Here is a 112665-nt window from a genome sequence, read left to right as displayed (position 1 = left end):
GCGGCGGTCCCACAGCTCCAGCCAGGACTCCAGGTAGTCGTCGTCGTGGCGCGGGGAGGTGAAGTACGTGCGCACGGCCACGCCCATCGGGCGGTCCTCGCGCCGGTGCAGGCCCATCGCCAGGGAGAGCCGGGAGGAGTTGCCGTCGGCCGCGACGACGAGGGGGGCGCTGAAGGTGACCGGGGTCTTCTCCTCGCCCAGCTTCGCGTGCACGCCCGTGATGTGGCCGGTGCGCGGGTCGCGTACGGGCTCGCCGACGTTGCAGCGCTCGTAGAGGCGGGCGCCCGCCTTCTGGGCCTGCCGGGCGAGGGTCTCGTCGAAGTCGTCGCGCTTGCGTACGAGTCCGTAGTCGGGGAAGGACGCCAGCTCGGGCCAGTCCAGCTGGAGCCGCTGCCCGCCGCCGATGATCCGCAGGCCCTTGTTGCGCAGCCAGCCGGCCTCTTCGGAGACGTCGATGCCCATCGCCACGAGCTGCTTGGTGGCGCGCGGGGTCAGACCGTCGCCGCAGACCTTCTCGCGCGGGAAGGCCGTCTTCTCCAGCAGCAGGACGTCGAGTCCGGCCTTGGCGAGGTAGTACGCGGTGGTGGAGCCGGCGGGCCCGGCCCCGACGACGATCACGTCCGCGGAGTGTTCGGAGAGGGGCTCGGTCACGGCGGGATCTCCCGAAGGCTCGATTAGGGGTGCCGAACGGCACGAGACATGTGCAGTCTAAGCAGCCAGAGAGATCACGATCCGAAGGGCTGCCCACGATGACCGCCTCACCGACCCGGCCGCCGACCCGGCCGCTCCCCGATGTCCAGCTGCGCGTGCCCACCGACGAGGACGCGCACGCCTGGCACCGGGTGTTCGACCATCCCGACGTCATGGAGTTCCTGGGCGGTCCCGCCGAGCTCTCCGTGTACGAGGAATTCACCGCCCGCCAGCGGATGCACGACGCCCAGCGCGGCTTCTGCCTGTGGACCCTCGTCGACCCGGAGGGCGCCGTCATGGGGTTCACCGGGGCCCAGCCGTGGCCCAAGCCCTGGGGCCCGCCCCTGGGGGAGATCGAGATCGGCTGGCGGCTCGGCCGCGAGTTCTGGGGCAAGGGGTACGCGTACGCCGCCGCGCTCGCCACCGTCGAACGGGTACGGGCGGCGGGCGTACCGCACGTCATGGCGATGATCGACGCGCGCAACACCCGTTCCATCGCGGTGGCGGAGCGGCTCGGCATGGAACTGGCCGAGGAGTTCACCACTCCGGGTGGCAACCAGGGCCGCAAGTACACGCTGGACTTCAGCTAGGAGACGGGGAGGGCCCGCTGGAAGAAGACGGGGGCCCGGCTAGAACACGGACAGGCCCGTCAGCGTCGTGAACCGGTCCAGGGCCGCCACGCCCGCCACCGAGTTGCCCTGGGCGTCCAGCCCGGGGCTCCACACGGCGAGCGTGCACAGGCCCGGGACGACGGCGACGATGCCGCCGCCGACCCCGCTCTTGCCGGGCAGCCCGACGCGGTAGGCGAATTCGCCCGCCGCGTCGTACGTCCCGCACGTCAGCATCACGGCGTTGATCTGCTTGGCCTCGCTGCGGGTCAGCAGCCGCGAGCCGTCGGCGCGCAGCCCGTGCCGGGCCAGGAAGCGGGCGGCAAGGGCCAGGTCAGCGCAGGTCAGTTCGATCGAGCACTGCCAGAAGTAGTGGTCGAGGAGCGCGGGGACCGGGTTGCCGAGGTTCCCGTACGAGGCCATGAAGTGGGCGAGGGCCGCATTGCGGTCGCCGTTCTCCGCCTCGGAGGCGGCGACCTCGGCGTCGAACGCGACGTCGGGGTTGCCGCTCTCCTCCTGGAGGAACTTCAGGAGTTCGCTGCTCGCGTCGCCGGTGAGGGTCTGCAGCCGGTCGGTGACGACGAGGGCGCCCGCGTTGATGAACGGATTGCGGGGGATGCCGTTCTCGTACTCCAGCTGCACCAGCGAGTTGAAGGGGTTGCCGGAGGGCTCGCGGCCGACCCGCTCCCAGAGGCTGTCGCCGCCCTCCGCGAGGGCGAGGGCCAGCGCGAACACCTTGGTGATGGACTGCGCGGAGAACGCCGTACGCCAGTCGCCGACCCCGTGGACGTTCCCGTCGAGGTCGGCGATCGCCATGCCGAACTGCCGCGGGTCCACGGACGCCAGCGCCGGTATGTACTCGGCGGGCGTCCCGCTGCCGACGAGCGGGGCGATGTCCGCCTCGATCCGCTCCAGCAGCTCCTGGTAGTCCACGGCGCTCTCCGTCCCTATGCCATCCGTCCCTGCGGTCCCTATGCCTTGGTGCCGCGGTGCAGCGCCACGATGCCGCCGCTGAGGTTGCGCCAGGCGACGTTGCCCCAGCCGGCCTTCTGCAGCAGCTGGGCGAGGGCGGGCTGGTTCGGCCACTCGCGGATGGACTCGGCGAGGTAGACGTACGCGTCGGGGTTGGAGGACACCGCGCGGGCCACCGGCGGCAGGGCGCGCATCAGGTACTCGGTGTAGACGGTCCGGAAGGGGGCCCAGGTCGGCTGCGAGAACTCGCAGATGACGACCTTGCCGCCGGGCTTGGTGACCCGGTACAGCTCGCGCAGGGCGCCCTCGGTGTCCTGCACGTTGCGCAGCCCGAAGGAGATCGTCACGGAGTCGAAGACGTCGTCCTTGAACGGCAGCTTCGTCGCGTCGCCCGCGGTCAGCGGCAGCCACGGGTTGCGCTTCTTGCCCTCGCGGAGCATGCCGAGCGAGAAGTCGCAGGGCACGACGTACGCACCGGTCGCGGCGAAGGGCAGCGAGGAGGTCGCGGTCCCGGCGGCCAGGTCGAGCACCTTCTGGGCGGGGCGCGCGTCGACCGCCTTGGCGACCTCCTTGCGCCACAGCCGGGCCTGGCCGAGGGAGAGGACGTCGTTCGTGAGGTCGTAGTTGGCCGCCACTCCGTCGAACATGGAGGCGACTTCGTGCGGCTGCTTGTCCAGGGATGCGCGGGTCACTGGTTGGCCTCGCAGGGTTCGGGTGCGGTGCCGCTGCGCGGGGCGCGGCGGCGGGCACGGCGCGATGGGGTTGCCCCCTCATTCTCGCAGGCCCGCCCCGCCGTGCGGCGCGCTGCCCCGGCCTTCCGCGCCCTGCGCGGGACCGCTCAGCGGCTCAGCGGCGGCGGTGCAGGAGGCGGCCGCCGATGACCGTGGCCACACAGGTCGTGGCGCCGCGCGCGAGGAGGGCGTCCAGGTCCGGTGCGTCGAAGGCCGCGAACCGGGCCGGTCCGCCGCGCTCCAGCGCCCCGTGGAAGGCCCCTGCGACCGCGTCCCGCCCCGCGAAGGGGTCCAGGGACGGCGGTACGGAGTCACCCGCGTCCGGCGCCCCGGAAGCCCGCCCGTCACCGGGCAGCACCGGCACGGCCGGGATCAGCGCCAGGCCCGAGCGCGAGACGGCCGTACGGACGGACGGCACGCGCAGCCGGCCGCCGACCGCGACCACCCCGCGCGACAGCAGCTTCTGGGTGGCGCGCCGGGCGCTGTTGCCCCAGCGGGCCTCGGTCAGACCGAGGGCGTCCAGGGCCTCCGCCCCGGTGACCGGATCCGCGCCCAGTTCGGCGATCTCGTACGGATCGTCGGGGTAGTACGTCCGCTCCAGCAGCAGCTCCGCCCCGCGCACGACGAGCCCCGGGGTCAGCACCCCGGGCCAGCGCCGGGTGCGGGCGTGCGGATACCGCTCGGCGAGGGCCTCGTACGGGCCCACGCCGGCGATCCGGTCACCCTCGACCAGGACCGCCCCGCCCGGCACCGGGACGGACCCGGGCCCGGTGACGAGGAGGTCGGCGGTGTGGAGCGTCAGCATGGGTTCGTCACGTGCGTCCGTCGGTGTCAGTCAGCGGTGATCAATCGGTGGTGATCAGTTCGTCCATCAACGGTGATCAGTTCGACGAGATCAGCTTCAGCTCGGGGTGGGCCGTGCCGCCCTCGATCGCCGTCGAGGAGATGTGCGAGACCACGCGGTCGTCGACCGGGTCGTTCGCCGGGTCGTCGTGGACCACCAGGTGCTCGTACGTCGTCGCGCGCTGCGCCGGGGTCCGGCCCGCCTTGCGGATCAGGTCGATGATCTCCTGGCGGTTCGAGCGGTGCTTGGCACCGGCCGAGGAGACGACGTTCTCCTCCAGCATGATCGAACCGAGGTCGTCGGCGCCGTAGTGCAGCGCCAGCTGGCCCGCCTCCTTGCCGACCGTCAGCCAGGAGCCCTGGATGTGCGCGATGTTGTCGAGGTACAGCCGCGCGATCGCGATCATGCGCAGGTACTCGAACACCGTGGCCTGCGTGCGGCCCTTGAGGTGGTTGTTCTCGGGCTGGTAGGTGTACGGGATGAAGGCGCGGAAGCCGCCCGTACGGTCCTGCGTGTCCCGGATCATCGCGATGTGCTCGATCCGCTCGGCGTTGGTCTCGCCGGTGCCCATGAGCATCGTGGAGGTGGATTCCACGCCCAGCCCGTGGGCGATCTCCATGATCTCCAGCCACCGCTCGCCGGACTCCTTGAGCGGGGCGATCGCCTTGCGCGGCCGCTCCGGGAGGAGTTCGGCGCCCGCGCCCGCGAAGGAGTCGAGGCCGGCGGCGTGGATGCGCGTGATGGCCTCCTCCGCCGAGACGCCCGAGATGCGGGCCATGTGCTCGACCTCGGACGCGCCGAGGGAGTGGATGACCAGCTGCGGGAAGGCCTTCTTGATCGCGGCGAAGTGGTGCTCGTAGTACTCGACGCCGTAGTCGGGGTGGTGCCCGCCCTGGAACATGATCTGCGTGCCGCCCAGCTCGACGGTCTCCGCGCAGCGGCGCAGGATGTCGTCGAGGTCCCGGGACCAGCCCTTCTTGGTGTCCTTCGGGGCCGCGTAGAAGGCGCAGAACTTGCACGCCGTGACGCACACGTTGGTGTAGTTGATGTTGCGCTCGATGATGTACGTCGCGATGTGCTCGGTACCCGCGTAGCGCGTGCGGCGCACGGCGTCGGCGGCCTGGCCGAGCGCGTGCAGCGGCGCGTCGCGATAGAGGTCGAGGGCCTCTTGCTGGGTGATCCGGCCCCCTGCGGCGGCACGGTCGAGGACAGACTGGAGAGCGGCCTGGTCGGTCACCGGTGCGTCACCTTTCGGCGGTGTGTCAAGGGTTGTCCGGACCGATCCAGCCTACGCCAGCGGTCCGGTGCGGTTGCGGGGGGCCGTCGCGAACACGCCTGACCCGCGCCTATCCCTTCGTGAGGTCGCCCTCGGGGTTTCCGGCGGCCCGGTCGCCCGACCGGTAGTGGACGCTGCCGCCCTCGTTGAGGGTGAACCGCTCGTCGGCGGAGCCGGGGGCGCAGATGCCGGGGTGCGGGTTGGGGCCGCCCGCGGTGTCCAGGACGAGCGCGCGGTCGGTGGCGACGGAGAGCTTCCAGTCGCCGCTGCAGTCGTACTTCGTGCCGAGCACGTCGATGACGGAGTTGTCGCGGGCGACCACCGCCCCCTTCTTCCCGGCCCGGATCGTGATCTCGAACTGCGTGGGCAGGCCGAGGTTCGTGGTGATCGAGCCCTTCCAGGTGCCGATGAACTCCTTGGGCACGTCGTCCCGCGTGCTCTTCGTCGGCGGCGCGGAGGACGACCCGTCGCCGGATGGCGAGGCGGACGCGGAGGGCGACGGGGAGCGGGGGACGCCCGCCGTGGAAGAAGGAGGGGTCGCCGTGTCGTGCCGGTCGTCGCCACCGCCGGGCAGCAGGCCCAGCCCGTACAGCCCGCCGCCGAGGGCCGCCGCCACCACGCCCATCGCCAGCACCAGCGTGCAGCTGAGGCGGCGCCCGGCCGCGGTGAAGCGGATCCCGCGCCGGTCACCGTCCGGCCGGCCCTGAGCCGTCGCCGCGCCGCCCGCCGCGCCGCCGGAGCCCGTCTGGGTCGGCAGGTGCGGGATGCTCTGGGGGCCGTACGGACCGGCCGCACCGACCGGGGCCCGCTGGGCCTCGTACGAGGAATCCGCGGGACCGAAACCGCCCAGCGCGTCCGAACTGTAGGGCGATTCCTCGAACAGCACCGGCCCCGAGGCGTACGGACCCGGCCCGGCGCCCGGGAACGGGTCCGCGCCCGCCCCCGCACCCGCGCCGACGCCCACGTCCAGGTCCCCGTCCAGGTCCAGCAGCCGTGACGCGGCCCGGCTCACCTCCTCCACCAGCGGCCCCGGCAGCCAGCCGGGCGCGCCCAGCGCCCCGTCCAGCGCCGCCGCGACCGCCTCCGGGGCGGGCCGCCCGCCCGGCGCCTTCGCCAGGCACGCGCCGATCAGCTCGCGCAGCTCCCCGGCCGGGATCCCGCCGAGGTCGGGCTCCTCGTGGACCACCTTGTAGAGGAGGGTGGCCGCGTTGTCCCCGCTGAAGGGGGGCTGCCCGGTCGCGGCGAAGGCCAGCACCGCGCCGAGCGAGAAGACGTCGGAGGCCCCGGTGACCCCCTTGCCGAGGATCTGCTCGGGGGCCATGTAGCCGGGCGAGCCCACCGACGCCCCGCTGGCGGTCAGCGAGGCGGTGCCGTCGGTGGCCCGGGCGATGCCGAAGTCGATCAGCCGCGGCCCGTCCAGGGTCAGCATCACGTTCGAGGGCTTCACGTCACGGTGTACGAGGCCCAGCGCGTGCACCGCCACCAGGGCGCGGGCCAGCCCCGCGCCGACCGCCCGGACGGAGCGCTCCGGCAGCGGCCCGTGCGCGGCGAGCGCCCGGTCCAGGGAGGGCCCGGCGACGTACGCGGTGGCCACCCACGGAACGGCGGCCTCCGGGTCGGCGCCCAGCACCTCGGCGGTCCACTCCCCGCCCACCCGTCGGGCGGCGACGACCTCGCGCCGGAACCGGGCGCGGAACTCGTCGTCCGAGGCGAAGTACGGGTGCACGATCTTGACCGCGACCGTCCGGCCGCCCGCGCTGCGCCCCAGGTAGACCCGGCCCATCCCGCCCGACCCGAGCCGGCCGAGCAACCGGTACGGCCCGATCGTGCGCGGATCGCCGGCTTCGAGCGGCTGCATCGCGTCCCCCGTCCTGTGCTCCCCCATGCATGCCTGACCCGTGCATGCCTGACGGCTAGGCACGATAGGCCCTGTCGGCCCACGCGGGCAGCGGATCCGTGGCACGGTGATCGGCATGAGACCGCGCACGACCACGGCGGACCCGGCGGCCAGGGCCTCAGGCCCGCTCACCGGCCTGCTCACCGCCTGCCTCACCGCCTGCCTCGCCGTCACGCTCGCAGGCTGTTCCGGCCAGGGCGGCCGGGTCCGCTTCGACGCCCCGAGCGCCGCCCCCACACCCGCTCCCACCAGCGTCGTCACCCCGCATCCGGTGGCCGAGGCGGTACGGCTGACCCAGCTGCCGACCGGCCCGGAGGCGGAGTTCCACGAGGAGAGCACCCTCGACGACGGGACGACGATCGGGGTGACCACCCTGGAGGGCCAGAAATCGGGTTTCACGGGGAAAGTCTGGGTGTGGGCGCCGAAGCAGTACTTCGAATCCCAGTACGCGCACAGCGGCTTCCCGGTGCTGATCGCCCTGCCCGGCGGCCGGGGATTCCCCAAGAACTACTGGATGGCCGCGGGCCTGCGGCTGGAGAGCAGCATCGCCGCCTGGTCGAAGGACGGCCGGAGCCTGCCCTTCATCGTGGTGATGCCCGTGCTCAATGCGGACAAATCACACTTCTACGACGGCAGCGACATCCCCGGGCAGCCGAAGATGGGCACCTGGCTCACGGAGGACGTGCCGGACCTGGTGCGGGCCAACTTCCGCACCTTCCACTCCCGGGACGGCTGGGCCTTCATGGGCTCCTCCTCCGGCGGCTTCGCGGCACTGAAGTCGGTGCTCCAGAAGCCCGATCAATTCAAGGCCGTGATCGCCTCCGGTCCCGACACCGTGCCGGACTCCCCGCTGTGGAAGGGATACGAGGAGGAGCGCCAGGCGAACAATCCGGAGCGCCTCGCCCAGGAACTCGTGACGAAGGACGGACCGGACGTCTATCTCGCCTTCCAGATCGGCAGCAAGGAAAGCGGAAAGCCGAATGTCGAGAAATTCATCAGGAATTACGGAAAGGGTCCCGTAAAGACGCATTTGCAGGTCATCGCGGGTGGCGAGCACAACGCCAAGACCTACATCCGGGGCATGGGCGAGGGCAGCATCAAGTGGATCAGCGCCCACCTCCAGGCGCCGGTCCCCACCGCCTGAGGCACTCCCCGCCGGCTGCGGCGGAGCCCGGGCCCCCGCCGCACCACGGCCCCGGTCAGGGGGCCGGGCCGCCCGGTCAGGGGGCCAGCAGCTCCACCGAAACGTCCTCCGCGAACCCGGTCGTCGCGCCGGTCCGGCGCGCGAATTCACGGACGCCCGCCAGCTGCTCCGGACCGAAACGGAAGTCGAGCGTGGTGAAGTACCGCTCCAGCAGTTCCGCGTCGAAGGCCTCCCAGCGGGCCGCCTGCTCGGCCACCTTGGTGACCTCCTCCAGGGACAGGTCCCGGGAGGCGAGGAAGGCCTCGTGGACCTCCCGCACCATGGCCGGCTCGCGCTCCAGGTAGTCCTTGCGGGCGGCCCAGACGGCGAAGACGAACGGCAGTCCGGTCCACTCCTTCCACATGAGCCCCAGGTCATGCACGGTGAGACCGAGCCGGGGCGCGTCGTGCAGGGAGGCCCGCAGGGCCGCGTCGCCGATCAGTACGGCCGCGTCGGCCTCCTGCATCATCAGCCCGAGGTCGGGCGGGCAGGTGTAGTAGTCGGGCTGCACGCCGTACTGCTCGGCGAGCAGCAGCTGGGCCAGCCGTACGGACGTACGGGAGGTGGACCCGAGAGCGACCCGGGCCCCGTCGAGCTGCTCCAGGGGCACCTGGGAGACGATCACGCAGGACATCACGGGGCCGTCGCAGCCGACCGCGAGGTCGGGGAAGGCGACGAGCTGGTCGGCGTTGCGGAGGAACTCCACGAGGGTGATCGGGGCGATGTCGAGCTCACCCCGGACCAGCCGCTCACTGAGCTTCTCGGGGGTGTCCTTGGTCATCTCCAGGTCGAGCAGCGTGCCGGTTCTGGCCAGCCCCCAGTACAGCGGGAGGCAGTTCAGGAACTGGATGTGGCCGACTCTGGGCCGGCTGCGATAGACGTCCACATCGCGAGACTAGCCCCCGTCCTCCCGTCAGCCTTCGGACGGGTCTCAAACGTCCGGGTGACGTGATCTTTCCCTCTGGTCGACCCCCCAGTCTGCGTGCTAGGCTCGACGCAAGTTGCAGTTTGGTTTCCCTTGCAGTACGAGGCCTGCGGAGCATGTGACCCGCAGGCTTTTGTAGTTTTCAGACTTCTTAGCAGGTTCTGGAGCAGGGCGACCCTTTGGCCCATAGGAGGGCTCATGGCTACCGGAACCGTGAAGTGGTTCAACGCTGAAAAGGGCTTCGGCTTCATCGCCCAGGACGGCGGCGGCCCGGATGTCTTCGTCCACTACTCCGCGATCAACGCGGCTGGTTTCCGCTCCCTTGAGGAGAACCAGCTCGTGAACTTCGACGTCACGCAGGGTCCGAAGGGCCCGCAGGCGGAGAACGTCACCCCGGCCTAGTCGCCTGGGCCAGCCCGATCGCGGGTTGGAGATGCAGTACCCAAGGAGCCCTGCCTCCTCCGTGCGAGCGGAGGGGGCGGGGCTCCTGCCTTTTCCGGGTTACCCGGAGAGGCGCGTACGGGAGAGGGGCGGAACCCGATGGGTTCCGCCCCTCTCCCTCACTCTCGCCTTACGCCGCCGGGGGCGCGGTGACGGTCAGGTCCAGGATCAGCTCCACGCCGTTCTCCGTGACCAGGCGCAGGTGGTACGTGCCCGGCGCGGCCGGAGCCGCGGCCGCGCCCGGGGCCGAGGCGGTGAACAGGTCCGGCAGGACGACCAGGCCGTCGGCGCCGGTCGGCGCCAGCGCCACCGTGTGCAGCTCCTTGCCTTCCTTGTCCTTGAAGAACGGGGTGCGCGCGGCCGGGTCCACCGGGACCCACGCGCCCTTCTCGTCCTTCTCGACCAGGGCGGCCGTGACCTTGGTCCCCGCGATCGGGGCGCCCTTGGCCGTGGCCTTCACCTCGACGCCCACGAAGCTGGATCCCTGGACCGCGGTGAGCGGCTTGGTGCCGGTACGGGCCAGCGCGTCCACGACGGGCGCGGGAGCGGGCTTGGGCGTGACCGTACCGGTGAAGTTCACCGTGAACGACTGGCTGCCCGCGGCGCTGCCGTTGCCCTTGCTGTAGAGCGTGGCCCGCAGGGTGAAGGCACCCGGCTTCTCGCCCGCCTTGTCGCCCGCCTTCAGGGCGGGGGCGGTCGCGACGCCGTCCTTGTCCGTCTTGACCACGGCGGACCGCTTGCCGTCGGCCTCGAAGACCGTGCCGGAGGTGTCGTCGTCCCCGACCTCGAAGGTGACCGTCTCACCCGCGGCGGGCTTGCCGTCGCTCAGGACCGCCTTGGCCTTCGGGGCCGTGGCGAAGACCGTGCCCGCCTCGGCGGTGATCTCCGGCGCGCCCTGGACCGTCAGCCCGGACACCGTCGCGGGCGCCGGCTTCGGCGGGTCGGTCGGCTTCGTGGGCGGAACCGTCGGCGGGGTCTTGGGCGGGACTGGCGGCGGCTTCGGCGGGTTCACCGGCGGCAGCGGGGTCTTGGGCGGGGGCGGCGGGGTGGGCAGCGACCCGGGCGGCGGCGTCGGGTAGTTCCCCGGCGGCGGGTTCGGGACGTCGGTGGCCCCGGCCTGGTACTGGCGCATCCAGCCGAGTACGGAGTTCACGTACTCGCGGGAGCTGTTGTAGCTCAGGATCGCCTTGTCCAGGTCCGCCGGGTTCGACAGGTTCCGGTCGCCCGCGCAGAGGTAGAGGCCCGCGCCGAGCGCGGCGTCGTAGATGTTGTTCGGGTCCCGGTTGCCGTCGCCGTTGCCGTCGGCGCCCCAGGTCTGCCAGGTCGAGGGGATGAACTGGAGCGGGCCCACGGCACGGTCGTACTCCGTGTCCCCGTCCCACACGCCCTTGTCGGTGTCCTTGATCGACGCGAAGCCGTTGCCGTCCAGGCGGGGGCCGCGGATCGGCTTCTCCGTGGACCCGTCCGCCTTCAGGCCGTAGCCGGAGGCGTGGACGGACTCGATCCGGCCGATGCCGGCGAGCAGCTGCCAGGGCAGCTTGCAGTTGGGCAGCGCGGCCGCGACCGATATCTCGGCCCGGCGGTAGGCGTCGAGGGCGGTCGCGGGTATCCCGCTGGCGCCCTCGGGGGCCCCGGAACCGGGCTGCGGCGGCGGGTCGGCCACCAGGTCGGGCAGGTCGAGGCGCGCGTTGCCACGGTCGTTGGCCTGCGGACTGTCCGGCCCCGGCTCCGCCTCACCGGCGTCGGCCGTCGGCGCGGTGGTGACGACCGCCGCCGTGGTCAGACTGGCCGCGAGCGCGGCGGTGCACAGGACTTTGCGCGAAGTACTGACAAGGTGACGGTGAAGAGGCTTCACAGTGCGGCAATCCCCCCAAGGCAGCCGTGGACATGTGCGTGCGCGGCCGGTCGAGCCGTGAATATTCACTGTCTATCAGGTATTTGGGAACGACTCGCCGTCCCCCCACCAACATGTGACAGACCATTCGCCTCACCTTCACCTCGTCCTTGACGCGGCACATCGCCGGACTCCGGCCAAAGGCCCTAAGTCCCGCCCCAAAAGGTCCGAATGACCCAGGTATGAACCATCTCCATTCCCTAGGCTGTCTCCATGGCCAAGAGCAACAAGAGGGACCAGCAGAGCCGCGACGCCCGGGAGCGGCTCCGGCTGGAGCGCGAGGCCTCCGCCCGCAAGGCGAAGCTGCGCGGCCGCCTGATGGTCGGCGGCGCGCTCGTCGCCGTACTCGCCATCGCGGTGGGAGTCGGCATCTACGCCTCGAAGTCCAGCGGTTCCGGCTCCGGCGCCTCCCCCGAATCGAGCGGCAAGCCCTTCGTCCAGCCGGCCAACACCTCCGGCAAGGACGGCGTCGTCGTGCCCTACGGCAAGGCGGACGCCAAGGACGTCGTCAGCATCTGGCTGGACCCGCGCTGCCCCGTCTGCACGGGCGTGGAGACGGGCCTCGGCAAGACCTTCAAGGAACAGGCCGACGCGGGCACCTACCGGGTCGACTACCACTTCGCGACCTTCCTGGACGGGTCGCTGGGCGGCAAGGGCTCCAAGCGCGCCCTCAACGCCCTGGGCGCGGCGGTCAACGAAAGCCCCGAGCGGTTCATGGAGTACCTCCAGGTGCTCTACAAGAACCACCCGGCGAAGGAGTCGGACGACAAGTTCGGCTCGACGGCCACCCTCTTGGAACTCGCGGACCAGGTCCCGGGCCTGCGCACCCCGTCGTTCAACAAGGCCGTGAAGGAACTGACCTACATGCCGTGGGTCGACAAGGTCTCGAAGGCCTTCTACGAAAGCGGCAAGAAGGGCACCCCGGAGATCGAGATCAACGGCAAGAAGGTCAACGTCTTCTCGGGCCAGGGCATCGAAACCATCACCCCGGACCAGTTCAAGCGGCTGGTGACGGACACGGTGAAGTAGGAAGCAACCCCGGCGAAGCCGGGGCGCGGCTGCGCCGCTCTAGGGTGCGTTTCGAGCGGCCGGGGTCGGGGAGGTTCCGGGGGCTGCCCGCCAGTTCAACTGTCTCTTCGTGGTGCCGTGACCTGTCAAGGGCGCTCCCTGCGGTCGCGTCGCTACGCGATGGCCTTCGGCCACCCTTGACAGATCCCGTCCCCACGAAAAGCCAAGAACTGTCGGACGGCCCCCGGGGGAAGGCATGGGGGACCGACAGCACTTGCCAGGGGTGGGAGCGGCCCAGCCCGGTCCCGGGTGCGGCCCAGCCGCGCCCTCCGGGCGGACAGGCGACAGACGACAAGCGCGCGGGCAGATCGCTACGCAGTTGCGCTCAGAGAGGCGTCTGCGGGCCGCTTGGGGCTGGCGGGCGGTGCGGGAAGGCCGAAAGCTCGGCCAGATGAGCATGGAGCCGGGTCAAGCGACTCTCGACACTCAACACCACTCCAAAGCGCCCTTTTTGTGGCACTTTGGACCCTTCATCTTGGGGCGGGCGGCCGCCAGACCCCTCTCCACTTCGGCCTGACGGAAGTCCCAGCCCAAAACAGCCCGCAGACGCCTCTCTGAGCGCAACTGTGTAGCGATCTGCCCGCGTGCTTGTCGTCTGTCGTCTGTTGTCTGTCCGCCCGGAGGGCGCGGCTTGGCCGCACCCGGCCGCTGGCCCACCCGCCCGGAATCCCGGGAAGTGGACCAGGTCCCCCCTGCCTTCCCCCGGGGGCCGCCCGACAGTTCTTGGCTTTTCGTGACGGGGCGCGCTGTCAAGGGTGGCCGAAGGCCATCGCGAAGCGACGCGACGAAGGAGCGCCCTTGACAGCGTGACCCGGCACGAAGAGACAGTTGAACTGACGGGCAGCCCCCGGACGATCCCCGACCCCGGACGCACAACGCGACGGCTCACGCGGCGCAGCCGCGCCCCGGGGTCAGGCTACTTCGGGCACTTGACGAGGCCCTTGGCGATGCCGCCGACCGCGCCGATGAGCATTCCGCCGGCTGCTGCCTCGGGACCGCCCAAGAGGCCCCTGAGGGCTCCCTTGGCGATGCCGGTGCCGATCTCCGTGGCCATGCACTTGTCGTGGGCGTCGCTGCTCGCGGAAGCGGGCGCGGCCTGGAAGGACGCCGCCGTCAACAGTTGGGCCGTCTTGTTCGCGGCGGCCGGGGAGGTGGCGGCGGTGGTGCCCAGGGAGAAGGTCGGGGGCGAGATGGTGCCGGTGACCGTGTCGCCGGTGACGCCTTCGATGGTCTGGGTGACGGTGGTGCCGTTGACCGCGAGGGCGACCTTGTGGGCCGTACCGTTCGTGTCCGTGACGGTGCCGGGCCGTACGGTGGCGACGGTGGCGCCGTCCGCGTCACTGACCTGGACGCCGTCCGGCACGGCCGTCAGCTTCGCTCCTGCCGGGAGCTCGTCCACGGTGCCCGAAGCGGTCTTCGCCAGGGCGGCGGGCTGCACGTCCGGGCTGGTGGTGCCGCTGCCCGGCGGGTTGGCGCTGGTGTGGGCGACGTACATCGTCGAGCCGGCCATCGAGTTGATGACGGGGACGGTGACGGTGGCGTCGGTGGTCCACGGCTGGTTGTCGGTGTTGAAGGTCCAGGTGCCGGTGACCTTCTTGCCGACGGCCGCGAAGTCGACCCAGGCGTAACTCTTGGCGGGGACGTCGACCGCTATCCCGTTGATCGTCGACTCGTCCGAGGTGTACGTCTGCGTCGCGGTCAGCTCGTTGCTGATCATGGCCTGGATCGGGGTCGTGACGCCGACCGAAGTCGACAGTCCCACCGAGAAGGACTGGGCCCAGCCGGAGTGGTAGATCGTGGTGAAGATCTGCTTCATGGTGGCGCTGGTGTCGTTGTACCAGACCGACGAGGCGGGCTGGCGGGGCAGAACCTCGGGCTGGCCCTCGGACTTCTGCGTCCAGGAGCAGGTGGAGGTCTTCTTGGAACACAGGTCCGCGTAGTAGTCGAGGGCGAGGCTCTTCGCCTCGGCGGCCTTCGACGCGGGGACCGTCCACTCCTGGCTCGCGCTGCCGTTGCAGGCGTTGGGCTGGGCGAGGATCCCCCACAGGTGGAGGCCGCCCCGGTTGTCCATGCACCACTCGGTGCCGCTGGAGTCGTCGCGGCGGACGATCCCGAACGCGTTGGGCTTGCCGTCGACGGGGCGGAAATGCCACTGCTCGCCGTCCTTGCCGCAGGACTGCTGCTGGGCGGGCTGGGACGCGTAGATGCACTTTCCGGACGAGGTGCTGGCGATGTTGAACTGGCCGGGGGCACCGAGCTTGATCAGGCGCCAGCTCGTGTAATTGGTGCCGTCGGGGGTGACGGAGATCTGGTTTCCGTCGTTGTTGCCCGTCGCGTTGAGGGTGCCGTCCCCGTTGGCGAAGGTGTACGCGTCGGCCGCGGCGGCGGACGCGGACGTGGCGGCGGCTGCCGGGGTCGCGGCGAGGGCGAGAGCCGGGGTGATGACAGCGAGGGCGAGGGCGGGAGCCGTCAAGAGTTTCGCGGCACGCCTGAAATGGGGATTCATGGCAACCTTCGGTTGGGGGCACCTTCCGTCCTCAGTCACGCATGCGCGTGCCGCGCCGCTAACCCGGAACGATCCGGAGTGACACCCCCTGAGCGCGGCCTAAGCGGGCTGGTCCGAGAAGCCCGCGGTCACCAGTTCCACGACGCGCTTTCGCTGGGCCTGGCCCGGGGCGTCGGCCTTGGGGTTGAGGGCGTAGACGATGTGGCGGTTCAGGTCCCGGGTGGCGAACATGCCGTCGGTCCAGGCGGCGCCCGTGGAGACCATGGAGCCCGTCTTGCCCCAGACCGTGACGCCGTTCGGCAGGTCGACCTTCATCAGGCCGCCCGCGCTGTAGCAGGCGGCGGGGGTGAGGCAGTTGTTCGTCTTGGCGCCCGGGACGGCCGGGACCTCGAAGAGGGCCGCCTGCTGGGCCGGGGGCAGCAGGCGGCCGCGCAGCAGGGCCGTCTGGAAGCCGTCGAGGTCCGCGGCGGTGGAGACGAGGCCGCCTTCGGACCAGAAGTAGGCCACCTTCGGGTCGGTGGACAGGGCCGTGTCGCGCAGGCCCAGGGGGCGCAGCACGCGGCGCTGCAGTTCGTGCTCGTAGGTGTGGCCGGTGGTGCGCTCGATGAGGAAGCCGAGGACGAAGGCGTTCAGGCCGTTGTACTGCTGCTCCACGCCCGGGTTGGGGGTGTGGGTGTCGGCCGCGAAGGAGGCGGTGACCAGGGCGCGGGGATCGCCGGGCGCCTGGACGGCCATCGGGAAGTCGCTGGTGTGGTTGAGGAGTTGGCGGACGGTGACGGCCGAGTAGGCGGCGGGGATCAGGTCCGGGAGGTGGCGGCGTACGGGGTCGTCGAGCCCGATGCGGTGTTCGGCGACGAGCTGGAGGACCACGGCGCCCGTGAAGATCTTGCTGACGCTCCCGATGGGGAAGCGCGCGTCGGCGGCGACCTGTCCGCCCGTCCCGGTCCACGGCGTGTGCAGGCCCGCGCCCGCCACCCGGACGAGCCCGCCTTCGGTGGTGCCGTCCGGGAGCACGGTCAGGATGTTCCGGACGGCGGTGGGGTCGTAGGCGGCCTGGGCCTCGTACGAGGTCGCGGGCGCGGGGGCGGCCATCGCCGCCGGGACCCCCGCCCCGGCGGTGACGGCGGCCAGGGCGAGGCCGGTGACGGCGAGGCGGCGGATCCTGCGCATGAGGTGCTCCCGGAGAGGCAGAGGTGGGGACGGCGTGGCGTTGTTCTTCCTTCTACGTCGCCAACTCTGCTGGTCAGGGCGCATCTTGCCCATGGGGGATCACCCTGGCGGAACCCTGACCCCCGACCCTCTCCCCCTCCGGGTCACGCGTCGAGGCTGACCGGCATCAGGAGGGAGAAGGTGTCCTCGGTGGCGGGGCGCAGGAGGACGAGGGGGGCCTTGGGGCCGACGTACTCCAGGAGCAGCTCGTCGGCGGCGAGGGCCTCCAGGAGGAAGGCCGGGTTGACCCCGACCCGCTCCCCCACCGGGGCGAGGTCGTCCTCCGCCGCCACGGTCACCGTGTCCGCCGTCAGGAGCAGGGTGCACACGTCCTCGGCGGCCTCGGCCTGGTCGGTCAGCGCCCGGCGCAGGGCCGGGACGTCGAGGGGGACGCGGCGGCCCTCGGGGAGCCGGGTCAGGCGGCGGTAGTCGGGGAAGTCCTCGCCGAGGCCCCGGCCCGCGACCTCGCGGCCCTGGGTCTCCAGCTCCACCCGGCCGCCCGTCACGGTGAGCCGGGCCGGGGCGGAGCCGTCGGTCAGGAGGGCGCGCATCGCGTCGACGAGCGGGGAGGGCACGGTCACCTGGACGCGTGCGCCGTCGTGGCCGGTGGTGGAGGTGCGGGCGACAGCCATGCGGTAGCGGTCGGTGGCCACGACGTGCAGGTCCTGGCCCTCGATGTCGAAGTGGACCCCGCCGAGCACCGGCAGCTCGGGGTCCTTCCCGGCGGCGAACCGGACGGCGTCGAGGGCGGCGGCGAGTTCCGTGGCGGGCACGGTCAGGCGTGCGGCGGTGGCGGGAGTGGCCGTGGTGGCGGCCGTCGTGGTGGTCATCGTGGTGTTCCCCTCGGGTTCGAGTAGCGCTCGTATCGCGGAGAACTCCAGACGCGCGTCGGCCAGGCCGCTTTCGAGGCGGCGCAGATGACCGTCCAGCAGCCCCCGCACCAGGCCGGTATCCCTGCCGGTGTCCGTGCCGGACCAGCCCGCGAGCACCAGCCGGATGTCCGCCAGGGGCATCCCGGCCCGGCGCAGCCGGGTCAGGACGCGGGCCTCGCCGAGCTGCTCGGGGCCGTACCAGCGGTATCCGGTCGCCGGGTCGACCCGGGCGGGCATCAGGACGCCCGACCGGTCGTAGAACCGCAGGGCGCTGACGCCCAAACCGCTGTCCCGGGCCAGCTCACCGATGCTGCGCATGCCGTGCGTGCCGTGCGTGTCGTTCTCCACGTCCACGACTGTGCGACCTCCACCAGGTCGAGGGTCAAACGGATGAAACGAATCAAGGGAAAAATCGGAGGTCGGACCACCGCCCCGCCTCCAGACTGTGCCCCATGACGATGACGATTCTGCACACCAGCGGTCCGGACGCCGAGCTGGAGGGCCGCCTCGGCGAGGAGTTGAGGGCCTTCAACACGCGGGCGACCGCGGGGCACGAGCGCGGCGGGTTCACGGTCAAGGTCACCGCCCCGGACGGGGTCCTGGTGGGCGGTCTGACGGCGTGGACCTGGGGCGACTGCGCCGGGGTCGAGCTGCTGTGGGTGGACGACGCGTTCCGCCAGGAGGGCTGGGGCGGCAAGCTCCTCGCCGCCGCCGAGGCGGAGGCGGGCCGGCGGGGGTGTCGCACGGTCACCGTGTCGACGTACAGCTTCCAGGCCCCCGGCTTCTACGCCGCTCACGGCTACCGCGAGACCGCCCGGGTCCCGGGGGTCCCGGGCGGCCACGAGGACATCTACTTCATCAAGTTCATCGAGTTCATCGAGCCGCTGACAGACTGACCGGCGGACTCGCTCAGCTGCCGACCTTGGGGGTCTTCGGGAGGCCGGTCTGCAGGGCGCTGCCCGAGCCGGCCAGGGAGCTGTCGGTGGCGTGGGCGGAGGTCTTGGCGACTCCGGCGGCCACTCCGACGGCGGTCTTCGCGTCGTTGACGGCCCCGCTCGGGTTGTCGACGATCTCGCCGACGCGGGCGGTGATCGGCGGGCCCTGCGGCGTCGTCTGGTCGGCGGCCTGGGCGAGCCCCGGGGTGAGGGCGATGGCGGCGCCGCCGGAGAGGACCAGGGCGGCGAGGGTGCGCTTCATGGCGTTCATGTACGGCCCAACGACACCGGCGCCCCTGGGGTCACCCCGGGGCGCCGCGTCGTTGACCGGCCGACCCGTCCGTCGGCCACCCCGGGCTCAGTCGTTGAGCCCCGTCAAGACCACACGATCGACTGGATCTCGCTGTAGGCGTGCAGCGCGTACGAGCCCACGTCCCGCCCCACACCACTCCGCTTGAACCCGCCGAACGGCGCCTCCATGTTGCGCCCGATCGTGTTCACGCCCACCCCGCCCGCGCGCATCCGCCGCGCCACCCGGAAGGCGCGCGCCGCGTCCCCGGACCACACGTAGTGCAGCAGGCCGAAGTCGCTGTCGTTGGCGAGCGCGATCCCTTCCTCCTCGTCGTCGAAGGGGACCACCACGACCACCGGGCCGAAGATCTCCTCCCGGACCACCCGCATGTCGTTCGTGCAGTCCACGAGCAGCGTGGGGGCGACGTAGAAGCCCTTGCCCGCCGGGCCCACCACCGGGCGCTCGCCGCCGTACGCGACCCGCGCGCCCTCCTTGCGGCCCAGCTCGACGTACGACTCCACCCGGTCCCGGTGCGCCGCGGAGATCACCGGGCCGACCACCGTGCCGCGCGCGCCCGGATCGCCGACCTTCATGAACCCCAGGTAGCCCGTCAGCTTCTCCACCAGCTGGTCGTGGATGCCGCGCTGGGCGATCACCCGGGTCGGGGCCGTGCAGATCTGGCCGCTGTAGAAGGAGAAGGTCGTCCCGATCCCCCGCACCGCCGCGTCGAGGTCCGCGTCGTCGAAGACGACCGCCGCGCCCTTGCCGCCCAGCTCCATCAGCTGCCGCTTCATGGTCCGGCCGCAGACCTCGGCGATCTTCTGCCCGACGCCCGTCGAGCCGGTGAAGGACACCATGTCCACGTCCGGCGCGTCCACGGCCGCCTCGCCGACCTCCACCGAGGCGCCGTTGACCACGTTCACCACCCCGGGCGGGGCGCCCGCCTCCTGGAGCGCCGCCGCCATCCGGAACACCGACAGCGGGTCCTGCGGGGCGGGCTTGACCACGACCGTGTTGCCCATCGCCAGCGCGGGGGCCACCTTGCCCGCCGGGTTGGCCCACGGGTTGTTGTAGGAGGTGATGCAGGTGACCACGCCGACGGGCTGGCGGATCTCCAGTGCGCCCAGGACGCTGGCCGCGCCCATCGGCCCGGCCTCGGTGACCTGCGGGGGCAGGCCCCGTTCGACCGGTTCCAGGGCGCCCTTCGCGTACCGCCGGAAGCGGGCCACCCCGACCCCGACCTGCATGCCGCGGGCGATGCCGGTGGGGGCGCCGGTCTCCGCCTGGGCCAGGCGCGCCCACGGCTCGTACTCCCGCTGCATGATGTCCGCGGCCCGGTCCAGGATCGCGGCCCGCTCCTCCGGCTTCGTACGGGACCAGCTCGCGAAGGCGTCGCGGGCCGCGGCGGCGGCCTCGTACACCTGCTGCCGCGAGGCCTCGGGGGCCAGGCCGACCACCGATTCGTCCGCCGGGTTGATCACCTCGTAGTGGCCGCCCGCGGGCGCCACCCACTCGCCGTTGATCAGCAGCTGTTGCGGATGATCCTGCTGCGGCTGATCCCCTTCACGTGCCTCGCTCAACGCGTGCTCACCGTCCTCGTGTCCCGGCCCGACCGGAGCACGATCCCCGGAACGGCACCCGTCACCTCGTCGTCGCGGATCGTCTCCACCCCGTTGACCCGGACGGACACGATGCCGATCGCCCGCGAGTCCAGCCGCGGGCTGTCGCCCGGCAGGTCGTGCACCAGCGTCGCGGGCCCGGCCTCGATCCGCTCCGGGTCGAAGAGCACCAGGTCCGCGTGCCAGCCCTCGGCGATCCGGCCCCGCTCGCGCAGCCCGAACAGCTGCGCCGGGTCGTCGGTCAGCATCCGTACCGCCTGCTCCAGCGGCACCAGCTTGCGTCCGCGCAGACAGTCCCCGAGGAACCGGGTCGTGTACGGCGCCCCGCACATCCGGTCCAGGTGCGCGCCCGCGTCCGACCCGCCCAGCATCACGTCCTCGTGCTGCCAGGTCTCCTGGCGCAGCGCCCAGCTCGCCGGGTCGTTGTCGGTGGGCATCGGCCACAGCACGGTGCGCAGGCCGTCGGCCGCGCAGATCTCCACCAGGCAGTGGAAGGGGTCCTGGCCGCGTTCGGCCGCGATGTCGTTGACGACGCGGCCCGAGAGCCCGTCGTTCTCCTTGGTGTAGGTGTCACCGATGACATAGCGCCCGAAGTCCGCGAGGCGCCGGAAGACCCCGGCCTCCTTGCTGTCGGCGCGGCGCAGCATCTCGGCCCGTACGTCCGCGTCGCGCAGCTTCGCGATCCGCTCGGGCACGGGCAGGCCGAGGACCTCGCCCCAGCCGGGGATCAGGTTCAGCGCGCAGAAGGTGCCGAGCGACATGTTCATCGGGGTCAGGATCGGCATGGTGAGCGCGACGATCCTGCCTCCGGCCTTACGGGCCCGCTCACTCGGTATGAGCTGGCGCGGCACCCGCTCCGGGACGGCGGCGTCGATGGTCAGCACGTTCCAGTTCAGGGGGCGCCCGGCGGCCGCGCTCATCTCGACGAAGAGGTCGATCTCTTCGTCCGCGAACTGGTCCAGGCAGCCCGCGACGATCGCCTCCAGCTGGGTGCCCTCGTGTTCGGCGACCGCCCGGGAGAGGGCGAGCAGTTCGGCGGGCTTCGCGTGCCGGGAGGCGACGGGGGCGCCCGCGCCGTCGGAGTGGGTGGCGGACTGCGTGGTGGACAGGCCCCAGGCGCCCGCGTTCATCGCGTCGTGGAACAGTTCCAGCATCTGTTCCATCTGCTCGGGCGTGGGCTGGCCGCCGACCGCGTCCTCGCCCATGACGTGACGGCGCAGGGCGCAGTGGCCGACCATGAAGCCCGCGTTGACGGCGATCCGGCCGTCGAGGGCGTCGAGGTACTCGCCGAAGCCGGACCAGGTCCAGTCGACGCCCTCCTCCAGGGCCTTGAGGGCCATGCCCTCGACCTTGCTCATCATCCGGCGCGTGTAGTCGGCGTCCTCGGGGCGGTCCGGGTTCAGGGGGGCCAGGGTGAAGCCGCAGTTGCCGCCCGCGACGGTGGTGACGCCGTGGTTCATGGAGGGGGTCGCGTACGGGTCCCAGAAGAGCTGGGCGTCGTAGTGCGTGTGCGGGTCGATGAAGCCGGGGGTCAGGACGAGGCCGTGCGCTTCCTCCGCGGTCCGGGCGGGCTCGGTGACGGTGCCGGGGGCCGCGATGACCGCGATCCGGCCGTCGCGTATCCCGATGTCCGCCGCGCGGGCGGGGGCGCCCGTACCGTCCACGACGGTGGCGCCCCTGATCAGGTGGTCGAGCATGACGTCCCTTCTGCTGGTGTTCGCCTGCGGCCCGTGTCCTGGGGCTCCGCCCCAGACCCCGCGCCTCAAACGCCGGCGAGGCTGGATTTGCCCCCGGGCGAGGCTGGATTGCGCGGAGCGCAATTTCAGCCCCGCCGGCGTTTGAGGCGCGGGGGTTCGGGGGCGGAGCCCCCGACAGCGGCGCCGCACCCGCACCCCCGCCCGAGCCACCGCTAAACGGCGTCGCGGAAGCGTGTCGTCCGGTGCACCGGGTCCGTGTCGATCTGCGGGATGACGTGCTCCCCGATGAGCTTGACCGTGTTCATGGTGTCCTCGTACGACACCCCGGTCGGCAGGCCGAAGGACAGCTGGTCGGCGCCCGCCTGCTCCCAGCGCTTGCACTGCTGGAGCACCTCGGACGGGTCGCCGCAGATCAGCAGCTCCTCGGCGATCAGCAGCTCGATGATCTCCGCGTTGTACTCGGGGAGGATCTCGGGCCACTGCGGGATCGCCTCGGGCCGCGGGAAGGTGTCGTGGTAGCGGAAGACCAGCGACTGGAAGCGGTTCATGTTCGCGTTGACGGCGATCTCGACGGCCTTGTCGTGGGTCTCGGCGCAGATCGCGGTCGAGGTGACCATGACGTTGTCGTTGACGAAGGCGCCGATGGCCTTCGCCTCCTGGATGGCCGTCTTGTACTGGTCGAGGACCCAGCTCATGTCCGAGACCTTCTGGACGCTGAAGCCGAGGACTCCGAGGCCCTTCTTGGCGGCCATGGCGTACGAGGACGGGGACCCGGCGGCGTACCACATGGCCGGGTGGGCCTTGCCGTACGGCTTGGGGAAGATCTTCCGCGGCGGCAGCGACCAGTGCTTGCCCTGGAACCCCTCGTACTCCTCCTGGAGGAACATCTTGGGGAATTCCGCGATGGTCTCCTCCCAGATCTCCTTGGTGCCGTTCATGTCCTCGATGCCGGGGAGGAAGCCGAGGATCTCGTGGCTGCCCGCGCCGCGGCCGGTGCCGAACTCGAAGCGGCCCTTGGAGAGGTGGTCGAGCATGGCGACCTTCTCGGCCACCTTGACCGGGTGGTTCACCGGGGCGAGCGGGTTGAAGATGCCGGAGCCGAGGTGGATGCGCTCGGTGGCGTGGGCGAGGTACCCGAGGAAGACCTCGTTCGCCGAGAGGTGCGAGTACTCCTCCAGGAAGTGGTGCTCGGAGGCCCAGGCGTACTTGAAGCCGGACTTGTCGGCCTGGATGACGTACTCGGTCTCCTCGATCAGCGCCTTGTGCTCCGCCTCGGGGTCGACCTTGGAACGCGCCTCAGCAACGTATCCCTGCACAAAGAGCCCGAATTCCAAGGGGTTCACCGTCCTTAGGTTTCTGACGTTGCGTCAGATTTGATGGGCTTGACTGTTCCACCGCGTGCGGGAGCCGTCAATACCTGACGCCCCATCAGATACCTGCGCGCGGGGGCCGGGTCAGAGGATGCTGACGCCCGCCATCCAGCCGCCGTCGATCACGAAGGGCTGGCCGGTGATGTACGAGGAGTCCTCGCTGGTCAGGAACAGGGCCAGGCGCGCGATCTCGTCCGGGCGGCCCACCCGCCCCATCGGCACGACCCGCTTGTACAGGTCCGCCATCGCGTCCCGGGCCTCGTCCGTCATCCCCGCCGGGTCCAGCAGCCCGGGGTTGGCCATGGGGGTGTCCACGGCGCCCGGGCACATCGCGTTGACCCGGATGTTCTTCGCCGCCAGCTCCAGCGCGGCCACCCGCGTCAGGCCGAGGATCGCCGCCTTGGTGGCCGCGTAGGCGCCCACGTAGGCCATGCCCGTCAGGCCCGTGTAGGACGAGGTGTTGACGATGGTGCCGCCGCCCGCCGCCTCGATCTCGGGGGCCACCGCCTTGATGCCGAGGAAGGCCCCGATCTGGTTGACCTGGATGATCTGCTGGAACTCCTCCAGCGGGGTGCTCACCAGCTCGTTGAAACGCAGGATGCCCGCGTTGTTGACCAGGCCGTTGACCTCGCCGAAGGCCTCCTTCGCGGCGGCCACGGCAGCCGCCCAGTCCTCCTCCCGGCTCACGTCCATCCGTACGTAACGGGCCCGCTCCTCGCCGATCTCCTTGGCGACCGCGGCGCCCTGCTCGTCCAGTACGTCACCCAGCAGCACCTTCGCCCCCTCGGCGGCGAAGAGCCTGGCCTCCTGCTCGCCCTGGCCGCGCGCCGCACCCGTGATGATGACGACGCGCCCGTCCAGCTTGCCCATACCCGTGGCTCCTAGTCGTTGAGGAGGGGGCCGACCTCGACCCCGAAAGCACTGATCTGGTCGATGAGTTCGGCCCGGTCGCGGCTGCGGAAGCGCACCTGGATCTGGTCCATGCCGAGCGCCTTGTACTCCCGCAGGGACTCGGCGAGGGCCTCCGCCTTGCCGGTGAGGGTGCGCCGGCCGGTGTCCCAGCCGGGCTCGCCGACGTACAGTGCCTCGGTGATCGCCCCCATCTCGATCGGCTCCGTGATCCCGGCGGCCGCGCGCAGCTCGCGGATGCGGGCCACCTGGGCCGGGAGCTTCTCCCGCGGATCGCCCTGCGGGAGCCAGCCGTCGCCGCGCACGGCCGCCCGGCGCACGGCGGCGGGCGAGGACCCGCCGATCCACACCGGGATCCGCTCCTGGGCGGGGCGCGGCAGCTGTCCCAGGTCCTTGAACGCGAAGGTCTCCCCCTCGAACTCCGGGTACTCCTCGGGCCCGAGGGCCGCCCGCAGCGCGTCGAGGGTCTCGTCGAGCAGCGGTCCGCGGCGGGCGAAGTCCACGCCGAGGGCCTCGAACTCCTCCTGTACGTGCCCGGCGCCGACGCCGAGGACCAGCCGGCCCCCGGAGAGGTGGTCGAGGGTCGCGTACTGCTTCGCGCTGACCAGCGGGTGGCGCAGGCCGACGATCGCGACGTGGCTGAGCAGCCGTACGTGCTCGGTGACCGCCGCCAGGAAGGACAGGGTGGCGACCGGGTCGTACCAGACGGTGCTCATGGGCCCGGCCATGCGCCGGGGGATGGCCACGTGGTCGCACGAGGCGAGGTACGCGAACCCCGCCCGGTCCGCGGCCCGCGCGACCGCGGCGAGATCGGCGGCCCCGGCCGACGCCTCCCAGGGTTCGGCGTAGATGGTGCTCTGCGACTGGACCGGGAGCTGCATCCCGTAGACCAGCCGACCTTCCGGAAACACGCGCGCCATGCCGTCCCCGCCTCGCCTTCGTCGTGGTCGTCGCCTACTACCTGACGTTCCGTCACGAAACCATCGGGCTCATCGTCGTAGCTGACGCACCGTCAGGCAATAGGCGTGACCGCGGCGTTCGAGGCCGGTCCGCGCACACGAAGACCATCCCCTCGGCTCGAATGCCCATGCGATCATCGAATCCGGACGCACAACGGGAGGGAATGCCATGGGGTGGGACCTCAACGTGTCACAGACCGACTTGCGCGCCTCGGCGGGAGCCGTCGACACCTTGGTGACGGATCTGCGGCCGGACCTCAAGAAGGCCTTGACCGACCTGACCGAGGCCGGAGCATCCTTCGCCGCGTGGACCGCCGGGGCCCGGATGACGGGAGCGAGCCAGGGCTGGGGCAACGCCCTCGGAACCCTTCAGGACACCTTCGCGAGCCACGCCGAAGGCCTGCGGTTGCTGGCCGACGGACACGACGCCCTGGAGCACGACGTCATATCCAAGTTCCGGGGCTGGTGAGCGACCGCGATGCCGGAACTCTTCGCACAGCTCATGCGGCAGGACTTCGCCGAGATCGAAGCGGCCACCGCCTCCTGGAAGAAGCTCGCCAAGACCCTGGACGACACCCAGGCCGGCAGCCGCAGACGAGTGAGCGGGCCGCTCCACAAGGCGGGCTGGACAGGAGCGGCCGCGACCAACGGCTTCGAAGCGATGGAGGCCACCGAGACCAAACTCGGTACCGGTCAGCGCAACGCGCTCCTGATCTCCGTCGTCCTGCACACCCTCACCACCAAAATGCAGGCGGCCCAGCGCAAGCTGCGCAATGCCGTGTCCGACGCCGAACGGGCCGGGCACACGGTCCGTGACGACGGCTGGGTCGAAGCCAAGCAGGCGGTGGATCCCGCCTACCACAACGACCCCGACTACCAAGGCGTGCAGCAGCAGGCCAACAGCGGCCTGGGCGGCTTCCGGGCCCGTATCGACGAGGCGGTCGGCGAGGCGGTCAGCGTCAGCTCCAACGCCGCCGAGACGCTCCGCCAGCTCGACCCCTTCGACCTCGACAAGCGCTACGGCGGCGAGAACGTGCAGAAGGACGCGGCGACGGTCGCCGCGTTCGCCGGGATCGATCCCAAGGACATCCCGGACGGCAAGGACCCGCAACGCTCGAAGGACTGGTGGGCGGGGCTGGACGACGAGAAGCGGGGTTTCTACCTCGCGGCCTACCCCGACGCCATCGGCGCCCTGGACGGCCTGCCCACTCCCGTCCGCGACCACGCCAACCGGGACGTCCTGGACCAGCGCCTGAACGACTACGCGCTGCGGGAGAGCAGCCTCGGCTACCACGACCGTTACGGCTACCGGGGCCTGACCGCACTCAAGGACCGCCTGGAGACATCCGACAGCGGACCCGCCAACAAGCAGCTGTACCTCCTCGGCTTCGGCACGGAGAAGGACGGCCGTGCCATCGTCGCCCTGGGCAACCCGGACACGGCCCGGCACACGGCCGTGCTGGTTCCGGGCACGGACACCCAGCTGGACAAGTTCGGCGGTCAGATCAACCGCATCGGCAAGCTCCAGGACGCGGCCGCAACCTGGAGCTCGGGCGCGGGAAGCGATGTGTCCGTGATCAGCTGGATGGACTACGACGCACCCGAGCCCGACGGCAGCGTGGCCACGACGGCCAGGGCGGACGCGGGAGCCGAAGACCTGCGCGACTTCACACACGGCCTGCGTGCGGCCCACCAGGGAGAACCCACCCACCTCACCGTCGTCGGACACAGCTACGGCTCGACCATGACGGGCGCCGCCGACGCCGGCGGGGCGGGGCTCGGAGCGGACGATGTCCTGGTGGTCGGCAGCCCCGGCCTCACGGTGGAACACGCGGACCAGTTGCACGTCGCCCCCTCACACCTGTGGGTGGGCGCAGCCAAGGACGACATGATCGCCAACTACACCTCCGGACTCACCCTCGGCGAGGATCCGAAGGAGCCCGGGTTCGGCGCGCAGCGGATGTTCGTGGACACGTCCGGGCACAGCGGGTACTGGGACGAAGGCAGCAAGAGCCTGAACAATCAGGGCCGCATCATCGCAGGCATGACGCCCGAAGGGCCCCGCTCATGAACCGACGGAAGAACGCTGCGGTCGCGCTGGCGCTCGTACTGCTCCTGGGAGGCTGCATGTCCGACAACGGAATCAACGACCCCCTGCCCCGCATGAGCAGGGAGAAGGCCGAGGAGTGGGGCAAGCACTGGGTGGAGTCCATGGTGCGCACCACGAAGGGCGATACCCTCCCGGGCACGCTGCAGGCACACTTCGGCGAATGCACCGGCAAGGGCAGCGAGACGGCCGAGGACGGCCGGTTCACCCTGCAGTACAACGGGCGCGCCCGACTTCCACGGGAGAGGCAGGCCGAAGCCGTCCGGGCGCTGCGGGACGAGCTCAAGTCCCAGGGCTTCGATATCGTCGGCTACCGGGAGGACACGACCGTGCGTCCCGCGTACCTGGTGGACGCCCAGCACCCGAAGGACCGGCAGTTCGTCAGCGCCGGGGACCTGGACAACGGCACCTTCACCTACGTGGTCAACACACCCTGCCTCCTCCCTCCCGGCGTCAAGCAGCAGCAATTCTGACCCTGATCTCCCGAGGAGACCTGCGTGGAGCTGTTCCTGACCCTGGTCAGCGGGATCGCCTGGACCGTCGTCTACGCCGAGGCCATCCGGCTGGGGCTGCGGCAGCGGACGTACGCGATGCCCGTGGCCGCGCTCGCGCTCAACTTCGCGTGGGAGACGACCTACGCCGTGAACGAGTTCCGGGGCGGGGTTTCCCCGCAGGGCGTCGTCAATGTGGTGTGGGCGCTCGCCGACGTGGTGATCGTCTACACCTTCTTCCGCTTCGGCCGGGCCGAACTGCCCGGCTTCGTCACCCGGCCGCTGTTCGCCGCCTGGGGCGCGCTGGTCTTCGGCAGCGCCTTCGCCGTGCAGTGGCTCTTCCTGGCGCACTTCGGCGCGCACGACGCGTCCCGCTATGCGGCGTTCCTGCAGAACCTGCTGATGTCCGGGCTGTTCATCGCCCTGTTCGCGGGGCGCGGCGGGGCGCGCGGGCAGAGCCTGGTTATCGCCGTCGCGAAATGGCTCGGGACCCTCGCCCCGACCCTGCTCTTCGGGGTGATGGAGGACGCGCCGTTCATCCTCGGACTGGGCCTGCTGTGCGGTGTGTTCGACCTCGCCTACATCGCCCTGCTGGTCCACGGACGGGCACGCGGGACGGGGGCGGACGTCAGAAGCCTGCCGGTCCCATCACGATGACCGGCTTGGCCGCCGGGTCCAGGGTCTCCAGGACCTTGCGCATGCCCGCCTCCGGGATGCCGACGCAGCCCTGCGAGGGGCCGTCGTGGTCCACGTGCAGCCAGATGTTGCCGCCCTTCTTCTCCCCCTCCGGCTTCGTCGGATCCAGCGGGGACACGCCCCGCTCGCGGTTGAAGTCGACCGCGACGACATAGTCGAAGGACCCGGCCAGGGATTCGCCGTTGACGCCCCGGCCCGAGGGCACGAAGGAGCGGTCCTTGTCGTACGGGAGCCGCGTGCCGGGCGGAGCGGGCAGCAGCCCGCCCGCGTCGGTGAGCGAGAAGACGCCCTGCGGCGAGGTCAGATCGCCGTACGTACGCTCCGTGGACCAGCCCTTCGCGCCGTTGCGGGCGGGCCAGCTGCCCAGCGCCGACCAGCGCGCGGCCGCGTCGGCGCGGGTGTAGAGGGCGGCCGTGCCCTCCGAGGAGTCCTTGGACCTGCCGGTCACCAGCACCAGCTGCCGCGCGTCCGCCGGGATCCGGGCCAGGGTCGCCGCGCTGACGTCCGGCAGGCCGCTCGGCGCACCGCGCTCCGCGCCCCGGGCGGCCCGGTCGGCCCGGTCCTTGGCGCCCGTACCGCCCTTGCCGCCCTTACCGCCCTTACCGTCCCCGCCCGCCCGCGCGTGCGCGTCCAGCGCCGCTTCCGCGCGCCGCTCCCGGTCGCCCCGGTCGTGCACGGCGTACGCCCACCCGGCCGAGCAGACCACCAGCCCGAGCGTGGCGGCCACGGCGAGGGAACGGGGCGTACGGGACCGGGGGCGGGAGTGCTTGCTCATGCGCCCGACCGTACACATCCGTCCCGATTTTCCCTTAAATGATCAACCACTGATCACTTTCCGGCGAGGGCCTTACGGCGGGGGTGCCGCCGGGAAGCGGACGCGGATGGTCAGGCCGCCCTCCGGGGCCGGGTTGGCCTCCGCCACCAGTTCCGCGCCGTGCGCCCGGGCGATGGAGGCGACGATCGAGAGACCGAGGCCCGCGCCCTCGCCCGCCGTGTGGCGGCGTTCCGCGCGCCGCCGGAACGGCTCCAGCAGCCGCGCCACGTCACCCGGCGGGATCACCGGGCCGGTGTTCGAGACGGTGAGGATCCCTTCCGAGGATGCCGAGGACGCCGAGGGGGCCGCGGAGGTCGTCAGCTCGATGCGGCCGCCGGGGCGGTTGTGGCGTACCGCGTTGGCCAGCAGGTTGCGGACCAGGTGGCCGAGGAGCAGCCGGTCCCCCGTCACCGGCAGCGGCGCCAGCGTCCGCTCCACCGTCAGGCCGTGCGGCCCGTCCCCCGGGCACTCCGCCAGCTCCGGCAGTTCCGCCAGTTCCGCCGCCGCGAGGGCGGCCAGGTCCACCGTCTCCGTGGCCTCCAGCCCCTCCTCGGACACCGCGAGCAGCAGCAGCGACTCGATGAGGTGCTCGCTGGAGTCCGCGACCCCGATCAGCTTGTCCCGGATCCGCGCCACCTTCCGCGGATCCGGATCCCCCGCCAGCCCGATCTCGGCCGCCGCCCGCTGCACGGCGAGCGGGGTGCGCAGTTCGTGGGCGGCGTTCGCCGCGAACCGCCGCTGCGCGCCGACCAGGTCCTCCATCCGGTCGAGCATCCCGTCGAAGGTGTCGGCGAGCCGCTTCAGCTCGCCGGGGGGCGCGTCCAGCCCGATCCGCTCGTGGAGGTTCGCCCCGGACAGCCGCCGGGCCGTCTCGGTGATCACCCCGACCGGGCGCAGCACCCGCCCCGACATCCACCAGGCCAGCCAGACCGACAGCACGGCGAAGACGGCGAGCGCGACCAGCGACACGGTCAGCAGTTCGTGCAGGGCGGCCTGCTCGGCGGCGCTGCTGAGATCGCGGGTGGCCCGGTACGTCGCCAGTTGTTCCGGGGTCGGGTGCAGCACCTCGCCGGGCACCCGCTGGGCCGGTACGGCGACCCGCTCCCCCTCCCTCAGCACCTGGGTCTGGTTGAGCGCCGGGGCGTAGGTGGTGACGGCCTGGTTGATGCTGCGGAACAGGCCCTTGCGGACGAGCACGTTCAGCAGCGCGACCAGACCGCCGCCCGCGAGCACCAGCAGCGAGCCGTAGAGGGCGGTCAGCCGGGCCCGCTCGCCGCGCGGCAGCAGCCGGGACAGCCCCGCCGGGTGGAACCGGTTCACCGGGCGATCCGGTAGCCCGCGCCCGGCACCGTCTCGATCAGCGGCGGCTCCCCCAGCTTGGCGCGCAGCTTGCTGAGCGTGACCCGTACCGCGTTCGTGCTGTAGCTGGTGTCCTCTTCCCACACCTGCTCGATCAGGTCCTCGTTGCTGATCACCGCCCCCTCCGCCCGCAGCAGCGTCTCCAGCACCGCGAACTCCTTGCGGGACAGTGCCAGCCGGTGCCCGTCGCGGACCGCGCTGCGCCGCGCCGTGTCCAGGGCGATCCCGGCGGCCTCCAGTACGGGCGGCAGCGCGGGCCGGGCGCGCCGGCCCAGCGCCAGGACCCGGGCGAGCAGCTCGTCGTAGGCGAAGGGCTTGGTCAGGTAGTCGTCGGCGCCGAGGCCGAGGCCCTCGACCCGGTCGCGGACCGTGCCGGAGGCGGTGAGCATCAGGATCCGGGTGAGCAGGCGCTCGCGCACCACCTGGCGGCACACCTCGTCGCCGTGCAGCCCGGGCAGGTCGCGGTCCAGGACCAGGACGTCGTACTCGCCCAGGCGCAGCCGCCGCAGGGCCTCCAGGCCGTCGCTCGCCTCGTCCACGGCCAGCGCGTCGCGGCGCAGCCCCTCGGCGATCATCTCCCGGAGGAATTCCTCGTCCTCCACCACCAGAACTCGCATGGTGTCCTCTCTACCGGAGAGCGGCATTTCGCCGTTGTAAGCGCGGAGCCTTAGAGAAGCGAAATCCGCTTCTCGCGCAGGCTCTGCCGCATGAAGCAATCCACGACCATGACCACGGCCGCCCTCCTCACCGGGATGGCCCTCTTCGTCACCGCGTGCGCGGGCGGTGTCGGCGGCTCGGACGGGAAGAAGGACCATAAGAAGGAGTCCGCGAACTCCGCCGGTGCGAGCGGCGGCGGCAAGGACGGCGGCAATGGCGGCGCGGACGCCGACAAGGCCCTCAAGACCCGCAAGTGCCTGCGCGACAACGGCATCGACGCCCCCGACCCGAAGCCCGGCGAGGACCCGCGGGGCATGACGCTGGGCGCGGGCAGCGACCCGGAAGCCACGAAGAAGGCCTTCGAGAAGTGCGGGCTGCAGGCCCCGGGCAGTGGCGGCGAGGTCCCGCAGGCGACCAAGGACCAGGCGCTGAAGACGGCCAAGTGCATGCGGGACCACGGCTTCGACATGAAGGACCCCGAGTTCAACGGGAACGCGATGACCGGCACGTCGATACCCGACGGCGCCGACAAGGACGCCTTCATGGCCCAGCTGAACAAGTGCAGCGCCGCCACGTGAGCAGGCGCGGGAAGTGGGTCCTGGGCTCGGTGGCCGTCGTGCTCGCCGTGTCGGGCGGCGGGTACGCGGTCGTCGCGCAGGCCGGGACGGACGGCAAGGGCGCCGAGCAGCGGCGTACGGACGGGCTCCCCGCCGCGACGGCGCCGGTCACGCGCGCCGACCTGAGTTCCGGGCTCCAGGTGGACGGGACGCTCGGGTACGCGAAGGAACTCAAGCTCAGCGCGGCGGGCGGGGGTGGGGGCGGTACGGGCTCCCCCGGATCCGGCGGCGGTTCCGCGACCCTCACCTGGGTCGCGGCCGCCGGTTCCACGGTCGAGCGCGACGGCAAGCTCTACGAGGTCAACGGCAAGGTGGTGCGCCTGATGTACGGGACCACCCCCGTGTACCGGACCATGAAGAGCGGGGACAAGGGCGAGGACGTCAAACAGCTCAAGCGGAACCTCCAGGCCCTGGGTTTCGGAACCGGTCTGGACGCCTCGGACGGCACCTTCACCGACGGCACCGCCACCGGCGTCAAGCGCTGGCAGAAGTCCCACGGCCTGAAGGAGACGGGCGAGATCGGCAAGGACGACATCGCCTTCGCCTCCGGTCCGCAGCGGATCCAGAAGAACGACATGGCGGTCGGCGACGACGCGGGGTCCGGCAAGACCGTCCTCACCCTGACCGGCACCGAACGCACGGTCCGTCTCCAGCTCGACGTGGCCAAGGCGGGCAAGGTCAAGGCCGGTGACCCGGTGACCGTGAGCCTGCCGGGCGGCGGCACTGCCAACGGCAAGATCGAGTCGGTGGGCAGCACCGCCAACCCGGACGACCCGGCCACGGGCGGCGGAGGCGGCGGCGGAGGCGGGGACAAGAAGCCGAAGGTGCAGGTCGAGGTCAGCCTCGACAACCCCACCGGGGCCAAGGGCCCCGACCAGGCCCCCGTCTCGGTGAACCTGACGGGCGAGGTCCGCAAGAACGTCCTGTCCGTACCGGTCGGCTCGCTCCTCGCCCTCGCCGAAGGCGGCTTCGGCGTCCAGGTCGTGGAGAACGGCAAGGTCCGCGAGGTCAAGGTCGAGCTGGGCATGTTCGGCAAGGGCCGGGTCGAGGTGAAGGGGGACGCCCTCAAAGAGGGCATGCTCGTGGGAGTACCCGCATCATGAGCGAGCCCACCATCCGAATGGACACAGCGCTCCCCGACGCGCCTCCGCTCCCCGACTCCCGGCACGCCCACGTGGTCGTCGAGCTGACCGGTGTCACCAAGGAGTACCCCGGCGGGGTCGCGGCCCTGCGCGGGGTCGACCTCACCGTCATGAACGGCGAACTCCTCGCCATCGTCGGCCCGTCGGGCTCGGGGAAGTCGACCCTGCTGCACATCGTGGGGACCCTGGACCGGCCCAGCGCCGGCCGCGTCGCCATCGCCGGGTACGACATCGCCACCCTCTCCGACCGCTCCCTGTCCGCCCTGCGCTCCCGGCACGTCGGCTTCGTCTTCCAGTCCTTCCACCTGGTGCCGGGCATCAGCGCCCGGGCGAACGTCGCCGAGGGCCTGCTGTACTCCGGCCTCTCCCGGGCCGAACGCGGGCGCCGGGCGGAACGCGCCCTGGAACGGGTCGGCCTCGGCGACCGCATGGACCACCGGCCGCACGAGCTGTCCGGCGGCCAGAAGCAGCGCGTGGCCATCGCCCGGGCGGTCGCGGGCGAACCGGACCTGCTGCTCGCCGACGAACCGACGGGCGCGCTGGACACGGCGTCCGGCGAATCGGTGATGGAACTGCTGCACGAGCTGAACCGGGACGGGGCCACCATCGCCGTGATCACCCACGACAACGAGATCGCGGCGAGCCTGCCCCGCCAGGTCCGCATCCGCGACGGCGAGATCGTGGCGGACGTGTGGAACGCGGACGCCGACGCGGACGCGCCGCGGCTGGGACCGGGGCCGGGGCTGGGGGTGGGCGCGTAATGGGTGCCCGTACGAAGTCCCGTACGAAGTCCCGCGCGGCCGCCGGCAAGAAGGCGCGCAGGCTGTCGCCGCCGCGCCTCGGCCCCCGGGACGTCCTGCACGTGGGCTCGGCCGGGCTGCGCTCGCGGCCCATGCGCGTGTTCCTGTCCGCGCTCGGCATCGCGATCGGCATCGCGACGATGATCGCGGTGGTCGGCATCTCCTCGTCCAGCCAGGCCAAGCTGCTGCAGGAACTCGACAAGCTCGGCACGAACATGCTGGTCGCCACCCCGGCCCCCTCGATGTTCTCCGGGCAGGACACCAAGCTCCCCAAGGAGGCCCCGGGCATGATCGCCCGTATCGACGGGGTCGAATCGGTCGGCACGACGGGCGACGTGAAGGAGTCGGTCCGCCGCAGCGAGAACATCCCGAAGGAGGAGACCGGCGGCATCGCCCTCAAGGCCGCCAAGGACGACCTGCTCCAGACCCTGCGCGCGCGGATGCGCAGCGGCAGCTGGCTCAACGACGCGACGGGCCGCTACCCGTCCGTCGTCCTCGGGCACGTCACGGCCGAGCGCCTCGGCATCACGCAGCCGGGCGGCCAGGTCTTCATCGGCGGCCGGTACTTCACCGTCATCGGCGTCCTGGACCCCATCCCGCTGGCCCCCGAGATCGAGCGCTCCGCGCTGATCGGCTGGGAGGCCGCGCAGCAACTGCTGGGCTTCGACGGCCACCCCACCTCCCTCTACGAGCGGTCGGCGGACGACCGCGTGCAGGCGGTCCGGGGTCTCATGGGCAAGACCGCCAACCCCGAGTCACCGGCCACGGTGGCGGTGACGGACCCCTCGGCGGCGCTCCAGGCGAAGGCGGCCACGGAGGGCGCCTTCAGCACCCTGCTGCTCGGCCTGGGCGGCATCGCCCTGCTGGTGGGCGGGGTCGGCGTGGCCAACACGATGATCATCTCGGTGCTGGAACGGCGCCACGAGATCGGGCTACGGCGCTCCCTCGGCGCGACCAAGGGGCAGATCCGGGTGCAGTTCGTGACGGAGTCCCTGCTGCTGTCGGGGCTCGGCGGCCTGGCGGGCATCGCGCTCGGCGGGATCGCCACCCTGGTCTACGCGCGGGCCGGTGACCTGCCCTGGGTGGTCCCCCTGTGGGCGGTCACGGGCGGCTTCGCCGCGACCCTGGCGATCGGCACGGTCGCGGGCCTCTACCCGGCGGTACGGGCGGCCCGGCTCTCCCCGACGCTGGCGCTGCAGGCGGCGTAGGGCGCGGGACGGCCCGGGCACCGGAGAGGGCGGCTCAGCGCCGGAGGTGGGCGAGGACGGCCAGCACCCGGCGGTTGTCCTCCGTGGACGGGGCGATCCCGAGTTTGGTGAAGATGCTCGCGGTGTGTTTCGCGACGGCGCTCTCGCTGAAGTGCAGCGCGGCGGCGATGGCCGCGTTCGACCGGCCCTCGGCCATCAGTTCCAGGACGTCGCGTTCGCGCGGTGTGAGGGCCGAGATGGTCCCGCGGGCGTCGCCGCGCGACAGCAGCCGGGAGATCACCTGCGGGTCCAGGACGGTGCCGCCCGCCGCGACCCGGCGTACGGCGTCCACGAACTGGCCGGTGTCGGTGATCCGGTCCTTCAGCAGATAGCCGACGCCGCCGTCTTCGCCGGCCAGGAGTTCGTTCGCGTAGAGCTGGTCGACGTACTGCGACAGGACGAGGACGGGCAGACCGGGGTGGCGCCGACGTGCCGCGAGGGCGGCCTGCAGGCCCTCGTCGGTGAAGGTCGGCGGAAGGCGTACGTCGACGACCGCGACGTCCGGCGGGTCCTCCAGCAGGGCCCGCAGGAGGGCCGGTCCGTTGTCCACGGCGACGACGTCGAAGGCGTGCTCGCGGAGCGTGCGGACCAGGCCGTCCCTCAGCAGGAAGAGGTCTTCGGCGAGGACGACGCGCACGGAATCTCCAAGGTCGCAGTGGTCGGTCCGCCCTGCGGGCTGTGCAGGGCGAGGCTCCCGTCGAAGGCAGCCAGTCGTCTTCGGATGCCGAGCAGTCCGGTCCCCCGGGAGGGGTCCGCCCCGCCGCACCCGTCATCGGTGACGGTGACGCGCACCATGTTGCCGCTGTCGGTGTCGGTGTCGGTGTCGCCGAGGTGGGTCACGACGATGTCGACGCGGTCGGCGCCGGAGTGCTTCGCCGCGTTGGCCAGCAGCTCGTTGACCGCGAAGTAGGCGGCGGATTCGACCGCCGCCGGCAGCCGCCCCGCGGGGCGGGCCTCGACGTGCACGTCGAGGAAGCTGTCGAGGGCCAGGGAGCGCAAGGCATCGCCCAGGCCACGGTCGGTGAGTACGGAAGGCTGGATGCCCCGGACGAGACCGCGCAGGTCCTCCAGCGCCCGCCCGGACAGCTGGCGCACCTCCAGCAACAGGGCGCGGGCGCCCTCGGGGTCGCGTTCCAGCAGGCGCACCGCGCTGTCGAGGCGCATCCCCAGCGCGACGATCCGGGCCTGCGCGCCGTCGTGCAGGTCCCGCTCGATGCGCCGCAGCTCGGCCGCCCGGTCGTCCAGGGCATCGGCCCGGGTGTCTGTCAGCCACTCGACGCGGCGGGCGAGTTCGGCGCGCTGCGGTGCGGCGAGGAGCCGTCGGGTCCAGCGTGCGTGCAGGCGCAGGACGGACGGCGCGAGCAGGAGGCCCGCTGCCGTGAGGACGAGGCCCAGGACCAGCGCCGCGACCATGGTGGTGGTGCTGCGCACGGGGATGAACGCGTACCAGTTGCCGTCGTCGAGCAGCCGCCACACGAAGGGCTGGACGAGCGCGCCGAACACGCCGTACACGACGAGGGCGGACGGTACGGCGACCAGCGCTCCGCCCACCAGGGGCTCCAGCCACGCCCAGGCCAGGTCCCGCCAGAACCCCTCCGCCGCCAGGACCGCGCGGGCCCCCGCCGTGCGCGGGAGGGGATCCGGAGGGCCGGTCCGGAGCCCCGACCACCCCTCGGCCCGTGCGCGGGCCCGGTCGGCGCACCGGCGCAGCCCGGCGGCGGCGGGCGGCAGCATCCGGTGGCCGAGGCCGACGGGAAGCAGCAGCAACACGCCCACGACACCCGCCCCGACGACGGGCACCGCCGCGGCCAGCAGACCGGCCAGCTGGCAGCGCCCGAGGGCGGTGAGACCGCGCGCGAACGCCGTGCGGGGGCGGGTGATTACCGAACTCATGTCCTGCGCAGGGTAGTCGGTGCCGGACCGGGCGCGGATGCCGCTGTCGCTGTCGCTGCCGCTGCCGCTGCCGACGTACGGCGTCCGGTCCGTACGAGGGTCCACCCCAGGGCCGCCACCAGGCAGGCGAGCCCGAAGCAGAGCATGGGGAGGACGGCCCCGGACTCCTCGTCCATGCAGAGCAGCAGCCCGAGATTGACGAGGGCGTGGAAGCCTCCCGCGAGCAGCAGCCGGTACGGCCCGCCGGTTCCTTCGAGCGCGACGCCCAGGACGACCGACATCGCCACGGTGGCGAGGAGGAACCCCGCGGCGTAGGCCGGGGCCCGCCCGAAGACCGGTACGTGCCACGCACCCCACACGAGGCCCACCGTCACCGACGAGGCGAGCGTCCCGAACCGGGTCCGGAGCAACGGCTGCAGGAAACAGCGCCAGCCGATCTCCTCCCCGCACGCCCCCACCAGCTGCGCCACCGCGATCAGCGGGAAGGCGTGGTGCAGGGCTCCCGGCCCGGTGAAGCGGGCGTCCCCGGAGGTGATCCCGTACGCGAGGACGGAGAGCGCGACGATCAGCGCGGCGGTGGCGAGGACCGCCACCGCGCGGCCGGCACCCCGTCCGCCCGTGCCCGCTCCCGCTCCCGCGCCCCGGAGCAGCTCGCGGGTCCGCCGCCACCGGAACAGCGCGAGAGCGCCCACCGCGGCGGCCGGTCCGAACTGGGTCAGCTGCACCACTTCGGCGGGGACGGGCGTATCCGGCTGCACCGCACCCAACGCTCCGGCCGCCACGAAGGCGACCACGGTGAACACACCCGCCATGCCCCACACCGGCACCTTGCCCCGCGCCCGCTCCATGCCGTCGTCCACGGTCCCCATGACCACCCTGACCACCCGCCCGCCGCTCGGAAATCCGTACACGGACGACGGTGCCGGTCCGGACGGCCCGGCACACTGCACCTGGCAACCGGGCGGGGGTGTACCCACGTCCACCCCGGGGGCGTGGGAACGTACGGGGCCGGGCCTTGGAGGTCGGGCCCTGGAGGTCAGGCCTTCGGGGCGGTCGCCTTCGCGTACAGGGCGCTCGCCCAGTCGCCGAAGACCGTGCTGGTGGACACGTCGTCGGTGTCCCCGCCGGTCAGGATGCCGATGATCTTCCCGTCCCGGGCGATCCAGGCGCTGCCGCTGGTGCCGCCGGGGAAGTCCGCGCAGTCGAAGCGCTGTTCGGTGGCGCTGTCGCGGATCGTGACGGCCGTGCAGGTGCGGGGGACCTTGCGGTCGGCGGGGTAGCCGGTCACGGTGACCTCCTCGGCCGCGCGGCCGGAGACGTCCAGGGGGGCGGCGCCGGTGACGTCCTCGATGTTGCGGCCCGCGGAGTCCGGGGCGACCCGGGCGAAGGCGAGGTCGAAGTCGTCGTTGTTGTCATCGGACCAGTGCTGGTCCTCGAAGACCTTCTCGACCTTCCAGGTGCCGTACGGGGCCGACCCGTTTTCGTACGCGGGTGCGAAGACCGGTCCGGCGTCACCCTGGTCCCCCGCGACCAGGCAGTGCCCGGCCGTGACGATCATGTTGCGGCCCGCGCTGTGCACCACGGTCGCCGTGCAGAAGTGCTCCCCGTCGAGCCCGCCGGTGAACAGCGCCCCGGCGATGGCCGTGGGCTTACCGGCCGGGGACGCGGGGCCGGGCGTCGCCGACCCGGACGGCGCGGGCGTCCCGCCCGGCTTGGGGGTGGTCAACTGCGAATGCGCGGACGATTGCGATCGCGAAGGTGATGGGGTCGGCCGCTTCGGCGCGGGCGCGGCCTTGGCGTGCGCCGACGGCTGCGCGTCAGGGCTGGGCACCACCTGGGTCATGGCAGCGGAAGCGCCGAGCGCCGCCACCGAGCACAGCACCACGGTCACCACGGTCCGCTTGTCCACCACAGCCGCCCCTCCCTGTTTGCTCTGGCGAAGCATGCCCTGAGGCCACCCCAACCGCAAGAGCCCCCCGATCCCGAGACCCCGACCCCCACCATCTCACTTCCGGCACACGGGTGTTGACTCCTCGGTGCGAGGCCCGGCGGGGGCGCCTGCCACGGGTTCAGCGACAGAGGGGTCGGCTGCGTTTTTCGCTACGGCCTCGGCCGCCTGGCCTGCGGCCACCGGTTCGGCCGCAGGCCCGAGAGGCCCGGTGAGGTCGGGGAGCCCGCCCGCGGCCAAGCGGCCGAAGAACGCCTGGCGCTTGCGCCGGTTCACGGCATCCCGCAGCGCCGCGTTCATGCCAAAGCCGTACCGGGACCGCGGTGTGCGCGTCTACGCCCGCCAGAGGCCGTCCGGGGTCAGGCCCAGCAGGTCGATCGCGTTGCCGCGGACGATGCGGTCCACGACGTCCGGGGCGAGGTGGCCCATCTGGGCCTCGCCGACCTCGCGGGACTTCGGCCAGGTCGAGTCCGAGTGGGGGTAGTCCGTCTCGTACAGGACGTTCGCGACACCGATCGCGTCCAGGTTCTTCAGTCCGAAGGCGTCGTCGAAGAAGCAGCCGAAGACGTGTTCGGCGAACAGTTCCGACGGCGGCCGCAGCACCTTGTCGGCGACCCCGCCCCAGCCGCGGTTCTCCTCCCAGACCACGTTCGCGCGCTCCAGGATGTAGGGGATCCAGCCGATCTGGCCCTCCGCGTACATGATCTTCAGGTTGGGGAAGCGCTCGAACTTGCCGCTCATCAGCCAGTCGACCATCGAGAAGCAGCAGTTGGCGAAGGTGATGGTGGAGCCGACGGCGGGCGGGGCGTCCGCCGAGGTCGACGGCATCTTCGAGGACGAGCCGATGTGCATGGCGATGACCGTGCCGGTCTCGTCGCACGCCCGCAGGAAGGGGTCCCACTCGTCCGTGTGGATGGACGGCAGGCCCAAGTGTGGCGGTATCTCCGAGAACGCGACGGCCCGCACGCCGCGCGCCGCGTTGCGCCGGACTTCGGCGGCGGCGAGGTGCGGGTCCCACAGCGGGATCAGGGTGAGCGGGATCAGCCGGCCCCGCGCGAGCGGGCCGCACCACTCCTCCACCATCCAGTCGTTGTAGGCGCGGACGCCGAGGAGCCCCAGCTCACGGTCCTTGGCCTCGGTGAAGGTCTGCCCGCAGAAGCGCGGGAAGGTGGGGAAGCAGAGGGCGGACTGGACGTGGTTGACGTCCATGTCGGCGAGGCGTTCGGGAACCGAAAAGGACCCGGGGCGCATCTGCTCGTAGGTGATGACTTCCAGTTTGATCTCGTCGCGGTCGTATCCGACCGCCGTGTCCAGTCGGGTCAGCGGCCGGTGCAGGTCTTCGTAGACCCACCAGTCACCGATCGGGCCGTCGTCGCCCTTGGCGCCCATGACCGGGGCGAACTTGCCGCCCAGGAAGGTCATTTCCTTCAGGGGGGCGCGTACGACGCGGGGGCCGACGTCGTGGTACTTGGACGGGAGCCGGTCCCGCCAGACGTGAGGGGGCTCAACCGTGTGGTCGTCCACCGAGATGATCTTCGGGAAGGTCTCCATGCCCCCCACGGTAGCGCCGATCTGACGATGCGTCAGCTAGTACGACAGCTAGTGGTACAGCAGTACGGCGGCCAGTTGGACGGCGATCGGTCCACCGCGGACTGACGTCTCACCGCAAGACAGGGCAGACTGGCCACCACACCGACGGAAGGCAGGGGGGACGACTGATGGACGGCATACCGGCCATCCCCAACCAGCGGAACCACCCCGAGGCGGCCCGGCCCGGCGCCGCGGCAGCCCGATCCGCCGTCCCGCCCCCTGCCCCGCCCGAACCGGAGCCACGGACGCAGACACCGGCACAGCCACGGACGCAAGCGCGACCACAAGTGCGAGCACAAGCGGAACCCGCACCGGAAGCGGCACCGGAAGCGCGACCGGAACCGCAATCGGAACCGGCGCCCGCCACGGCCGGGCCCACCACGGCCCCGCCCATCACGACGCCCCCGCCCGGCGATTCGCGGTTCGCGGTGCTCGGCCCCATCCGCGCCTGGCGCGGCAGCGAGGCGCTCTCCTCCGGCAGCCCGCAGCAACGCGCCCTGCTCGCCGCCCTCCTGCTGCGCGACGGCCGCACCGCCACCGCCCCCGAGCTGATCGACGCGATCTGGGGCGAGGACCCGCCGCCGCAGGCCCTGGCCGCCATCCGGACCTACGCCTCCCGGCTCCGCAAGGTGCTCGACACCGGCCTGCTGGTCAGCGAGTCCGGCGGGTACGCCATAAGGCTCGGCTCCGCCGCCGCCCTCGACCTCGGTGTCGCCCGCAGCCTCGGCGCCGACGCCGACAAGGCCCGCGCCGCCGGCGACCGTTCCCTCGCCCGCACCCTGCTGGCCCGCGCCCTGGACCTGTGGGACGGCGAACCCCTCGCCGGGGTCCCCGGGCCCTACGCCGAGACCGAGCGCGTCCGGCTCGGCGAATGGCGCCTCCAGCTCCTGGAGAGCCGCCTCGACCTCGACCTGGAGATCGGCCACCACGCCGAGGCCGTCTCCGAACTCACCGCCCTCACCGCCGCCCACCCGCTGCGCGAGCGCCTGCGCGAGCTGCTGATGCTCGCCCTCTACCGCAGCGGCCGCCAGGCCGAGGCCCTCGCCGTCTACGCCGACACCCGCCGCCTCCTCGCCGACGAGCTGGGGGTCGACCCGCGCCCCGAACTCGCCGCCCTCCAGCAGCGGATCCTGCGCGCCGACGCCGAACTCGCCCGCGCCGCCGACCCGGCCCCGGCCGCCGAGCCCGTACAGGTGCGTCCGGCGCAACTGCCCGCCACCGTGCCCGACTTCACCGGCCGCGCCACCTTCGTCACCGAACTCGGCCGGGTCCTCGCGGGCGCCGACGGCCAGGTCATGGCCGTCTCCGCGCTCGCGGGCATCGGCGGCGTCGGCAAGACCACCCTCGCCGTGCACGTCGCGCACGCCGCCCGCCCGCACTTCCCCGACGGACAGCTCTACATCGACCTCCAGGGCACCGAGGCCCGCCCCGTCGAGCCCGAGGCCGTCCTCGGGGCCTTCCTGCGGGCACTCGGCACCCCCGACACCCGGATCCCCGACTCCCCCGCCGAACGGGCCGCGCTCTACCGCTCCACCCTCGACGGCCGCCGCGTCCTGGTCCTCCTCGACAACGCGCGCGACGCCGCCCAGGTACGCCCCCTGCTCCCCGGCACCGCGGGCTGCGCCGCCCTGGTCACCAGCCGGGTCCGGATGGCCGGGCTGGCCGGGGCCCACCTCGTCGACCTCGACGTGATGAGCCCCGACGAGGCCCTGCTCCTGTTCACCCGGATCGTCGGCGCCGAGCGGGTCGGCGCCGAGCGCCAGGCCGCCCTCGACGTCGTCGGCGCCTGCGGGTTCCTGCCGCTGGCCATCCGCATCGCCGCCTCCCGGCTCGCGGCCCGCCGCACCTGGACCGTCTCCGTCCTCGCCGCGAAGCTCGCCGACGAGCGCCGCCGCCTGGACGAGCTCCAGGCCGGTGACCTCGCCGTGAAGGCCACCTTCGAGCTGGGCTACGGCCAGCTGGAGCCCGCCCAGCAGCGCGCCTTCCGGCTGCTGGGCCTCGCCGACGGCCCGGACATCTCGCTGTGCGCCGCGGCCGCCGTGCTCGACCGGCCCGAGCACGACACCGAGGACCTGCTGGAGGCGCTGGTCGACTGCTCCCTGCTGGAATCGGCCGCGCCCGGCCGCTACCGCTTCCACGACCTCGTACGGCTCTACGCACGTGCGTGCGCGGAACGCGACGAGCGGCCCGCCAGCGAGCGGACCGCCGCCCTGGACCGGCTCCTCGACTTCTACCTCGCGACCGCCGCCCGCGTGTACGCGCTGGAGCGCCCCGGCGACCGGCTCGTGGCGCACCTCTCCCCGACCCGCTACCCGGGGCGGGACTTCACCGAGCCGCGCGCCGCCCTGGACTGGCTGTACGCCGAGGCCGACACCGTCCTCGCGTGCGTGCGCCAGGCCGCGGCGCGCAGCGCGCTGCCCGCTCCGGGCACCAAGCTGGGCGGCGATTCCAGCGGTGTCCTGCGGCGGGCCGTGGACCTGCTGTGGGCGGCGAAGGACCTCGCCGAGTCCGGGGCCAACTCCAAGCAGTACGAGTCCACGGCCGGCGCCGTCCGCGACGCGGCGCGGGCCGCCGGCGACCCGCGCGCCGAAGGCCGGGCCCGCACCACCCTCACCACCGTCCACCTGATCGCGGGCCGCTTCACCGCCGCGGACGACGAGGCCCGCCAGGCGCACGCCCTGGCCAAGGCCGCCGGGGACCCCGTGCCCAGCAGCTGGGCGCCCAACGACCGCGGGATCATCGCGCTGCACCAGGGCCGCTACGCCGACGGCGAGCGCTTCCTGCTGGAGGCCATCGAGAACTTCCGCGCCGACGGCAACCTCGTCGGCGAAGCCTCCGCCCTGTGCAACCTCTCCCGCATCCACGTGGAGGTCGGGCGGCTGCCCAGCGCCATAGAGCTGGCCCAGCAGGGCATCGCCATCTACGACCGGATGGGGCTGAGCCTGCGCCTCGCCAACGGCCGCTACGCGCTGGGCATCGCCCTGACCCAGGCGGGCAGGCTCCAGGAAGCCCAGGAGCAGCTCACCGAGGCGCTGTCGCTGTTCCACGAGAACCGGCAGCCCCTGTGGGAGGGCGTGACCCACTTCCGGCTCGCCGAGGCGCACCTGGCCGCGCGCCGCCCCACGCTCGCCGCCTCGCACGCCGAGCAGGCGATCGCGCTGCGCGGGATCGGCGGGGAGTGGCGGCGGGCGACCGTGCTGACGGTGCTGGGCAAGGCGCTGCGGAGCCTGGGCCAGACCGACCGGGCGCGGGTGTGCTGGCGGGACGCGGAGTCCGTGTTCGAGCAGCTCGGCTCGTCCGAACTGGCGGAGGTGCGCGCCCTGCTGGCATCGGCGATCGCCGCGTGACCGCCGCCTGGTCGCCGATGAACGGGTCGTTCATCGTTCGTTTATCGCCGCCGGGCACCATCAGTACATCGACTCGTCGCGTCGGGGGAGCTGGCGGGTCGCTGGACCACCCGTTCGGCGGTCGCGGGGGAATCGCCGAACGGGCCCGACCCACCATCAGGAGTGCGCGATGACGACGAACGAGAACGCCCTGCCGAACGTGCCGAACGTGACTGCCGCGCCCAAGGCGCCGGCCGCGCCCGGCCTGCTGCCGCTGACCGATGACGGCGAGCTGAAGCCGCTCGACAACCACGCCTCGGGCGCCGAGACGAAGCCCCTGGACAACCACGCCTCGGGCGAGGAACTCCAGACCATGGACAACCACGCGTCAGGTCCGCGCCCGTAACGGGTCGCCACACACGTCCGGTCCTCACCCGTCACAGGGGGTCACGGGTAAGGACTGACGAAGGTACGGGGGACGGCGGTCGCGGTGGCCCGGAGGGGGAGCCATCGCGACCGCCGCGTATCCATGTCCGGACCCGGACCACCGGACTCACCCGGGTTGCGAGCAATACCGTCCCGTGGTCGGCCCCGCGCAATCTCGCGCAACCGCGCCCCACGGCCGTGCACGGCGCAGCATGCTGGGTTCCCCAACCAGCCTGAACGGAGCACACCGTGACACTGCGCTTCATCGGCACCACCAGCGCCGACGGCGACTGTCCCACGCTGTACGAGGTCGAGGGCACCGCTGACGTCCTCGTACAGGGCGAGCGGGTCACCGACCCCGAGCACCTTGCCCAACTCCGCCACGTGAAACCGTCCGAGACGTTCGTGACCGTCCCCCGAGATCTCCTGACCCGGTTCGCACCACGCGCTGAGCCCCGCGAGATGGTCCCGTTCTCCGAGATCACCCACATGTTCCGCGAGTTCAAGCACACCGCGTGGCGCCTGGAGACCCGCCGGGGCTACGCGACCGACCGCCTCAGCCCGAAGTGGGCCCGGTGGAAGGCCGGCGCCGACATTGCCGCCGAGCCGCTCGACGCGTGGCGGGAGAACGTGGCCGCGGCCGCCGCCGAGGGACGCAGGTTCGAACGGGTCCGACTCGTCGATGAGCCACTGACCGAGGGACAGTCGTACCTCCTGGCCTCCGGCCTGGGAAACGTCGCCGCCGGTGAGGACATTCGAAACCTCCCCCGCTCCCAGGCCGAGCGCCTGGGGCTACCGGATGGGGATTTCTGGCTCTTCGACTCCCGTCTCCTGGCCCGGTTCGTGTTCGGCGAGGATGACAGCACGCTGGGCGTGGTCCTCAGCGAGGACCCGGTCGACATCGTCGCCGCCTGCCAGGCCCGGGACACTGCCTGGCACCACGCGATCCCCACAACCGAGTTCGCACGGCGGGTACGTTCTACTGTGTGACGACCGACTTCCAGCGCGGACGTGAGGCCCTCGGCGCCCGGCTCCAGGAGCTGCGCGTCGAGGCCGGCCTCGACGGCAAGGGTCTCGCCGAGCGCCTCGGCTGGCACCGCAGCAAGGTGAGCCGGGTGCAGAGCGGGAAGCAGACGCCCACGCTCGCGGACCTGGAGGCATGGGCCGATGCCACGGGCCGGCCAGGCGTCGTGGGCGAGCTGAGGGGACGCCTCGCGGGAATTGAGCTGCACTACCGGTCGTGGCGTCGCCAGCTGGCCTCCGGTCACCGCATCCGGCAAGAGCAGGCCATTGCCGAGACCCTGTCGACGAAGATGATCCGCGGCGTGGAAATGGTGCGGATCCCGGGTCTGTTCCAGACACCCGACTACGCCAGACACACCTTCGCCGCCAGCTCGGAGTTCCGCCAGACGCCGCGCGACGTCGAGGACGCGGTGCGGACGCGCATCCGTCGGCAGGAGGCTCTCTACACCCCGGGCAAGAGCTTCAAGTTCCTGTTGTGGGAGGGCGCCCTGTACGCGCGCACGACCTCGCCCGCCGTGCACGCCGCGCAGATGGACCGGCTCATCAGCCTCGTGGGCTTGGACACGGTGGAACTCGGCGTCGTCCCGCTCACCGCGGACCTACGCCGAGCGCCGTCGCACGGCTTCTGGATCTACGACCGGCGCTTGGTCATCGTGGAGACGATCAGTACGGAGATGTGGCTCGACGATGAGGAGTCGGTCCAGCTCTACGAACGGGCCTGGTCCTGGTTCGCCGAGTCGGCCGTCTACGGGCCGTCGGCGCAGCGTCTCATCGACCGTGTACGGGGCGCCCTCGACGTGGCGTGAGCAATCCGGCCACACCGACGAACTCGCCCGCGCAATCCGGCGCAACCGGCCGGACGCGACCCCGCGCCCGTTTCTAACGTGCGGTCATGGCGATGCAGCAGCAGGCCAGCCCGGTGGAGTTCCCCGTCCTCACCGGCGGCTGGTGCAACTGGCACGACGGGCCGTCGGACACCGCGCTGGTGATCCAGTGGGGGGAATCGAACTCCGGGCCCCCCAAGCCCTTGTACGCGTGCGCGCCGTGCCGCGAACAGCGAGGACTGGCCGTTGAGGCGCCCGTCCCTTGCAAGGGTGCGCCCCTCCGTCCCGTAAGCCACCTCTCCGCCGAACAGCTCCAGGGCCGGGCGTGCGTGGTCTGCGGGGCGCCGCTGAGCGCCGACCGCGTGTACCGCGGCGCCGTCCTCGTCCAGCAGGACGGGTACGGCCTCGACTTCGACGTGTGGTGCTGTCCCCCGGCGATGCCGTACGCCCTGACCCCTGAGGGGACTTCGTGATCGCTACGGACTTCAAGGTCACTCGCACTGACGTCGTGACCTGCGAAGCTTGCTGGCGCGAGCCGGTCGAGGCCGCCCGCGTTCGGCAAGGCGCCCGCGATCTGCTGTGCCTGTCCTGCGCGGAAGCGGGCTACCCCGCTCGCGTCGAGCAGTTCCCGCCACTCGGCGTGTACGGGCTCACCGCGGCGAAGGTGACGATGGGCAAGCACGCAGGCGGACCACCGCAGCTGCCGCCGAACCCTGGCCCGGCGCTCCCGTCGCCCCCGCCGACCCCTACCCCTGGTCGGCCTCCCGTGTAGATCTGCCCGAAACCCGGGCAGCACTGGGCTCCCGGCGCGATCCGCACGCGTCGGGGGCCCTTCGTGCACCTAGGCTGAGCACGTGTTCACCACCGAGGGGCCGAGCGTTCGCGAGCTGGCCGTGCAGGCCCTGTCCTCCGTCGAGCGGGGCTACGACCTGCTGGCGCCCACCTTCGACCACACCCCCTTCCGCACCCCCGACCGGATGCTCGACTCCGTCGAGGAGACGCTCGCCCGGTACGAGGGCTCCTTCGGAGCCGGGCTGGACCTGTGTTGCGGTACCGGGGCCGGGACCGGGATGCTGCGGCGGTTGTGCCGGGACCGGGTGACCGGGGTCGACCTCAGCGCCGGGATGCTGGCCCGCGCCCGCCTGGCCCACCCCGGCAGCCCCGGTGGTGTGGAGTTCGTGCGGGCCGACGCGCGTGCCCTGCCCGACGCCTTTGCGGACTCCTACGACCTCACCGTCAGCTTCGGCGCCTTCGGGCACTTCCTGCCCGCCGAGCGGCCGGCCCTCTTCGCTTCCGTGCACCGCGCGCTGCGCCCCGGCGGGCTCTTCGCCTTCCCCATCGGAGCGCCGTTCGCCCCGGTCTCGGCGGCCTGGTGGGTCACCGCCGGTTTCGACGCGGCGATGCGGGTGCGCAACGCGGTGTGGCGGCCGCCCTTCGTCATGTACTACCGGACCTTCCCGCTCAGCGGGGTCCGGGCCGACCTCGCGGCGGCGGGCTTCACCGTGGAGACGGCGCCCCTGGAGCACTTCGGGCGCCGCCCGCGCGACGGCAGCCCGAACTGGCGGCTCGTGCTCGCCCGCAAGCCCCGTACCGGCTGAGCCCGGCCGCCGGTCAGGCCAGGTGGCGGAGCTTGTCCGGGTTGCGGATGACCCGGATCTCGGTGATCCGGCCGTCCTCGACCTCGAAGCAGGCGACGCTGTCCGGCCGTCCGGCCGTGGTGAGCAGCAGCCCCGGCTCGCCGTTGACGTCGACGGCCACGATGCGCGGGTCCTCCATCGGCTGGGCGAGCACGGCCACGAGGAAACGGGCCACCTTGTCGGCGCCGTGCAGCGGGCGCAGCGCCGCCCTGACCTTGCCGCCGCCGTCGTTCCACGCGGTGACGTCGGGGGCGAGCAGTTCCAGTACGCGGTTCAGGTCGCCCCCCAGGCACGCGGCGAGGAACTCGTCGGTGGCCCGGCGCCGCACCTCGGCCGGGGCCGGGTAGCGCGGCCGCCGCGCCTTGACGTGGGACGTGGCCCGGGAGCCGACCTGGCGCACCGAGGCTTCGGAGCGCTCCAGGGTCTCGGCGATCTCCCGGTAGGGGAAGCCGAAGGCCTCTTTGAGCACGAAGACCGCGCGCTCCAGCGGCGAGAGGCTCTCCAGGACCACCAGCATGGCGAGCGAGACCGACTCGGCCATCTCCACGTCCCCGGCCGCGTCCGGCACGGTGACCAGCGGCTCGGGCAGCCAGGGTCCGACGTACCGCTCCCGCCGGACGGCGGCCGAACCCAGCCGGTTGAGCGCGAGGTTGGTGACCGTACGGGCCAGGTATCCGCGCGGGTTGTCGATCGGGCCGGTCACCTGGCTGCAGCGGAGCCAGGTGTCCTGGACCAGGTCCTCGGCGTCCGCGACGCTGCCGAGCATCCGGTAGGCGATGCCGAAGAGCATCCGCCGGTGCTGTTCGAACACGGCTGTCTCGATCACGTGTGAGACCGTACCCCGCGGGCCTCCAGGAGGTCCTGGCTACCCCCGCGCCCGGAGTTCGGTCTTGAGCACCTTGCCGCTCGCGTTGCGCGGCAGGTCCGCCACGAACTCCACCGACCTCGGCACCTTGTAGTTCGCCATCTCCCGGCGCGACCAGGCGATCAGGTCGTCGGCGGTCAGCGTCGAGCCGGGGCGGCGCACCGCGTACGCGCGGCCGACCTCGCCGAGCCGCGGGTCCGGTACGCCGATCACCGCGACGTCCGCGATGTCCGGGTGCAGGCCGAGGAGTTGCTCTATCTCGGCGGGGTAGGCGTTGAAGCCGCCGACGATGAACATGTCCTTGATCCGGTCGGTGATCCGCAGGTTGCCCTCCGCGTCCGTCACGCCGACGTCACCGGTGCGCAGCCAGCCCTCGGGGGTGATGGCCCGCGCGGTCTCCGCCGGGTCCTCGAAGTACCCGCGCATGACGTGGTGCCCGCGGACCCACACCTCGCCCGCCTCCCCCGTCGCCCGCGCGCGGCCCTCCGCGTCCGCGATCATCACCTCGGTCCCGGGGATGGCCCGCCCCGAGGTGGCCGCGATGATCTCGGCCCGGTCGCCGCGGCGGCACATGGTGACGATGCCGCCGGCCTCGGAGAGCCCGTACGCCGTCAGGACCGTCCCGATCCGCAGTTCGCCGCGCAGCCGCTCCACGAGCCGCAGCGGGACGACCGCGGCGCCGGTCACGACCAGGCGCAGCGCGGAGAGGTCGTGGTGGTCGCGGGCCGGGTGGTCGAGGATCGACTGGTGCAGGGTGGGCGGGCCGGGCAGGACGGAGATCCGTTCGGCGGCGATGTTCGCGAGGACGGTGTCCACGTTGAAGACGGGCTGCGGCACCATCGTCGCCCCGCGCATCAGGCAGGCGATGATGCCCGCCTTGTAGCCGAAGGTGTGGAAGAACGGGTTGACGATCAGATAGCGGTCGCCCTCGCGCAGCCCGGCCAGTTCGCTCCACACCTGGTAGCAGCGCAGGGTCTGGGCGTGCGTGATGACCGCGCCCTTGGGGCTGCCGGTGGTGCCGGAGGTGAAGATGATGTCGGAGGGGGCGTCGGGGCGTACGGAGTCGGCGCGGGCCCGGACGGCGGCGCCGGTGACGGCGTCCCCGCCCGCCAGGAAGTCCTTCCAGGTGCGGAAGGACTCGGGGGCGTCGTCGGCGAGGACGACGACGTGCTCCAGGTGCGGCAGCCCGGGCAGCGGGCCCCCGCCCGGGCCGTCGGCGGCGGCGCGGCGCAGCGAGGCGACGTAGGACGTGCCCAGGAAGGTGCCGGTGACGAAGAGCATCCGGGCGCGGCTGCGCTCCAGTATGTACGCCGCTTCCGCGCCCTTGAAACGGGTGTTCAGCGGGACGAGCACCGCGCCCGCCGAGACCGCGCCGAGCGCGGAGACGATCCACTCCAGGGTGTTGGGGGCCCAGACCGCGACCCGGTCGCCGGGCTCCAGACCGGCGGCGATGCAGGCGGCCGCGGCGCGCTCGACGCGCTCGCCGAGCTGGGCGTAGCTGATCCGGACGCGGCCGTCGACGACGGCTTCGTGCCCGCCGAACCGGGTGGCGGCGTCGCGGACCAGCCCGGCGATGGTGCCCCAGCGCAGGTCGCCGCGCAGGTCCTCGGCCTGGTCGCCGCGCCCGTCCTCGTCGGCGCCCGCTCGCTCGTCGTCACGCAGGTGCTCTTCCGCTTCTCGCTCGCCCATCGCACGCCCCTCACCCGCGAACCGTCGGCTCCAGTAGCTGACTGTTCGTCAGATTAGCTGTACCCTTCGCGGCTGTCAGTACTGGCGCACCCCGGAGGTGGCGATGGCGGCAACGCTCAAGGACGCGACAGCGATAGTCGGCATCGGGCAGACCGCCTTTGCCAAACAACTGCCGCAGTCCGAAAAGGAGTTGGCCTGCCGGGCCATTCTGGCGGCACTCGCCGACGCGGGGATAGCCCCCTCCGAGGTCGACGCCTTCTCCTCCTACACGATGGAGGAGACCGACGAGGTCGAGGTCGCCAAGGCTATCGGCGCGGGCGACGTGACCTTCTTCTCCAAGATCGGCTACGGCGGCGGCGGTTCCTGCGCCACCGTCGGCCACCTCGCCGCCGCCGTCGCCACCGGCCAGGCGAGCGTCGGCGTCGCCTGGCGCTCGCGCAAGCGCGGCTCCGGCCCCCGCCCCTGGAAGAACACGGCCGTCCAGCTGCCCACCCCCGGCCAGTGGACCCGGCCCTTCGGGCTGCTGCGCCCGGCCGACGAGATCGGCATGCTCGCCCGCCGCTACATGCACGAGTACGGCGCCACCCGCGACCACCTCTTCAATGTGGCCCTGGCCTGCCGCAACCGCGCCAACCAGAACCCGGCCGCGATCATGTACGACCGCCCGATGACCCGCGAGAGCTACATGACCGCGCGGATGATCAGCGAGCCGCTCTGCCTCTTCGACAACTGCCTGGAGACGGACGGCGCGCTGGCCTGTGTCATCGTCTCCGCCGAGCGGGCCCGGGACTGCCGCCAGAAGCCCGTCTACGTCCACTCCGTGGCCCAGGGCCTGCCCGCCCAGCACCACGGCATGGTCAACTACTGGAACGACGACCCGCTGACCGGCCCCGCCTGGACCGCCGCCCGGCACCTGTGGAAACAGGCCGACTTCGGCCCCCATGACGTGGACGTGGCCCAGATCTACGACGCGTTCACCCCCCTCATCCCGCTCTCCCTGGAGGGCTACGGCTTCTGCGGTCGCGGCGAGGGCGCCGCCTTCACGGAGGGCGGGGCGCTGGAGATCGGCGGGCGGCTGCCCATCAACACCGGCGGCGGCGGCCTCAGCGAGGCCTACGTCCACGGCTTCAACCTGATCAACGAGGGCGTCAAGCAGCTGCGCGGGATCTCCACCGCCCAGGTGCCGGACGCCGCGACCTGCCTGGTGACGGCGGGCGAGGGAGTCCCGACGTCCGCGATCCTGCTGAGGAGCTGACCGCCCCATGACCACCACCACTCCCGCGGACGCGTCCCCCGCCCCGACCCCGGACCCTGCCCCCGAGGCCCTGCTCCTGCCCGTCCCCGACGAGGACGGCGCCCCCTTCTGGGAGTACGCCGCCCGGGGCGAGCTGCGCATCCAGGCCTGCGCCGCGCCCGGCTGCGGCAAGCTCCGCTTCCCGCCCCGCCCGTGCTGCCCGCACTGCCGGTCCTTCGCGAGCGAATGGCGGCTGATGAGTGGCAAGGGGCGCGTGTGGTCGTACGTCCGGCCGCATCCGCCGCTGCTGCCCGCCTACGCCGCGCAGGCCCCGTACAACGTGATCCTCGTCGAGCTGGCCGACGCCCCGCACATCCGGCTCGCCGGGAACCTGGTCACGGCCCCCGACGCGCCGCTGGACTCGCTGGACCCGGCGCGGCTGCGGATCGGGGCGAAGGTGCACGTGGCGTTCACGGAGCAGGACGGGGTGAGCGTGCCGCGCTGGCTCCTGGAGAAGTCATGAGCGTACGGGTCGAGCGGGACGCGGAGACCGGGGTCGCGGTCGTCACCCTGGACCGGCCGGAGCGGCACAACGCGGTCGACCTGGCGACGGCGGCCGGACTCTCCGCGCTGTGGCGGGAGTTCCGCTTCGACGAGGGCGTGCGCGCGGTGGTGGTGACCGGCGCCGGGTCCGCGGCCTTCTGTACGGGCATCGACCGCTCGGTGGAGGTGCCGCAGCCCGCGTCCCCGTACGCGATCGACGACCCGATGATCTCGATCGGCCCCAAGGCCAACGACCTGTGGAAACCGGTGGTCGCGGCGGTCAACGGCATGGCCTGCGGGGGCGCCTTCTACCTGCTGGGCGAGGCGGAGTTCATCATCTCCTCCACCACCGCGACGTACTTCGACCCGCACACCAGCTACGGCATGGTCAGCGCCTACGAGGCGATCTACATGGCGCAGCGGATGCCGTTCGGGGAGGTCGCCCGGATGTCCCTGATGGGCACGGCCGAACGGCTCTCCGCGCGCCGGGCGTACGAGATCGGCCTGGTCTCCGAGCTGGCGGAACCGGCGGACCTGCTCGCGGCGGCGCTGCGGGCCGCGCGGACCCTGGCCGGGTTCCCGACGGAGGCCGTGCAGGGGACGGTACGGGCGCTGTGGGCGGCGAAGGAGGGGGCCAGGGCCCAGGCCCTGGCCCAGGCACCGCACCTGATCGCGCTCGGCAACCTGCCGCCGGAGCGGCAGGCGGAGCTGTTCGGGTCGCGGCGGCCGGGTACGGACTTCCGCGTGCGTTAGCGCTGTCGTGCTCTAGGAGATGGTGCCGATCCGGCAGGTGCGGACCTTCGCGGCGTCGGCCGGGGTGCCCATCTTCACGGTGACGGTCCGGGTCTCGCGCGCCTTGAGCGTGACGCTGACGGAGCCGTAGTCGTCGCCGCTCACGCCCTCCGCCCGGCTGACCACCGGGACGGTGACCGTACGGGTCACGTCGACGTCGGAGGTCACCTGGACGGTGGCGGTGGCCGAGGCCGGGCCCGCGCAGCTGACGACGACGGCGTGGGCGGGCGGCCCGGACTTGGTGGGGCTGGGCGTGGGCGACGACGTACGGCTCGAACCGGAGCTGCCGCTGGTCGTGCCACTGCTGGTGCCGCCGCTGGTACTGGTCCGGTGGGAGGACTTCGAGCTGGAACACCCGTGCCCGCCACTGCTCTTGTGCTTCCCGCTCGACGAGAACCCCGTCAGCGCGAACACCACGGCCACCACGACGGCCCCGAACCTCACACGACGTGCCAGCATGGCGCGTTTCCCTCCCCAGGACGACGGCGCGTCACGCTACCAGGCCTTTACGCGGCCTTGACGCCGTACCGGGCCAGGAACAGCTCCACTCCGTCCGTCACCAGCGCCAGCAACTCGGCGTCCGTGGGCGCGTACCCCGGGTCGAAGGTCTTGGCGAGCTGCGGGACCGAGACGGTGACCGCGACGAGCTGGGCGACCGCCCGCTCGGCGTCCGGGACGACGAGCCGCCCCCGCGCGGCGAGGTCCCGTACGGCGTCCACGAGCGGGGCGTTCATGGCGGCGTGACTGCGCCGGTACCAGAGGCGGCCGAGCTGCGGGAAGCGCTCGACCTCCCCGATGACCAGGCGGCGCAGCGACATCAGCTCGTCGGAGAGCTGGAGCCGCGCCCAGTCGGCCTGCACCCGCACGAGCGCGGCCCGCAGGTCGGCGGCCCCGGTGACCGCCGCGCCGCAGGGCTGGAGGTCTGCGTAGGCGTGGTTGAGGACGCCGCCGATGACGGCGAGGAAGAGGCGTTCCTTGCTGCCGAAGTGCTTGTAGACGGTCGGCTTGGAGACGGCGGCGCGGGAGGCGATGGCATCGACCGAGGCCGCGCTGTACCCGCCGGCCAGGAACTCGGCGATGGCCGCGTCGGTGATGGCGCGGCGCTTGGCCTGGGAGGAGCTGACGGCTTCCGGGATGACGGGGATCCCGTACGCGTCATAGCCACTGCCGTCGTTGCCACGGTCGTCGTTCATGCCTTGAACCCTACCCCCAATTAAACCAAACGGTGTAGTTGCCAGACTGAACTGAACGGTTTAGTGTCACCACCATGACCACCACAAAGCACAGCAACGAGTTCAAGATCCTTGCCATCTCCGGCAGCCTGCGCGCCGATTCGCACAACACGGCGCTGCTGCGCGCCGCCCGCAAGCACCAGCCCGGCGGCCTCTCCATCGAGATCTACGACGGCCTGCGCGAGATCCCGCCCTACGACATGGACCTCGACACCCCGGCCGACCGCCCGGCCGTCGTCGCCGATCTGCGCCGGCGCGTCACGGAGGCGGACGGCCTGCTGATCGCGACTCCTGAGTTCAACTACTCCATCCCCGGCACCCTGAAGAACGCGCTCGACTGGATCAGCACCGACTGGACGCGCGAGGAGGGCCTGCCGCTGCTCCGCAAGCCCGTCGCGATCATGGGCGCCGCGCCGACGAACTTCGGCACGGTGCGGGCGCAGCTCGCCCTGCGCCAGTCGTTCGTGTGGACGGACAGCGACGTGGTCGTGAAGCCCGAGGTCCACCTCTTCCGCTCGCACGAACGCTTCGACGACCAGGGCGACCTGACCGACGAGACCAGCATCTCCCTGCTGCGCGACCTGCTGACGGCCCTCAAGCACAAGATCACGGCCGCCCGGTGAGCCGGGCCGCCCCGGGCGCCCGGGTCGGGCTAGCCCCGCATGCGGGTGGCGCGCGCCCGGCGTAGCGTCGGGGATCAAGACCCACCCACTCCCCGGAGGGCCGGGCATTGATCCGCAACGCAATCGGTTCCCTGATGGGTCTCATCGGAGCGGCGGCCGCCGTCTGGAGCCCCTTCCGCGCCTGGTACGACGGCCGGCACGGCCGGGACTACCGCCTCACCGACCTCTTCTCCGGCTCCGGCATCGACCCCACCGGCAAGTCCGGCGTCATGGCCTCGATCCTGCTGGCCTTCCTCTTCGCCGCCCTGCTCACCCTGGCCGCCGTCTTCCTGCGCTCGCGCGTCCTCATGGCCGTCGCCGGGATCGTGGTCATCGGCATCACTGTGCTGTGGATGGTCCGCCAGGGCCAGGCCGTGGGCAGCCTCTCCGTCGGCGGCGACGGCACGGGCCTCGGCGAGGGCGTGGCGAACGCCTTCGGCGGCGGCGCCCTGCTGATCCTGGCCGCGGCCGTCATGCGCGGCCGAGGCCGCCGCAGAACCCGCACCCCGGCCCCGTACGAACCCCTCGACCTCCCCCCGGTCACCCCCACGAACGCCGCCTGGCCCCCACCCGCAGACCACACCTGATCCGGCCAACTCCCCTGCCCCCTGACACGCCTGTCAGACCCTCATGGCAGCCTTGAACCCGCGACCTCAAGGCCCACCAGCGAAGGGACCGGCCGTGGTGAGACTGAGGGATCCCGAAGACGTGGACACCTGGTTCCTCCAGCACGGCTGGTTCCCTGACCGGGACATCGGGACCCAAGCCGGGGATCTGGTCGGGAACGCAATCAGCGAATACCTCGAAGAGGGAGTCGTCCTACAACCCCTCGCACCGGCCACCAGGTTCCTCCGGGAGCACGGGGCACTTCGCCTCTCCCTCAGTCCGGGGAGAGGCGACTCGGTTGTTTTCGAGCCCGCAAAGATGTGGCACGGAGAGCCCGCGGAGGTCGCGGAACTCGCCGAATCCCTTGGCGTCAGGCTGTTCCCCATCGGCTATGACACGTCCGAAGGATCCTGCATCCTGATGGACGAACAGGGACGGTTCTTCTACATCCACGAGACCGGAAACCATTACATGGGCGCCGGAAAGCACGAGGCTTTCATCAGCCTCGCGAACGCCCCCATGCGGGACGCGGAGGACCACCTGCCCAGCGCAATCCCCGGCGTGGCCGCCTCCCCGCTCGCGCGGGGGTCGCGGGATGAGGTGGAGGCCTGGCTGACGGAAGTCGGCTGGTACCCGGGACGGGACATCGGCGACCAGGTGCCCGAGTTGCTGCGCGTCGTCACCGACAAGTACGCGGCCGAGGGGTTCCCCATCGATCCGATCCAGGCGGCGGTGGAGTTCCTCCGGGAGTACGGGCTGCTCCAGCTGACCATCCCCGGTGAGCCGACGGCGATCCTGGTCTTCACCCCGCATTGGATTTACGAAGAGAGCGGCGAGGACGTGGCCGAATTCGCCGCCAGGTTGGGCGTGAAGGTGTTTCCCGTCGGATACGAGACATTCGACGGCTCGATGCTCCTCATCGACGAGAGAGAACGCTTCTTCCTGCTGCATCACACAGGAAGCTATTTCGCCGGCACCACCAGGTACGAGGCGGTCCGCTGCTTGCTGCGCGGACCGCTGGAGGACGCGGAGGGTCACCTTGCCTGACGGGCTCCCCGGCGTGGGCGCGGAGGCCCTGGCCAGCCGGGAAGCACCCGGCATGAGGGCGCCCGCACCGGCGGAAGAGGTGGGGGCCTGGCTTTGGGGCCATGGCTGGAGGCCGGACCGGTACGACGGCGCCGGCGCCGAGCGGCTCATCGGCGCCCGGGTCAGGGATTGCGCCCGGCAGGGGTTCCCGCTGGCGCCCTGGGACGGGGTACGGGAGTTCGTCAGCCGGTATTGCGGACTGGAGTTCGCCGCGCCCCTGGCACCGGAGCGCGTGTTCGTCGCGGACCCGACGCTGGGTTACGACGGGGACGCCGAGGACATCGCCGAGCTGTCGGGTGAGCTGGGGCGGAAGCTCTTCCCCGTCGGGTACGAATTCGGCGAGGCCGGGATCGTCCTCATGGACGACCTGGGGCGGTTCTTCTACCTCCACCACACCGGGCCGTATTTCCTCGGCCGGGACGAGGCCCAAGCGCTCTCCAGCCTGATGCGCGGCGATCAGGCGGAGCTGGGGCCGGGTATGGCGGCGGCCCCGCCCCCCTGAGGGGGCGGGGCCGGCGTGCCTGGGGCGGGGCCCCGGGGGACTACTTCTCGACGACGCCGGACGCGGCGATCTCGATCTTGGCGCGGGTGGCGCCGGACTGGGAGCCCAGGGACTCGATCTTCTGGACCAGCTCGGAGCCCTCGACGACCTCGCCGAAGACGACGTGCTTGCCGTCGAGCCACGGGGTGAGGACCGTGGTGATGAAGAACTGCGAGCCGTTGGTGTTGCGGCCGGCGTTCGCCATCGACAGCAGGAACGGGCGGTCGTGCTTCAGCTTGAAGTTCTCGTCCTCGAACTTCTCGCCGTAGATGCTCTTGCCGCCGGTGCCGTCACCGCGGGTGAAGTCACCGCCCTGCAGCATGAACTGGGGGATGACGCGGTGGAAGCCGGAGCCCGCGTAGCCGAAGCCGTGCACGCCCGTGGCCAGCTCGCGGAAGTTCGTGGCGGTCTTCGGGACGACCTCGTCGAAGAGGTTGAAGACGATGCGGCCGGCGGCCTCGCCGTTGATGTTGATGTCGAAGAAAACGTTGCTCATGGGGTCCATCCTGTCACTCCCGGTGCGCCGCGCGACCCGGCGGGGCCGCAGTCCGTCACCCGCGCAGGTCAGGCGCGTAGGGCGCGTCAGGCGCCCGTGCGCGTGCCCGTCCCCTTCGCCGCGTCCAGCGCGTACACGCAGCGGTCCTTGCTGCACGCGTACACCACGCCCGCCTCCGCCACCGGCGAGCCGGTGATCTCGCCGCCCGTGGCCAGCTTCCAGCGGAGCTGGCCGCCCGCCGCGTCCAGCGTGTACAGGCAGTGGTCCGCCGACCCGAAGTGCACCCGGCCGTCGGCGACCGCCGGGGATCCGGTGATCTCGCCGCCCGCCGCGAAGCGCCACTTCGGGGTGCCGGTGACCGCGTCCAGGGTGTAGAGCGCGCTGCCCGCGCCCAGGTGGACGTTGCCGTGGGCGACGATCACCGGGTCCGGGGACTGGCGGGGCTCGGTGGAGATCCGCCAGCGGTCCGCGCCGGTGGTGGCGTCGAGCGCGTACACGGTGCCCAGGTAGTCCACCAGGTACACGCCGCCGCCCGTCACCGCGGGGCCCGGCGCGAAGGCGGGCGGGGCCATGAAGACCGCGGGGGCCTCGAAGTGCCAGCGGACCCGGCCCGAGGCCCGGTCCACGGACAGCACCCGGGACCCGGCCGCGACGTACACGTTGCCGTCGGCGGCCGGAGTGACCCGGACGGGCACGTTCCCGCAGGACGCCGCGTCGCCCACCGGGTACGACCAGGCCTCACGGCCGGTACGGGCGTCCAGCGCGCGCAGCCGCGCGTCCTGCCAGACGTACACCGTGCCGTCGTGCAGCACCGGAGCGGCTTCCGGGGTCTCGAAGTCGGTCTGGGCGCCCGTCAGCTCCCACAGCTTCTGGCCGTTGGCGGCCTCCCAGGCCTGTACGCCGCCCCCGCGCGTGGCGGTGATGACGGTGCCCCGGTCGGCGCGCAGCGCGTACACCCAGGAATCGGTGGACAGCCGCCAGCGTTCGGAGCCCTCGGTGGCGTCCAGCGCGTAGAGCGAGGGGCCGTCGGAGGCGTGGATGCGGCCGTCCGAGACGGCCATGGACCAGGCGACGTCCCGGGTCTTGAACTGGCGGCGGCCGCTCGCCACGTCCAGGGCGTGCACCTCGAAGGAGGTGACGTACAGCAGCTCGCCCGCGACGGCCGGGGTGCCCCAGACCTCGTTGGACATGCGGAAGCGCCACGGCCGCCAGCGGCCGCCGTCCGGCGCGGGGCCCGGACGCGGCACCCCGGCGGTGTCGGGGAGCCCGCCCGGCGGGACGGACCCCCGCGACGGCGGCACGGACGAGGACATGGGCGAGGGCGAGGAGCCGCCGGGCGGGCGGACCCAGCCCGTCGCCGAATCCGCGGCGGAGGCGCCCGCCGGGGCGGGCGGGGCGGCCAGGGCGGATACGGACACCCGCGGCCCGGGGCCGATCGGCACCGGTGAGCCGCCGAGCCGCACCGGTTCGCCCGGCAGCGGAGCCATCGGCGGGTGCTCCGGGCGCGGCGGCGGGGCCTGCCCGGTGCGCGGGTCGGCCCAGGGGTCGGAGCCGCGCGGCGGGGTGGGCCTGCGCTGGTGCGTACCGGCGCCGCGGCCCGCGGAATCGCGCCCGCCGGCGCCGACACCCGCGCCGACACCCGCCCCGGGCCCCTGACCGGCTCCCGCACCGCCGCGCGCTCCCGCACCGGATCCGGGCGTACGGTGCCCCACCGCGCGCCGGGTCTCGATCATCGCCACGGCCCGCGGGGGCAGCCAGGCCGAGGCCGTCCCGCTGTCGTCGCCGACCTCGCCCACCGCGAAGAGGTGCGGGGCGAGCTGCGCCTGGAGGTCGGCCGGGGTCGGCCGGTTCAGCGCGTCCATCTGCATGCACGAGTCGATCAGGGGGCGCAGCTCGTCCGGCAGCCCCTCCAGGTTCGGGCCCTCGCGCAGCAGCATGAAGACCGTCTCGACCGGATTGGCCCCGTGGTACGGCGGGTGTCCGGTGGCGGCGAAGACCAGGGTGGACCCGAGCGAGAAGACGTCGCTGGCGCCCTTGACGCTCCGCGAGTCCTTGGCCTGCTCGGGCGACATGTAGGCGGGGGTGCCGACGGCGACGTTCGTCATGGTCAGGCGGGTGTTGGAGACCCCGCTGGCGATGCCGAAGTCGATCACGCGCGGCCCGTCCTCGACCACCAGCACGTTGGACGGCTTCAGGTCGCGGTGGACCAGCCCCGCCCCGTGGATGGACTGGAGCGCCTCGGCGATCCCGGCGGCGAGCCACCGTACGGCCTGGGCGGGCATCGGCCCGCACTCGTTGACGATCTCCTCCAGGGAGGGCGCCGGGACGTAGGCGGTGGCCAGCCACGGCACGGCGGCGCGCGGGTCCGCGTCGACCACGGCGGCCGTGTAGAAGCCGGACACGGCGCGCGCGGCCTCGACCTCCCGGGTGAACCGCACCCGGAAGAGCTGGTCCTCGGCGAGCTCGGTGCGCACCGTCTTGATCGCGACCCTGCGTCCGGACGCCGACCGTGCGAGATAGACCAGCCCCATGCCGCCGGCGCCGAGCCGTCCCAGCACCTCGAAGGGGCCGATCCGTCTCGGGTCGTGCTGCGTCAGCTGCTCCACCACTCGCCTCACACCTCCCCGTACGGACCTCCGACGGCCCGTTCCCGCCGGCGTCCCCGCCGGCCCCGTGCAGCGTCTCACTCCCGGGCACCGCCCGGGGGTCGCGCATCCCGATTCTGTCAGGCCCGCGCCGGGTCCGGGCCATGGCTCCGCCGGGGCTCCGCCGGCGGCTGCGTCACACTTCACGTCACCCGGCGCCCGCGGCCCCTCCGTTCACGCCCGGGTCGTGCCCGGTGATGCCCGGGTCAGGCCCAGGTCATGTCCGGGTCATGTCCGGGCCGTGGACTCCGAGAGGAGGGCGAAGACGGCGCCCTGGTTGTCGGTGACGACCGCGATCCGGCCGTAGGGGGTGTCGAAGGGATCGGCCGTGACCCGGCCACCCAGACGGCGTACGGTCAGGGCCGCCTCGTCGCAGTCCGGGACGGCGAAGTACACCAGGAAGTGCGCGGGCATGGCCTCCGGGAAGGCGTCGGTGATCAGGCTGCGCCCGATGACGGCGGTGGACGGGCCGGGGACGCTGCCGGGCGGGGACCAGGTGCGGTAGTCGGTGCCCGCGTCCTCCTGGTCCTGGGGGACGTACCCGAAGACATTGGCGTAGAAGACGTCCACGGCGTCCCGGGCCCGCGTGTACAGCTCGCTCCAGCAGTACGAGTACGGCTCCTGCTGGACCTCGAAGCCGTCGTGGGTGCCGGGCTGCCAGAGCCCGAAGACCGCGCCGCCGGGGTCGGCGGCCATCGCAGCCGTGCCGTACGGGCCCACGGCCACCGGGTCGGTCACCAGCTGGCCGCCCGCCGCGCGGATCCGGGCGGCGGCGGCGTAGGCGTCGGCGGTGTGCAGGTAGACGCCCCAGACGGTGGGCATCCGGCCGTCGGGCTTGGGCGCGAGGGCGGCGACGTTGCGGCCCTGGTGGTAGGCCTGCGTGTAGTGCCCGTAGGCGGCTCCCGCGCTGTCCCCGAAGGTCCACCCGAAGAGTTCCCCGTAGAAGCGCTTGCCCGCCTCGACGTCCGGAAGGGAGGCGTCCACCCAGCAGGGCGTGCCCTCCGAGAATGTGGCCATGGGCCCTCTTCCTTCCGTTTTCATGCGGTGCCATACGGTGTGGCGTGGTGTGGCGCGGTGTCGCACTACATGGGCCAGTCTGCCCCCCGCCCCATGATCCCCCCGCCAACTTGTCCACAGCCTGTTGATAAGACTATTCGGGGGACGGCTCGGGGGCGGGCGCGGGAGCAGGAGCGGGGCGCTGCGGAGGGCGTGGTCGCGGTCGCCGCGCGGGCGCGGCCGGATTCCGCCCCCTGGGTGGAGTACGCGCAGGCCAGGTACCCCGTGACCCCATTTGCAGGCGGCCGAATCGCGCGCCGATCACCCCTCGGTAAGCTGACGGCATGACAGGACAAGTACGCACCGTCGACGGCCGCGTGGCCGGTCGGCGCGGCCAGGCGACGCGGCAGAAGCTGCTCGACTGCCTCAGCGAGATGCTCAGCTCCTCGCCGTACCGCGACGTCAAGGTGATCGACGTCGCCCGCAAGGCCGGTACCTCCCCCGCGACCTTCTACCAGTACTTCCCGGACGTCGAAGGTGCCGTCCTGGAGATCGCCGAGGAAATGGCCAACGAGGGCGCGCAGTTGACCGCGCTCGTCGAGGGCCGGGCCTGGGTCGGCAAGGCCGGCTGGGCCGCCGCGGAGGAACTCGTCGAGGGCTTCCTGGACTTCTGGCGGCGCAACGACGCGATCCTGCGGGTCGTCGACCTCGGCGCGGCCGAGGGCGACAAGCGCTTCTACAAGATCCGCATGAAGATCCTGAACTCGGTCACCAACTCCCTCACCGAATCGGTGAAGGAGCTCCAGGCGAAGGGCAAGGTCGACAAGGACGTCAGCCCTGCCGCGATGGCCGGCTCCCTGGTCGCGATGCTCGCCGCGGTGGCCTCGCACCAGAAGGGGTTCCAGACCTGGGGCGTGAAGCAGGCCGAGCTGAAGCCGAACCTGGCCCTGCTCGTCCACCTCGGCATCACCGGCAAGAAGCCCACCCGGTAACGGCGGACCCCCAGGGGTCCGCCGCCCCGGCGGTCACTCCGCCGACGTCAACGACCGTTTCACCCGTACCTCTTCACCCGCACCGCTTCACCCGTACCGCTTCACCCGCACCGCCAACTCCGCCGCTTCCGGCCCGATCAGCGCCGCTCCAGCCGGAACAGCCGGATCTCGCGCTCGATGCGCGCCTGGTACGCCGCGTACGGCGGCCAGAACTTCAGCGCCGCCTGCCACGCCGCCACGCGCTCCTCACCCTGGAGCAACCGGGCCCGTACGGCGATGTCCTGGCCCTTCCAGCTGACGTCGGCGTCCGGGTGCTTGATCAGGTTCCCCGTCCAGGCCGGATGGCCGGGGCGGCCGAAGTTCGACCCGATCAGGATCCAGCTCGCCCCGTCCTGCTCCGGCATGCACGCGAGCGGCGTGGTGCGCGGCTCACCGGTCTTGGCGCCCTTCGCGGTGAGGATCACGCCGGGCAGCATCTGCGCGCTGAGGATCACCCTGCCGCGCGTCAGTTTGTGCACCGCCTTGTCCATGGCCGGGATGAAGTGCGGTGCGATCTTGGCGAACAGGAGGGTCGAGGAGACCTTCTGCATCAGCTTGACGCCGGGCTTGATGCCGGGCTTGACGCCGGGAGCTGGAGCCATCAGACGGCCACCCTTTCGTTGTCCTGCGCCTGGTTCTCCGCGGGATCCTGGGCCTGGCCCTGCGGGGCGAAGAGGCCCGCCCGGTCGGCGGCGTGCGCGCGCAGCCGGTGGACCGGCCCGAAGAGCAGTTCGTCGGCCGCCGCGCGCTTGAAGTACAGGTGTGCGTCGTGCTCCCAGGTGAAGCCGATCCCGCCGTGCAACTGGATGGCCTCCCCCGCGGTCACGCGCAGCGCCTCCAGGGCCTGGGCGAGCGCGAGCCCGCCCTGTTCCGGGTCCCAGGCGGCGTAGTAGGCGGCCGACCTGGCCGCCTGCACCCGGACGTACAGGTCGGCCAGCCGGTGCTTGACCGCCTGGAACGATCCGACGGCCCGGCCGAACTGCTCGCGCTGGCGCACGTAGTCCACGGTGCGCGCGAGCGCCTGCCCGGCCGCGCCGACCGCCTCGGCGGCGAGTACGGCGGCCGCGCCGCGCCCGGTGGCGGCCAGCGCGTGCGCGATGTCCGCCCCCTGTTCATGACGCTCGCCCAGCAGTTCGGCGGGGGTGTCCCTCAGCTGGACGCGCGCCTGGGGCCGGGTCTCGTCGAGGGCCGCCTGCCGGGACCGTACGAGCCCGGGCGCGTCCGACCGTACGAGGAACAGCAGGACGCGGCTGCGCGCGAAGCCCCCGGTGTGGGCGGCGACCAGCAGCACGCCCGCGGCGTGCCCGTCGAGGACCTGGGCGGCCTCCCCGTACAGGCGCCAGCCTTCCTCCCCCTCGGGGCGGCGGGCCTGCACTCCCCCGGCCCGGCCGCCGCCCGCCCACTCGCCGGCGGTGTTGTCGCCGGTGAGCGCGAGGGCGGTGGACAGCGCGGCGCCGGGGACCGCGAGGGCGGCGGTGAGCGTGCCCGCGGCGAAGCCCGGCAGCAGGGCGGCGCGCTGGGCCGGGCTGCCCAGCGCGGTGACCAGCGGCGCGGCGAGCACGGCGGTGGCCAGCAGCGGTGAGGGCAGCAGGGCCCGCCCGGTCTCCTCGCAGGCCAGGGCCAGGTCGGCGGGGGCGCAGCCGACGCCCCCGTACTCCTCGGCGATGGCGATGCCCGGCAGCCCGAGCCGCTGGGCGAGCCGCTGCCACAGCTCCGGGTCGTATCCGGTGTCGGTGCGGACGGCGGCCTTGACCTCGTCCGGACCGCAGCGTTTGCCCAGGATTTCGCGCAGGGTGCGGCGTATCTCTTCCTGCTCCGCGGTGAAGGCGGCGTCCATCGTCGGGCTCCTCCCCAGATCTGACGGACCGTCATATTAGGCCGGGGGAGGACAGATGCCCAGAGGGGCGACGGACGCATCACCCACTAGAAACTGACGTCCCGTCAGTTATACCGTCACCCCATGCCTGGACCCACACCGACATCACCCACGACGCGCCCCCGCCCCCGCCGCCGGGTCGCGGTCGCCGGCGTCGCCCTCTCCGACTGCGGACGGGTGGACGGCCCCACCCCGTACGCCCTGCACGCCCAGGCCGCGCGCCGCGCGCTCGCCGACTCCGGACTGGACCGCTCGGTGATCGACGGCTTCGCCTCGGCCGGCCTCGGCACCCTGGCACCGGTCGAGGTCGCCGAGTACCTGGGACTGCGCCCCACCTGGGTGGACTCCACCTCGGTCGGCGGCTCGACCTGGGAGGTCATGGCGGCCCACGCCGCCGACGCCATCGCCGCGGGCCACGCCAAGGCCGTGCTCCTGGTCTACGGATCCACCGCCCGCGCCGACATCAAGGCGCGGCGGCGCACCTCCAACCTCTCCTTCGGCGCGCGCGGACCGCTGCAGTTCGAGGTGCCGTACGGGCACACGCTGGTCGCCAAGTACGCGATGGCGGCGCGGCGCCACATGCACGAGTACGGGACCACGCTGGAGCAGCTGGCCTCGGTCGCCGTCCAGGCCCGCGCCAACGCCGCGACCAACCCCGACGCGATGTTCCGCGACCCCATCACCATCGAGGAGGTGCTCTCCGGTGACATGATCGCGGACCCCTTCACGAAACTGCACTGCTGCATCCGCTCGGACGGCGGCTGCGCGGTGCTTCTGGTCGCGGAGGACCTCGTACCCGACACGGCGAAGGCGCCGGTGTGGGTCCTCGGCACCGGGACCGCCGTCTCGCACACCACGATGTCCGAATGGGACGACTTCACCGTCTCCCCGGCGGCCGTCTCGGGGCGGCTGGCCTTCGAGCGGGCGGGGGTGACCCCGGCGGACGTCGACGTCGCCGAACTCTACGACGCCTTCACCTACATGACCCTGGTCACCCTGGAGGACCTGGGCTTCTGCGCGAAGGGCGAGGGCGGTGCCTTCGTGGAGAAGGGCCGCCTGCTGCGGGACGGCGAACTCCCGGTCAACACCGACGGCGGTGGCCTGTCCGCCTGCCACCCCGGCATGCGGGGCCTCTTCCTCCTCGTCGAAGCGGTCCGCCAATTGCGCGGCGAAGCGGGCGCGGGCCAGGTCCGCCGCCCCGGCGCCCGCCTCCCGGAAATCGCCCTCGCGTCGGGCACAGGCGGCTGGTTCTGCTCCTCGGGCACGGTAATCCTGGGCCGCTGACCCCAACCCCCGGGCGTGCGGAGGCTGCCCCCGGCGGCGGGCGGGGCTTGGCCCTGGCGGGCCGGAGCTTGGCCCTGGCAGGCCGGGGCTTGCCCCTGGCGGGCCCAGTTGGCCTCCGGCGGGCGGGGACTTGGCCTCCGGCGGGCCCTCAATCGCCGGGCAGGCTGAAAATGGCCAGGCCCTGGCAGGCCGGAGCTTGGCCCTGGCAGGCCCACTTGGCCTCCGGCGGGCGGCCCGCTTGGCCTCCGGCGGGCCCTCAAACGCCGGGCAGGCTGAAATGGCCACGCCCTAGGCACCCCGACACCCCCAGCCCCGCCGGGCCGAAAGGCCCGTGCCCCGACCGGGCACGCCGGGCAGGCTGAAGTGGCCACGCCCTAGGCACCCCGACACCCCAGCCCACCCCCAGCCCCGCCGGGCTGAAGCGGCCACACCCCCCAGCCCCGCCGGCGTTTGAGGCGCCCCCGGAGGGAACCGCCACCAGGCGGAACGCACACCCTCCAACCGGGCATCGACCCCCAGCAGGCCCGTCGACCCCTGCGGGCAGTCGCGCCTCCGGCGGGCCCTCAAACGCCGGGCAGGCTGAAGCGGCCACGCCCTGGGCACCCCTCCGAGCCCCGCCGGGCCGAAAGGCCCGCACCCCGGCCGGGCACACCGGCAGGCTGAAGTGGCCGCGCCCCCCGCGGGCAGGCCAGGCGGCCCGGCCGGCCAGGCCAAGGGGGCTCCGCCCGGGCCCCGGACCCGGTGGTTCCATGTCCGCATGACGACCGACGCCGAGTTCAGCGAGACCCTCCGCTCCCTGCGCGTGTGGGACACGGAGCCGCTCCCCGCCTTCGACCCGGGCACCGCCCCCGCCACCCCGCTCCCCCTCTTCCGCACCTGGTTCACGGACGCCGCCAAGGCCGGGCAGCCGGAGCCGCACACCATGACGCTGGCCACCGTCGACGCCGAAGGCCGTCCCGACGCGCGCACCGTCATGCTGCACGGCGCCGACGCCGACGGCTGGCACTTCGCCTCCCACTCCACCAGCGCCAAGGGCCGTCAGCTCGCCGCCCACCCCGAGGCCGCGCTCGGCTTCTACTGGCCCGCCGTCGCCCGTCAGGTCCGCATCCGGGGCCGGGTCACCGCGGCGGGCGCCGCCAAGAGCCGCGCGGACCTCTCCGTACGCTCGCGCGGCGCGCTCGCCGCGGCGCTCACCGGCCACCAGAGCGAGGTGCTCGGCTCGCTGGACGAGCTGGCGCGCGCCTCGGCCGAGGCGTGGGAGCGGGCCGCGGCCGAGCCGGACGCCCCGGCGCCGACCTGGACGGCGTACGTGCTCGACGCCGACGAGGTCGAGTTCTTCCAGGGCGACGCCCAGCGCCGCCACGTCCGGCTGCGCTACCGCCGTACGCCCGACGGCACCTGGACCCGCGAACTGCTCTGGCCCCGAGCCCTCACTCAGGTGGACAGGTGGACAGGTGTCCATTTATTCTGGACACCTGTCCATCATCGCCATGACCGGAAGGACGGCCACCGTGCACACCACCGCACAGGTACTCGTCGGGCTCGTCGCACTGCTGCACACCTACATCCTGGTGCTGGAGATGTTCCTGTGGGAGCGGGCCCCGGGCCGCGGACTGTCCGGCTTCGACGCCGCCATGGCCAAGGCCACCGCCCCCCTGGCCGCCAATCAGGGCCTCTACAACGGCTTCCTCGCCGCCGGTCTGGTCTGGGGCCTGATCGCCGCCGACCCCACCGGCCACCGCGTGCAGGTGTTCTTCCTCGCCTGCGTGGTCATCGCCGGGCTGTACGGCGGCCTCACCGCCAACCGCCGGATCCTCTTCGCCCAGGCACTCCCGGGCGCGCTCGCGCTCGCCGCCGTACTCCTCGCCGGGCAGGGCGCCTGATGAGCCCGCGGCCCGCCGGGGACCCGCGCACCGCCCGGACCCGGGAGCGGCTGCACGAGGCGCTGCTCGCGGAGTGCGCGCAGCGGCCGCTGCGGGAGATCTCCGTGGCGATGCTGGTCCGGCGGGCCGGGGTCGCCCGGGCCACGTTCTACCTGCACTACACCGACGTACAGGACCTGGCCGTGGACGCGTGCGCCGAGACGGTACGGGAGGCGGTCGAGGCCCTGCACTCCTGGCGCGGGATCCCCGACCCGGCGGCCCCGCCGCCCGCCCTGACCGCCTTCTTCGAGGGCGTCGCCGAGGACGCGCGCGCCGACCTGTACCGCACCCTGCTGCACCCCGGCGGCGGCGGCCCGCTGGGCGACACCCTGCACCGGGAGCTGCGCGAACGCAGCCTGGCCGAGCGCACCGCGGCGGGCGGCGCCGCCCCGGAGCTGATCGCCTCCGCGGTCGCGGCCACCTTCACCGGGGTCCTGGCGGACTGGGTCCACGGCCTCCTGGCCGGCCCGCCGCGGACGGTGGCGACCGACGTGTGGCGCCTGCTGATCGTCCTGCACCGCCACGGCGCACCGCCCCAGACCCTGAACCCCTAAGGAGTGCCCCCGGGCCGGAACACCGCCACCGAGACCGCGGCCGCCCCTTCGCCCTGCGTCCGGAAGGTGACCTCCAGCGGCATCCCGACGCGCAGGCCGTCCGCGGCGCAGCCGACGACCTCGGTCATCATCCGGGGCCCTTCCGCGAGGTCGACGACGGCGGCGACGTACGGAACCCGGGCGCCGAAGGGCGGCAGGTCGTTCCGGTACACCACCGACCAGGTGTAGAGGGTCGCCCGGCCGCTCGCGGGCTCCCAGGTCACCCGGTCCTCGCCCGCCCAGCAGTGCGGGCAGAACTCGCGCGGGTAGTGGTGCACCCGGCCGCAGTCGGCGCAGCGGCGCAGCAGCAGCCGACCGTCGGCCGCCGCGTCCCAGTAGGGCCGGGTGAACTCGTCGGGCTCCGGCAGATCGAACCGCACCGCACTCACCGCACTCACCGCACTCGCCTTACCTGTCCCACTCACCCCACTCACCCCGCTCACAGGAACAGTCCCATCGCCGCGTCGACGGACCAGACCTGCCAGCTCATCGTCACCAGCGCCACGAACGAGATGAGCGCCATCATGGCGTTCTGCCCCTGCTCGGCCCAGTCGTGGATCATCAGCACCAGGTACAGCAGGTTCAGCAGCAGCCCGGCGATCAGCGCGACCGGCGTGAGGAATCCCGCGACCAGGCCCAGCCCCAGGGCGAGTTCGGCGTAGACGACGAGGTACGCCATCACCTTCGGCCGCGGCTTGACCACCGCGTCGAAGCCGCCCCGGACGAATCCCCAGCGGTGCTTGCCCGCGACGTCCGCCGCCCAGGCGATGCCCGTACCGCGCTCGAACCAGCCCTTCTTGTCCTTGTGCCGCCAGCTCTCCAGCCACCACAGGCCGAGGCCGATCCGGAGCACGGCGAGCCATTCGGCCCCACTGAGCCAGACGCTCTGCATGCGGCAGTCCCTCCACCCTCGACCAGCTCTATCTGACGGTACGTCAGTTCACCGGATGCGCCGCCTTCCCGCAAGAGCCCGCACCGATCCACCCCGCGGCACGCCCCCACCCGTCACCCGTCACCCGTCACCCCCCACCCATCACCCGTGACCGATCCGCAACCGATTCCCCGCCCGTCCGAGACCCACCGGCCGCCCCCGGCGATACGCTCACACCTCATGCCTGGAGCGCCCGCACAGCCCGACATGACGACCCAGCCCCGCCCCGTCTACGTGATCGGCGCCGGGCCGGGAGGCCTCGCCGTCGCCGCCGCGCTGCGCGCCAAGGGCGTCCGCGCCGTGGTGATCGAGAAGGCGGACCGGGTCGGCACCTCCTGGCGGGGCCACTACGACCGGCTCCACCTGCACACCACGCGCCGCCTCTCCGGCCTCCCGGGCCTGCGGATACCGCGCCGCTTCGGGCGCTGGGTCTCGCGGGACGACGTCGTGCGCTATCTGGAGAAGTACGCCGAGCACCACGAGCTGGAGATCATCACCGGCGTCGAGGTCACCCGCATCGACCGCGCACCCGAAGACGGGAGCGGCGACGGGGGCGCCACCGGCTGGACCCTGCACGCCACCGGCGGCCGCGAACTGGCCGCCGCCGCCGTGGTCGTGGCCACCGGCTTCAACCACACGCCCGCACTCCCCGACTGGCCGGGCCGGGGCTCGTACACCGGGCGGCTGCTGCACGCGAGCGACTACCGCTCCCCCGCCCCCTTCGCGGACCTCGACGTCCTCGTCGTCGGCGCGGGCAACACGGGCGCCGAGATCGCCGTCGACCTCACCGAAGGCGGCACCGGAGGCAAGGCCAAGGGCCGGGGAAGACGGACCAAGACCCAGCCGGGCGGCGGCCCCGAAGGCCCCGCCAAGAGCGTCCGCCTCGCCGTCCGCACCGCCCCCCACATCGTGCGCCGCTCCACCGCCGGCTGGCCCGCGCAGCGCACCGGCATCCTGGTCCGCCGCCTCCCCGTCCGCCTGGTCGACCGGCTCGGCGCCCTCGTCGCGAAGGCGTCGGTGCCCGACCTGTCGGCGTACGGGCTCCCCCGCCCCGCCACCGGGCTCTACAGCCGGGTCCGCGAGGGGGCGATCCCGGTCCAGGACGTCGGCCTGATCGACGCGGTCCGGGCGCGTACGGTCGTACCGGTCGCGGCGGTCGAGTCCTTCGACGGCGGCGAGGTGGTCCTCGCGGACGGGTCCCGGATCAGCCCGGACGTCGTGATCGCGGCCACCGGCTACCGCCGCGCCCTGGAGGGCCTGGTCGGCCACCTCGGCGTACTGGACGGGCGCGGCCGGCCGCTGGCGCGGGGCGGCCGCAGCCACGTTTCGGCCCCGGGGCTGTATTTCACCGGTTTCACGAACCCGATCAGTGGAATGCTGCGTGAGCTGGCCCTGGACGCCGAGAAGATAGCCAAAGCCCTCCCGCGCCGCCTCTCCTAGCCGCGCGGCCCGGGGACCTTCACCAAACCCACGCACCAGCTTTCCTGCGCAGCCCTGTTCCTGACGGCCCGTCAGTTCAGTAACCTGACCATGCGTCAGTTATTTGACGATCAGCGAGGCAGTCATCGAGCGGGAAGCGGGCGGAACGATGCTTGGATCTACTCACGGCACCCTCACCACTCACTTCCGCGCCCGGGTCGAGGCCTGCGGGGAGACCCCCCGAACCGCGGTCCACTCCACGGCGGCCCCCGCCGCGGAAGGCGCCGACCCGGCCGCCGCCCCCGTCGACGTCAGCGGCCGGCCGCTGCACGCCGACGTCCCGGACCTGGACCGGTTCTTCCGCCCCGAGTCCGTCGCCGTCATCGGCGCCTCCGACGCCGAGGGCCGCCCCAACACCGGCATCACCCGCCAGCTCATCGCCTGGGCGGACCGCGTCGGCGCCCGCCTCCACCCCGTACACCCCACCCGCACCAGCGTCTTCGGCCTGGCCTGCCACGCCTCCGTCGCCGAGCTGCCCGAACAGGTGGACCTGGCCGTCCTGCTGGTCGCCGACCCGCTCCCGGTCATCGAGGAACTCGCCGAATCCAAGGTCAAGTTCGCGGTCGCCTTCGCCTCCGGCTTCGCCGAGACCGGCGACGCGGGCGCGGCCGCCCAGGCCCGGCTCGGCGCCGCCGTGCGGCGCTCCGGACTGCGCCTGCTCGGCCCGAACACCAACCTCAACGCCTTCGAGGCCTTCCGCGAGGACCTCGACGGCCCGGCGATCGCGCTGATCACCCAGTCCGGCCACCAGGGGCGGCCCGTCTACACCCTCCAGGAGCTGGGCATCCGCCTCTCCCACTGGGCCCCGACGGGCAACGAGGCCGACCTGGAGACCTCCGACTTCATCTCCTACTTCGCCGAGCGGCCCGAGGTCGGGGCGATCGCCTGCTACGTCGAGGGGCTCAAGGACGGCCGCTCCTTCCTGCTCGCCGCCGACCGGGCCGCCCGCAACGGCGTACCCGTCGTCGCCGTCAAGGTCGGGCGCACCGAGACCGGCGCCCGCATGGCCGCCTCGCACACCGGCAAGCTCACCGGCGCGGACCGGGTCGTGGACGCGGCCATGCGCCAGTTCGGCGTGATCCGGGTCGACGGCCTCGACGAACTCCAAGACACCGCCGCCCTGTTGGCCCGCGCCCGCAAGCCGCTCGCCGACGGGGTCGTCGTCTACTCCATCTCCGGCGGTACGGGCGCCCACTTCTCCGACCTGGCCACCGAGGCGGGCCTCAGCCTGCCCACCCTCACCCGGGCGAAGCAGGACGAACTCCACCAGTGGATCCCCGCGTACCTGAACGTCGCCAACCCCGTCGACAACGGCGGCCACCCCGTCGGCGACTGGCGCGGCCGGAAGATCATCGACGCGATCCTCGCCGACCCCGCCGTCGGCGTCCTCATCTGCCCCATCACCGGCCCCTTCCCGCCGATGAGCGACAAGCTCGCCCAGGACTTGGCCGACGCCGCCGAGGAGAGCGACAAGCTCATCTGCGTCATCTGGGGCTCCCCCGTCGGCACCGAGGAGGCCTACCGCACCACCCTCCTCGGCTCCTCCCGCGTCGCGACCTTCCGCACCTTCGGCAACTGCATCACCGCCGTACGGGCCTACCTCGGCCACCACCGCTTCACCGCCTCCTACCGTTCCCCCTTCGACGACGCCCCCCGGACGCCGTCCCCCTCGTACCGCAAGGCCCAGGCCCTCATGCGGCCCGGCCAGCAGCTCAGCGAGCACGCCGCGAAGCAGCTGCTGCGCGCCTACGGCATCCGGGTCCCGCGCGAACAGCTGGTCACCAGCGCCGCGGCCGCCGTCCGCGCGGCCGGGCTGGTCGGCTACCCCGTGGTGATGAAGGCCTCCGGCCCGCAACTCGCCCACAAGACCGAACTCGGCCTGGTGAAGGTCGGGTTGACCTCGGCCAGCCAGATACGCGACGCCTACCGCGAGCTGACCGACATCGCCCGCTTCGAGAACATCCCGCTGGACGGCGTCCTCGTCTGCCAGATGGTGGAGAAGGGCGTCGAGATGGTCGTCGGCGTCACCCAGGACGACCTCTTCGGGCCCACCGTCACCGTCGGACTGGGCGGGGTCCTCGTCGAGATCCTCAACGACACCGCCGTCCGCGTCCCGCCCTTCGGCGAGGACCAGGCCCGCGCCATGCTGGGCGAACTCCGCGGCCACGCCCTGCTGGAGGGCGTACGGGGAGCCCCGCCCGCCGACGTCGAGGCACTCGTGGAGGTCATCCTGCGGGTCCAGCGGATGGCCCTGGAACTCGGCGGCGAACTCGCCGAACTCGACATCAACCCCCTCATGGTCCTCCCCCGCGGCCAGGGCGCGGTGGCCCTGGACGCCCTGGCCATCTGCCGCTGAACCCTCCAGCCGACGCCTTGGAGCAACGAACCGTATGGACGAGGTCCTGCACCACACCGAGAACGCCGTCTCGTGGATCACGCTGAACCGCCCCGAGGCCATGAACGCCCTCACCTGGGACCAGCGCGAGCACATCATGACCCTGCTCGCCGAAGCCTCCGCCGACCCGGCCGTCCGCGCCGTCGTCATCACCGCCACGGGCAAGGGCTTCTGCGCGGGCGCCGACCTGCGCGGCTCCCCCGCCCCGGCCGGTGAACGGGTCGCGGGTGACGTGGCCCGCATGATCCGCACGGGCGCGCAGCGGTTCATCACGTCCGTCATGGACTGCGAGAAGCCCGTCATCGCCGCCGTCAACGGCACGGCGGCCGGGATCGGCGCCCACCTGGCCTTCGCCTGCGACCTGGTGCTGGCCGCGGACTCGGCCCGCTTCATCGAGGTCTTCGTCCGCCGCGGTCTGGTCCCGGACGGCGGCGGCGCGTACCTGCTCCCCCGCCTGATCGGCCCGCAGAAGGCGAAGGAGCTGATGTTCTTCGGCGACGCCCTGCCCGCCGCCGACGCCGAGCGCCTGGGGCTGGTCAACCGCGTCGTCCCGGCCGACGCCCTGGAAACCACCGCCCGCGAATGGGCCCAGCGCCTGGCCCAGGGCCCGACCCGGGCCCTGGCCCTGACCAAACAGCTGGTCAACGCCTCCCTGGACACCGACCGCGCCACCGCCCTGGCCGCCGAGGCCACGGCCCAGGAGATCAACATGGCGACGGCCGACGCGAACGAAGGCGTGGCCAGCTTCGTCGAACGCCGCACCCCGAAGTACCGGGGCGTCTAGGGCGTCTCTTCCGAGTTACCAGCTGGTGCCGATTTGTGCCCGGTTGCCGAGGCCGCCGGTGCCGTTGCCGGGGTAGAAGTAGAGCGAGCCCGTCGCTTCCGCCGGGGCCTCGACCGCGTCCAGGTCGCCCTTGCCGTCACCGTTGAAGTCGGCGCCCACCAGCTGGCGCATGCTGTCCCAGTTGGTGCCGAGCTGTGCGCGGTTGCCGAGGGTGTTCATGCTGTTCAGGGCGCCCGTGGAGGGGTACTTCCACAGCGTCCCGGCCCCATCGATCGCCACCAGGTCGGCCTTGCCATCGGAATCGAGATCACCGGGCACGGTCAGCTCGGTCATCGCGCTCCAGCCCGCACCGATCTGCACCCGACTGCCGAGGGTGTTGCCGCCGTTCAGGGAACCCGTGCCCGGGTAGGTCCACAACGCACCGGCCGTGTCGATGGCCAGCAGATCCGCCTTGCCGTCCTTGTTCACGTCCAGGGCGGTCAGCTCCCGCATCCCGCCCCAGCCCGAACCGATCTGCGTACGGTCGCCGAGCGTGCCCAGGCCGGACGCGGCTCCCGTGCCCGGGTACACGTACAAGTTCCCCGTCGCGTTCTCCACGGCCAGCAGGTCCGGCTTCCCGTCACCGGTGTAGTCAGCGGCCGTCAGCTCGCTCATCGCGCCCCAGCCCGCACCGATCTGCACCCGGTCACCCAGACCACCGACGCCATTGCCCGGGTAGAGCCACAGCTTCCCCGACCCCGCCTCGACACCGACCAGGTCCTGCTTCCCGTCACCCGAGAAGTCCGCTGCCGCCAGCCGCACCATCCCCGCCGGGGTGGCCTTGGGCCACGGGGTGCTGACGACGACGCGCTCGCCGGGGGCTTCGTTGATCACCCAGAGCTGGTCGCTCCCGGGCCAGTAGGAGAGGTTCTCCGGGTTCACCGCGGTCCGCGTGACGAGCCGTACGGGCTCACCCGGGCGGGCGTCGTAGAGGCAGCCCTGGAACTGGCGGATGTTGCTCTGGTCCGCCTGGTGTTCCGCGGGGACGAACTCCGGGCAGGGGCCCGCGAAGACGAGGCGCCCGTTGTTCATGGCGACGCCCTGGGTGCCGCCCATCGGCGAGGCGAAGGCCTCGGAGGCCTGGACGCGGCCTGCCGCGTCGGCCTTGAGCAGGCCGGTGGCCGGGTCGATGGGCCAGCGGACGACGGGTGCCGCGGCCTTGCCGAAGTCACCTTCGACCTTGCTGGGGTCGCCCTCGGCGGTGACCAGGGCGGGCTGGGCTCCGGTGAGGTCGAGTGAGGCAGCCGTGATGCACGGGCGCTGGGAGACTCCGGCGTAGGCGCCGCAGCCGGTTCCCTGGCCGGTGTAGTCGTAGGTGCCCTGGCGCGGCAGGACGTAGGCGTGGCCCGCTCCTTGGGCCTTGCCGCCCGCGTCGAGGCCGAATCCCGTGCCGGTGGTGACGTCCATCTTCCATATGTCATTCAGGTCGAAGACGTCGAGGCTGCTGCCGGTGGAAGCGACGTAGAGCTTGCTGCCCGCCCAGACCACCCCGTGGCCGTGGCCACCGAGGATGGGGGTGTAGTTGTCGCCGGAGCTGTTGAGGGCGGCGAGCTGAAGGTGCCGGTAGGTGACGTGGGCGGGGTCGGTCACGTCGACGAGGGTGATGCGTTCGCTGCCGCCGTCGCCGTACCAGGTGGAGATGAGTACCTTGCGGCCCCCGACCAGGGTCTGTGACTGGGGGGATTCGCCGGAGCCGGTGAGGCCCTGGGGGGTCCAGGCGCCGGTGGCGTCGTCCGTGGTGTTCCAGCAGAAGCCCTGGGCTCCGGCGATGTTGGACGGGTGGCAGAGGGCGCGGCCGGTGAGCGCGCCGTCGGGGGCGGCCAGGACGTCGGCGGCCTTGACCCGGCGCAGCGCCGGGTGCGCGGACTCGAAGGCCGAGACCCGGCCCGCCTCGCGGCCCGTGTCCGACTGGAATCCCATGCCGGCGGCGCTGATGCGGGAGACCGAGTTGAAGGTGGCGACGGCGCCGTTGGGGACCGTATCGGCACTGGCCGGGGTGGCCGTCAGGCAGGCGAGTGCCATGGCGGCGGCGACCGCCGCGACTCGTCCTCGGAGGCGGGGCGTGCGGAGTGGGCGGCGGCGGCTCATGGCGTGCTCGGTCCTTTCGGCGCTGCGCGGTCGGGTGGCGTACCAGGGAAGGGGGCGGGGCGGGGAAGGGGGCGGCCCGGGGAAGGGGGCGGCCCGGGGAAGGGGGCGGCCCGGGGAAGGGGCGGGCCGCCATCGCCGGGGCGGGGCGATGGCGGCCGGGTGGGACAGAGTGTTCGTACGGTGCCCGGTGGCGGACTACCAGCCGGTGCCGATCTGGACGCGGGCGCCGAGGGTGTTCGTACCGTTGATGGCGCCGGTGCCGGGGTAGCTGTAGAACGTGCCGGTGTCGCCCGGCGAGGCCTGGACCGCGTCGACGTCGCCGATGCCGTCGCCGTTGAAGTCGCCGCTGACCAGGTCCGTCATGGAGCCCCAGCCGCTGCCGATCTGGACGCGGGCACCGAGGGTGTTCGTACCGTTGAAGGAGCCGGTGCCCGGGTAGACGTAGAGGTTGCCGGTGGCCGCTTCACGGGTGACGAGGTCGGCCTTCCCGTCCTTGTTGAGGTCGCCGGGGCTGACGATCTGGTCCATGGCGTTCCAGCCGGAACCGATCTGCACGCGGTCGCCGAAGGTGCCGTTGCCGTTGCCCGGGTAGACGTAGAAGTTGCCGGTGGAGGTCTCGACGGCCGCGAGGTCGGTCTTGCCGTCCTTGTTGAGGTCGACGCCCGCCAGGTCGTGCATGCCGTCCCAGCCGGTGCCCGCCTTGACGCGGTCACCGAAGGTGCCGTTGCCGTTGCCCGGGTAGATCCACAGCGCGCCGTCGTTGTCGACGGCCGCGAGGTCGAGCTTGCCCGAGCCGGTGAAGTAGCCGGACGTCAGCTCGCTCATCGTGTTCCAGCCGGTGCCGATCTGGACGCGGGCGCCGAGCTGGCCGCCGCCGGTGCCGGGGTAGTAGAAGAGGTTCCCGGTGTTGGCCTCGACCGCCACGACGTCGGCCTTGCCGTCGCCGCCGAAGTCACCGCCGGCCAGGTTGGTCATACCGGCGACGGTCGGGGTCGGGGTGGCCTCGACGACCTTGTTGTAGCGGTAGGGGCGGTAGCCGTTGTTGTTGAGGTAACTGCGGGTGTAGTAGGAGGAGTCGATGCGGGCGTTGGTGCCCGGACGGGCTTCCTCCCAGATCTTCGCGGTGGTGTGGCCGGAGTCGGCCCAGCCGCCGAAGAGCACGACGTGGGCGTCGATGTTGTCGAGCATGTCGCCGGGCTGCAGGTCGTCGAGGCTGCCCAGCCGGGTGGCGACGTCGGGCAGGGTCCAGGTGGTCAGGCTGGTGTTCAGGTGCCAGGCCATCGAGATGAAGCCGGAGCAGTCCTGGCGGTAGTTGCGGCCCTGCGGGTCCGGGTCGTAGTCCGACTGGCTGTACGGAACTCCGCGGTCGACCCAGTACTGGGCGCGGGACATGATCTCGGCGGAAGTGATGGCCCCACCGACAGAGGAGGTGCCTGCGGCCTGGGCGGGCGCACCGGTCAGGCCGGTGACGGCAGCGGCGGCGACCAGGGTGGCGATGGTGGTCTTCTTCAGCTTACGGACGAGCATGGCCATGACAGGACTCCTGAAAGGTGAATGAGGTTCTGAAAGTTTTTGGGGGCGGCGTGGTCGCCGCCGTGCGCGAGAGAGGCGTCGCGAGGGGCGTTGCGAGAGGCGTTGCGAGAGGCGCGAAGGGCAGTGGCCCGGTTACCAGTTGGTGCCGATTTGTGCGCGGTTGCCGAGGCCGCCGGTGCCGTTGCCGGGGTAGAAGTACAGGGAGCCGGTCGCTTCCGCGGGGGCCTGGACCGCGTCCAGGTCGCCCTTGCCGTCACCGTTGAAGTCGGCGCCCACCAGCTGCCGCATGCTGTCCCAGTTCGTACCCAACTGCCCACGGTTACCGAGGGTGTTCATCCCGTTCAGGGAGCCGGTCGACGGGTACTTCCACAGCGTCCCGGCCCCGTCGATCGCCACGAGATCGGCCTTGCCGTCGGAGTCGAGGTCACCGGGCACGGTCAGCTCGGTCATCGCACCCCAGCCCGCACCGATCTGCGTCCGATTGCCCAGCGTGCTGGTGCCATTGAGGGCGCCGCTACCGGGGTAGGCCCACAACCCGCCGCCCGCATCGATGGACAGCAGATCCGCCGTGCCGTCCTTGTTCACGTCCAGGGCGGTCAGCTCCCGCATCCCGCCCCAGCCCGAACCGATCTGCGTACGGTCGCCCAGCGTGCCCATACCGGACGCGCTCCCCGCACCGGGGTACACGTACAAGTTCCCCGTCGCGTTCTCCACCGCCGCAAGGTCCGGCTTGCCGTCACCCGTGAAATCAGCCGCGGTCAGCTCGCTCATCGCGCCCCAGCCCGCACCGATCTGCACCCGGTCACCAAGACCACCGGCGCCGTTGCCCGGGTAGAGCCACAGCTTCCCCGACCCCGCCTCGACACCGACCAGATCCTGCTTCCCGTCACCCGTGAAGTCCGCCGCCGCCAGCCGCACCATCCCCGCCGGCGGGGCGGGAGGGGTGGTGGTGGGGTAGGGGTCGGCGTGGTCGCCGCCGAGACCGGCTCCGGCGCCGCAGGTGCCCCAGGCTCCCGCGCCCTGACCGGCGAGGATCTTCTCGGCCGTCAGGATCTGCTGCTGCTTGGTGGCCTGGTGCGGGTAGGCGGCGTACTCGCGGCCCCCGTAGGCGTTCCAGGTCGACAGGAGTATCTGCAGGCCGCCGTAGTAGCCGTTCCCCGTGTTGATCTGCCAGTTACCCGTGGACTCGCACTGGGCGACCTTGTCCCAGGTGCTGACGGAGGCGGCGTCGGCGGGAGCGGCGGACAGCAGTCCGGCTGCCAGACCGGCGGCGGCCACTGCGGCCGCGGCGGCGGTCTTCGTGCCGGTACGACGCTGCGTACGGGGTGTTTCGGACATGCGGAACCTCACAAGGGCGCGGCGGAGCGGAAGTGGAGTGGGCGACGGGGCGGATCCGTGGGCCTCGGGCCTTCAGGCCTCGGGCCTCAGGCCTTCGGGCCTTCAGGCCTCGGGCCGGGCGTTTGCCGCCTGACAGCTGCCCTGCAGGAGCAGCTGGGGGGGGCGGGGGCCGGACGGACCTGCGGGGGCTAGGACCAGCCCATGGTGTCCGTGCTCATGATGGGAGCGGCCCCGAGGGAGGCGGCGGACGCGGCGGTCTGCGGGGCGGCGGACACGGCGACCGCGGCGGGGGCGAGGAGGAAGGTGGAGGCGAGGGCGGTGACCGCGGCGGCCTGGGCGAGACGGGTGCGAAGCATGATCGTGGTCCTTTTCTGACGTGGAGTTCCGGTGTCCTGATCCGGCCTGCGTCCCGCGGTGACGCTGTCCGGTTCCTGGCCTGCCGGGCGGTGTTCCCTGCTGGCAAGAACTACTCTCGCCGCTGGTCAGACGGGGTGGAAGAGGATCCGGCTGGACGCAAAGGGCCTTGGCCCATTCCGTCCAGGGGCCCCGCCGCGAGGCCGGATCCGGTCAGCAGCGACTCGTAGAACAGCGCGACCATGGGGGCTTCCGCGAGGACCAGCGACCAGCCGCTGAACTCCTCCCGCTCCAGGACCCGCCGGCAGAGCCGGGCCGCGCGCGACTCGGCCGCCGCGAGGTTGTCGGCCCGGACGTAGAGGCCGATCACCGGGTGCGGCAGCGCCCTCGGGTGAGCGACCACGTGCTCGAGGGCGTCGTCCTCAACGGCCTGGGCGCGGACGAGTGACCGCGCCTCAAGGGGGAGGGCGACCCCGGGAGGGCCTTGCAGGCGGGCGTGCACGAGATACATGGACCCGACCATTCCAAATGGGGAACTCGTCGTCCACGGACGGAAGGTGGACGGTTCGGGCCCTGGACACAAGCGTCCACGGGTCGGCATCCGAGACGGCCCTCCACACCGATCAGGCCACCGTGGCATGATCGATCTGCTCCCAGGGGGTGGGAGCGAGCTTTGAGGGGGGCTTCACCGTGCTGACCGCATTGGGACTCAACGCCGTCGCGGAATCCGTTTACCGCGCCATGCTCGCCGATCCGCGGGGCGGGGTCGCCGAACTCGTCGAAGCGGTGGGTGCGCCCAGGCCAGAGGTGCTCGACGCCCTCGATCTGCTCAGCGAGCTGGCCCTCGTACGGCCCTCCGCCGAACAGGAGGGAAGGCTGCGGGCGGTCTCCCCGGACATCGGCATGGAGATCCTCATGGCCCGCCAGCAGGCGGAACTCGCGGCGCAACAGCAGCGGGTCGAGGCCTCGCGCGCCGTCGCCGCGCAGCTCATCGCCGAATACGCCGACCTGCGCCCGGCTGCCTCCAGCCCCGGGGTCGAGCAGCTCATCGGCATCGACGAGATCCGCGACTGCCTCACCCGCCTGACGCGGGACGTCACCACCGAGGTCATGTCCTTCGCACCGGGCGGCGCACAGCCCGCGGCCCAGATGGACGCCTCGCGGCCGCTGGACGGACAGCTGCTCGGCCGCGGGGTGCGCATGCGGACCGTCTACCTGAACAGCGTCCGCAACGACCAGCCCACCGTCGAGTACGCGAACTGGCTCGCCGGACTGGGCGGACAGGTCCGCACCGTGCCGGCCCTGCCCACCCGGATGATCATCACGGACCGCGCCACCGCGGTGATCCCGGTCAGCAGCGACGACACCTCCGCCGGAGCCGTCGTCCTCACCGGCCAGGGCACCCTGACCGCCCTGTGCGCCCTCTTCGAGAGCGTCTGGTCCGGCGCGCAGCCGCTCGGCGAGGCCGCCCCCACCGACAGCGGCGGCCTGAGCCCCCAGGAGTCCACCACCATCGCCCTCCTGGCCCAGGGCCACACGGACGAGTCCATCGCCAAGCGGCTCGGCGTCTCCCAGCGCACGGCGCGGCGCATCGCGACGGACCTCATGGAACGCCTCGGGGCGCGCAGCCGGTTCGAGGCGGGCGTCCGCTGCGTGCAGCGCGGCTGGCTGCCGGAATAGCGGCGCCGGGGACCGCGCGCAGCGCGAAGGGCAGCCGGACGGCCACCGCCCGGCTGCCCTTCGCGTACCGCCCTACGCTCAGCCCTGTCGGGGATTCGGCTTGAGCAGCGCGAAGACGGCACCGCTCGGGTCCGCCAGCCAGGCGATCCGGCCGACATCGGGCACGTCCGCGCCCGGCATCAGCACCGTCCCGCCGCTGGTCCGCGCGGTGCCCACCACGGCGTCGACGTCCGCGACGGCGAAGTACGGCACCCAGCGCGCGTTCGTCTCGCCCTCCATCAGCGGCGCCACCCCGCCGAACGACCCCTCCTGCTGGTCCCCCTCGGCGATGCTCACCACCCGGTAGGTCATCCCGGGCGCGTCCATCTCCTGAGAACGCCAGCCGAAGAGCTGGCGGTAGAAATCGACGGCCGCGACCGGGTCCGCCACGTGCAGCTCCACCCAGCACACCGTGTTGTCGGCGGAGGCCAGCCCCAGCCCCGGCGTCTTGCCCGGCTTCCAGACGGCGAAGTCGGCGCCCTGCTGATCGGTGTACTGGGCGAGCCACCCCTCACCCATGACGTCCATCGGCTCGACGCGCACCGCCCCGCCGCCGTCCCGCACGCCCTGGGTGGTCGCGTCCACGTCGTCCGTCTGGAAATACGCGGTCCACGCGGAGGTCGCCCCCGGGTCCAGCGCGCCGACGGCCGCGACGGTCTTCCCGTCCAGCTGGAAGAAGCCGTACCCGCCCGCATCCGGCCCGAGCATCTGGAACTCCCAGCCGAAAACCGCCCGGTAGAAGGCCGCGGCCCGGGGAATGTCCGGGCTGCCGAGGTCGATCCAGTTGGGCGATCCGGTGCGGAAATCGGTACCGAGCATGTGTTCCTCCTGCGATGAGGTTTCGACGAGCTGCGACGAGCTGCGCTGACGTCTCGACTACGAGGGGCTACGCGTACGTACGACTACACGCCCGAGCACCCCCGCCACGCCGCCTACCCCTGCCCCGCCCACCCGCATTCACCCACCCGGAGGTACACCGACCACACACGCGCCGCCACGCAACCGCCCGGTGGCTGTGACGCAGGCAGCCCCGGCCGGAAGGAGGATCCGGCCGGGGCTGGCTCATCAGACCTTGGTTGGAGCCTTCTCGGTGGTGCCGTCGCCCCGACACCCGAGGCACGGCTCGCTGTAGACGACGCACCGCTTGCCGTCGACCAGGATCACGCGCCGCGCTCCCTGGCACGTTGCGCACCCACGGGCACCGGCCTGGCCTGGAAGGAGGCGTCCCCGCTTACGGAGGGCTGTGAGGTGGTTGATCAGGTCACCGTAGTCACGGTTCTGCCACGCATCAGTCACAGCGAGTCAGCCTAGCGTCTAGTTGGGGTGGTCCACTCGACAACCGGTGCCGCAGTTCTGGTCTCCGCACTGGTTGTCGTGCTGGCATTCGGCGGCCACGGAGATGCCCTCAATCGGGCTGGTCCACAGACTCATGTCCGGCTCGAAACCCGCGGCCTGGATCCGGGCGAGGGTGTGGTCCAGGGCACCGGGGGTGTAGCGGGTCGGGTCGGGCAGCTCCGGCACGTGGTGCACGAAGCGGCCGAGCTGCCGGCACAGGCGTGCGTACACGACGGTGTGGAGGATGAGCGTGTGCCAGCCTTCATCGACGGTCCGGGAGGGGCGCATGCCGCCGGGGAACTGCGCCGCTGCGGCGACGAACTTGAGGGCTTCCAGTGTGATGCGGACACAGTCCGAGGAGCTGATGTCCGGGTTGTTGCCGGAGACGGTCGCTACGACGCCGTCGAACTCCTCCGCGCTCAAGAGCGAGCGTGCGTCCCTGGTCGCCGTGGTCTCGGTGGTGATAGTCATGCGGTGGTGCCTCCTTGTGTGAGGGGAGGTGCTGTGACCCGCTCCGGCCGCGGTCCTGGTAGATGCGCGACCGGGGCGGGGGTCAGTGGGTGCCGAGCACGATGACGGCGAGCACGCCGAGCACGATGACGACGTACAGGATCTGGCGCGGCCACTCGCTCACCGCGCCTGTTCCTGTGCCTGTTCCCGCCGTGCACGGCGCCGGGCCTGGTGCCGGTCTTCTTCGGCAAGGAGGGCGCGGATCGCTTCGGCGAGGGCGACGGCCTTCGGCCAGCCGTCCGGGAGACGGACCGCGATGTGCCACGCGGCCAGGGCAGCCGCAGCCTCCATGGTCCGGCGGCCCTCCGCCTGGAAGTGGAAGCACCGGACGCCGTGAGCGACGAGGCTGCCGCCGTCGCTCAGGTACGCCAGCCACTGCGCGGTGACCGCGCTGTCCGGCGGATGCTCGGCGTGGGCGAGTACGTACGCCGCTTCCTGAGCGAGGCGCGACTCCCGGCTCACCGGGCGCCCGCCCGGACCGGCTTGCACGACGGGTCGTGGAGGTCGTGCGCCCAGCCGGAGGGGCGCGCGCCGGATGACGAGTGCCGGATGAACTCCCGCCCACCGGTCCGGATCGGGCGGTCGCAGACGGCACAGATCCGGACCGCGGCCATGCTCACAGCCGCACCAGGGTGTCGGGCGCCGCGGTGAACTCCAGGCCGTTGGCCGCCCGGACGTACGCGGTCCGGGTGTGCTTCGAGGTCCCGGCGACCATGCCGACGTATTCCTCGACAACGGCCATCAACTCGCCCTCGCGATCCGTCCGGGGATCGCGGACCCGCCGGTGCAGCAGCGGGTGGTCCTCGTGCTCGACCGCGCCCGCGCCAGTCTCCCGCACTTCCATGGCTGTGCTCCCTACCGTCGTCAGCGGGTGGGCAACTCCGGATGGACCACCTGGAGTTGCTTACGGGAGTAGCCTGTCGCGCACGGACAGTGAGGAACATCATTGACGTGTCCGCTCCCGTCCGCACCTCTGCGGACACTGCGGACCCTGGAGGTGGAATCCGTGCGCGAATCCTTCGGCGAAGCCTTACGCCGGCTCCGGGGCAGTCGCTCCGTTCGGGACGTCGCCCTGCTCGCAGCGTGCGGGAAGACACACGTCAGCGACCTGGAGAACGGCAAACGGCAGCCAACGCAGGCGATCGCCGCAGCCCTAGACCAAGCACTTGGCGCCAGGGGCGAGCTGATCGCCCTCGCTGACGTCCGTCCCGGTTCATCCCCACTCGATCAGGCGGACGCACTTCAACAGGGCCTCCATCAGGCGCTGGCCGCTGGTCCGCTCACCGATGCCTCGCTGGACGAGTGGGAGTACACCGTGGGCCGCCACGGCAAGGCGACACGGTACCGGCCGGAGGGTGAACTCCTGCCGGAGCTGCTCGCCGACTTCACGGACCTGAGGCTGATCCTTACCCACCGGCAGGCGGCGCCCGCACGGAAGCGGCTGACGATCGCCGTGGCACAGATGTCGGGACTGATGGCCCTGACCCTACTGAAGCTGGGAGACGGGCGAGCGCGGGCCTGGTGGCGTACAGGCAGAGCAGCCGCCGGGGCCGCCGAGGACCGGGCGACGCTGTCATGGATGTACGCGCAGGAGGCGTACCAGCTCTACTACGGCGGGGACATGGAGGGGGCGGTCGAGCTGGCGGCGCGGGCCCAGCATCTGGCGGGCGGCTTGCCGTGCGTGGGTCCGGCGCTGGCCGCCCCGCTGGAGGCCCGCGCTATGGCTGTGCTGCGGCAGCGGGACGGCGCCGCGGAAGCGCTCGGGCGGGCGGAGATTGCGCTGGAGCGGCTGCCGGAGGCGGACCGGATCGGGTCCGCCTTCGGGTACAACGAGAGTCAGCTGCGCTTTCATGCGGGGAATGCGCTGACCCACCTCGGCGACGTCGAGCGCGCGTCCGAGCAGCAAGAGCGTGCCCTTGAGTTGTACCCGCTGCGGGACCACACTGACCGTGCGCTGATCGCCCTCGACCAGGCCATAGGATCCGCGATCCGCGGGGATGCGGCAGGAGCGGCTGCCCAGGCGACGACGACGATCGTCGGCCTGCCGGATGAACACCGTTCTGCGCTGATCATCTACCGGGCGCGGGAGGTCGCGGCTAGGGTGCCGGAGGCACGGACGGTGCCGGAGGTGCGGGTGCTGCGCGAGGTGCTGGCGCTACCCCCTGGCGAGAGGGACACGAGTGCGCATCGAGCAGGCCACGCCGGAAGACGTTGACGCCATCTCCGTGGTCCTCGGGGAGATCGAGGCGTACTACGGCGGCAAGCCGACGCCCGGCGACACGGACCAGATCCGTTCCGCCCTCTTCTCCGGCCGCCCCGCGGCGACCGTGCTCCTAGCCCGCGACGGCGATGACGTATGGGGCCTGGCCTCGTACAGTCTTCTGTGGCCTGCGGCCGGCGCCGAAACGTCCCTGTACCTCAAAGAGCTGTACGTGCGGGAGTCAGCCCGGCGCCGCGGCGTGGCCGGAGCCCTCATGGAGGCGGTCAAGGCTGCGGCGGCGGAGGCTGGCTGCTCGCGGGTGGAGTGGACGGCCGACACCGACAACCCTTCCGCCCTTGCCTTCTACGCGGCCCTTGGCGTCGAGCCTCGCAACGGAAAGATCTTCTATCGGGCAGAAGGCTCCTAGCCCGGACACACGAAAGCGCCCCCTCCGCCCGAAGGCCAGATGGGGACTCGGAACCCCGGCTCCGCCGGGGCGCGGCTGCGCCGCGAGGGCTCTGACGTTGCGCGGCCGGGGGTCGGGGAGGTTCCGGGGGCTGCCCGCCAGTTCAACTGTCTCTTCGTGCCGGGTCACCCTGTCAAGGGCGCTCCTTCGTCGCGTCGCTTCGCGATGGCCTGCGGCCACCCTTGACAGCGTGCCCCGTCACGAAAAGCCAAGAACTGTCGGGCGGCCCCCGGGGGAAGGCATGGGGGAGCGACGGCACTTCCCGGGGGTGGTGACGGGCCAGCCATGGCCCGGGTGCGGCCAAGCCGCGCCCTCCGGGCGGACAGACCACAGACGACAAGCGACAAGCACGCGGGCAGATCGCTACACAGTCCGGGTCAGGGAGGCGTCTGCGGGCTGTTTTGGGCTGGGACTTCCGTCAGGCCGAAGTGGAGACGGGTCAGGCGGCCGTCCGTCCCAAAGTGAGGGGTTCAAAGCATCACAAAAGGGGTGTTTAGGAGGGGTGTTGAGTGTCGGGGGTGGCTTGACCCTGCTCCATGCTCATCTGGCCGAGCTTTCGGCCCTCCTGCACCGCCCACTAGCCCAAAACGGGCCGCAGACGCCGCTCTCGGAGGAGCGCGTAGCGATATGGGGGCGGCTTGTCGCTTGTCCGCCCGAAGGGCGCGGCTTGGGCTCGCCCGGACCCCGGGCCGGTGATCAAGATGTGGCCGATGGGACCAGGTCCCCCACGCCTTCCCCCGGGGGCCGCCCGACAGTTCTTGGCTTTTCGTGGGGACGGGATCTGTCAAGGGTGGCCGAAGGCCATCGCGAAGCGACGCGACCGCAGGGAGCGCCCTTGACAGGTCACGGCACCACGAAGAGACAGTTGAACTGACGGGCAGCCCCCGGAACCCCACCGACCCCGGACGCTCGGAACGAACCCCCCGCGGCGAAGCCGCGCCCCGACCCCGGACACCCGAAGCCCGGGCCTTCGCGGCGCAGCCGCGCCCCCTACCCTCAGGCCCATGACTGCCACCCCCCGCCACCTCGCCCAGATCGTCGTGGACTGCCGTGAGCCGAAGGCGCTGGTTCGGTTCTGGGCCCGGATGCTCGGCGTGGAGGCGGTGGACCGGGATCGTGGCTGGTCTCACGTCGAGTTGCCCGGGGGTGCGCGGCTGGCCTTTCAGCCCGTGCCTGAGGAAAAAGCCGGGAAGAATCGGCTGCACCTCGACATTCGGGTGGATGACATCGGGGGCGCCGTCGCCGAGGCGGTCGGGCTGGGGGCGGTGCGGGTCGGTGGGACCGTCACCGACGACCAAGGGGCGTTCCAGACCATGCGTGACCCCGAAGGAAACGAGTTCTGCCTGGTCACCGGGTGAGCGGCTCGGCCTGGAGGGGTGCGGTCGGTTCCGTCGCAGGGCCGCCGCCGACCCCGGACACCAGGCCACGCCCGGGCGGGCGTTCCACGACCCTTCCCATCTGACATACCGTCAGGTTCAATCGGTTCCGTGATGGGACACGCAGGGATGGCGGCCACCGTCGTCCGATACCTCAGGTCCGCCGGGCAGCCGGAATCCGCCAACGCCAACTCCAATACCTCCCCGGCCGTCGACGCGCACCCGCGCCCCGAGCTGCGGGCCGTCGGCGAAGACGAGCGCGCGCCCATCGATCCGGCCGAATTCCGGTCCGTGATGGGCAACTTCGCGAGCGGGGTCACCATCATCACCGCCCCCGCGGCGGACGGGGAGGGGTCACCGGCCGGGTTCGCCTGCCAGTCCTTCGCCTCGCTGTCCCTCGACCCGCCACTGGTGACGTTCATGGTGGCCCGTACGTCGACCACCTGGCCGCGGATCGCCCGCGCCGGGGTGTTCTGCGTCAACATCCTGGGCGCCGAACAGGGCCTGCTCTGCCGGGCCTTCGCCGTCAGTGGCGCCGACAAGTTCGCGGGGGTCGTCCACAGCCCCGCGCCCGTCACGGGTTCGCCGCAGCTGGACGACGTACCGGCGTGGATCGACTGCCGCATCCACGCCGTGCACACCGGTGGCGACCACCTGATCGTCGTCGGCCGCGTCGAGGCGATGGGCGCAGCGGGCGAGGACGGCCCGCTGCTCTTCCACAAGGGGAAGTTCGGCCGCCTCAGCGAGTGACCCGGCCCGGCGAGCGGGTGAGCAGCGAACGGGTGAGCAGCGCGTGGCCCAGCGCCAGCACGCTCAGGCCGAACATCAGGACGCCCAGCGGGACATGGAGCCACGCCACGTGCGCGATGCCGAGCACCACCTGCACCGAGGCGAGCACGAGGAAGCCCGACGCGTACAGGATGGGGCGGGGTGATCCGCCGCCCGGGCGCCAGGCCAGGATCGCGGCGATCACGTAGAGCATCGACGCTCCGTACATCACGCGCGCTCCGATGCCGTGGAGCAGCTCGCCGTGGGACGAGGACAGCAGCAGTCCGGCGGTGGCCGCCTGGAAGAAGATCGCCAGGGTCTGCAGGGCGATCGCGACCCGTACGAAGGTCGCCCCGCGCGGTATCGGTACCGGTACCGCGGTCGGCGCGGGCATCACCGGCGTTGCCTTGATCATGATGTGGTCCTCTCTTCTGCCTCACGGCGGTGGGTCGGTAGCCTCTCGGAGGTCCGACGACGTGGGTCCGTGAAATGTGAGGCGAACACCACCATGAGTACGACCACGGACGTGATCCTCGGGGAGCGGCGGCGGCTCACCAACCTCGCCTACCGGCTGCTCGGTTCGCTGGCGGAGGCCGAGGACGCCGTGCAGGAGACGTACGCCCGCTGGTACGCGATGCCCCCGCAGCGGCAGGCGGCGGTGCGGTCGCCCGGCGCCTGGCTGACGACGGTCGCGGGCCGGATCTGTCTGGACGTGCTCGGCTCGGCGCGGGTCCGGCGCGAGCGGTACGTCGGCGAGTGGATACCCGAGCCGCTGCCCGACCCCGCGCAGTGGCGCGACGGGTCCGTGGACCCCGCCGACCGGGTCACCCTGGACGAGTCGGTGAACATGGCGTTCCTCGTCGTACTGGAGTCGATGACGCCCGCCGAGCGCGTGGCGTTCGTACTGCACGACGTCTTCCGGTACCCCTTCGGCGAGATCGCCGCCATCGTCGGCCGGACGCCCGCGGCCTGCCGCCAGCTGGCGGCCTCGGCCCGGCGGCGCGTGCGCGCGGCGCGGATTCCGGCGCCGACGGCTTCCCCGACCCCGGCCCAACAAGCTCTCCTTGTCCGGCAGTTCAAGGAGGCGTGGGAGGCCAAGGACATCGAGGCCCTCGTCGGTCTCCTCGACCCCGCCGCCACGATGACCGCCGACGGCGGTGGCCTGGTCGGGGCCGTCCTGCGCCCGGTCGAGGGCAGCGAGCGCATCGCCGCCTACCTGATCCACATCGCGGACAAGGCCCCCGGTCTGACGCTCCTGGAGCGGACGGTCAACGGCCGGCCCGGCCTGGTCGCCCGGCACTCCGGCACGACCGTGACCGTCGCGGCCTTCGGCCTCGCGGACGGCCGCGTCACCCGCATCTGGGCGGTCCGCAACCCGGAGAAGCTCCACCCGTGGAACGCGAACCGACCGGGGTAGGTGCCGGTCATGCCGCGCGTGTACGAGGGCGGAAACGGGTACGGGTGCGGGACGCGGGTACGTACCCGCACCCGTATCCCCCATCCATACTCGCCGGTCAGAACGTCAGCACCCCCCGCGCCACCCGCCCGTGGTGGGCGTCGTCCGCTGCCTTGGCGAAGTCTTCGACCGGGTAGGTCTCGGTGACCAGTTCGTCCAGCAGGAGGCGGCCCTGGCGGTACAGCTCCGCGTAGAGGGCGATGTCGCGCTGGGGGCGGGAGGAGCCGTAGCGGCAGCCCATGACCGTCTTGTCGAGGTACATCGATGAGACCTGGAAGGAGGCCTCCTCCTTGAAGCCGGGCACGCCCAGCAGGACGGCCTGGCCGTGGCGGTCGAGGAGGTCGATCGCCTGGCGGATCAGTTTCACGTTGCCGACGCACTCGAAGGCGTGGTCCGCGCCGGTCGGGAGGATCTCGCGGACCGCCGCCGAGGAGTCCGCCACCGCCGAGGCGTCGATGAAGTGCGTGGCGCCGAACTGCCGGGCCACCGCTTCCTTCGCCGGGTTCACGTCGACCGCCACGATCGTGGTCGCGCCCGCGATACGGGCCCCCTGGAGGACGTTCAGGCCGATCCCGCCGGTGCCGATGACGACCACCGTCTCGCCCCGGTCCACCTTGGCCCGGTTCAGGACGGCGCCGACGCCCGTCAGGACCCCGCAGCCGATCAGGGCGGCCGAGGGGAAGGGGATGTCCCGGGGGATCTTGACCGCCTGGACGGCCTTGACGAGGGTGCGTTCCGCGAAGGCCGAGTTGGACGCGAACTGGTAGAGCGGCGTACCGCCGCGCGAGAAGGGCTGGCCCGGCATCCCGATCGCCTTGCGGCACATCGTCGGCCGGCCCCGGTCGCAGTCGGCGCACGCCCCGCAGTTCGCGAGGGTGGACAGCGAGACGTGGTCGCCCGGCGCCACGTGGGTGACGCCGGAGCCGACCGCCTCCACGACGCCCGCGCCCTCGTGCCCGAGGACCACCGGCGGCGGGAAGGGGATCGTCCCGTCGATCACCGACAGGTCGCTGTGGCACAGCCCGGCCGCCTTGATCGCGACGAGCACCTCCCCCGGCCCGGGATCGCGTATCTCCAGGTCGTCGACCACCTGGGCCTGCTTGCCGTCGAACACGACGCCTCTCACCTGGACTCCTTAGGCAGGCCGAGCACGCGCTCGGCGATGATGTTCCGCTGGATCTCGTCCGAACCGCCGTAGATGGTGTCGGCGCGGGTGAACAGGAACAGCCGCTGCGCCTCGTCGAGGCCCAGCTCGTACGGAGTCCCGCGCGCCCAGTCCGCGGGCCCGGCGCTGGCCACCGCGCCCCGCACCGCCACCGCCAGCTCGCCGAGCCGCCGGTGCCAGCCGCCCCACAGGAGCTTGGCCACGCTGGGCGCGCCCGGGTCGGGGGCGGCGGCCCCCAGGGTGCGCAGCGCGTGCCACCGCATGGTGCGCAGCTCGGCCCACTGGCCGACGAGGCGGTCCCGCAGCACGGGGTCACCGGCCTGCGCCGAGGTGAGGAACGCGCCGGTCACGCGCTCCAGTTCGGCGGCGAAGCCGATCTGCTGGACCAGGGTGGAGACCCCGCGTTCCAGGGCGAGCAGGCCCATGGCGACCGTCCAGCCGTTGCCCTCTCCGCCGACGACCTCGACCGCGACCGCCCCGTCGAAGAAGACCTCGTTGAACTCGGCGGTCCCCGACATCTGCCGGATGGGCCGGACCTCGATCCGGCCCGGCTGGTCCATCGGCACGAGGAGGAAGGACAGCCCGTGGTGGCGCCGCGAGCCCGGCTCGGTGCGGGCCAGCACGAAGCACCAGTCGGCGTCCCGGGCGAGCGAGGTCCAGATCTTCTGGCCGGTGACGCGGTGCCGGCCGTCCGCCGGGTCCCGGACCGCCGCCGTGCGGATCCCGGCGAGGTCCGAGCCCGCGCCCGGTTCGCTGTATCCCTGGCACCACAGTTCCTCGCCGCGGGCGATGCCCGGCAGGAAGCGCTCCCGCTGCTCCGGGGACCCGTAGGCGATGAGGGTCGGCGCGAGGAGGTTCTCGCCGATGTGGCCGACCCGGCCGGGCGCGCGCAGCGCCGCGTACTCCTCGGCCCAGACCACCTGCCCGGTGAGCGAGAGCCGCTGCTGCCCGTACGCCCCGTCCGGTACGTCCCAGCCCTGGCCGATCCAGCCGCCGCGGCCCAGTTCCCTTTCCCAGGCGCGCCGTTCGGTCATCCCTTCGTGTTCGCTGCCGGGTCCGCCGAGGCCGACCGCCCGGGCGTACGGTCCCACGAGGTGCCCGGCGAGCCATTGCCGCGCGCGGGCGCGCAGCTCCCCCTCCGCCGCCCCGAAGCCGAAGTCCACCGCAGCTCCTAGGCGCCCGGGCGGGCGTTGGGCCGGTCCTTGGCGGCCGCCGCCTTGGCCATGGCCTCCAGCTGCGCCAGCATCGGCATGGGGTCGGTGCCGACCGTCCCCGGGAGGAAGTCGGCGATCTTCTCGGGGGTCCAGGACCCTTCGGCGTATCCGGCGCGCAGTTCGCGCGGCTGCGCCCAGACGGCGATCTTGGGTCCGGCGATCGTGTACACCTGCCCGGTGATCTTCTCGCCGCCGACCGCGACCGCCTTGTCGCTGAGCAGGTAGGTGACCAGTGCGGCCACGTCCTCCGGCTCGCCGATCTCCTTGAGCTCCATGGGGACGTTGGCCGACATCCGGGTCCGGGCGACCGGGGCGACGGCGTTGGCGGTGACCCCGTACCGGCTCAGCCCGAGGGCGGCGGAGCGCACGAGCGAGATGATCCCGCCCTTGGCGGCGCTGTAGTTGGCCTGGGCCACGGAGCCCTGGTGGTTGCCGCTGGTGAAGCCGATGAGCGTGCCGGTGCCCTGTTTGCGCATGACGGCGGAGGCGGCGCGGAAGACGGTGAAGGTGCCCTTGAGGTGGGTGGCGACGACGGGGTCCCACTCCTCCTCGGACATGTTGAAGAGCATCCGTTCGCGCAGGATGCCCGCGACGCAGACGACGCCGTCGATCCGGCCGTAGCGGGCGAGCGCGGTGTCGACGATGCGCTGGCCGCCCGCCATGGTGGAGATGTCGTCGGCGACGGCGACGGCCTCTCCGCCCGCGGCGAGGATCTCCTTCACCACGCCTTCGGCGATCTCGCTGGTGGGTTCGCCGCCCTCGATGCCGACGCCGTAGTCGTTGACGACGACCTTGGCGCCTTCGGCGGCCGCCGCGAGTGCGACGGCCCGCCCGATGCCCCGGCCCGCGCCCGTGACGGCGACGACCTTGCCTGCCAAGAAGTTCCCCATGCCCGGCCCCTTCCCGCTGTTTCTGACGGACCGTTAGATTCTATGGGCAGTCAGATGCGCCAGCACAAGCCCCCGTTCATCCCAGTCCGGTTCATCCCAGTCCAGAAGGAGTGACGAGACCCATGGGCCTGCCCGCCGAGTTCCACGACATCGCCAAGCGCGTGAACAACTGGGGACGTTGGGGAGCCGACGACGAGATCGGTACCCTGAACCTGATCACCGACGAAGTGGTACGGGCGGCCGCCGCCGAGATCCGCACCGGCCGCCGGATCCCGCTCGCGCTCCCGCTGAAGGAGGACGGCGTCCAGGCCGGCATGATCCCGGGCCGGATCAACCCGCTGCACACGATGGTGCAGATCAACCAGGAGATCTTCGGCCCGGGCACCGTCGCGTGCAGCGACGACGCCGTGACCATGGGCCTGCAGTCGGCGACCCACTGGGACGCCCTGACCCACGTCTCGCACTCGGGGAAGATCTACAACGGGCGCCCCGCGGACACCATCACCGCGCACTCCCGCGCCCAGTTCAGCGGCATCGACAAGGCCGGCCACATCGTCTCGCGCGGGGTGCTGCTGGACGTGGCGCGCGCCAAGGGCCTGGACCGGCTGCCCGGCGGGCACGCGGTGACCCCGGAGGACCTGGTGGAGGCCGAGGAGTTCGGCGGGGTCACGGTCCGGCCCGGCGACATCGTGCTCGTGCGCACCGGGCAGATCCAGGTCTATCTGGCGGGCGACAAGCACGGCTACGGCTACCCGTCACCGGGCCTGTCCGTCCGTACGCCCGAGTGGTTCCACGCGCGGGACGTCGCGGCCGTCGCCAACGACACCCTGACCTTCGAGATCTTCCCGCCGGAGATCGAGAACCTGTGGCTGCCGGTGCACGCGCTCGACCTGGTCGAGATGGGCATGCACCAGGGACAGAACTGGAATCTCGAAAAGTTGTCCACAGCCTGTGGACAAGAACGGAAGTATTCATTCCTGCTCTCGGCGATGCCGGAGCCCTTCGTCGGCGGGACGGGCACACCGGTGGCCCCGGTCGCCATCCTCTGAGGCCTTTGGACGTTCTTTGTGGGTGGCGGCGTACGTTCGTGCACGCCCCGAGCGCCGCACGGCACAGCCGCCACCCCACGACCCGCACTCGTCAAGGTCTGCCCTTGGCGTCCCCTCGCGTCGAATCGCTCCCCCCAAGAGTGATCAACACATGACGGTCCGTCAACACCTCGTTAGAGGTACACGTGCGGTTCCCGCGCCGGATCACATTTTTCGGGAAAGTCTTCCGGGGACCCGCCGGCGCAGTCGACCTCGCACCAGATCCGCTTCCCGGCCCCCTCGCGCTGCCAGCCCCAGCGGTCCGCGAGGCCGTCCACGAGCTCCAGGCCGCGCCCGTTGGTGTCGTCCCCCTCGGCGTGCCGGGGGGCGGGCGGCCGGTCGCTCGCGTCGGCCACCTCGACCCTGACTCCCGGGCCGCCGAAGAGCATCCGCAGCACGGCCGGACAGCCCGTATGCACCACGGCGTTGGTGACCAGCTCGGAAATGAGCAGGAGCAAGGTGTCCGCGAGCGGCTCGTCGTCCCCCATTCCGCATCCGGCCAGGCGGGACCGGGCCCACCTGCGCGCTCGGCCGACCTCTGCGGGATCCGGCCCGACCTCAAGCTGAACCTGAAGCACCTGCACCGCTCACACCACCCGAACCGGCGGACACATCGCCTCGCGACAGTACGGGATCACGGTCCGTGATCCCCTTGCGGAGCAGCATGGTTGACATACAGTCACCACAACAAGCGCTTCGGGCATATTCCAGCGCGAAGGAGTAGGCGTGCTGCATACTGTGCGACGCCCGCGCCGCTCAACCGCTCGCATTCGTCGGAGCGTACCGGAGCACGTGGCCGACTCCGGACCGCAATGAGGCGGGCGAAGGACACAAACCGATATCAACTCTCCGTAATCAGACATGCGTCCTGCGCCGTCCCACCCGTAACAGCACGTGTGCGCACAGGGGCCGGACACCAGGCCCGGGACAGGCCCAGGACAGGCCTGGAGACCGCTACCCGCCGAGCCCGCCCGCCTCCGCCGCCGCCTCCGCCGCCAGCTCCGCCGCCAGCAGCTCCTCCGCCTCCGCCGCCGTCCGCCACTGCTCGGCCCGCACCCACGCCCGCTTCAGGTGCAGGTGCACATCCGCCTCCCAGGTGAACCCCATTCCGCCGTGCACCTGGAGGCAGTCCCGCGCGTTGCGCACGGCCGCCTCGTCGGCCAGCAGCTTGGCGCCCGCGATCTCCCCCGGGGCGCCCGTCACCGCCGCCGCGTAGACCGCCGTACGGGCCACCTCGCCCCGCACCAGCATCTGCGCGCACAGGTGCTTGACCGCCTGGAAGCCACCGATCGGCTGCCCGAACTGCTCGCGCTCCTTCGCGTACCGGACCGCCAGCTCGGTGGTCCGCAGCGCACTGCCCAGCTGGAGGGCGGCCGTCAGCAGCGCCCCCTCGTCCCGCAGCGCGCCAGAGACCGCGCCAGGCGCCCCCGCGGTCCGGTACAGCGGCGTCAGCGGATCCACGGACCGCACCGGCACCGCGCCCGCGCCCGCGGCCCCTTCCGCCCCCGCCCCGTCCGCCCCCAGCACCGCGTCCGACTCCCCCAGGTACGCCACGAACGGGCCGCCGAGGTCGAAGGCCGTCACCACCGCCGTCCCCTGCGCCGCGCCCGGCACCACCCCGGCGGCCAGGTGCGTGGCCACCAGCGGCCCCGGCAGCAGCACCCGCCCGGCCTCCTCGAAGACGAGCACCGCCTCCGCCGGCCCGAGCCCGACGCCCCCGTCGGGGCCGCCCTCCGGCAGCCGCAGCGCGAAGAACCCGGCCTCGCCCAGCTCCCGCCACAGCTCCCGGTCGACCACGCCCGCCGGGTCACCCCCGTCGGCCGAATCCAGGGACGCGCGCAGCGCCTCGCGCCCGTACCGTCCCTCCAGCAGCTCCCGTACGCCTGCGCGCAGGGCCCGCTGGTCCTCGGTCAGCTGGAAGTCCACGTCCCTCACCGGCCCTTCGGGAGGCCGAGGATCCGCTCGGCGACGATGTTCTGCTGGATCTGCGAGGTCCCGGCCGCGATCGTGTACGAGAGGGACGAGAGCCGGTCCAGGGTCCACTCCTCGTCGAGCGACAGCGCCCCGCCCGCCGCTCCCAGCACCTCGGCGGCCGCGTCGTACAGCTCCTGGCGGGCGTGCGAGTAGCGCAGCTTGAAGACGGAGCCGCCGGTGCCGGGGACCCCGCCGGAGCGCGTCGACTCGCTCACGTTCCACTGGGTGAGCCGCCACAGGGCGCCGAACTCCCCGTGCAGCCGCCCCAGCCTGCGCCGCAGCACCGGGTCGTCCCAGCGGCCGTTCGCCCGGGCGGTACGGGCCAGCGCGGCCAGCGTGCGGCGGCAGGCGACGACCTCGCCGACGAAGGCGGTGCCGCGTTCGAAGGACAGGGTGACCATGGTGACGCGCCAGCCGTCGTTCTCGGCGCCGACCCGGTTGCCGACGGGGACCCGTACCCCGTCCAGGAACATCTCCGCGAACTCGGTGGACCCGGCCAGGGTCCGCAGCGGCCGTACGGTCACGCCCGGGGCGTCCATCGGCATCGCCAGCCAGGAGATCCCGCGGTGCTTGGGGGCGCCGGGGTCGGTCCTGACCAGCAGTTCGCACCAGTCGGCGACCTCCGCGTGCGAGGTCCAGATCTTCGACCCGGTGATCACGTACTCGTCCCCGTCGCGCACCGCTTTGGTGCGCAGGGCGGCCAGGTCCGAGCCCGCGTCCGGTTCGCTGAACCCCTGGCACCACACCTCGTCCCCGCGCAGGACGGGCGGCAGCCAGCGGGCCCGCTGCTCGGCGGTGCCCTCGGCGGCGATGGTGGGCCCGGCGTGCAGCAGCCCGACGAAGTTGGCCCCGACGTACGGCGCCCCGGCCCGCTCGGTCTCTTCCAGGAAAATCAGGTGCTGGGTCGGGGTGGCGCCGCGCCCGCCCGCGTCGACGGGCCAGTGCAGCCCGGCGTACCCGGCTTCGTACAGCCGCCGCTGCCAGCCGAGGTCGTGGGCGCGGCGGCCCGGCCAGTCGTCGGGGGACGGCCGGGCGGGCAGTTCGGGGAGGGTCTTGCCCAGCCACTCGCGCAGCCGGGCCCGGAACTCCCGCTCCTCCTCGGTGTAGGTGAGGTCCACCGCGGTTACCGTCCCGCCGGGCGCCGGTCGCGTCCCCGGTCGCGGTCGAAGTCGAGGCCGAGCATCCGGATGGCGTTGCCGCGCATCAGTTTGTAGACGGTCTCCTCGTCCAGTCCCTTGACGTGGTCGAGGGCGACCTCCTTGGTGTGCGGGAAGGTCGAGTCGACGTGCGGGTAGTCCGTCTCGAAGGTGGCGTTGTCGCGGCCGACGACATCGAGCGAGGCGATGCCGTGCTTGTCGCGGAAGAAGCAGCAGAACATCTGCCGGTAGTAGTAGGTGGAGGGCGGTTCGGGGATCAGGTCGCGGACCCCGCCCCAGGCACGGTGCTCCTGCCAGACGTCGTCGGCGCGCTCCAGGGCGTAGGGGATCCAGCCCATCTGGCCCTCGCTGTAGGCGAGTTTGAGGGTCGGGAACTTCACCAGGACCCCGCTGAAGAGGAAGTCCATCATCGAGGCCATCGCGTTGTTGAAGCTGAGCGAGGCCTGGACGGCGGGCGGCGCGTCGGGGGAGGCGGCGGGCATCTGGGAGCTGGACCCGATGTGCATGTTGACCACCGTGCCCGTCTCCTGGCAGACGGCGAAGAAGGGGTCCCAGTAGCCGGAGTGGATGGACGGCAGGCCGAGGTGGGTGGGGATCTCGGAGAAGGTCACGGCGCGCACGCCGCGGGCGGCGTTGCGGCGGATCTCCGCGACCGCGAGGCCGATGTCCCACAGCGGGATGATGCAGAGCGGGATCAGCCGGCCGCCGCTGTCGCCGCACCACTCCTCGACCATCCAGTCGTTGTACGCACGCACGCAGGCCAGGGCCACTTCCTTGTCGTGGGCCTCGGCGAAGGTCTGCCCGCAGAACCGGGGGAAGGTCGGGAAGCACAGCGAGGCCTCGACGTGGTTGAGGTCCATGTCGAGGAGCCGTGCCTTGGGGTCCCAGCAGCCGCGGCGCATCTCGGCGCGGGTGATGCCTTCGAGGGTCATGTCGTCGCGGTCGAAGCCGACGGCGGCGATGTTGCGCTTGTACGGGAACTTGAGGTCCTCGTAGATCCACCAGTCGGTGGGCGGGCCGTCGGGGTCCATGGTGATCACGTACTTGCCGCCGGTGTAGGCGAGTTCGCCGATTCCGGCGGTGAGCGCCTTGGGGCCGCGGTCGCGGTATTTGGCCGGGAGCCAGGTGTCGAAGAGGTGCGGGGGTTCGATCACGTGGTCGTCGACGCTGATGATCCGGGGCAGTTCCATGTATCCGGTTCCCCTCGCTGCTGGCATCCGATGCGTCCGACCCATCCGATGGATCTGGTAGATCTGATGGATCGTCAGAAACAAGCTAGCTCCGCCACCCCTGGACCGACAAGCGCCGGAGCCCTACGCTCTGCGCTGTATCTGACGGATGGTCAGAAACCGCACTGCCTGAACCGGGGAGGCCGGGAATGACGGACGACACCGCGAGGGACACCGCGACGGACACCGCGCGGGAACTGGAGCGCTCCGCCACCCTCTGGGAGCTGATCGCCCGCCGCGCCGCCCTCACCCCGGACGCCCCCGTGCTCATCGAGGCCGCCGAGCACCCCGCCGACGACCGGAGCCTGACCTTCGGCGCCCTGCGCGACCGCGCCGAACGCGTCGCCGCGGGCCTCCACGGCATGGGCGTGCGCCCCGGCACCGTCGTCGCCTGGCAGCTGCCCACCCGCATCGAGACCGTCCTGCTCTCGGTCGCCCTCGCCCGGATCGGCGCCGTCCAGTCCCCCGTCATCCCCTTCTACCGCGACCGCGAGGTCGGCTTCGCGCTGCGCGAGTCCAAGGCCGAGTTCTTCGCCGTCCCCGGTGTCTGGCGCGGCCACGACCACACCGCGATGGCCGAGCGGCTCGGCGCCCGGGGCGTGTTCGAGGCGTACGAGGACCTCCCCGACGGAGACCCGGCCGTCCTGCCCCCGCCGCCCGCCTCCGGCACCGACGTCCGGTGGATCTACTGGACCTCCGGCACCACCTCCGACCCCAAGGGCGTCCTGCACACCGACCGCTCCCTGATCGCGGGCGGCTCCTGCCTCGCCCACGCCCTGCGCCTGGGCCCCGCCGACATCGGCTCGATGGCCTTCCCCTTCGCCCACATCGCGGGGCCCGACTACACCGTGATGCTGCTGCTGTACGGGTTCCCCGCGGTGCTCTTCGAGAAGTTCGCGATGCCGGACGCGCTGGCCGGGTACCGGCGCCACGGGGTCACCATCGCGGGCGGCTCCACCGCCTTCTACTCGATGTTCCTGACCGAGCAGCGCAAGGCCCCCGGCGTCCCGCTGATCCCGACCCTGCGCCTGCTGGCGGGCGGCGGCGCGCCCAAGCCGCCGGAGATCTACCACGCGGTCGTCCGCGAACTGGGCTGCCAGCTGACCCACGGCTACGGCATGACGGAGGTCCCCATGATCACCATGGGGTCACCGCAGGACACCGCCGAGAACCTCGCCACCACCGAAGGCCGGCCGCCCGCGGGCATGTCCCTCCGCATCACCACCCCGGACGGCGCCCCGCTGCCCGCCGGCACCGACGGCGAGGTCCGGCTGCGCGGCGAGGCCGTCTGCCAGGGCTACCTGAACCGCGACCAGTCCGCCGAGGTCTTCGACGCCGACGGCTACCTGATCACCGGCGACCTCGGCCACCTCACCCCGGACGGCCACCTCGTCCTGACCGGCCGCAGCAAGGACGTCATCATCCGCAAGGGCGAGAACATCTCCGCGAAGGAGATCGAGGACCTCATGCACCGCCTCCCGGGCATCGGCGACGTGGCCGTCATCGGCCTCCCCGACCCGGAGCGCGGCGAACGCGTCTGCGCAGTCGTCGAGGTCGCAAGCCGCCCGGACGGCGAACAGGGCGCGGGCGCCGCGCCGTTGACGCTGGCCGAGGTGACCTCGTACCTGCGGGCGCAGGGTCTGGCGACCCACAAGCTCCCCGAACAGCTGGAGCTGGTGGACGCCCTCCCCCGCAACGACGCCCTGCGCAAGGTCCTCAAGTACAAGCTGCGCGAGCGCTACGCGTAGCCGCCGGCCGTTACGCCGCCGCGTGCCCGACGGCGTCCAGGGCCGCCAGGTCCTCCGCGGACAGGCTGAGCGCTCCGGCGGCCACGTTCTCCGCGAGGTGGCCCGGGTCGCCGGTGCCGGGGATGGCCAGCACGTGCGGGCCCTGGTGCAGGGTCCACGCCAGCCGGACCTGCGCCGCGCTCACCCCGTGGGCGCGCGCGACGGCCCGCACCGCGTCATCGGCGCTCTCGTCGCCCTTGTAGCCGTTCTCGCCGCCACCGCCCGCGCCCGCCGTACGCCCGCTGCCCGCGATCGCGTAGAACGGCACGAAGGCGACGCCCTGCTCGCCGCAGGCCCGCAGGAACTCCGCCTGCTCGGGCGAGCCGCCTATGCCGTGCGCGTTCTGTACGCAGACCACCGGTGCGATGGCGCGGGCCTCGGCGAGGTGGTGGGGGCGGACGTTGGACAGCCCCAGGTGCCGGATGAGCCCCGCCTCGCGCAGATCGGCCAGCACCCCGAACCGCTCGGCGATCGGAGCGTCGCCCACGATGCGCAGGTTCACCACGTCCAGGTGGTCCCGGCCGAGCTGGCGCAGGTTCTCCTCCACCTGGCCGCGCAGCTGCCCGGGCCCGGCGTGGTCGGTCCACTCGCCGGAGGGGTCCCGGCCCGGCCCGACCTTGGTGACGACGACGATGTCGTCGGCGTACGGCGCCAGCGCCCGGTTGATCAGTTCGTTGGCCGACAGCAGCGGCGAGAAGTAGAACGCGGCGGTGTCGAAGTGGTTCACGCCCAGCTCGACCGCCCGGCGCAGCACGGCGATCGCCTGGCCGCGGTCGCGCGGCACGGCGTCGGGGGTCAGCGCCTCGCCGGACTGCGGCAGCCGCATCGTGCCGAAGCCGATCCGGTTGACCTCCAGGTCACCGAGCGTCCAGGTGCCGGATGCCGCCGCGGTGGGGGGTACTTCCAAGGTCACGTCTGAGGTCACGTCTGCCGCTTTCGGGGTCGTGTTCGAGGTCATGACGGAATGATCTCCACACGATAGGGCCGCCCGGTCGCACCGGGCGGCCCGCACTCACCTCACATCCGGTCGGCCGGACGGCCGCTCACGCGTCCGGGGCCGCCACTCCGCAGTACCCCGCGAAGGCGGCGAGGACCTCGTCCTCGGAGATCCGGCCGTCGCCGTCCGTGTCCAGCGCCGCCGCCACGGTCGCGGCCAGCTCCGGGGCGGTACCGAGGACCCGCAGCACCCGCGCCGCGGCGGCCGGGCTGGTCCCCGCCCCGCCTTCGTCGTCCCCATCCGCCGCCACCGCGATCACCGCGTGCAGGAAGGGACGGGCGATCTCGGCGAAGCGCCGTGGATTGTCCCGAAGTCGTTTGGCCGCGCCGGTGATGAACTCCTCGCGGGTCACCCGCTGGTCACCGTCCACGTCGGCGATCCCGGCCATGCCCTGCCAGAAGGCCTCGGCGCCGTTGAAGACGGCCTGGCCCTTGTCCGAGCGGGCCGTGGTACCGAATTCGGCCAGTACGGCCTTCGCGGCCGCGCTGAAGTCCTCGCGGTCGATATAGCCGTTGCCGTCCTGGTCGAAGGTGGCGAATCGGGCGGCGATCTTGCGCTCGTACTCTGCGCTGTCCATATTCGGCTTCCGCCTTCACATGTGCGGTGGGGTTCAGATCAAGACAGGCGGAAGCGTAAGGCCTCGGTGGCCTGCGCGTTAAGCGAAGTGGGCAAGCAGGTGGCCGCATCGAACCCGCGCACGGGAAGCGCGATGGGGCGCGTACAGATGTGCCCATGACGCAGCGTCGGGTCCTTTACCACGGAGGGTGTGGTTCCGGGGCGGGCTTGCCCCAAAACAGGCGCGCGGGGCCATGTGCCCACTACATTCAAGGAGTCGACACACGGCTGGGGGCAGCATGGCGAAGGACGCACCACCCCGCTGGGACCGCAGGATGCAACAGCGGCTCGCGCGCGGCGAGGCCGCCGCGCTCGGAGAGCTGTACGACCGCTTCGCGTCACTCGTCCACAGCCTCGCGCACCGCGTCCTGCGCGACGAGAAGGCCGCCGACCGCATCACCCGCGAAGTGTTCGGCTACATCTGGGAGAACCCCGACGCCTACGACCCCAAACAGGGCTCCATGCGGTCCTGGGTCGCCCGGATCACCCAGGGACAGGCCGTGGCGCGCCTGCGCCAGGCCGAACTGGGCCGCGGCTCCCGCGAGGAGCTGGAGCAGAAGGTCCGCAGCGCCAACGCCGCCGCCCGCGCCGACTACATCGTCACCTCCATGCCCGCCCCGCTGCGGGCCGCCCTCGAACTGGCCTACTTCAAACGGCGCGACTACCGCCAGGCCGCCGCCGACCTGCAGATCAGCGAGGACGAGGCGCGCCGCAGGCTGCGGCTCGGCCTGCAGCTCCTGTCGACCGCCAACCACCTGCCGCAGGAAGACCTCTCCCCGCCCGGATACGGAAGCAGCCGATGAACGGCCCCGCCGAGTCGCCCGATGACGAGTACGAAGGCCGTGGCGAGCGCGCCGGCGGCGGTACGTGGATACCGGGGCCGCGCGGAGCCGCCGACGACTGGGAGCACCTGCCGGCGGTGGCCTCCCTCCCGCCGGTGGCCGCCGAGCCGCCCGAGTCCGTACCGACCGAGCCCGTACGGGCCGAGTCCGTACCGCCTCCGCCGGTCGCCGCTCCCTCGCCGCCGCCCACGCACGCCGTGCTGAAGTCCCTGCTCGGCGCGTGGGCGCTGGCCGCGTGCTCGCCGGAGGAGACCCAGGCCGTCGAGGACCACCTCACCGAATGCGCGCCCTGTGCCGACGAGGCGCTGCGGCTGCGCGACGCGGTCGGCCTGCTGCGCCCCGAGGAGACCCTCGACCTGAAACCGCTGCTGCGGTCCCGGGTGCTGGAGGACTGCCTGGGCAAACGGCCCGCCCGGATCCCGGTTCCGGTGTGGGCGACTCCGTACGACACCGAGACCGCGCGGCTCGACGCGCTGCTCCGGGACTTCGGCGACGCGGAATGGCACACGCCGGTCCGGCTGAAGTGGTACGAGGACGAGGGCAGGCAGTCCCGGCGGACCACGGTGGCCGGGGTGATCGGGCACCTGCTGACGGTCGACGGGCTGATCGCGACGGCCCTCGGGCTGGACGACCCGCTCGGCCCGGACGCGCCGCCCGGACCGGTCGGGCGCACCGAGCACTTCTGGAACTCCTCGCCGCACCCGGTCACCCGCCAGGTCCGCGAACCGTGGCGGGAGCAGGGCCACACGCTGGTGCGGACCGTGTCGTTCGCGGGGCACGGGGTCGCCGAGCTGGCCGTGGACTACGGGGACTTCGCGCTGCCGCTCGGGGACGCGTTCCTGGAGCGGGCCTTCGAGTGCTGGGTGCACGCGTGGGACATCGCGGAGGCGGTGGACTACCCGTACGACCCGCCGTCCGGGCCGCACCTGCACCGCATGATCGACCTGGCCGCGCGGCTGCTCCCGGGGGCGCTGGCGGACCGCCGCCGGTCGGGGCTGGCGGCCCCGCCGCGCCGCCTGGTCGCGGCCGGAACCCCCGGGCGCACGCTGCACCTGGAGATCGAGGGCGCGGGCGGGGGCGGCTGGGACATCGCCCTGGACTCACCGGCGGCGGCGACCTCCGCGGAGCACACGGTGGCGGAGATCGCGCTGGACGGCGTCGAATTCTGCCAGTTGGCCGCGGGGCACATCTCCCCGGACGACGCGGCCGCCGGCCAGCACGGCGACCGCGAAGCCATCCGAGACGTCCTCACCGCCGCCGCCTCCCTAAGCCGCCTCTAGCCCTGGCGGGCCGCACCCGACCCACTTCAGCCCGGCGGGCCGCCTCCGGCCCACTTCAGCCTGGCGGGCCGCCTCCGGCCCACTTCAGCCCGGCGGGCCGCCTCCGGCCCACTTCAGCCTCGCCGGCGTTTGAGGCGCGGGTCCGGGCAGAGCCCGGGGCGGCCCGCCAGGGCCGTCGTCCCCTGCGGGCCCTGGGGCTCCGCCCCAGACCCCGCGCCTCAAACGCCGGCGAGGCTGAAGGTTGCGGCAGCGCCCGGGCTCCGCCCGGACCCGCGCCTCAAACGCCGGCGAGGCTGGATTCGGCCCAGCCCGAACCCGCGCTGCCCGCCGGGGCCAGACGTCAGGCGAAGACGACGGTGCGGGTGCCGTTCAGGAGGACGCGGCGTTCGCTGTGCCATTTGACCGCCCGCGCGAGCGCCTGGCACTCGACGTCCCGCCCGACCGCCACCAGCTCTTCCGGCGTCACCCCGTGACCGACCCGCTCGACCTCCTGCTCGATGATCGGGCCCTCGTCCAGGTCGGCCGTCACGTAGTGCGCGGTGGCACCGATCAGCTTCACGCCCCGCGCGTGCGCCTGGTGGTACGGCTTCGCGCCCTTGAAGCTCGGCAGGAACGAGTGGTGGATGTTGATGATCCGCCCGCTCAGCTCCTTGCACAGGGTGTCGGACAGCACCTGCATGTACCGCGCCAGGACGACCAGCTCGACGTTCTCCGCCCGCACCAGTTCCAGCAGCTCGGCCTCGGCCGCCGCCTTCGTGTCCTTGGTGACCGGAATGTGCACGAACGGCACGCCGTACGAGCCGACCAGCTCGGCGAAGTCGGTGTGGTTGGAGACCACGGCCGCGATCTCGACCGGCAGCGCCCCGATCCGCGAGCGGAACAGCAGGTCGTTCAGGCAGTGCCCGAACTTCGACACCATCAGCACGATCCGCATCCGCTCGTCCGCGCGGTGGATCTGCCAGTCCATCCGGAAGGAGTCGCCGATGGCCGCGAAACTGGCCCGCAGTTTGTCAACCGTGACCGGCGGCGTCGCCGAGAAGTGGACCCGCATGAAGAAGAGGCCCGTGTCGTGGTCGCCGAACTGCTGGCTGTCCTCGATGTTGCACCCGGTCATGAACAGATAACTGGACACGGCGTGCACAATGCCCTGCTTATCGGGACAGGACAGGGTGAGGATGTACTGCTGGGGCTCATTCGCCTGCGGGTCTTCGCTCATGACCCGCAAGACTTTCACATCGGCGCTGCTCCGCGCCCCTTCACGCCGCTCACGCCGCCCGTGTGAGGATCCTCAGCACTTCCAGGGAGCGCGGCCGGGCGTCGGGATCGTCCCCGTCGGCCACCGCCAGCCGTACGTGCGCCTCGCGCGCGGCACGGACCGCCTCGGGCCAGGCGTGGTGCTCCAGGTAGACGGAGACGGGGGCGTCCGGCCCGACCTGGTGCAGGATCCGCAGCACCCGCAGGACGGCGAGGTCCACGAGGGCCGCCTCCTGGGAGTCGCGGAAGATCGTGCCGACGTACTTCTCCGCGGACCAGTTGTCGAGCCAGGTGTCCTCGACGAGCCGGTAGACGGCGTCGGTGACGTCTCCGTAGCCGTCGAGTCCGGCAAGCCAGGTGTCCTCCTGGAAGGCCGGGTCGGAGAGCATGTGCAGCGCCGAGCGCACGTTGGTGCGCCAGCGCCACCACGGCATGTCGTTGAGGGGCATGCCGCCCATGGTGGTGGAGCGGCGGCCGCGACGGGAAGAGTTCTTCGAACCTGGGTCGAATGTCACGCGCTCGATCGTACGTTCCCCCGGAGGGACCCACTCCGCCCACCTTGGCTGCCCTTGCCCGCCTTGCCCACCAACAGGTCCCCCGCAATTCACCTGGGCGTCACCCCATGTTGTGTACACCTCACACTTCAGTTCCCCGGGGGCCGGAAGTGTGACGGGTCATGACCGACTGGCGAACCGCATCACGTTCCCGCTCCCGCACGCTCCTGACCAGGGCGGTGACCACGGCGACGAGCACGGTGGCAGGTGCGTGTCTGCTGACCGGCTGTGGACTGTTCCCCGGAGCCACGGGGGGCTCCGGGGACACCATCACCGTCATGACCTGGGCTCCCGAGGGCACGAAGGCCACCAACATGGGCGGCATGCCCGCGATGGCCAAGGCCTACGAGCGCTGGATCAACGCCAAGGGCGGCATCAACGGCCACAAGCTCCGCGTCCTGACCTGCAACGAGCACAACACCGCGAGCGGCGCCGCCGACTGCGCCCGGCAGGCGATCACCGCCAAGGCCGTGGCCGTCGTGGGCTCGTACAGCCAGTGGGGGCGCGCCTTCATGGCCCCGCTCGAAGCCGAGGGCATCCCCTTCATCGGCGGCTACGGCGTCTCCGCCGAGGAGTTCCAGAGCACCCTGTCCTACCCCGTCAACGGCGGCCAGCCCGTGCTGCTCGCCGGAGCCGGGCACCAGCTGGGCAAGGCCTGCGACGACGTGGCGCTCGTACGGCCCGACACCCTCGCGGGCGACTCCATGCCCATCCAGCTCAACGCCGGGTTCAAGGCCGTCAAGCCGCAGCGCGAGGCCGCCGACGTCCGGGCGCCCGAGGACTCCGCGAACTACGCCGACCAAGCCCGCGAAGCCCTCACCGAGGCGGGCAAGGGCAAGACCGCCGACAAGGCCGACAAGACCGACAAGAGCAGTAAGAGCGATACGGCCGACACCGGGGACAAGGGCAAGGGGTGCGTGGCCGCCGTCCTCGGCGAGCGCACCGAGACCTTCTTCGACTCCTTCCGCCGCCTCGACACCGAGGCGAAGAAGCCGCAGCTCTCCTCCGTCCTCGGCAGCGTCAGCCAGTCCCTGGTGGACCGCACCGGCGGCAAGGAGAGCCAGTTCGAGGGCGCGTACGTCGCCAGCTGGTACCCGGTGTCCGGCGACCCGCTGTGGCAGCCGATGCGCAAGGTCATCACCGAGAACGCCTTCGGCGACAACCGGGTCAACCCGGACGACACCGGCACCCAGACCACCTGGATCGCGTACACCGTCTTCACCGAGATCGTGAAGCGCCTCGGCAAGGACGGGGAGGTCAGCGGGCGCACGGTCGCCCGCGCCCTCAACCACTCGGCGGGCGTCAAGACCGGCGGCCTCACCCCCGACCTGAGCTGGCGCTACCAGGACATGCGCGCGGTCGGCGGCTTCCCCCGGATGGCGAACGGGCGCGTCACCTTCCAGATCGTCCAGGACGGCCGGATCATCGCGCAGCCCGGCGAGACCACCATGGACATGACCAAGACCCTGGAGGCGGCCCCCCGCTCCAGCTGACCGGCTCAGAGCTGGGACGTGTCCCGCTGGGTGAGCCCGTACTGCGCCGCGATCTTGTTCCACATGCCCGCGGCCGAGTCCTTCGCCTTGGTGGCCTCGGCGCTCGCCTTGTTGCCCTCGTTGGCCTGGGTGGTGGCCTTGGCCCCCTTGCCGTCCTTGCAGGTCTTGCGGTCGCCCGCGGCCTCGTCCGCCCAGGCCGCGTAGTGCTGGTCCGCCGAACCCGACGACTGCCACGCCTTGGTGAGCGCCGCGGTCAGCTTCGCGTGGTCGGGCAGCTTGTCGGTCTTCAGCTCCTGGAGCTTGGTGACCAGCTCCTCGCGCTTGCGGGCCGCGTCGCGCAGGTCCTCGGCGGACTGGGCGAGGTTCTTGCAGGCCTTCACGTCGTCCACGGCGCGGATCACGGTCGCCCGGCTGTCGTTGCTGTCCGCGAGCACCTTGTCGAGCTGTACGGCCTGGGCGCGCGCCGGATCCACCGGCGCCTCGTCCGCCGGGGGCTTGGCCGAACCGGAACCGGCCGGCTTGCTCGGTACGGTGTCCACCGCCGCCGGGTCGTTGTTCTGGGCCTTGCCGTCCCCCAGCAGGGACCCCACGCCCAGACCGGCCACGGCGAGCGCGAGCACCGCGACCCCGATGACCACGGGCGACACCTTCCGCGCGGGCTCCTCCGGCGGCGGCTGCTGGAACGGGCCGGGCTGCTGGAACTGCGGGGGCGGCGGGGGCTGCTGGAACCCGGCCGTCTGCTGGAGGTGCGCCGGCTGCTGCGGGAACTGCGGCTGCGGCTTCGGGCGGCGCTGCTGGAAGGGCGGCGCGGGCGGCGGGGCCTGGCTGCGCACCGGCTCCTGGATCGGCGGCAGCACCTGGGTGTGCCCCTGGTCGTCGCCGCGGAACAGGCCGTCGAAGACGTCCGGCGGACCCTGACCGGGACTCTGCCCCTGACCGGGACCCGGGCCCGCCGGGACCGGCGGGATGTACTGGGTCGCGGCCTCGTGCATTCCGCCGGGACCGCCGCCCGGACCGGCCGGAACGGGCGGGATGTACTGGGTGGCCGCCTCCATGTGCGCCGCGCCCATCGGCGCCGCGTCCATGGGCCCCGGACCGGCCGGGACCGGCGGGATGTACTGCGTCGCCGCCTCCATGTGCGCCGGGGCGGCGGACACCGGCGGGATGTACTGCGTCTGCGCCTCCATCGGCCCCGGGTGCGCCGGGACCGGCGGTATGTACTGGGTCTCGGCCTCCGGGATCGGCGGGTAGCCGTAGCCGTGCGGCGCTCCCGGGCCCTCGTACCCCGGTCCCAGGACGTGGCCGGGCGGCGCGTCCTGGGGCGGGTATCCGTAGGCGGGCGCCCCGGGCGCGGGGACCCCGTACGCGGGTGCTCCGTACGCGGGTGCCTCGTAGGCGGGGGGCTCGTACGCGGGGGGCTCGTAGGCGGGCGCTTCGTACACGGGGGGCTGGGGCCCGGGATGGGGCTGCGGCTGCCGCGAGTCGCCGCCTTGTCCGCTCTGCGTCACCGGGACTCCTTTTCCGACCGTCCGAACCTACGGAACCGTCGGTCACGCTACCCCGTCACCCCCCGTGTCCGTCACGCCACCTGTGTCTCCAGCCGCGCGCTGAACTCCCTGACCGCCGCTTCCTCCCGGTACGGCTCCAGCCGCGACCGGAAGTCGTCGAGGTACTCGGCGCCCCGGTTCGACCGCAGGCCGGACAGCAGGTCCACCGCCTGCACGGCGGTCTGGCAGCCCTGCTCGACCTCCCGGCGCTGCACCTGCGAGGTCGCCAGGAGCAGCAGCCCGATGGCTCGTCTGCGGGCCTTGGTCCGGGGCAGTGCCCGCAAGGCCTCCTCCGCCCGCCGGCCCGCCGCGTCGGCCTGCCCCAGGTCGCGGTGGCAGTGCGCGAGTTCGTCGGCGAGGTAGGCCTGGTCGAAGTGCCGGATCCACACCGGGTCGTCCCCGGACTCCGGTTCGGCGCGCTCCAGCGCGGTCACGGCCCGCGAGGACAGCACCGCCGTGGCCCGGGCGTCGCCCAGCAGCGCGTGCCCGCGCGCCTCGGCGGCGTAGAACATGGCCTCCGCCCGCGGTGTGACCTGCCCGCGCGTGCCCTCCTGCGCGGCCCGCGCCAGCTGCGCGATCTCCCGCGGGTTGCCCAGCTCGGCCGCGAGGTGGCTCATGGACGCGGCGAGCACGTAGCCGCCGTACGCGCGGTCGCCCGCCGCCTGGGCGAGGCGCAGGGCCTGGATGTAGTAGCGCTGGGCGAGACCGGGCTGGCCGGTGTCCACGGCCATGTAGCCCGCGAGTTCGGTGAGCCGGGCCACGGCCAGGAAGAGCGCGCGGCCCACCGGCTCGCGGTAGGAGCCGCCGATCAGCCCGGAGACCACGCTGTTGAGGTAGTGGACGACCACGGGCCGTACGTGCCCGCTGCCGAAGCGGTGGTCGAGGTCGGTGAGGGCGTCGGTGGTGGCCCGTACCGCCTCGACGTCGGACATGCCGACGCGCGAGCCGCCCGTACGGGCCACCTGGGCGTCGGCCCCGGTGATCAGCCAGTCGCGGCTGGGCTCGACGAGCGCGGAGGCGGCCACGGCCGATCCGGAGAGGAAGTCGCGGCGCCCGACGTCGCTGCGCCACAGCTCGCAGACCTGCTCGATGGCGCCGACGACGGTCGGGGAGAACTGCAGGCCCACGCCGGAGGCGAGGTTCTTGCCGTTGGCCATGCCGATCTCGTCGATGGTGACGGTCCGGCCGAGCTTGCGCCCGAGGGCCTCGGCGATGATCCCGGGGGCCCGGCCGCGCGGCTGCTGTCCGCGCAGCCAGCGGGCCACGGATGTCTTGTCGTAGCGGAGGTCGAGGCCGTGTTCCGCCCCGCACATGTTGACCCGACGGGCGAGGCCGGCGTTGGAACAGCCGGCTTCCTGGATGAGTGCCTGCAACCGTTCGTTCGGCTGGCGGGCGACGAGAGGCCTGGCTGCCATGAGAAAACCCCCTGCTGGCCGCGGGTGATCGTGCTTCTGATCACTTCCCGGCTGATCTGCGAAGAATGCGGAACACCGTCCGGAACGTGGTGAGTCGTGCCCAGCCGTCCCGTGCGTGGTGGACCGCCGCTCTCCGGTCTGCTGCGAGGTGTCGCTACCCACCCACCGGCTCCCGGTCCCCCGCGCGCCCCCGCCCGTGCACCGGTGCGCCCCGCATGCAGGATCGATGCTCCCTCGACCGGCTGGTTTACGCCCGTAACTCCCGGTGACGGCGGCAGTTGTGCTGATCGTGGAAGAGACCATCGGAGTCACGGAGACCGCGCCCATCCCCCAGCAGCGCGGTGAACTGCTGCTGGACCATGCCGTGCGGTACGCGGAAGAGCGGCACTGGGACGTGTTCGCGGGCACCTGGCTGGAGCCCGGGGACGGCCGGGAGGTCTGCTCCTGCGGGGTCGCGGCCTGCGAGAAGCCGGGCGCGCACCCGGGGGTGAAGGAGTGGGCCGCGCTGGCGTCGGGCAGCGCGGTCCGGGTCCGCCAGCTGTGGTCGCGCCAGCCCGCCGCCTCGATCCTGCTGCCCACCGGCCGCACCTTCGACGCGATCGAGGTGCCGGAGGTGTCCGGCTTCCTGGCGCTGGCCCGGCTGGAGCGGCTGGGGCTCACCATCGGGCCGGTGACCGCGACCCCGGACCGGCGGATCCAGTTCTTCGTGCTGCCCGGCGCCGGGGCCAAGCTCCCCGATCTGCTGCGCAAGCTGGGCTGGCAGCCCGCCTCGCTCGACCTCGTCGCGCGCGGCGAGGGGGACTACGTCGCCGCCCCGCCCACCCGCTACGGCGGCCGGGGCCAGGTGCAGTGGGTCCGCCGCCCCACCCCGGCGAACCGGTGGCTGCCCGACACCGAGGAGCTGATCGACGTACTGGCCTACGCGTGCGGGCGCGAGGCGGCGGCGGCCCGGGCCCGCCGCGGCTGAGCGGAGGCAGTTCAGTACATATAGCCCTACAGACGCCACGGCCTGCCCTCGTAAGGTGAACGACGAACACGGGGACAGAACGAAAGGCAGGGCGCGATGCCGGACCAGGCATTGTTGACGGGGGACACGGCATCGGTTGCCGCCCCCGCCGTACGGATCCAAGGGCTGTGGAAGCGCTTCGGCGAGCAGATCGCCGTCGCGGGGATCGATCTCGAACTGCCCGCGGGGCAGTTCATCGGTCTCGTCGGCCCCAACGGGGCCGGCAAGACCACCACGCTGTCGATGGTGACCGGGCTGCTGCGCCCGGACCAGGGGCGCGTCGAGGTCGCCGGACATGACGTATGGCAGGACCCGGTTCAGGTGAAATCCCGGATCGGGGTGCTGCCGGAGGGGCTGCGGCTCTTCGAGCGGCTGTCCGGGCGGGAACTGCTCGGCTACATGGGCCGCTTGCGGGGCGTCCCGGGCCCGGAGACCGACAAGCGCGCGACACAGCTGCTGGACGTCCTGGACCTCGCGGGCTCGCAGCACAAGCTGGTCGTGGACTACTCGACCGGCATGCGCAAGAAGATCGGTCTGGCGGCGGCGCTGCTGCACAACCCCGAAGTGCTGTTCCTCGACGAACCGTTCGAGGGCGTCGACCCGGTGTCGGCGCAGACCATCCGCAAGGTGCTGGAACGTTACACCGCGTCCGGTGCCACGGTGGTCTTCTCCTCGCACGTGATGGAACTGGTCGAGTCGCTGTGCGACTGGGTCGCCGTGATGGCGGCCGGGCAGATCCGCGCCGCGGGCCCGCTGGCCACCGTCCGCGGCAGCGCGCCCACCCTGCAGGACGCCTTCCTCGAACTGGTCGGCGCGCAGGGCCGCGACACCGGCGAATCGCTGGACTGGCTCGGCGGCGGGACGGCCTCCCGATGAGCGCGGCCACGCCCGCGGAGGGATCATCGGAGGGCTACCGCACCTCCGCACAGGCGTCCCTCGCGCCCGTACGGGTTTCCCTCACGCCCGTCTTCGTCCGGCTCAAGCTGTCCCTACTGCGCAACGGCCTCAAGGGCTCCTCGAAGCGGAAGGCCGCCTACCTCAGCACGCTGATCCTGGCGGTCGGGGTCGGCGTGCTCCAGATGATCGGCCTGGCCGTCCTGCACGGGAACGCGCACGCGGGCACCGTCGTGGTGCTGCTCGCCGCGATCCTGGCGCTGCTCTGGTCCGTGATGCCGCTGTTCTTCCCCAGCGGGGACGAGACCCTCGACCCGACCCGGCTGGTGATGCTGCCGCTGCGGCCGCGGCCGCTCGTCCGGGCCCTGCTGGCGTCCTCCCTCGTCGGCATCGGCCCGCTCTTCACGCTGTGCCTCGCCGTCGGTTCGGTGACCGCGGTGGCCCACGGCCCGGCGGGCATCGTCGCCGCCGTCCTCGGCGCGCCGCTGCTGCTGCTCGGCTGCGTGGTCCTGGCGCGGGCGGTGGCCACCGCCAACGTCCGGCTGCTGTCCAGCCGCAAGGGCCGCGACCTGGCCGTGCTCAGCGGGCTGCTGATCGCGGTCGGCGCCCAGTTCGCCAACTTCGCCAGCCAGCGGCTCTTCCAGGCCGGTGGCCTGAGCGCCCTGGAACCCGCCGAGGCGGTGGTGCGCTGGCTGCCGCCCGCGACCGCCGTCGGCATGGTCGACTCGGTCGGCCGGGGCGCGTACGCCGTCGCCGCCGCCCAGCTCGCACTGACCGTGGGCGCGATCGCCCTGCTGCTGTGGTCCTGGGAGCGCAGCCTCACCAAGCTGATGGTCACACCGGACGGCTCCACCATCGGAGCGGCCGAGTCGGGGAAGAAGCGCGGCGCCGGGTCCGGCGGCTGGTCGCTCCTGCCGGACGGGCGTACCGGCGCGGTCGTCCAGCGCGCCCTGCGCTACGCCGTCCGCGACCCCAAGACGAAGGCCGCGTGGATGAGTTCCCTCACCATCGGCCTGATCATCCCGGTCGCCAACGCGCTCCAGGGGCACGGCTCGGTCTACCTCGCCTGCTTCGGCGCGGGCATGCTCGGCGTCCAGATGTACAACCAGTTCGGGCAGGACACCTCCGCCTTCTGGATGGTCGCCCAGACCCTGTCGACCCCGCGCGAGGCCTACGCCGAACTGCGCGCCCGGGCCCTCGCGCTGGCCCTGGTCACCGTCCCGTACACGGTGCTCGTGACCGTGGTGACGGCGGCGATGGTGGGCGACTGGGCCGCCCTGCCGGAGGTCATCGGCCTCGCGCTGGGGCTGCTCGGCGCGATGCTGTGCTCGGGGGCACTGGCCTCGGCGCGCTTCCCGTACTCCATCCCGACGGACGGCGCGTTCAAGAACGTGGCCCCCGGCCAGGGCGGCCTCGCCTGGATGGGCATCTTCATCGGCCTGCTCGCCTCGACCCTGCTGTGCGCACCGCTGATCGCGCTGACGGTCTGGCTCCACCTGGCGGACCTGCACGGCTCCCTGTGGCTGCTGCTCCCGCTCGGCATCGGCTGGGGCGTCCTGACAGCATGGGCGGGCATGCGCCTGGCCGCCCCCACCGTCTCCCGCCGCCTCCCGGAAATCCTGACGGCGGTCAGCAAGGGCTGAGCCCGACCGACACCTGTGAGTGGGGGCAGGTACTCAGACGCGCATGCGTATCTGAGTACCTGCCCCCTGGTGCGTCCCCCGCGCCCTTTGATTTCGTTCGAGGACGGTGCCGGGGAGGGCACAGGACTGGGGAGGACCGGACCATGGGCACGGGTGCGTACTCACAACGATGGCAGGAACTGTTCGACCCGCCACAGGGCATCCGGCTCGCGTCGGCCACAGGACCGGGCACCGGGTCTGGGACCGGGACCGGGGAGAACGGC

Annotated in this window: 109 protein-coding genes and 1 pseudogene (2 of these 110 running past the window's edge); 50 read left to right on the top strand and 60 right to left on the bottom strand. The window is 72.2% G+C overall.

The features are described 5' to 3' along the window. A protein-coding gene (locus OHS33_RS20930; RefSeq protein WP_330331936.1) for a geranylgeranyl reductase family protein crosses the window boundary here: on the bottom strand, window positions 1–651 show its 5' portion. The gene continues 633 nt to the left of window position 1, outside the view; the window shows 651 of its 1284 coding nt (coding positions 1–651); the start codon lies at window positions 649–651; its stop codon lies off the left edge, out of view. Between the two features lie 98 nt (window positions 652–749). Here OHS33_RS20930 and OHS33_RS20925 point away from each other — a divergent pair, with 98 nt between their 5' ends. Continuing rightward, window positions 750–1280, top strand: a complete 531-nt coding sequence (locus tag OHS33_RS20925) for a GNAT family N-acetyltransferase (protein ID WP_330331935.1) — start codon at window positions 750–752, stop codon at window positions 1278–1280. Between the two features lie 39 nt (window positions 1281–1319). On the opposite strand, the gene OHS33_RS20920 is transcribed toward OHS33_RS20925, so the two are convergent. The 5 genes from OHS33_RS20920 to OHS33_RS20900 all read right to left on the bottom strand — a co-directional run bounded on the left by OHS33_RS20920 (window position 1320) and on the right by OHS33_RS20900 (window position 6979). Then, complete coding sequence (locus OHS33_RS20920; protein ID WP_330331934.1) at window positions 1320–2231, bottom strand: glutaminase; 912 nt, start codon at window positions 2229–2231, stop codon at window positions 1320–1322. Between the two features lie 38 nt (window positions 2232–2269). Next, entirely contained in the window at window positions 2270–2962 is a 693-nt protein-coding gene (locus tag OHS33_RS20915; protein WP_330331933.1) for a demethylmenaquinone methyltransferase, read from the bottom strand. A gap of 154 nt (window positions 2963–3116) precedes the next feature. Next, window positions 3117–3806, bottom strand: a complete 690-nt coding sequence (locus OHS33_RS20910) for an imidazolonepropionase-like domain-containing protein (RefSeq protein WP_330331932.1) — start codon at window positions 3804–3806, stop codon at window positions 3117–3119. 76 nt (window positions 3807–3882) lie between these two features. Beyond that, a complete protein-coding gene (gene mqnC / locus OHS33_RS20905; RefSeq protein ID WP_330331931.1) occupies window positions 3883–5082 on the bottom strand; it encodes a cyclic dehypoxanthinyl futalosine synthase in 1200 nt (399 codons plus the stop codon). Window positions 5083–5191: 109 nt separating this feature from the next. Next, the gene (locus OHS33_RS20900; RefSeq protein ID WP_330331930.1) at window positions 5192–6979 is read right to left on the bottom strand and encodes a serine/threonine-protein kinase; all 1788 of its coding nucleotides are present in this window, start codon (window positions 6977–6979) and stop codon (window positions 5192–5194) included. A gap of 115 nt (window positions 6980–7094) precedes the next feature. On the opposite strand from OHS33_RS20900, the gene OHS33_RS20895 reads away from it, so the two are divergent. Next, window positions 7095–8162: an alpha/beta hydrolase gene (locus tag OHS33_RS20895; protein ID WP_330331929.1), complete on the top strand. Its 1068-nt coding sequence runs from the start codon at window positions 7095–7097 to the stop codon at window positions 8160–8162. 76 nt (window positions 8163–8238) lie between these two features. On the opposite strand, the gene OHS33_RS20890 is transcribed toward OHS33_RS20895, so the two are convergent. Then, window positions 8239–9087 carry a menaquinone biosynthetic enzyme MqnA/MqnD family protein gene (locus tag OHS33_RS20890; protein ID WP_330331928.1) on the bottom strand — a complete coding sequence of 283 codons (849 nt, stop codon included), beginning with the start codon at window positions 9085–9087 and terminating at the stop codon, window positions 8239–8241. A gap of 237 nt (window positions 9088–9324) precedes the next feature. On the opposite strand from OHS33_RS20890, the gene OHS33_RS20885 reads away from it, so the two are divergent. Then, complete coding sequence (locus OHS33_RS20885; RefSeq protein ID WP_112451444.1) at window positions 9325–9528, top strand: cold-shock protein; 204 nt, start codon at window positions 9325–9327, stop codon at window positions 9526–9528. Window positions 9529–9697: 169 nt separating this feature from the next. On the opposite strand, the gene OHS33_RS20880 is transcribed toward OHS33_RS20885, so the two are convergent. After that, window positions 9698–11422 (bottom strand): hypothetical protein, encoded by a 1725-nt coding sequence (locus OHS33_RS20880; RefSeq protein WP_330331927.1) that lies wholly within the window; start codon window positions 11420–11422, stop codon window positions 9698–9700. A gap of 252 nt (window positions 11423–11674) precedes the next feature. Here OHS33_RS20880 and OHS33_RS20875 point away from each other — a divergent pair, with 252 nt between their 5' ends. After that, a complete protein-coding gene (locus tag OHS33_RS20875) occupies window positions 11675–12490 on the top strand; it encodes a thioredoxin domain-containing protein (protein ID WP_330331926.1) in 816 nt (271 codons plus the stop codon). A gap of 955 nt (window positions 12491–13445) precedes the next feature. Here OHS33_RS20875 and OHS33_RS20870 read toward each other — a convergent pair. The 3 genes from OHS33_RS20870 to OHS33_RS20860 form a co-directional block, all read right to left on the bottom strand. Then, the gene (locus OHS33_RS20870) at window positions 13446–15002 is read right to left on the bottom strand and encodes a hypothetical protein (protein ID WP_330331925.1); all 1557 of its coding nucleotides are present in this window, start codon (window positions 15000–15002) and stop codon (window positions 13446–13448) included. Between the two features lie 132 nt (window positions 15003–15134). Further along, entirely contained in the window at window positions 15135–16205 is a 1071-nt protein-coding gene (locus OHS33_RS20865) for a serine hydrolase domain-containing protein (protein WP_330331924.1), read from the bottom strand. Between the two features lie 143 nt (window positions 16206–16348). After that, window positions 16349–17434, bottom strand: coding sequence for a DNA polymerase III subunit beta family protein (locus OHS33_RS20860; protein WP_330335134.1), 1086 nt, complete (start codon window positions 17432–17434; stop codon window positions 16349–16351). A 134-nt stretch (window positions 17435–17568) separates the two neighbouring features. On the opposite strand from OHS33_RS20860, the gene OHS33_RS20855 reads away from it, so the two are divergent. Further along, window positions 17569–18012 (top strand): GNAT family N-acetyltransferase, encoded by a 444-nt coding sequence (locus tag OHS33_RS20855; RefSeq protein ID WP_330331923.1) that lies wholly within the window; start codon window positions 17569–17571, stop codon window positions 18010–18012. A 13-nt stretch (window positions 18013–18025) separates the two neighbouring features. On the opposite strand, the gene OHS33_RS20850 is transcribed toward OHS33_RS20855, so the two are convergent. The 6 genes from OHS33_RS20850 to OHS33_RS20825 all read right to left on the bottom strand — a co-directional run bounded on the left by OHS33_RS20850 (window position 18026) and on the right by OHS33_RS20825 (window position 24858). Next, window positions 18026–18322 (bottom strand): hypothetical protein, encoded by a 297-nt coding sequence (locus OHS33_RS20850; RefSeq protein WP_330331922.1) that lies wholly within the window; start codon window positions 18320–18322, stop codon window positions 18026–18028. Between the two features lie 104 nt (window positions 18323–18426). Next, window positions 18427–19923, bottom strand: a complete 1497-nt coding sequence (locus OHS33_RS20845) for an aldehyde dehydrogenase family protein (protein WP_330331921.1) — start codon at window positions 19921–19923, stop codon at window positions 18427–18429. After that, window positions 19920–21659, bottom strand: coding sequence for an N-acyl-D-amino-acid deacylase family protein (locus tag OHS33_RS20840; RefSeq protein WP_330331920.1), 1740 nt, complete (start codon window positions 21657–21659; stop codon window positions 19920–19922). Before OHS33_RS20840 ends, OHS33_RS20845 begins: the two co-directional genes overlap by 4 nt. 212 nt (window positions 21660–21871) lie before the next feature. Then, complete coding sequence (locus tag OHS33_RS20835) at window positions 21872–22993, bottom strand: LLM class flavin-dependent oxidoreductase (protein ID WP_330335133.1); 1122 nt, start codon at window positions 22991–22993, stop codon at window positions 21872–21874. A 120-nt stretch (window positions 22994–23113) separates the two neighbouring features. Beyond that, window positions 23114–23899: an SDR family NAD(P)-dependent oxidoreductase gene (locus tag OHS33_RS20830; RefSeq protein ID WP_330331919.1), complete on the bottom strand. Its 786-nt coding sequence runs from the start codon at window positions 23897–23899 to the stop codon at window positions 23114–23116. Window positions 23900–23910: 11 nt separating this feature from the next. Continuing rightward, the gene (locus tag OHS33_RS20825) at window positions 23911–24858 is read right to left on the bottom strand and encodes an LLM class F420-dependent oxidoreductase (protein ID WP_330331918.1); all 948 of its coding nucleotides are present in this window, start codon (window positions 24856–24858) and stop codon (window positions 23911–23913) included. Between the two features lie 226 nt (window positions 24859–25084). On the opposite strand from OHS33_RS20825, the gene OHS33_RS20820 reads away from it, so the two are divergent. The 4 genes from OHS33_RS20820 to OHS33_RS20805 are packed head-to-tail and all read left to right on the top strand — an operon-like array spanning window position 25085 to window position 28152. Beyond that, complete coding sequence (locus OHS33_RS20820) at window positions 25085–25366, top strand: hypothetical protein (RefSeq protein WP_330331917.1); 282 nt, start codon at window positions 25085–25087, stop codon at window positions 25364–25366. Between the two features lie 9 nt (window positions 25367–25375). Continuing rightward, window positions 25376–26968: an alpha/beta hydrolase gene (locus tag OHS33_RS20815; protein WP_330331916.1), complete on the top strand. Its 1593-nt coding sequence runs from the start codon at window positions 25376–25378 to the stop codon at window positions 26966–26968. Further along, entirely contained in the window at window positions 26965–27477 is a 513-nt protein-coding gene (locus OHS33_RS20810; RefSeq protein WP_330331915.1) for a hypothetical protein, read from the top strand. Before OHS33_RS20815 ends, OHS33_RS20810 begins: the two co-directional genes overlap by 4 nt. 24 nt (window positions 27478–27501) lie before the next feature. Beyond that, entirely contained in the window at window positions 27502–28152 is a 651-nt protein-coding gene (locus OHS33_RS20805) for a transmembrane-type terpene cyclase (protein WP_330331914.1), read from the top strand. Here OHS33_RS20805 and OHS33_RS20800 read toward each other — a convergent pair. The 3 genes from OHS33_RS20800 to OHS33_RS20790 form a co-directional block, all read right to left on the bottom strand. Then, the gene (locus OHS33_RS20800; RefSeq protein WP_330331913.1) at window positions 28124–28966 is read right to left on the bottom strand and encodes a hypothetical protein; all 843 of its coding nucleotides are present in this window, start codon (window positions 28964–28966) and stop codon (window positions 28124–28126) included. The two genes, OHS33_RS20805 and OHS33_RS20800, sit on opposite strands and share 29 nt — an antisense overlap. Window positions 28967–29038: 72 nt before the next feature. After that, window positions 29039–30325 carry an ATP-binding protein gene (locus OHS33_RS20795; protein WP_330331912.1) on the bottom strand — a complete coding sequence of 429 codons (1287 nt, stop codon included), beginning with the start codon at window positions 30323–30325 and terminating at the stop codon, window positions 29039–29041. Beyond that, a complete protein-coding gene (locus tag OHS33_RS20790; RefSeq protein ID WP_330331911.1) occupies window positions 30322–30981 on the bottom strand; it encodes a response regulator transcription factor in 660 nt (219 codons plus the stop codon). The genes OHS33_RS20795 and OHS33_RS20790 overlap by 4 nt, the downstream gene beginning before the upstream one ends. 90 nt (window positions 30982–31071) lie before the next feature. Between OHS33_RS20790 and OHS33_RS20785 the strand changes: the two genes are divergently transcribed. From OHS33_RS20785 to OHS33_RS20770, 4 genes are read left to right on the top strand one after another with little or no spacing between them, the layout of a single operon-like run. Then, window positions 31072–31599, top strand: a complete 528-nt coding sequence (locus OHS33_RS20785; protein ID WP_330331910.1) for a hypothetical protein — start codon at window positions 31072–31074, stop codon at window positions 31597–31599. After that, the gene (locus tag OHS33_RS20780; protein WP_330331909.1) at window positions 31596–32741 is read left to right on the top strand and encodes a peptidoglycan-binding protein; all 1146 of its coding nucleotides are present in this window, start codon (window positions 31596–31598) and stop codon (window positions 32739–32741) included. The genes OHS33_RS20785 and OHS33_RS20780 overlap by 4 nt, the downstream gene beginning before the upstream one ends. A 17-nt stretch (window positions 32742–32758) precedes the next feature. Then, window positions 32759–33541, top strand: coding sequence for an ABC transporter ATP-binding protein (locus OHS33_RS20775; RefSeq protein ID WP_330335132.1), 783 nt, complete (start codon window positions 32759–32761; stop codon window positions 33539–33541). Beyond that, entirely contained in the window at window positions 33541–34788 is a 1248-nt protein-coding gene (locus OHS33_RS20770; RefSeq protein WP_330331908.1) for an ABC transporter permease, read from the top strand. Before OHS33_RS20775 ends, OHS33_RS20770 begins: the two co-directional genes overlap by 1 nt. 34 nt (window positions 34789–34822) lie before the next feature. On the opposite strand, the gene OHS33_RS20765 is transcribed toward OHS33_RS20770, so the two are convergent. The 5 genes from OHS33_RS20765 to OHS33_RS20745 all read right to left on the bottom strand — a co-directional run bounded on the left by OHS33_RS20765 (window position 34823) and on the right by OHS33_RS20745 (window position 40219). Then, the gene (locus OHS33_RS20765; RefSeq protein WP_330331907.1) at window positions 34823–35464 is read right to left on the bottom strand and encodes a response regulator transcription factor; all 642 of its coding nucleotides are present in this window, start codon (window positions 35462–35464) and stop codon (window positions 34823–34825) included. After that, window positions 35428–36720, bottom strand: coding sequence for a sensor histidine kinase (locus OHS33_RS20760; RefSeq protein ID WP_330331906.1), 1293 nt, complete (start codon window positions 36718–36720; stop codon window positions 35428–35430). Before OHS33_RS20760 ends, OHS33_RS20765 begins: the two co-directional genes overlap by 37 nt. Further along, the gene (locus tag OHS33_RS20755; protein WP_330331905.1) at window positions 36717–37589 is read right to left on the bottom strand and encodes a CPBP family intramembrane glutamic endopeptidase; all 873 of its coding nucleotides are present in this window, start codon (window positions 37587–37589) and stop codon (window positions 36717–36719) included. Before OHS33_RS20755 ends, OHS33_RS20760 begins: the two co-directional genes overlap by 4 nt. A 167-nt stretch (window positions 37590–37756) precedes the next feature. Continuing rightward, window positions 37757–38632, bottom strand: coding sequence for a trypsin-like serine peptidase (locus OHS33_RS20750; RefSeq protein ID WP_330331904.1), 876 nt, complete (start codon window positions 38630–38632; stop codon window positions 37757–37759). A gap of 369 nt (window positions 38633–39001) precedes the next feature. Continuing rightward, window positions 39002–40219, bottom strand: a complete 1218-nt coding sequence (locus OHS33_RS20745; protein ID WP_330331903.1) for an amidohydrolase family protein — start codon at window positions 40217–40219, stop codon at window positions 39002–39004. 167 nt (window positions 40220–40386) lie between these two features. On the opposite strand from OHS33_RS20745, the gene OHS33_RS20740 reads away from it, so the two are divergent. The 7 genes from OHS33_RS20740 (at window position 40387) to OHS33_RS20710 (ending at window position 47455) form a co-directional block, all read left to right on the top strand. Beyond that, window positions 40387–43605 carry a BTAD domain-containing putative transcriptional regulator gene (locus OHS33_RS20740; RefSeq protein WP_443065329.1) on the top strand — a complete coding sequence of 1073 codons (3219 nt, stop codon included), beginning with the start codon at window positions 40387–40389 and terminating at the stop codon, window positions 43603–43605. A gap of 169 nt (window positions 43606–43774) precedes the next feature. After that, complete coding sequence (locus OHS33_RS20735; RefSeq protein WP_330331902.1) at window positions 43775–43990, top strand: hypothetical protein; 216 nt, start codon at window positions 43775–43777, stop codon at window positions 43988–43990. 269 nt (window positions 43991–44259) lie between these two features. Beyond that, window positions 44260–45000 carry a DUF6879 family protein gene (locus OHS33_RS20730; RefSeq protein ID WP_330331901.1) on the top strand — a complete coding sequence of 247 codons (741 nt, stop codon included), beginning with the start codon at window positions 44260–44262 and terminating at the stop codon, window positions 44998–45000. After that, a complete protein-coding gene (locus OHS33_RS20725) occupies window positions 44997–45839 on the top strand; it encodes a helix-turn-helix domain-containing protein (RefSeq protein WP_330331900.1) in 843 nt (280 codons plus the stop codon). Before OHS33_RS20730 ends, OHS33_RS20725 begins: the two co-directional genes overlap by 4 nt. 86 nt (window positions 45840–45925) lie before the next feature. Next, window positions 45926–46330 (top strand): hypothetical protein, encoded by a 405-nt coding sequence (locus OHS33_RS20720; protein ID WP_330331899.1) that lies wholly within the window; start codon window positions 45926–45928, stop codon window positions 46328–46330. Further along, window positions 46327–46629 (top strand): hypothetical protein, encoded by a 303-nt coding sequence (locus OHS33_RS20715; protein ID WP_330331898.1) that lies wholly within the window; start codon window positions 46327–46329, stop codon window positions 46627–46629. Before OHS33_RS20720 ends, OHS33_RS20715 begins: the two co-directional genes overlap by 4 nt. An 82-nt stretch (window positions 46630–46711) precedes the next feature. After that, window positions 46712–47455, top strand: coding sequence for a class I SAM-dependent methyltransferase (locus OHS33_RS20710; RefSeq protein WP_330331897.1), 744 nt, complete (start codon window positions 46712–46714; stop codon window positions 47453–47455). Between the two features lie 13 nt (window positions 47456–47468). Here the strand turns inward: OHS33_RS20710 and OHS33_RS20705 are convergent, their stop codons facing one another. Both OHS33_RS20705 and OHS33_RS20700 read right to left on the bottom strand, forming a co-directional pair. Continuing rightward, on the bottom strand, window positions 47469–48320 hold the full coding sequence (locus tag OHS33_RS20705; protein WP_330331896.1) for an RNA polymerase sigma-70 factor: 852 nt from the start codon (window positions 48318–48320) through the stop codon (window positions 47469–47471). A gap of 39 nt (window positions 48321–48359) precedes the next feature. Continuing rightward, a complete protein-coding gene (locus tag OHS33_RS20700) occupies window positions 48360–49961 on the bottom strand; it encodes a FadD3 family acyl-CoA ligase (RefSeq protein ID WP_330335130.1) in 1602 nt (533 codons plus the stop codon). A gap of 190 nt (window positions 49962–50151) precedes the next feature. On the opposite strand from OHS33_RS20700, the gene OHS33_RS20695 reads away from it, so the two are divergent. The 3 genes from OHS33_RS20695 to OHS33_RS20685 all read left to right on the top strand — a co-directional run bounded on the left by OHS33_RS20695 (window position 50152) and on the right by OHS33_RS20685 (window position 52578). After that, window positions 50152–51303, top strand: coding sequence for a lipid-transfer protein (locus OHS33_RS20695; protein WP_330331895.1), 1152 nt, complete (start codon window positions 50152–50154; stop codon window positions 51301–51303). 70 nt (window positions 51304–51373) lie between these two features. Further along, window positions 51374–51805 (top strand): Zn-ribbon domain-containing OB-fold protein, encoded by a 432-nt coding sequence (locus OHS33_RS20690; protein ID WP_330335129.1) that lies wholly within the window; start codon window positions 51374–51376, stop codon window positions 51803–51805. Further along, entirely contained in the window at window positions 51802–52578 is a 777-nt protein-coding gene (locus OHS33_RS20685) for an enoyl-CoA hydratase/isomerase family protein (protein ID WP_330331894.1), read from the top strand. The genes OHS33_RS20690 and OHS33_RS20685 overlap by 4 nt, the downstream gene beginning before the upstream one ends. A gap of 12 nt (window positions 52579–52590) precedes the next feature. On the opposite strand, the gene OHS33_RS20680 is transcribed toward OHS33_RS20685, so the two are convergent. Next, a complete protein-coding gene (locus tag OHS33_RS20680; protein ID WP_330331893.1) occupies window positions 52591–53076 on the bottom strand; it encodes a hypothetical protein in 486 nt (161 codons plus the stop codon). 47 nt (window positions 53077–53123) lie between these two features. Next, window positions 53124–53810 carry a TetR/AcrR family transcriptional regulator gene (locus OHS33_RS20675; RefSeq protein WP_330331892.1) on the bottom strand — a complete coding sequence of 229 codons (687 nt, stop codon included), beginning with the start codon at window positions 53808–53810 and terminating at the stop codon, window positions 53124–53126. A 74-nt stretch (window positions 53811–53884) separates the two neighbouring features. On the opposite strand from OHS33_RS20675, the gene OHS33_RS20670 reads away from it, so the two are divergent. The 4 genes from OHS33_RS20670 (at window position 53885) to OHS33_RS20655 (ending at window position 56705) form a co-directional block, all read left to right on the top strand. Further along, window positions 53885–54472, top strand: a complete 588-nt coding sequence (locus OHS33_RS20670) for an NADPH-dependent FMN reductase (protein ID WP_330331891.1) — start codon at window positions 53885–53887, stop codon at window positions 54470–54472. Between the two features lie 107 nt (window positions 54473–54579). Beyond that, on the top strand, window positions 54580–55098 hold the full coding sequence (locus OHS33_RS20665) for a hypothetical protein (protein WP_330331890.1): 519 nt from the start codon (window positions 54580–54582) through the stop codon (window positions 55096–55098). A 94-nt stretch (window positions 55099–55192) separates the two neighbouring features. Next, complete coding sequence (locus OHS33_RS20660) at window positions 55193–56164, top strand: SUKH-3 domain-containing protein (RefSeq protein ID WP_330331889.1); 972 nt, start codon at window positions 55193–55195, stop codon at window positions 56162–56164. Continuing rightward, window positions 56157–56705 (top strand): SUKH-3 domain-containing protein, encoded by a 549-nt coding sequence (locus OHS33_RS20655; protein ID WP_330331888.1) that lies wholly within the window; start codon window positions 56157–56159, stop codon window positions 56703–56705. Before OHS33_RS20660 ends, OHS33_RS20655 begins: the two co-directional genes overlap by 8 nt. Window positions 56706–56745: 40 nt before the next feature. Here OHS33_RS20655 and OHS33_RS20650 read toward each other — a convergent pair whose 3' ends face one another. From OHS33_RS20650 to OHS33_RS20640, 3 genes are all read right to left on the bottom strand, one after another. Next, the gene (locus OHS33_RS20650; RefSeq protein ID WP_330331887.1) at window positions 56746–57240 is read right to left on the bottom strand and encodes a peptidylprolyl isomerase; all 495 of its coding nucleotides are present in this window, start codon (window positions 57238–57240) and stop codon (window positions 56746–56748) included. 86 nt (window positions 57241–57326) lie between these two features. Then, the gene (locus OHS33_RS20645) at window positions 57327–59849 is read right to left on the bottom strand and encodes a serine/threonine-protein kinase (RefSeq protein ID WP_330331886.1); all 2523 of its coding nucleotides are present in this window, start codon (window positions 59847–59849) and stop codon (window positions 57327–57329) included. Window positions 59850–60113: 264 nt separating this feature from the next. Further along, window positions 60114–60902, bottom strand: a complete 789-nt coding sequence (locus OHS33_RS20640) for a VOC family protein (protein ID WP_330331885.1) — start codon at window positions 60900–60902, stop codon at window positions 60114–60116. 323 nt (window positions 60903–61225) lie between these two features. Here OHS33_RS20640 and OHS33_RS20635 point away from each other — a divergent pair, with 323 nt between their 5' ends. Beyond that, window positions 61226–61873, top strand: coding sequence for a TetR family transcriptional regulator (locus tag OHS33_RS20635; protein WP_330331884.1), 648 nt, complete (start codon window positions 61226–61228; stop codon window positions 61871–61873). 137 nt (window positions 61874–62010) lie between these two features. On the opposite strand, the gene OHS33_RS20630 is transcribed toward OHS33_RS20635, so the two are convergent. Together OHS33_RS20630 and OHS33_RS20625 are read right to left on the bottom strand one after the other, a co-directional pair. Then, window positions 62011–62514 (bottom strand): nitroreductase family deazaflavin-dependent oxidoreductase, encoded by a 504-nt coding sequence (locus OHS33_RS20630; protein WP_330331883.1) that lies wholly within the window; start codon window positions 62512–62514, stop codon window positions 62011–62013. After that, window positions 62514–63749, bottom strand: a complete 1236-nt coding sequence (locus OHS33_RS20625) for an acyl-CoA dehydrogenase family protein (protein WP_330331882.1) — start codon at window positions 63747–63749, stop codon at window positions 62514–62516. The genes OHS33_RS20630 and OHS33_RS20625 overlap by 1 nt, the downstream gene beginning before the upstream one ends. Before the next feature lie 123 nt (window positions 63750–63872). Between OHS33_RS20625 and OHS33_RS20620 the strand changes: the two genes are divergently transcribed. The 4 genes and pseudogenes from OHS33_RS20620 to OHS33_RS20605 all read left to right on the top strand — a co-directional run bounded on the left by OHS33_RS20620 (window position 63873) and on the right by OHS33_RS20605 (window position 67548). Then, entirely contained in the window at window positions 63873–65072 is a 1200-nt protein-coding gene (locus OHS33_RS20620) for an acetyl-CoA acetyltransferase (RefSeq protein ID WP_330331881.1), read from the top strand. Between the two features lie 757 nt (window positions 65073–65829). Next, a pseudogene (locus tag OHS33_RS20615) lies at window positions 65830–66495 on the top strand (pyridoxine/pyridoxamine 5'-phosphate oxidase); the annotation flags it as partial. 88 nt (window positions 66496–66583) lie between these two features. Next, window positions 66584–66955: a DUF1304 domain-containing protein gene (locus OHS33_RS20610; protein WP_330335128.1), complete on the top strand. Its 372-nt coding sequence runs from the start codon at window positions 66584–66586 to the stop codon at window positions 66953–66955. After that, complete coding sequence (locus OHS33_RS20605) at window positions 66955–67548, top strand: TetR/AcrR family transcriptional regulator (RefSeq protein ID WP_330335352.1); 594 nt, start codon at window positions 66955–66957, stop codon at window positions 67546–67548. The genes OHS33_RS20610 and OHS33_RS20605 overlap by 1 nt, the downstream gene beginning before the upstream one ends. Here the strand turns inward: OHS33_RS20605 and OHS33_RS20600 are convergent. Further along, window positions 67545–67976: a Zn-ribbon domain-containing OB-fold protein gene (locus OHS33_RS20600; protein ID WP_330335127.1), complete on the bottom strand. Its 432-nt coding sequence runs from the start codon at window positions 67974–67976 to the stop codon at window positions 67545–67547. The genes OHS33_RS20605 and OHS33_RS20600 overlap by 4 nt on opposite strands. Window positions 67977–68026: 50 nt before the next feature. Next, window positions 68027–68479, bottom strand: a complete 453-nt coding sequence (locus tag OHS33_RS20595) for a DoxX family protein (RefSeq protein ID WP_330331880.1) — start codon at window positions 68477–68479, stop codon at window positions 68027–68029. A gap of 219 nt (window positions 68480–68698) precedes the next feature. Here OHS33_RS20595 and OHS33_RS20590 point away from each other — a divergent pair, with 219 nt between their 5' ends. The 3 genes from OHS33_RS20590 (at window position 68699) to OHS33_RS20580 (ending at window position 73176) form a co-directional block, all read left to right on the top strand. After that, entirely contained in the window at window positions 68699–69958 is a 1260-nt protein-coding gene (locus OHS33_RS20590) for a flavin-containing monooxygenase (RefSeq protein WP_330331879.1), read from the top strand. A gap of 148 nt (window positions 69959–70106) precedes the next feature. Then, the gene (locus OHS33_RS20585) at window positions 70107–72353 is read left to right on the top strand and encodes an acetate--CoA ligase family protein (protein ID WP_330331878.1); all 2247 of its coding nucleotides are present in this window, start codon (window positions 70107–70109) and stop codon (window positions 72351–72353) included. Between the two features lie 34 nt (window positions 72354–72387). After that, on the top strand, window positions 72388–73176 hold the full coding sequence (locus OHS33_RS20580) for an enoyl-CoA hydratase/isomerase family protein (RefSeq protein WP_330331877.1): 789 nt from the start codon (window positions 72388–72390) through the stop codon (window positions 73174–73176). A 15-nt stretch (window positions 73177–73191) separates the two neighbouring features. Here OHS33_RS20580 and OHS33_RS20575 read toward each other — a convergent pair whose 3' ends face one another. The 5 genes from OHS33_RS20575 to OHS33_RS20555 form a co-directional block, all read right to left on the bottom strand. Continuing rightward, entirely contained in the window at window positions 73192–75303 is a 2112-nt protein-coding gene (locus tag OHS33_RS20575) for an FG-GAP repeat domain-containing protein (RefSeq protein WP_330331876.1), read from the bottom strand. Between the two features lie 195 nt (window positions 75304–75498). Next, the gene (locus OHS33_RS20570) at window positions 75499–76836 is read right to left on the bottom strand and encodes an FG-GAP repeat domain-containing protein (protein ID WP_330331875.1); all 1338 of its coding nucleotides are present in this window, start codon (window positions 76834–76836) and stop codon (window positions 75499–75501) included. A gap of 132 nt (window positions 76837–76968) precedes the next feature. Further along, the gene (locus OHS33_RS20565) at window positions 76969–78174 is read right to left on the bottom strand and encodes a transglycosylase family protein (RefSeq protein ID WP_330331874.1); all 1206 of its coding nucleotides are present in this window, start codon (window positions 78172–78174) and stop codon (window positions 76969–76971) included. 188 nt (window positions 78175–78362) lie between these two features. Then, on the bottom strand, window positions 78363–78530 hold the full coding sequence (locus OHS33_RS20560) for a hypothetical protein (protein ID WP_330331873.1): 168 nt from the start codon (window positions 78528–78530) through the stop codon (window positions 78363–78365). Window positions 78531–78640: 110 nt separating this feature from the next. Continuing rightward, window positions 78641–79039: a hypothetical protein gene (locus OHS33_RS20555; protein WP_330331872.1), complete on the bottom strand. Its 399-nt coding sequence runs from the start codon at window positions 79037–79039 to the stop codon at window positions 78641–78643. A 179-nt stretch (window positions 79040–79218) separates the two neighbouring features. Here OHS33_RS20555 and OHS33_RS20550 point away from each other — a divergent pair, with 179 nt between their 5' ends. Further along, window positions 79219–80208 carry a LuxR C-terminal-related transcriptional regulator gene (locus tag OHS33_RS20550; RefSeq protein WP_330331871.1) on the top strand — a complete coding sequence of 330 codons (990 nt, stop codon included), beginning with the start codon at window positions 79219–79221 and terminating at the stop codon, window positions 80206–80208. 78 nt (window positions 80209–80286) lie between these two features. On the opposite strand, the gene OHS33_RS20545 is transcribed toward OHS33_RS20550, so the two are convergent. The 5 genes from OHS33_RS20545 to OHS33_RS20525 form a co-directional block, all read right to left on the bottom strand. Next, the gene (locus OHS33_RS20545) at window positions 80287–81066 is read right to left on the bottom strand and encodes a VOC family protein (protein ID WP_330331870.1); all 780 of its coding nucleotides are present in this window, start codon (window positions 81064–81066) and stop codon (window positions 80287–80289) included. A 495-nt stretch (window positions 81067–81561) separates the two neighbouring features. Continuing rightward, a complete protein-coding gene (locus OHS33_RS20540) occupies window positions 81562–82053 on the bottom strand; it encodes a hypothetical protein (RefSeq protein WP_330331869.1) in 492 nt (163 codons plus the stop codon). 159 nt (window positions 82054–82212) lie between these two features. Further along, window positions 82213–82554, bottom strand: coding sequence for a hypothetical protein (locus OHS33_RS20535; protein WP_330331868.1), 342 nt, complete (start codon window positions 82552–82554; stop codon window positions 82213–82215). Continuing rightward, window positions 82551–82712 carry a hypothetical protein gene (locus OHS33_RS20530; RefSeq protein ID WP_330331867.1) on the bottom strand — a complete coding sequence of 54 codons (162 nt, stop codon included), beginning with the start codon at window positions 82710–82712 and terminating at the stop codon, window positions 82551–82553. The genes OHS33_RS20535 and OHS33_RS20530 overlap by 4 nt, the downstream gene beginning before the upstream one ends. Beyond that, entirely contained in the window at window positions 82709–82936 is a 228-nt protein-coding gene (locus tag OHS33_RS20525; protein WP_330331866.1) for a hypothetical protein, read from the bottom strand. The genes OHS33_RS20530 and OHS33_RS20525 overlap by 4 nt, the downstream gene beginning before the upstream one ends. A 162-nt stretch (window positions 82937–83098) precedes the next feature. Here OHS33_RS20525 and OHS33_RS20520 point away from each other — a divergent pair, with 162 nt between their 5' ends. The 4 genes from OHS33_RS20520 (at window position 83099) to OHS33_RS20505 (ending at window position 86884) form a co-directional block, all read left to right on the top strand. Continuing rightward, the gene (locus OHS33_RS20520; RefSeq protein ID WP_330331865.1) at window positions 83099–84307 is read left to right on the top strand and encodes a helix-turn-helix domain-containing protein; all 1209 of its coding nucleotides are present in this window, start codon (window positions 83099–83101) and stop codon (window positions 84305–84307) included. Continuing rightward, entirely contained in the window at window positions 84273–84719 is a 447-nt protein-coding gene (locus tag OHS33_RS20515; protein ID WP_330331864.1) for a GNAT family N-acetyltransferase, read from the top strand. Before OHS33_RS20520 ends, OHS33_RS20515 begins: the two co-directional genes overlap by 35 nt. 1043 nt (window positions 84720–85762) lie before the next feature. Beyond that, complete coding sequence (locus tag OHS33_RS20510; protein ID WP_330331863.1) at window positions 85763–86116, top strand: VOC family protein; 354 nt, start codon at window positions 85763–85765, stop codon at window positions 86114–86116. Window positions 86117–86248: 132 nt separating this feature from the next. Further along, a complete protein-coding gene (locus OHS33_RS20505; protein WP_330335126.1) occupies window positions 86249–86884 on the top strand; it encodes a flavin reductase family protein in 636 nt (211 codons plus the stop codon). On the opposite strand, the gene OHS33_RS20500 is transcribed toward OHS33_RS20505, so the two are convergent. Further along, window positions 86874–87296, bottom strand: coding sequence for a hypothetical protein (locus OHS33_RS20500; RefSeq protein ID WP_330335125.1), 423 nt, complete (start codon window positions 87294–87296; stop codon window positions 86874–86876). The genes OHS33_RS20505 and OHS33_RS20500 overlap by 11 nt on opposite strands. A gap of 114 nt (window positions 87297–87410) precedes the next feature. Between OHS33_RS20500 and sigJ the strand changes: the two genes are divergently transcribed. Beyond that, a complete protein-coding gene (gene sigJ, locus OHS33_RS20495; protein ID WP_330331862.1) occupies window positions 87411–88319 on the top strand; it encodes an RNA polymerase sigma factor SigJ in 909 nt (302 codons plus the stop codon). Between the two features lie 97 nt (window positions 88320–88416). On the opposite strand, the gene OHS33_RS20490 is transcribed toward sigJ, so the two are convergent. From OHS33_RS20490 to OHS33_RS20480, 3 genes are read right to left on the bottom strand one after another with little or no spacing between them, the layout of a single operon-like run. Next, complete coding sequence (locus OHS33_RS20490) at window positions 88417–89484, bottom strand: Zn-dependent alcohol dehydrogenase (protein WP_330331861.1); 1068 nt, start codon at window positions 89482–89484, stop codon at window positions 88417–88419. After that, complete coding sequence (locus OHS33_RS20485) at window positions 89481–90686, bottom strand: acyl-CoA dehydrogenase family protein (protein WP_330331860.1); 1206 nt, start codon at window positions 90684–90686, stop codon at window positions 89481–89483. Before OHS33_RS20485 ends, OHS33_RS20490 begins: the two co-directional genes overlap by 4 nt. Window positions 90687–90694: 8 nt before the next feature. Beyond that, entirely contained in the window at window positions 90695–91627 is a 933-nt protein-coding gene (locus OHS33_RS20480) for an SDR family NAD(P)-dependent oxidoreductase (RefSeq protein WP_330331859.1), read from the bottom strand. Window positions 91628–91749: 122 nt separating this feature from the next. On the opposite strand from OHS33_RS20480, the gene OHS33_RS20475 reads away from it, so the two are divergent. Further along, window positions 91750–92676, top strand: a complete 927-nt coding sequence (locus OHS33_RS20475) for a cyclase family protein (protein ID WP_330331858.1) — start codon at window positions 91750–91752, stop codon at window positions 92674–92676. Between the two features lie 173 nt (window positions 92677–92849). Here OHS33_RS20475 and OHS33_RS20470 read toward each other — a convergent pair whose 3' ends face one another. From OHS33_RS20470 to OHS33_RS20455, 4 genes are all read right to left on the bottom strand, one after another. Further along, on the bottom strand, window positions 92850–93299 hold the full coding sequence (locus OHS33_RS20470; RefSeq protein WP_330331857.1) for an ATP-binding protein: 450 nt from the start codon (window positions 93297–93299) through the stop codon (window positions 92850–92852). A 370-nt stretch (window positions 93300–93669) separates the two neighbouring features. Further along, window positions 93670–94641 carry an acyl-CoA dehydrogenase family protein gene (locus tag OHS33_RS20465; protein ID WP_330331856.1) on the bottom strand — a complete coding sequence of 324 codons (972 nt, stop codon included), beginning with the start codon at window positions 94639–94641 and terminating at the stop codon, window positions 93670–93672. Between the two features lie 5 nt (window positions 94642–94646). Next, complete coding sequence (locus OHS33_RS20460) at window positions 94647–95807, bottom strand: acyl-CoA dehydrogenase family protein (protein WP_330331855.1); 1161 nt, start codon at window positions 95805–95807, stop codon at window positions 94647–94649. Window positions 95808–95812: 5 nt separating this feature from the next. Next, complete coding sequence (locus OHS33_RS20455; RefSeq protein WP_330331854.1) at window positions 95813–97036, bottom strand: amidohydrolase family protein; 1224 nt, start codon at window positions 97034–97036, stop codon at window positions 95813–95815. Between the two features lie 188 nt (window positions 97037–97224). Here OHS33_RS20455 and OHS33_RS20450 point away from each other — a divergent pair, with 188 nt between their 5' ends. After that, on the top strand, window positions 97225–98823 hold the full coding sequence (locus OHS33_RS20450) for an AMP-binding protein (protein ID WP_330331853.1): 1599 nt from the start codon (window positions 97225–97227) through the stop codon (window positions 98821–98823). A gap of 10 nt (window positions 98824–98833) precedes the next feature. Here OHS33_RS20450 and OHS33_RS20445 read toward each other — a convergent pair whose 3' ends face one another. Then, window positions 98834–99820, bottom strand: coding sequence for an aldo/keto reductase (locus OHS33_RS20445; RefSeq protein WP_330331852.1), 987 nt, complete (start codon window positions 99818–99820; stop codon window positions 98834–98836). Between the two features lie 85 nt (window positions 99821–99905). Continuing rightward, window positions 99906–100436: an EF-hand domain-containing protein gene (locus OHS33_RS20440; RefSeq protein WP_330331851.1), complete on the bottom strand. Its 531-nt coding sequence runs from the start codon at window positions 100434–100436 to the stop codon at window positions 99906–99908. 277 nt (window positions 100437–100713) lie between these two features. On the opposite strand from OHS33_RS20440, the gene OHS33_RS20435 reads away from it, so the two are divergent. Both OHS33_RS20435 and OHS33_RS20430 read left to right on the top strand, forming a co-directional pair. Further along, window positions 100714–101277: a sigma-70 family RNA polymerase sigma factor gene (locus tag OHS33_RS20435; RefSeq protein WP_330331850.1), complete on the top strand. Its 564-nt coding sequence runs from the start codon at window positions 100714–100716 to the stop codon at window positions 101275–101277. Continuing rightward, complete coding sequence (locus OHS33_RS20430) at window positions 101274–102596, top strand: zf-HC2 domain-containing protein (protein WP_330331849.1); 1323 nt, start codon at window positions 101274–101276, stop codon at window positions 102594–102596. Before OHS33_RS20435 ends, OHS33_RS20430 begins: the two co-directional genes overlap by 4 nt. 340 nt (window positions 102597–102936) lie before the next feature. Here the strand turns inward: OHS33_RS20430 and purU are convergent, their stop codons facing one another. Next, window positions 102937–103812, bottom strand: coding sequence for a formyltetrahydrofolate deformylase (purU, locus tag OHS33_RS20425; RefSeq protein WP_330331848.1), 876 nt, complete (start codon window positions 103810–103812; stop codon window positions 102937–102939). A 49-nt stretch (window positions 103813–103861) separates the two neighbouring features. Further along, window positions 103862–104308 (bottom strand): SCO4402 family protein, encoded by a 447-nt coding sequence (locus OHS33_RS20420; protein WP_330335124.1) that lies wholly within the window; start codon window positions 104306–104308, stop codon window positions 103862–103864. A 218-nt stretch (window positions 104309–104526) separates the two neighbouring features. On the opposite strand from OHS33_RS20420, the gene OHS33_RS20415 reads away from it, so the two are divergent. Further along, complete coding sequence (locus tag OHS33_RS20415; protein ID WP_443065328.1) at window positions 104527–105897, top strand: ABC transporter substrate-binding protein; 1371 nt, start codon at window positions 104527–104529, stop codon at window positions 105895–105897. A gap of 5 nt (window positions 105898–105902) precedes the next feature. On the opposite strand, the gene OHS33_RS20410 is transcribed toward OHS33_RS20415, so the two are convergent. Both OHS33_RS20410 and OHS33_RS20405 read right to left on the bottom strand, forming a co-directional pair. Then, on the bottom strand, window positions 105903–107405 hold the full coding sequence (locus OHS33_RS20410; protein WP_330331846.1) for a hypothetical protein: 1503 nt from the start codon (window positions 107403–107405) through the stop codon (window positions 105903–105905). A gap of 71 nt (window positions 107406–107476) precedes the next feature. Beyond that, window positions 107477–108859, bottom strand: a complete 1383-nt coding sequence (locus OHS33_RS20405; protein WP_330331845.1) for a transcriptional regulator — start codon at window positions 108857–108859, stop codon at window positions 107477–107479. A 280-nt stretch (window positions 108860–109139) separates the two neighbouring features. On the opposite strand from OHS33_RS20405, the gene OHS33_RS20400 reads away from it, so the two are divergent. The 4 genes from OHS33_RS20400 to OHS33_RS20385 form a co-directional block, all read left to right on the top strand. Next, window positions 109140–109826, top strand: a complete 687-nt coding sequence (locus OHS33_RS20400) for a bifunctional DNA primase/polymerase (RefSeq protein ID WP_330331844.1) — start codon at window positions 109140–109142, stop codon at window positions 109824–109826. Between the two features lie 96 nt (window positions 109827–109922). After that, entirely contained in the window at window positions 109923–110741 is an 819-nt protein-coding gene (locus OHS33_RS20395; protein ID WP_330331843.1) for an ABC transporter ATP-binding protein, read from the top strand. After that, the gene (locus tag OHS33_RS20390; RefSeq protein WP_330331842.1) at window positions 110738–112402 is read left to right on the top strand and encodes a transporter; all 1665 of its coding nucleotides are present in this window, start codon (window positions 110738–110740) and stop codon (window positions 112400–112402) included. The genes OHS33_RS20395 and OHS33_RS20390 overlap by 4 nt, the downstream gene beginning before the upstream one ends. Before the next feature lie 143 nt (window positions 112403–112545). Continuing rightward, window positions 112546–112665, top strand: partial view of a hypothetical protein gene (locus OHS33_RS20385; protein ID WP_330331841.1) — the 5' portion only. Its footprint extends 315 nt past the window's final position; 120 of the gene's 435 nt are visible here — the first part of the coding sequence; the start codon lies at window positions 112546–112548; its stop codon lies off the right edge, out of view.

Source organism: Streptomyces sp. NBC_00536, assembly GCF_036346295.1.
In the GTDB taxonomy this organism is placed as follows: domain Bacteria; phylum Actinomycetota; class Actinomycetes; order Streptomycetales; family Streptomycetaceae; genus Streptomyces.
This window is presented reverse-complemented; position numbering and strand designations above follow the sequence as displayed.

Coding starts and splice junctions, on each gene's coding strand:
- OHS33_RS20580 (WP_330331877.1), top strand. CDS start 72,388: ATGGACGAGGTCCTGCACCACACCGAGAACGCCGTCTCGTGGATCACG.
- OHS33_RS20630 (WP_330331883.1), bottom strand. CDS start 62,514: ATGGCTCCAGCTCCCGGCGTCAAGCCCGGCATCAAGCCCGGCGTCAAG.
- OHS33_RS20745 (WP_330331903.1), bottom strand. CDS start 40,219: ATGGAGACCTTCCCGAAGATCATCTCGGTGGACGACCACACGGTTGAG.
- OHS33_RS20440 (WP_330331851.1), bottom strand. CDS start 100,436: ATGGACAGCGCAGAGTACGAGCGCAAGATCGCCGCCCGATTCGCCACC.
- OHS33_RS20620 (WP_330331881.1), top strand. CDS start 63,873: ATGCCTGGACCCACACCGACATCACCCACGACGCGCCCCCGCCCCCGC.
- OHS33_RS20565 (WP_330331874.1), bottom strand. CDS start 78,174: ATGTCCGAAACACCCCGTACGCAGCGTCGTACCGGCACGAAGACCGCC.
- OHS33_RS20545 (WP_330331870.1), bottom strand. CDS start 81,066: ATGCTCGGTACCGATTTCCGCACCGGATCGCCCAACTGGATCGACCTC.
- OHS33_RS20585 (WP_330331878.1), top strand. CDS start 70,107: ATGCTTGGATCTACTCACGGCACCCTCACCACTCACTTCCGCGCCCGG.
- OHS33_RS20770 (WP_330331908.1), top strand. CDS start 33,541: ATGGGTGCCCGTACGAAGTCCCGTACGAAGTCCCGCGCGGCCGCCGGC.
- OHS33_RS20395 (WP_330331843.1), top strand. CDS start 109,923: ATGCCGGACCAGGCATTGTTGACGGGGGACACGGCATCGGTTGCCGCC.
- OHS33_RS20445 (WP_330331852.1), bottom strand. CDS start 99,820: ATGACCTCGAACACGACCCCGAAAGCGGCAGACGTGACCTCAGACGTG.
- OHS33_RS20775 (WP_330335132.1), top strand. CDS start 32,759: ATGGACACAGCGCTCCCCGACGCGCCTCCGCTCCCCGACTCCCGGCAC.
- OHS33_RS20590 (WP_330331879.1), top strand. CDS start 68,699: ATGCCTGGAGCGCCCGCACAGCCCGACATGACGACCCAGCCCCGCCCC.
- OHS33_RS20525 (WP_330331866.1), bottom strand. CDS start 82,936: ATGGAAGTGCGGGAGACTGGCGCGGGCGCGGTCGAGCACGAGGACCAC.
- OHS33_RS20675 (WP_330331892.1), bottom strand. CDS start 53,810: ATGAACGACGACCGTGGCAACGACGGCAGTGGCTATGACGCGTACGGG.
- OHS33_RS20475 (WP_330331858.1), top strand. CDS start 91,750: ATGGGCCTGCCCGCCGAGTTCCACGACATCGCCAAGCGCGTGAACAAC.
- OHS33_RS20480 (WP_330331859.1), bottom strand. CDS start 91,627: ATGGGGAACTTCTTGGCAGGCAAGGTCGTCGCCGTCACGGGCGCGGGC.
- OHS33_RS20755 (WP_330331905.1), bottom strand. CDS start 37,589: ATGGGGACCGTGGACGACGGCATGGAGCGGGCGCGGGGCAAGGTGCCG.
- purU (WP_330331848.1), bottom strand. CDS start 103,812: ATGAGCGAAGACCCGCAGGCGAATGAGCCCCAGCAGTACATCCTCACC.
- OHS33_RS20875 (WP_330331926.1), top strand. CDS start 11,675: ATGGCCAAGAGCAACAAGAGGGACCAGCAGAGCCGCGACGCCCGGGAG.
- OHS33_RS20855 (WP_330331923.1), top strand. CDS start 17,569: ATGACGATGACGATTCTGCACACCAGCGGTCCGGACGCCGAGCTGGAG.
- OHS33_RS20680 (WP_330331893.1), bottom strand. CDS start 53,076: ATGCTGGCACGTCGTGTGAGGTTCGGGGCCGTCGTGGTGGCCGTGGTG.
- OHS33_RS20415 (WP_443065328.1), top strand. CDS start 104,527: ATGACCGACTGGCGAACCGCATCACGTTCCCGCTCCCGCACGCTCCTG.
- OHS33_RS20595 (WP_330331880.1), bottom strand. CDS start 68,479: ATGCAGAGCGTCTGGCTCAGTGGGGCCGAATGGCTCGCCGTGCTCCGG.
- OHS33_RS20785 (WP_330331910.1), top strand. CDS start 31,072: ATGAAGCAATCCACGACCATGACCACGGCCGCCCTCCTCACCGGGATG.
- OHS33_RS20860 (WP_330335134.1), bottom strand. CDS start 17,434: ATGCGCAGCATCGGTGAGCTGGCCCGGGACAGCGGTTTGGGCGTCAGC.
- OHS33_RS20540 (WP_330331869.1), bottom strand. CDS start 82,053: ATGACTATCACCACCGAGACCACGGCGACCAGGGACGCACGCTCGCTC.
- OHS33_RS20455 (WP_330331854.1), bottom strand. CDS start 97,036: ATGGAACTGCCCCGGATCATCAGCGTCGACGACCACGTGATCGAACCC.
- OHS33_RS20510 (WP_330331863.1), top strand. CDS start 85,763: ATGACTGCCACCCCCCGCCACCTCGCCCAGATCGTCGTGGACTGCCGT.
- OHS33_RS20605 (WP_330335352.1), top strand. CDS start 66,955: ATGAGCCCGCGGCCCGCCGGGGACCCGCGCACCGCCCGGACCCGGGAG.
- OHS33_RS20505 (WP_330335126.1), top strand. CDS start 86,249: ATGGGACACGCAGGGATGGCGGCCACCGTCGTCCGATACCTCAGGTCC.
- OHS33_RS20555 (WP_330331872.1), bottom strand. CDS start 79,039: ATGTATCTCGTGCACGCCCGCCTGCAAGGCCCTCCCGGGGTCGCCCTC.
- OHS33_RS20500 (WP_330335125.1), bottom strand. CDS start 87,296: ATGCCCGCGCCGACCGCGGTACCGGTACCGATACCGCGCGGGGCGACC.
- OHS33_RS20740 (WP_443065329.1), top strand. CDS start 40,387: ATGGACGGCATACCGGCCATCCCCAACCAGCGGAACCACCCCGAGGCG.
- OHS33_RS20450 (WP_330331853.1), top strand. CDS start 97,225: ATGACGGACGACACCGCGAGGGACACCGCGACGGACACCGCGCGGGAA.
- OHS33_RS20790 (WP_330331911.1), bottom strand. CDS start 30,981: ATGCGAGTTCTGGTGGTGGAGGACGAGGAATTCCTCCGGGAGATGATC.
- OHS33_RS20435 (WP_330331850.1), top strand. CDS start 100,714: ATGGCGAAGGACGCACCACCCCGCTGGGACCGCAGGATGCAACAGCGG.
- OHS33_RS20640 (WP_330331885.1), bottom strand. CDS start 60,902: ATGGCCACATTCTCGGAGGGCACGCCCTGCTGGGTGGACGCCTCCCTT.
- OHS33_RS20760 (WP_330331906.1), bottom strand. CDS start 36,720: ATGAGTTCGGTAATCACCCGCCCCCGCACGGCGTTCGCGCGCGGTCTC.
- OHS33_RS20720 (WP_330331899.1), top strand. CDS start 45,926: ATGGCGATGCAGCAGCAGGCCAGCCCGGTGGAGTTCCCCGTCCTCACC.
- OHS33_RS20625 (WP_330331882.1), bottom strand. CDS start 63,749: ATGGACGCCGCCTTCACCGCGGAGCAGGAAGAGATACGCCGCACCCTG.
- OHS33_RS20430 (WP_330331849.1), top strand. CDS start 101,274: ATGAACGGCCCCGCCGAGTCGCCCGATGACGAGTACGAAGGCCGTGGC.
- OHS33_RS20635 (WP_330331884.1), top strand. CDS start 61,226: ATGACAGGACAAGTACGCACCGTCGACGGCCGCGTGGCCGGTCGGCGC.
- OHS33_RS20800 (WP_330331913.1), bottom strand. CDS start 28,966: ATGAGCAAGCACTCCCGCCCCCGGTCCCGTACGCCCCGTTCCCTCGCC.
- OHS33_RS20900 (WP_330331930.1), bottom strand. CDS start 6,979: ATGCAGCCGCTCGAAGCCGGCGATCCGCGCACGATCGGGCCGTACCGG.
- OHS33_RS20825 (WP_330331918.1), bottom strand. CDS start 24,858: ATGGCGCGCGTGTTTCCGGAAGGTCGGCTGGTCTACGGGATGCAGCTC.
- OHS33_RS20670 (WP_330331891.1), top strand. CDS start 53,885: ATGACCACCACAAAGCACAGCAACGAGTTCAAGATCCTTGCCATCTCC.
- OHS33_RS20925 (WP_330331935.1), top strand. CDS start 750: ATGACCGCCTCACCGACCCGGCCGCCGACCCGGCCGCTCCCCGATGTC.
- OHS33_RS20865 (WP_330331924.1), bottom strand. CDS start 16,205: ATGCGCAGGATCCGCCGCCTCGCCGTCACCGGCCTCGCCCTGGCCGCC.
- OHS33_RS20885 (WP_112451444.1), top strand. CDS start 9,325: ATGGCTACCGGAACCGTGAAGTGGTTCAACGCTGAAAAGGGCTTCGGC.
- OHS33_RS20570 (WP_330331875.1), bottom strand. CDS start 76,836: ATGGCCATGCTCGTCCGTAAGCTGAAGAAGACCACCATCGCCACCCTG.
- OHS33_RS20405 (WP_330331845.1), bottom strand. CDS start 108,859: ATGGCAGCCAGGCCTCTCGTCGCCCGCCAGCCGAACGAACGGTTGCAG.
- OHS33_RS20735 (WP_330331902.1), top strand. CDS start 43,775: ATGACGACGAACGAGAACGCCCTGCCGAACGTGCCGAACGTGACTGCC.
- OHS33_RS20390 (WP_330331842.1), top strand. CDS start 110,738: ATGAGCGCGGCCACGCCCGCGGAGGGATCATCGGAGGGCTACCGCACC.
- OHS33_RS20895 (WP_330331929.1), top strand. CDS start 7,095: ATGAGACCGCGCACGACCACGGCGGACCCGGCGGCCAGGGCCTCAGGC.
- OHS33_RS20575 (WP_330331876.1), bottom strand. CDS start 75,303: ATGAGCCGCCGCCGCCCACTCCGCACGCCCCGCCTCCGAGGACGAGTC.
- OHS33_RS20910 (WP_330331932.1), bottom strand. CDS start 3,806: ATGCTGACGCTCCACACCGCCGACCTCCTCGTCACCGGGCCCGGGTCC.
- OHS33_RS20815 (WP_330331916.1), top strand. CDS start 25,376: ATGCCGGAACTCTTCGCACAGCTCATGCGGCAGGACTTCGCCGAGATC.
- OHS33_RS20650 (WP_330331887.1), bottom strand. CDS start 57,240: ATGAGCAACGTTTTCTTCGACATCAACATCAACGGCGAGGCCGCCGGC.
- OHS33_RS20560 (WP_330331873.1), bottom strand. CDS start 78,530: ATGCTTCGCACCCGTCTCGCCCAGGCCGCCGCGGTCACCGCCCTCGCC.
- OHS33_RS20840 (WP_330331920.1), bottom strand. CDS start 21,659: ATGCTCGACCACCTGATCAGGGGCGCCACCGTCGTGGACGGTACGGGC.
- OHS33_RS20810 (WP_330331915.1), top strand. CDS start 26,965: ATGAACCGACGGAAGAACGCTGCGGTCGCGCTGGCGCTCGTACTGCTC.
- sigJ (WP_330331862.1), top strand. CDS start 87,411: ATGAGTACGACCACGGACGTGATCCTCGGGGAGCGGCGGCGGCTCACC.
- OHS33_RS20695 (WP_330331895.1), top strand. CDS start 50,152: ATGGCGGCAACGCTCAAGGACGCGACAGCGATAGTCGGCATCGGGCAG.
- OHS33_RS20685 (WP_330331894.1), top strand. CDS start 51,802: ATGAGCGTACGGGTCGAGCGGGACGCGGAGACCGGGGTCGCGGTCGTC.
- OHS33_RS20830 (WP_330331919.1), bottom strand. CDS start 23,899: ATGGGCAAGCTGGACGGGCGCGTCGTCATCATCACGGGTGCGGCGCGC.
- OHS33_RS20420 (WP_330335124.1), bottom strand. CDS start 104,308: ATGGGCGGCATGCCCCTCAACGACATGCCGTGGTGGCGCTGGCGCACC.
- OHS33_RS20850 (WP_330331922.1), bottom strand. CDS start 18,322: ATGAACGCCATGAAGCGCACCCTCGCCGCCCTGGTCCTCTCCGGCGGC.